114 protein-coding genes and 1 tRNA gene (2 of these 115 only partly in view) are annotated in these 113,731 nt (G+C 51.7%); 61 read left to right on the top strand and 54 right to left on the bottom strand.

The features are described 5' to 3' along the window. Positions 1-368, top strand: the 3' portion of a protein-coding gene (gene dksA, locus O4H49_RS06870; RefSeq protein WP_026261735.1) for an RNA polymerase-binding protein DksA. It extends 49 nt beyond the left edge of the window; 368 of the gene's 417 nt are visible here — the last part of the coding sequence; its start codon lies beyond the left edge, outside the window; its stop codon occupies positions 366-368. 76 nt (positions 369-444) lie between these two features. Here the strand turns inward: dksA and flgH are convergent, their stop codons facing one another. The 4 genes from flgH to flgF are packed head-to-tail and all read right to left on the bottom strand — an operon-like array spanning position 445 to position 3,736. After that, positions 445-1,197 carry a flagellar basal body L-ring protein FlgH gene (flgH, locus tag O4H49_RS06865; protein WP_269422691.1) on the bottom strand — a complete coding sequence of 251 codons (753 nt, stop codon included), beginning with the start codon at positions 1,195-1,197 and terminating at the stop codon, positions 445-447. A gap of 10 nt (positions 1,198-1,207) precedes the next feature. Next, complete coding sequence (gene flgA, locus O4H49_RS06860; RefSeq protein WP_269422690.1) at positions 1,208-2,185, bottom strand: flagellar basal body P-ring formation chaperone FlgA; 978 nt, start codon at positions 2,183-2,185, stop codon at positions 1,208-1,210. Between the two features lie 23 nt (positions 2,186-2,208). Then, the gene (gene flgG, locus O4H49_RS06855; protein ID WP_020594225.1) at positions 2,209-2,994 is read right to left on the bottom strand and encodes a flagellar basal-body rod protein FlgG; all 786 of its coding nucleotides are present in this window, start codon (positions 2,992-2,994) and stop codon (positions 2,209-2,211) included. 13 nt (positions 2,995-3,007) lie between these two features. After that, positions 3,008-3,736, bottom strand: a complete 729-nt coding sequence (gene flgF / locus O4H49_RS06850) for a flagellar basal-body rod protein FlgF (protein WP_269422689.1) — start codon at positions 3,734-3,736, stop codon at positions 3,008-3,010. Positions 3,737-4,142: 406 nt separating this feature from the next. On the opposite strand from flgF, the gene O4H49_RS06845 reads away from it, so the two are divergent. The 9 genes from O4H49_RS06845 to O4H49_RS06805 all read left to right on the top strand — a co-directional run bounded on the left by O4H49_RS06845 (position 4,143) and on the right by O4H49_RS06805 (position 13,608). Further along, entirely contained in the window at positions 4,143-4,670 is a 528-nt protein-coding gene (locus O4H49_RS06845; protein WP_269422688.1) for a flagellar basal body-associated FliL family protein, read from the top strand. Positions 4,671-4,686: 16 nt separating this feature from the next. Next, a complete protein-coding gene (gene fliM, locus O4H49_RS06840) occupies positions 4,687-5,775 on the top strand; it encodes a flagellar motor switch protein FliM (protein WP_020594222.1) in 1,089 nt (362 codons plus the stop codon). Positions 5,776-5,780: 5 nt separating this feature from the next. Continuing rightward, complete coding sequence (locus O4H49_RS06835) at positions 5,781-6,314, top strand: DUF6468 domain-containing protein (protein ID WP_269422687.1); 534 nt, start codon at positions 5,781-5,783, stop codon at positions 6,312-6,314. Between the two features lie 9 nt (positions 6,315-6,323). After that, on the top strand, positions 6,324-7,001 hold the full coding sequence (locus O4H49_RS06830) for a MotE family protein (protein WP_269422686.1): 678 nt from the start codon (positions 6,324-6,326) through the stop codon (positions 6,999-7,001). A gap of 242 nt (positions 7,002-7,243) precedes the next feature. Then, positions 7,244-7,633 carry a response regulator gene (locus O4H49_RS06825; protein ID WP_020594219.1) on the top strand — a complete coding sequence of 130 codons (390 nt, stop codon included), beginning with the start codon at positions 7,244-7,246 and terminating at the stop codon, positions 7,631-7,633. 11 nt (positions 7,634-7,644) lie between these two features. Then, complete coding sequence (locus tag O4H49_RS06820) at positions 7,645-8,292, top strand: protein phosphatase CheZ (protein WP_269422685.1); 648 nt, start codon at positions 7,645-7,647, stop codon at positions 8,290-8,292. Between the two features lie 65 nt (positions 8,293-8,357). Next, positions 8,358-8,987: a flagellar motor protein MotB gene (locus O4H49_RS06815; RefSeq protein ID WP_269422684.1), complete on the top strand. Its 630-nt coding sequence runs from the start codon at positions 8,358-8,360 to the stop codon at positions 8,985-8,987. Further along, complete coding sequence (locus O4H49_RS06810; protein WP_269422683.1) at positions 8,987-9,925, top strand: flagellar motor protein MotB; 939 nt, start codon at positions 8,987-8,989, stop codon at positions 9,923-9,925. Before O4H49_RS06815 ends, O4H49_RS06810 begins: the two co-directional genes overlap by 1 nt. After that, positions 9,922-13,608, top strand: coding sequence for a tetratricopeptide repeat protein (locus tag O4H49_RS06805; RefSeq protein WP_269422682.1), 3,687 nt, complete (start codon positions 9,922-9,924; stop codon positions 13,606-13,608). Before O4H49_RS06810 ends, O4H49_RS06805 begins: the two co-directional genes overlap by 4 nt. 80 nt (positions 13,609-13,688) lie before the next feature. Here the strand turns inward: O4H49_RS06805 and fliP are convergent, their stop codons facing one another. The 5 genes from fliP to csrA all read right to left on the bottom strand — a co-directional run bounded on the left by fliP (position 13,689) and on the right by csrA (position 15,883). Next, entirely contained in the window at positions 13,689-14,456 is a 768-nt protein-coding gene (gene fliP, locus O4H49_RS06800) for a flagellar type III secretion system pore protein FliP (protein WP_269422681.1), read from the bottom strand. Continuing rightward, positions 14,446-14,799 (bottom strand): flagellar biosynthetic protein FliO, encoded by a 354-nt coding sequence (locus O4H49_RS06795; RefSeq protein WP_269422680.1) that lies wholly within the window; start codon positions 14,797-14,799, stop codon positions 14,446-14,448. Before O4H49_RS06795 ends, fliP begins: the two co-directional genes overlap by 11 nt. A gap of 3 nt (positions 14,800-14,802) precedes the next feature. Continuing rightward, the gene (locus O4H49_RS06790) at positions 14,803-15,132 is read right to left on the bottom strand and encodes a hypothetical protein (protein ID WP_269422679.1); all 330 of its coding nucleotides are present in this window, start codon (positions 15,130-15,132) and stop codon (positions 14,803-14,805) included. Beyond that, complete coding sequence (locus O4H49_RS06785; RefSeq protein ID WP_331283744.1) at positions 15,129-15,542, bottom strand: EscU/YscU/HrcU family type III secretion system export apparatus switch protein; 414 nt, start codon at positions 15,540-15,542, stop codon at positions 15,129-15,131. Before O4H49_RS06785 ends, O4H49_RS06790 begins: the two co-directional genes overlap by 4 nt. Before the next feature lie 104 nt (positions 15,543-15,646). Further along, complete coding sequence (gene csrA, locus O4H49_RS06780; RefSeq protein WP_269422678.1) at positions 15,647-15,883, bottom strand: carbon storage regulator CsrA; 237 nt, start codon at positions 15,881-15,883, stop codon at positions 15,647-15,649. A gap of 234 nt (positions 15,884-16,117) precedes the next feature. On the opposite strand from csrA, the gene O4H49_RS06775 reads away from it, so the two are divergent. The 8 genes from O4H49_RS06775 (at position 16,118) to recA (ending at position 23,279) form a co-directional block, all read left to right on the top strand. Continuing rightward, complete coding sequence (locus O4H49_RS06775; protein ID WP_020594208.1) at positions 16,118-16,519, top strand: flagellar basal body rod protein FlgB; 402 nt, start codon at positions 16,118-16,120, stop codon at positions 16,517-16,519. Between the two features lie 41 nt (positions 16,520-16,560). Beyond that, a complete protein-coding gene (gene flgC / locus O4H49_RS06770; RefSeq protein ID WP_269422677.1) occupies positions 16,561-16,971 on the top strand; it encodes a flagellar basal body rod protein FlgC in 411 nt (136 codons plus the stop codon). A 32-nt stretch (positions 16,972-17,003) separates the two neighbouring features. Beyond that, positions 17,004-17,312 (top strand): flagellar hook-basal body complex protein FliE, encoded by a 309-nt coding sequence (gene fliE / locus O4H49_RS06765; RefSeq protein WP_269422676.1) that lies wholly within the window; start codon positions 17,004-17,006, stop codon positions 17,310-17,312. 81 nt (positions 17,313-17,393) lie between these two features. After that, positions 17,394-17,660, top strand: a complete 267-nt coding sequence (fliQ, locus tag O4H49_RS06760) for a flagellar biosynthesis protein FliQ (protein WP_269422675.1) — start codon at positions 17,394-17,396, stop codon at positions 17,658-17,660. 3 nt (positions 17,661-17,663) lie between these two features. Then, positions 17,664-18,422, top strand: coding sequence for a flagellar biosynthetic protein FliR (locus O4H49_RS06755; protein WP_269422674.1), 759 nt, complete (start codon positions 17,664-17,666; stop codon positions 18,420-18,422). A gap of 47 nt (positions 18,423-18,469) precedes the next feature. Continuing rightward, complete coding sequence (gene flhB, locus O4H49_RS06750; RefSeq protein ID WP_269422673.1) at positions 18,470-19,543, top strand: flagellar biosynthesis protein FlhB; 1,074 nt, start codon at positions 18,470-18,472, stop codon at positions 19,541-19,543. A gap of 186 nt (positions 19,544-19,729) precedes the next feature. Then, positions 19,730-22,078, top strand: a complete 2,349-nt coding sequence (locus O4H49_RS06745; RefSeq protein WP_269422672.1) for a hybrid sensor histidine kinase/response regulator — start codon at positions 19,730-19,732, stop codon at positions 22,076-22,078. A 130-nt stretch (positions 22,079-22,208) separates the two neighbouring features. Next, complete coding sequence (gene recA / locus O4H49_RS06740; protein WP_269422671.1) at positions 22,209-23,279, top strand: recombinase RecA; 1,071 nt, start codon at positions 22,209-22,211, stop codon at positions 23,277-23,279. 106 nt (positions 23,280-23,385) lie between these two features. Here recA and O4H49_RS06735 read toward each other — a convergent pair whose 3' ends face one another. Further along, entirely contained in the window at positions 23,386-23,913 is a 528-nt protein-coding gene (locus O4H49_RS06735) for an invasion associated locus B family protein (protein ID WP_269422670.1), read from the bottom strand. A gap of 387 nt (positions 23,914-24,300) precedes the next feature. Here O4H49_RS06735 and alaS point away from each other — a divergent pair, with 387 nt between their 5' ends. Then, positions 24,301-26,952, top strand: coding sequence for an alanine--tRNA ligase (alaS, locus tag O4H49_RS06730; RefSeq protein ID WP_269422669.1), 2,652 nt, complete (start codon positions 24,301-24,303; stop codon positions 26,950-26,952). Between the two features lie 82 nt (positions 26,953-27,034). Here alaS and O4H49_RS06725 read toward each other — a convergent pair whose 3' ends face one another. Further along, positions 27,035-28,249 carry an MFS transporter gene (locus O4H49_RS06725; protein ID WP_269422668.1) on the bottom strand — a complete coding sequence of 405 codons (1,215 nt, stop codon included), beginning with the start codon at positions 28,247-28,249 and terminating at the stop codon, positions 27,035-27,037. Between the two features lie 144 nt (positions 28,250-28,393). Here O4H49_RS06725 and O4H49_RS06720 point away from each other — a divergent pair, with 144 nt between their 5' ends. Further along, positions 28,394-28,897, top strand: coding sequence for a methylated-DNA--[protein]-cysteine S-methyltransferase (locus O4H49_RS06720; RefSeq protein ID WP_269422667.1), 504 nt, complete (start codon positions 28,394-28,396; stop codon positions 28,895-28,897). 77 nt (positions 28,898-28,974) lie between these two features. Here the strand turns inward: O4H49_RS06720 and O4H49_RS06715 are convergent, their stop codons facing one another. The 4 genes from O4H49_RS06715 to O4H49_RS06700 all read right to left on the bottom strand — a co-directional run bounded on the left by O4H49_RS06715 (position 28,975) and on the right by O4H49_RS06700 (position 32,459). Continuing rightward, on the bottom strand, positions 28,975-29,805 hold the full coding sequence (locus tag O4H49_RS06715) for a mechanosensitive ion channel family protein (protein ID WP_269422666.1): 831 nt from the start codon (positions 29,803-29,805) through the stop codon (positions 28,975-28,977). Positions 29,806-29,944: 139 nt separating this feature from the next. Beyond that, positions 29,945-30,490: a peptidylprolyl isomerase gene (locus O4H49_RS06710; RefSeq protein WP_269422665.1), complete on the bottom strand. Its 546-nt coding sequence runs from the start codon at positions 30,488-30,490 to the stop codon at positions 29,945-29,947. A 2-nt stretch (positions 30,491-30,492) separates the two neighbouring features. Beyond that, complete coding sequence (locus O4H49_RS06705; protein ID WP_269422664.1) at positions 30,493-31,713, bottom strand: NADP-dependent isocitrate dehydrogenase; 1,221 nt, start codon at positions 31,711-31,713, stop codon at positions 30,493-30,495. Between the two features lie 161 nt (positions 31,714-31,874). Continuing rightward, entirely contained in the window at positions 31,875-32,459 is a 585-nt protein-coding gene (locus tag O4H49_RS06700; RefSeq protein ID WP_269422663.1) for a TIGR00730 family Rossman fold protein, read from the bottom strand. A gap of 306 nt (positions 32,460-32,765) precedes the next feature. Between O4H49_RS06700 and O4H49_RS06695 the strand changes: the two genes are divergently transcribed. From O4H49_RS06695 to O4H49_RS06680, 4 genes are all read left to right on the top strand, one after another. Continuing rightward, positions 32,766-33,929: a LysM peptidoglycan-binding domain-containing protein gene (locus O4H49_RS06695; protein WP_269422662.1), complete on the top strand. Its 1,164-nt coding sequence runs from the start codon at positions 32,766-32,768 to the stop codon at positions 33,927-33,929. A gap of 130 nt (positions 33,930-34,059) precedes the next feature. After that, the gene (locus O4H49_RS06690) at positions 34,060-34,758 is read left to right on the top strand and encodes a phosphatidylserine decarboxylase (RefSeq protein WP_269422661.1); all 699 of its coding nucleotides are present in this window, start codon (positions 34,060-34,062) and stop codon (positions 34,756-34,758) included. Position 34,759: 1 nt separating this feature from the next. Next, on the top strand, positions 34,760-35,581 hold the full coding sequence (locus O4H49_RS06685; protein ID WP_269422660.1) for a CDP-alcohol phosphatidyltransferase family protein: 822 nt from the start codon (positions 34,760-34,762) through the stop codon (positions 35,579-35,581). A 40-nt stretch (positions 35,582-35,621) separates the two neighbouring features. Beyond that, positions 35,622-36,230 carry a CDP-alcohol phosphatidyltransferase family protein gene (locus O4H49_RS06680; protein ID WP_269422659.1) on the top strand — a complete coding sequence of 203 codons (609 nt, stop codon included), beginning with the start codon at positions 35,622-35,624 and terminating at the stop codon, positions 36,228-36,230. 68 nt (positions 36,231-36,298) lie between these two features. Here O4H49_RS06680 and O4H49_RS06675 read toward each other — a convergent pair whose 3' ends face one another. From O4H49_RS06675 to O4H49_RS06665, 3 genes are read right to left on the bottom strand one after another with little or no spacing between them, the layout of a single operon-like run. Then, positions 36,299-39,502 carry an efflux RND transporter permease subunit gene (locus tag O4H49_RS06675; protein ID WP_269422658.1) on the bottom strand — a complete coding sequence of 1,068 codons (3,204 nt, stop codon included), beginning with the start codon at positions 39,500-39,502 and terminating at the stop codon, positions 36,299-36,301. After that, entirely contained in the window at positions 39,499-40,620 is a 1,122-nt protein-coding gene (locus O4H49_RS06670; protein ID WP_269422657.1) for an efflux RND transporter periplasmic adaptor subunit, read from the bottom strand. Before O4H49_RS06670 ends, O4H49_RS06675 begins: the two co-directional genes overlap by 4 nt. Continuing rightward, positions 40,617-41,183 (bottom strand): PadR family transcriptional regulator, encoded by a 567-nt coding sequence (locus O4H49_RS06665; protein WP_269422656.1) that lies wholly within the window; start codon positions 41,181-41,183, stop codon positions 40,617-40,619. Before O4H49_RS06665 ends, O4H49_RS06670 begins: the two co-directional genes overlap by 4 nt. A gap of 257 nt (positions 41,184-41,440) precedes the next feature. On the opposite strand from O4H49_RS06665, the gene O4H49_RS06660 reads away from it, so the two are divergent. From O4H49_RS06660 to O4H49_RS06625, 8 genes are all read left to right on the top strand, one after another. Then, a complete protein-coding gene (locus O4H49_RS06660) occupies positions 41,441-41,827 on the top strand; it encodes a flagellar basal body rod C-terminal domain-containing protein (RefSeq protein WP_269422655.1) in 387 nt (128 codons plus the stop codon). Positions 41,828-41,990: 163 nt separating this feature from the next. Then, positions 41,991-42,365: a PilZ domain-containing protein gene (locus O4H49_RS06655; RefSeq protein ID WP_269422654.1), complete on the top strand. Its 375-nt coding sequence runs from the start codon at positions 41,991-41,993 to the stop codon at positions 42,363-42,365. A gap of 669 nt (positions 42,366-43,034) precedes the next feature. Further along, on the top strand, positions 43,035-44,594 hold the full coding sequence (locus tag O4H49_RS06650; RefSeq protein ID WP_269423093.1) for an ABC transporter substrate-binding protein: 1,560 nt from the start codon (positions 43,035-43,037) through the stop codon (positions 44,592-44,594). A gap of 84 nt (positions 44,595-44,678) precedes the next feature. Continuing rightward, complete coding sequence (locus O4H49_RS06645; RefSeq protein ID WP_269422653.1) at positions 44,679-45,698, top strand: ABC transporter permease subunit; 1,020 nt, start codon at positions 44,679-44,681, stop codon at positions 45,696-45,698. Next, a complete protein-coding gene (locus tag O4H49_RS06640; protein ID WP_269422652.1) occupies positions 45,698-46,633 on the top strand; it encodes an ABC transporter permease subunit in 936 nt (311 codons plus the stop codon). The genes O4H49_RS06645 and O4H49_RS06640 overlap by 1 nt, the downstream gene beginning before the upstream one ends. A gap of 5 nt (positions 46,634-46,638) precedes the next feature. Further along, a complete protein-coding gene (locus O4H49_RS06635) occupies positions 46,639-47,661 on the top strand; it encodes an ABC transporter ATP-binding protein (protein WP_269422651.1) in 1,023 nt (340 codons plus the stop codon). Beyond that, positions 47,661-48,641, top strand: a complete 981-nt coding sequence (locus O4H49_RS06630; RefSeq protein ID WP_269422650.1) for a peptide ABC transporter ATP-binding protein — start codon at positions 47,661-47,663, stop codon at positions 48,639-48,641. Before O4H49_RS06635 ends, O4H49_RS06630 begins: the two co-directional genes overlap by 1 nt. A 363-nt stretch (positions 48,642-49,004) precedes the next feature. Beyond that, the gene (locus O4H49_RS06625) at positions 49,005-49,571 is read left to right on the top strand and encodes a PAS domain-containing protein (protein ID WP_269422649.1); all 567 of its coding nucleotides are present in this window, start codon (positions 49,005-49,007) and stop codon (positions 49,569-49,571) included. A 118-nt stretch (positions 49,572-49,689) separates the two neighbouring features. Here O4H49_RS06625 and O4H49_RS06620 read toward each other — a convergent pair whose 3' ends face one another. Further along, positions 49,690-50,580 (bottom strand): LysR family transcriptional regulator, encoded by an 891-nt coding sequence (locus tag O4H49_RS06620; RefSeq protein WP_269422648.1) that lies wholly within the window; start codon positions 50,578-50,580, stop codon positions 49,690-49,692. Positions 50,581-50,885: 305 nt separating this feature from the next. On the opposite strand from O4H49_RS06620, the gene argE reads away from it, so the two are divergent. From argE to O4H49_RS06590, 6 genes are all read left to right on the top strand, one after another. After that, entirely contained in the window at positions 50,886-52,052 is a 1,167-nt protein-coding gene (gene argE, locus O4H49_RS06615; protein ID WP_269422647.1) for an acetylornithine deacetylase, read from the top strand. A gap of 43 nt (positions 52,053-52,095) precedes the next feature. Beyond that, the gene (locus O4H49_RS06610) at positions 52,096-53,268 is read left to right on the top strand and encodes a M20 aminoacylase family protein (protein WP_269422646.1); all 1,173 of its coding nucleotides are present in this window, start codon (positions 52,096-52,098) and stop codon (positions 53,266-53,268) included. Between the two features lie 89 nt (positions 53,269-53,357). Further along, positions 53,358-54,953: an ABC transporter substrate-binding protein gene (locus tag O4H49_RS06605; RefSeq protein ID WP_269422645.1), complete on the top strand. Its 1,596-nt coding sequence runs from the start codon at positions 53,358-53,360 to the stop codon at positions 54,951-54,953. Between the two features lie 102 nt (positions 54,954-55,055). After that, positions 55,056-56,024 carry an ABC transporter permease gene (locus O4H49_RS06600; protein ID WP_269422644.1) on the top strand — a complete coding sequence of 323 codons (969 nt, stop codon included), beginning with the start codon at positions 55,056-55,058 and terminating at the stop codon, positions 56,022-56,024. Next, positions 56,024-56,959: an ABC transporter permease gene (locus tag O4H49_RS06595; protein WP_269422643.1), complete on the top strand. Its 936-nt coding sequence runs from the start codon at positions 56,024-56,026 to the stop codon at positions 56,957-56,959. The genes O4H49_RS06600 and O4H49_RS06595 overlap by 1 nt, the downstream gene beginning before the upstream one ends. Before the next feature lie 39 nt (positions 56,960-56,998). Beyond that, positions 56,999-58,744, top strand: a complete 1,746-nt coding sequence (locus tag O4H49_RS06590) for a dipeptide ABC transporter ATP-binding protein (protein WP_269422642.1) — start codon at positions 56,999-57,001, stop codon at positions 58,742-58,744. Between the two features lie 75 nt (positions 58,745-58,819). On the opposite strand, the gene O4H49_RS06585 is transcribed toward O4H49_RS06590, so the two are convergent. Further along, the gene (locus tag O4H49_RS06585) at positions 58,820-59,560 is read right to left on the bottom strand and encodes a tellurite resistance TerB family protein (RefSeq protein WP_269422641.1); all 741 of its coding nucleotides are present in this window, start codon (positions 59,558-59,560) and stop codon (positions 58,820-58,822) included. Positions 59,561-59,855: 295 nt separating this feature from the next. On the opposite strand from O4H49_RS06585, the gene O4H49_RS06580 reads away from it, so the two are divergent. Next, positions 59,856-60,914 (top strand): sensor histidine kinase, encoded by a 1,059-nt coding sequence (locus O4H49_RS06580; protein WP_269422640.1) that lies wholly within the window; start codon positions 59,856-59,858, stop codon positions 60,912-60,914. 94 nt (positions 60,915-61,008) lie between these two features. Here the strand turns inward: O4H49_RS06580 and O4H49_RS06575 are convergent, their stop codons facing one another. The 5 genes from O4H49_RS06575 to O4H49_RS06555 form a co-directional block, all read right to left on the bottom strand. Then, entirely contained in the window at positions 61,009-61,617 is a 609-nt protein-coding gene (locus O4H49_RS06575; protein WP_269422639.1) for a demethoxyubiquinone hydroxylase family protein, read from the bottom strand. A 32-nt stretch (positions 61,618-61,649) separates the two neighbouring features. Beyond that, positions 61,650-62,738, bottom strand: a complete 1,089-nt coding sequence (locus O4H49_RS06570) for a peptidase M42 (RefSeq protein ID WP_269422638.1) — start codon at positions 62,736-62,738, stop codon at positions 61,650-61,652. 137 nt (positions 62,739-62,875) lie between these two features. Beyond that, the gene (locus tag O4H49_RS06565) at positions 62,876-63,415 is read right to left on the bottom strand and encodes a GNAT family N-acetyltransferase (protein ID WP_269422637.1); all 540 of its coding nucleotides are present in this window, start codon (positions 63,413-63,415) and stop codon (positions 62,876-62,878) included. A 1-nt stretch (position 63,416) separates the two neighbouring features. After that, complete coding sequence (locus O4H49_RS06560; RefSeq protein WP_269422636.1) at positions 63,417-63,977, bottom strand: helix-turn-helix domain-containing protein; 561 nt, start codon at positions 63,975-63,977, stop codon at positions 63,417-63,419. Positions 63,978-64,152: 175 nt separating this feature from the next. Beyond that, positions 64,153-64,226, bottom strand: a tRNA-Gln gene (locus tag O4H49_RS06555). A 330-nt stretch (positions 64,227-64,556) separates the two neighbouring features. Between O4H49_RS06555 and O4H49_RS06550 the strand changes: the two genes are divergently transcribed. From O4H49_RS06550 to guaA, 7 genes are all read left to right on the top strand, one after another. Further along, positions 64,557-65,588 (top strand): Ppx/GppA phosphatase family protein, encoded by a 1,032-nt coding sequence (locus O4H49_RS06550; protein ID WP_269422635.1) that lies wholly within the window; start codon positions 64,557-64,559, stop codon positions 65,586-65,588. A gap of 127 nt (positions 65,589-65,715) precedes the next feature. Next, a complete protein-coding gene (locus O4H49_RS06545) occupies positions 65,716-66,429 on the top strand; it encodes an RlmE family RNA methyltransferase (RefSeq protein ID WP_269422634.1) in 714 nt (237 codons plus the stop codon). 302 nt (positions 66,430-66,731) lie between these two features. After that, positions 66,732-68,195 (top strand): IMP dehydrogenase, encoded by a 1,464-nt coding sequence (gene guaB, locus O4H49_RS06540; protein WP_269422633.1) that lies wholly within the window; start codon positions 66,732-66,734, stop codon positions 68,193-68,195. Positions 68,196-68,378: 183 nt separating this feature from the next. Further along, positions 68,379-69,146 carry an outer membrane protein gene (locus O4H49_RS06535; protein ID WP_269422632.1) on the top strand — a complete coding sequence of 256 codons (768 nt, stop codon included), beginning with the start codon at positions 68,379-68,381 and terminating at the stop codon, positions 69,144-69,146. A 102-nt stretch (positions 69,147-69,248) separates the two neighbouring features. After that, complete coding sequence (locus tag O4H49_RS06530) at positions 69,249-70,550, top strand: RsmB/NOP family class I SAM-dependent RNA methyltransferase (RefSeq protein WP_269422631.1); 1,302 nt, start codon at positions 69,249-69,251, stop codon at positions 70,548-70,550. A gap of 205 nt (positions 70,551-70,755) precedes the next feature. Further along, entirely contained in the window at positions 70,756-71,580 is an 825-nt protein-coding gene (locus O4H49_RS06525; protein WP_269422630.1) for a TSUP family transporter, read from the top strand. 198 nt (positions 71,581-71,778) lie between these two features. Further along, on the top strand, positions 71,779-73,332 hold the full coding sequence (gene guaA, locus O4H49_RS06520; protein ID WP_269422629.1) for a glutamine-hydrolyzing GMP synthase: 1,554 nt from the start codon (positions 71,779-71,781) through the stop codon (positions 73,330-73,332). A 93-nt stretch (positions 73,333-73,425) separates the two neighbouring features. On the opposite strand, the gene O4H49_RS06515 is transcribed toward guaA, so the two are convergent. Then, the gene (locus O4H49_RS06515; RefSeq protein WP_269422628.1) at positions 73,426-74,307 is read right to left on the bottom strand and encodes a LysR substrate-binding domain-containing protein; all 882 of its coding nucleotides are present in this window, start codon (positions 74,305-74,307) and stop codon (positions 73,426-73,428) included. A gap of 121 nt (positions 74,308-74,428) precedes the next feature. Between O4H49_RS06515 and O4H49_RS06510 the strand changes: the two genes are divergently transcribed. Together O4H49_RS06510 and O4H49_RS06505 are read left to right on the top strand one after the other, a co-directional pair. After that, positions 74,429-75,133: an SDR family oxidoreductase gene (locus O4H49_RS06510; protein WP_269422627.1), complete on the top strand. Its 705-nt coding sequence runs from the start codon at positions 74,429-74,431 to the stop codon at positions 75,131-75,133. Next, on the top strand, positions 75,123-75,374 hold the full coding sequence (locus tag O4H49_RS06505) for a DUF6552 family protein (protein WP_269422626.1): 252 nt from the start codon (positions 75,123-75,125) through the stop codon (positions 75,372-75,374). Before O4H49_RS06510 ends, O4H49_RS06505 begins: the two co-directional genes overlap by 11 nt. Positions 75,375-75,467: 93 nt before the next feature. On the opposite strand, the gene O4H49_RS06500 is transcribed toward O4H49_RS06505, so the two are convergent. The 3 genes from O4H49_RS06500 to O4H49_RS06490 form a co-directional block, all read right to left on the bottom strand. Beyond that, positions 75,468-76,679, bottom strand: a complete 1,212-nt coding sequence (locus O4H49_RS06500; protein ID WP_269422625.1) for an MFS transporter — start codon at positions 76,677-76,679, stop codon at positions 75,468-75,470. 2 nt (positions 76,680-76,681) lie between these two features. Further along, positions 76,682-78,142: an NAD(P)-binding domain-containing protein gene (locus O4H49_RS06495; protein ID WP_269422624.1), complete on the bottom strand. Its 1,461-nt coding sequence runs from the start codon at positions 78,140-78,142 to the stop codon at positions 76,682-76,684. An 82-nt stretch (positions 78,143-78,224) separates the two neighbouring features. Then, the gene (locus O4H49_RS06490) at positions 78,225-78,551 is read right to left on the bottom strand and encodes an ArsR/SmtB family transcription factor (protein WP_269422623.1); all 327 of its coding nucleotides are present in this window, start codon (positions 78,549-78,551) and stop codon (positions 78,225-78,227) included. Positions 78,552-78,691: 140 nt separating this feature from the next. Here O4H49_RS06490 and O4H49_RS06485 point away from each other — a divergent pair, with 140 nt between their 5' ends. After that, a complete protein-coding gene (locus O4H49_RS06485) occupies positions 78,692-78,913 on the top strand; it encodes a SlyX family protein (protein ID WP_269422622.1) in 222 nt (73 codons plus the stop codon). Between the two features lie 103 nt (positions 78,914-79,016). Here the strand turns inward: O4H49_RS06485 and O4H49_RS06480 are convergent, their stop codons facing one another. The 3 genes from O4H49_RS06480 to O4H49_RS06470 form a co-directional block, all read right to left on the bottom strand. Continuing rightward, the gene (locus O4H49_RS06480; RefSeq protein ID WP_269422621.1) at positions 79,017-80,048 is read right to left on the bottom strand and encodes a GGDEF domain-containing protein; all 1,032 of its coding nucleotides are present in this window, start codon (positions 80,046-80,048) and stop codon (positions 79,017-79,019) included. 128 nt (positions 80,049-80,176) lie between these two features. Next, positions 80,177-80,515: a DUF2794 domain-containing protein gene (locus O4H49_RS06475; protein WP_269422620.1), complete on the bottom strand. Its 339-nt coding sequence runs from the start codon at positions 80,513-80,515 to the stop codon at positions 80,177-80,179. Positions 80,516-80,616: 101 nt separating this feature from the next. After that, positions 80,617-81,015, bottom strand: a complete 399-nt coding sequence (locus tag O4H49_RS06470) for a hypothetical protein (RefSeq protein WP_269422619.1) — start codon at positions 81,013-81,015, stop codon at positions 80,617-80,619. 285 nt (positions 81,016-81,300) lie between these two features. Between O4H49_RS06470 and O4H49_RS06465 the strand changes: the two genes are divergently transcribed. The 4 genes from O4H49_RS06465 to O4H49_RS06450 all read left to right on the top strand — a co-directional run bounded on the left by O4H49_RS06465 (position 81,301) and on the right by O4H49_RS06450 (position 85,236). Then, positions 81,301-81,942, top strand: coding sequence for a tetratricopeptide repeat protein (locus O4H49_RS06465; protein WP_269422618.1), 642 nt, complete (start codon positions 81,301-81,303; stop codon positions 81,940-81,942). 5 nt (positions 81,943-81,947) lie between these two features. Further along, complete coding sequence (locus O4H49_RS06460) at positions 81,948-83,282, top strand: PQQ-binding-like beta-propeller repeat protein (protein WP_269422617.1); 1,335 nt, start codon at positions 81,948-81,950, stop codon at positions 83,280-83,282. A gap of 34 nt (positions 83,283-83,316) precedes the next feature. Continuing rightward, a complete protein-coding gene (gene der / locus O4H49_RS06455) occupies positions 83,317-84,789 on the top strand; it encodes a ribosome biogenesis GTPase Der (RefSeq protein ID WP_269422616.1) in 1,473 nt (490 codons plus the stop codon). Positions 84,790-84,945: 156 nt separating this feature from the next. After that, the gene (locus O4H49_RS06450) at positions 84,946-85,236 is read left to right on the top strand and encodes a DUF1330 domain-containing protein (RefSeq protein ID WP_269422615.1); all 291 of its coding nucleotides are present in this window, start codon (positions 84,946-84,948) and stop codon (positions 85,234-85,236) included. Positions 85,237-85,345: 109 nt separating this feature from the next. Here the strand turns inward: O4H49_RS06450 and O4H49_RS06445 are convergent, their stop codons facing one another. From O4H49_RS06445 to rpsF, 10 genes are all read right to left on the bottom strand, one after another. Next, entirely contained in the window at positions 85,346-86,083 is a 738-nt protein-coding gene (locus tag O4H49_RS06445; protein ID WP_269422614.1) for an SDR family NAD(P)-dependent oxidoreductase, read from the bottom strand. 12 nt (positions 86,084-86,095) lie between these two features. Beyond that, a complete protein-coding gene (gene purF / locus O4H49_RS06440) occupies positions 86,096-87,553 on the bottom strand; it encodes an amidophosphoribosyltransferase (protein WP_269422613.1) in 1,458 nt (485 codons plus the stop codon). Positions 87,554-87,587: 34 nt separating this feature from the next. Next, on the bottom strand, positions 87,588-88,277 hold the full coding sequence (locus tag O4H49_RS06435; protein ID WP_269422612.1) for a CvpA family protein: 690 nt from the start codon (positions 88,275-88,277) through the stop codon (positions 87,588-87,590). Positions 88,278-88,299: 22 nt separating this feature from the next. Beyond that, on the bottom strand, positions 88,300-89,709 hold the full coding sequence (radA, locus tag O4H49_RS06430; RefSeq protein WP_269422611.1) for a DNA repair protein RadA: 1,410 nt from the start codon (positions 89,707-89,709) through the stop codon (positions 88,300-88,302). 73 nt (positions 89,710-89,782) lie between these two features. Continuing rightward, the gene (locus O4H49_RS06425) at positions 89,783-90,619 is read right to left on the bottom strand and encodes an ABC transporter ATP-binding protein (RefSeq protein ID WP_269422610.1); all 837 of its coding nucleotides are present in this window, start codon (positions 90,617-90,619) and stop codon (positions 89,783-89,785) included. Positions 90,620-90,627: 8 nt separating this feature from the next. Then, positions 90,628-91,401 carry an MlaE family ABC transporter permease gene (locus O4H49_RS06420; protein WP_269422609.1) on the bottom strand — a complete coding sequence of 258 codons (774 nt, stop codon included), beginning with the start codon at positions 91,399-91,401 and terminating at the stop codon, positions 90,628-90,630. Between the two features lie 296 nt (positions 91,402-91,697). Further along, positions 91,698-93,290, bottom strand: coding sequence for a replicative DNA helicase (locus tag O4H49_RS06415; RefSeq protein WP_269422608.1), 1,593 nt, complete (start codon positions 93,288-93,290; stop codon positions 91,698-91,700). A gap of 195 nt (positions 93,291-93,485) precedes the next feature. After that, positions 93,486-94,049 carry a 50S ribosomal protein L9 gene (rplI, locus tag O4H49_RS06410; protein ID WP_269422607.1) on the bottom strand — a complete coding sequence of 188 codons (564 nt, stop codon included), beginning with the start codon at positions 94,047-94,049 and terminating at the stop codon, positions 93,486-93,488. A 16-nt stretch (positions 94,050-94,065) separates the two neighbouring features. Then, positions 94,066-94,323 carry a 30S ribosomal protein S18 gene (rpsR, locus tag O4H49_RS06405; RefSeq protein WP_020594060.1) on the bottom strand — a complete coding sequence of 86 codons (258 nt, stop codon included), beginning with the start codon at positions 94,321-94,323 and terminating at the stop codon, positions 94,066-94,068. Positions 94,324-94,335: 12 nt separating this feature from the next. Then, on the bottom strand, positions 94,336-94,791 hold the full coding sequence (gene rpsF, locus O4H49_RS06400) for a 30S ribosomal protein S6 (RefSeq protein WP_269422606.1): 456 nt from the start codon (positions 94,789-94,791) through the stop codon (positions 94,336-94,338). A gap of 525 nt (positions 94,792-95,316) precedes the next feature. Here rpsF and fabD point away from each other — a divergent pair. The 6 genes from fabD (at position 95,317) to infA (ending at position 100,284) form a co-directional block, all read left to right on the top strand. Next, a complete protein-coding gene (gene fabD, locus O4H49_RS06395) occupies positions 95,317-96,258 on the top strand; it encodes an ACP S-malonyltransferase (RefSeq protein WP_269422605.1) in 942 nt (313 codons plus the stop codon). Positions 96,259-96,392: 134 nt separating this feature from the next. Further along, positions 96,393-97,133 carry a 3-oxoacyl-[acyl-carrier-protein] reductase gene (fabG, locus tag O4H49_RS06390; RefSeq protein WP_269422604.1) on the top strand — a complete coding sequence of 247 codons (741 nt, stop codon included), beginning with the start codon at positions 96,393-96,395 and terminating at the stop codon, positions 97,131-97,133. 186 nt (positions 97,134-97,319) lie between these two features. Further along, positions 97,320-97,556: an acyl carrier protein gene (locus O4H49_RS06385; protein ID WP_020594055.1), complete on the top strand. Its 237-nt coding sequence runs from the start codon at positions 97,320-97,322 to the stop codon at positions 97,554-97,556. A 67-nt stretch (positions 97,557-97,623) separates the two neighbouring features. Then, entirely contained in the window at positions 97,624-98,886 is a 1,263-nt protein-coding gene (fabF, locus tag O4H49_RS06380) for a beta-ketoacyl-ACP synthase II (protein WP_269422603.1), read from the top strand. A gap of 11 nt (positions 98,887-98,897) precedes the next feature. After that, positions 98,898-99,917 (top strand): endolytic transglycosylase MltG, encoded by a 1,020-nt coding sequence (mltG, locus tag O4H49_RS06375; protein ID WP_269422602.1) that lies wholly within the window; start codon positions 98,898-98,900, stop codon positions 99,915-99,917. Positions 99,918-100,065: 148 nt separating this feature from the next. Further along, entirely contained in the window at positions 100,066-100,284 is a 219-nt protein-coding gene (gene infA / locus O4H49_RS06370; RefSeq protein ID WP_020594052.1) for a translation initiation factor IF-1, read from the top strand. 123 nt (positions 100,285-100,407) lie between these two features. Here infA and O4H49_RS06365 read toward each other — a convergent pair whose 3' ends face one another. After that, the gene (locus O4H49_RS06365) at positions 100,408-101,169 is read right to left on the bottom strand and encodes an SDR family NAD(P)-dependent oxidoreductase (protein WP_269422601.1); all 762 of its coding nucleotides are present in this window, start codon (positions 101,167-101,169) and stop codon (positions 100,408-100,410) included. A gap of 139 nt (positions 101,170-101,308) precedes the next feature. Here O4H49_RS06365 and O4H49_RS06360 point away from each other — a divergent pair, with 139 nt between their 5' ends. Together O4H49_RS06360 and gmk are read left to right on the top strand one after the other, a co-directional pair. Continuing rightward, a complete protein-coding gene (locus tag O4H49_RS06360) occupies positions 101,309-102,202 on the top strand; it encodes a YicC/YloC family endoribonuclease (RefSeq protein ID WP_269422600.1) in 894 nt (297 codons plus the stop codon). Between the two features lie 65 nt (positions 102,203-102,267). Then, positions 102,268-102,912: a guanylate kinase gene (gene gmk / locus O4H49_RS06355; protein WP_269422599.1), complete on the top strand. Its 645-nt coding sequence runs from the start codon at positions 102,268-102,270 to the stop codon at positions 102,910-102,912. 13 nt (positions 102,913-102,925) lie between these two features. Here the strand turns inward: gmk and O4H49_RS06350 are convergent, their stop codons facing one another. The 11 genes from O4H49_RS06350 to O4H49_RS06300 all read right to left on the bottom strand — a co-directional run. After that, on the bottom strand, positions 102,926-103,816 hold the full coding sequence (locus O4H49_RS06350) for a hypothetical protein (RefSeq protein WP_269422598.1): 891 nt from the start codon (positions 103,814-103,816) through the stop codon (positions 102,926-102,928). Further along, positions 103,813-105,594 carry a hypothetical protein gene (locus tag O4H49_RS06345; RefSeq protein ID WP_269422597.1) on the bottom strand — a complete coding sequence of 594 codons (1,782 nt, stop codon included), beginning with the start codon at positions 105,592-105,594 and terminating at the stop codon, positions 103,813-103,815. The genes O4H49_RS06350 and O4H49_RS06345 overlap by 4 nt, the downstream gene beginning before the upstream one ends. After that, the gene (locus O4H49_RS06340; protein ID WP_269422596.1) at positions 105,591-106,682 is read right to left on the bottom strand and encodes a hypothetical protein; all 1,092 of its coding nucleotides are present in this window, start codon (positions 106,680-106,682) and stop codon (positions 105,591-105,593) included. The genes O4H49_RS06345 and O4H49_RS06340 overlap by 4 nt, the downstream gene beginning before the upstream one ends. Next, the gene (locus O4H49_RS06335) at positions 106,682-107,731 is read right to left on the bottom strand and encodes a DNA cytosine methyltransferase (protein ID WP_269422595.1); all 1,050 of its coding nucleotides are present in this window, start codon (positions 107,729-107,731) and stop codon (positions 106,682-106,684) included. Before O4H49_RS06335 ends, O4H49_RS06340 begins: the two co-directional genes overlap by 1 nt. A 164-nt stretch (positions 107,732-107,895) precedes the next feature. Further along, a complete protein-coding gene (locus O4H49_RS06330) occupies positions 107,896-108,807 on the bottom strand; it encodes a dihydrodipicolinate synthase family protein (RefSeq protein ID WP_269422594.1) in 912 nt (303 codons plus the stop codon). Positions 108,808-109,230: 423 nt separating this feature from the next. Beyond that, the gene (locus O4H49_RS06325) at positions 109,231-109,566 is read right to left on the bottom strand and encodes a type II toxin-antitoxin system PemK/MazF family toxin (protein ID WP_269422593.1); all 336 of its coding nucleotides are present in this window, start codon (positions 109,564-109,566) and stop codon (positions 109,231-109,233) included. A 23-nt stretch (positions 109,567-109,589) separates the two neighbouring features. Next, positions 109,590-109,817 carry a type II toxin-antitoxin system PrlF family antitoxin gene (locus O4H49_RS06320; RefSeq protein WP_269422592.1) on the bottom strand — a complete coding sequence of 76 codons (228 nt, stop codon included), beginning with the start codon at positions 109,815-109,817 and terminating at the stop codon, positions 109,590-109,592. Positions 109,818-110,116: 299 nt separating this feature from the next. Further along, a complete protein-coding gene (gene rsmA / locus O4H49_RS06315) occupies positions 110,117-110,986 on the bottom strand; it encodes a 16S rRNA (adenine(1518)-N(6)/adenine(1519)-N(6))-dimethyltransferase RsmA (RefSeq protein ID WP_269423092.1) in 870 nt (289 codons plus the stop codon). Positions 110,987-111,223: 237 nt separating this feature from the next. After that, on the bottom strand, positions 111,224-112,282 hold the full coding sequence (gene pdxA / locus O4H49_RS06310; RefSeq protein WP_269422591.1) for a 4-hydroxythreonine-4-phosphate dehydrogenase PdxA: 1,059 nt from the start codon (positions 112,280-112,282) through the stop codon (positions 111,224-111,226). Continuing rightward, a complete protein-coding gene (locus O4H49_RS06305; protein ID WP_269422590.1) occupies positions 112,279-113,520 on the bottom strand; it encodes a peptidylprolyl isomerase in 1,242 nt (413 codons plus the stop codon). Before O4H49_RS06305 ends, pdxA begins: the two co-directional genes overlap by 4 nt. A 61-nt stretch (positions 113,521-113,581) precedes the next feature. Next, positions 113,582-113,731: the 3' portion of an LPS-assembly protein LptD gene (locus tag O4H49_RS06300; protein WP_269422589.1), read on the bottom strand. It continues 2,037 nt past the right edge of the window; the window shows 150 of its 2,187 coding nt (coding positions 2,038-2,187); its start codon lies off the right edge, out of view; the stop codon is at positions 113,582-113,584.

The raw sequence follows: 113,731 nt of genomic DNA, 5'->3' as shown, positions 1-113,731 counted from the left end.
TTATGAACTCGACAATGCTGGAGTACTTCAAGCAGAAACTTTTGGCGTGGAGGGAGGAGCTGCTCGCTGAATCCTCTGCAACACTGCAATCACTTCAAAATGAGACACTTCAGGAACCGGATCTTGCTGACCGGGCCTCTTCCGAAACCGAACGGGCCCTGGAGTTACGTACCCGCGATCGGGAACGCAAGCTGATCGGCAAGATTGACGAGGCCCTGAGACGTATCGACGAAAACGAGTATGGGTATTGTGAAATTTCGGGTGAGCCGATCAATATCAAGCGGCTTGAGGCACGCCCTATCGCAACGATGACCCTTGAGGCCCAGGAACAGCACGAACGAATGGAAAAAGTTCATCGGGACGATTAACATTCCAGGAAATACAATATGAAAAAGGACCGGCGGAAAACCAGCCGGTCCTTTTTTGTTGTGCAGATCTTCGATCCTAGAAGGGGAAGATGATATCGTAGAGTTGCTGACCGTATCTTGGCTGCTGAACGTCGCTCAGCTGTCCCCGCCCGCCATAAGCAATGCGGGCTTCCGCAATCTGGTCATAACTGATTGTGTTGGTTGATGTGATGTCTTCAGGACGGATCATTCCAGAGACCAGAAGTTCCCTGACTTCGTAGTTTACACGGACTTCCTGACGCCCCGAGATGATCAGGTTACCGTTGGGCATGACCTGGGTCACCAGAGCCGCAACACGCAGTTTAATGCTTTCATTCCGGTCAACAGAACCAACGCCTTTTGATGAGCTGCTGCTGTCAGCATCAACCAGAGAAGCGGGATTGAGATTGTCGTTAAAGACACGGCCCAATTCGGTTTCATACCCGAGGAAGCTGGAAAGACCGGCCCCTTCAGCGCTCGCCCGTGTTCGCTCTGTCGTGTTGGATACTTTTGCTTCGTCGGCAATCTGGATCACGACTGTCAAGAGATCCCCAATCTGATCTGCGCGTTGATCTTTCAGAAACGCGCGTGATCCGGGGCGCCATAGCGAGTTGGGCTGGCGTTCAGCAACCTGTGGTGCCGGCATCGGCAGCGAAATTGGTTGAGGAGGAGCCGGGTTTTCGATTTTACTGAGTTTCGGTTCTTCACCGATCTGGGAAATCCGGCTCAGAGCATTACAGGCTGTCAGGGACAGGCCGATAAGGACGGCAACAGCACCTTTGCCTAATGTGGCTTTGAATAAGTGAGACATGAGTGTTCTCCTAGTTACCGACGATCGTGCTACTGATGAGTTGAACTGTTGCCAGCCCTTCACCGGTGACTGTACCGTTAACAATTGTATTGGATTGAGTGTTCAATATTCTGATGACGTCGCCCATGGCCCCGCTGTCAAGCGCACGCCCCTGAGTTCTGAGGGCTAACGGGCCGCTGTTGAGCTGAATTGTCACCAGGCTGTTTTTATTGACGGCCTTTGGTGTGTCCAGGTCGTTGGTCCGGATGACGCTTTCTGGTTTGATAGAGTGCTTGGGAGTCATGCCGATCAAGCTTTCCAGATCGGTTATGGCATTCTTGCTCAACTTGGTCGATTTAAGGGTGATCCAGTTGATATCGTGATCACGGATAATATCTCCCTTGCTCAGTCGACGGTTGAGCACGGGAACGTTCACCACCTTGATGAGATAGCCTGATACAACCTTGGTAATCACAGGGCGGCCTTCTGCAGGGATAACGATCTGAGCAGAAAAACGACTTTGGCCTTCACGATAGTTAATGCTCTCGACACGCAGGGTTGCTTCAATTTCTGCCGGAATTTCCAGGGCGCGGTCCTTCAGGTCGAATTCGATCTGGTGTCCATCGGCGAGCCCCTGTTCTAAAAGTGCAACCTCGACACTGTTTTTGATCTGATCAGCATCAATTTTTTGACCGGCACGACTGACCGATGTGGTGTCAAAGCGAGAGTTCGGCTGCCAGTTGACATCGTGTTTTTGGGCAAGTGCCCATAACCATCTGGCGTCGAGGTCAACATTTTTTCCCAACTCGGGGGAGTGCGCAATAGCGGCGTTCTGTTCCTCTTTCAGACCAGAGAAAATATCGCTCAGATAAACGATGTCACCTTCAACCACGATATCGCGGTTCAGGTTGACAACCCCGTCGAAAGCATCTGGGGCCGTTTCAGCCTGTGCGGCCTGACCCAGGAAAACCAGGCTGGTCGTGAAGAGGAATACCTTGAGTAAACGCATGTCTCATACTCCCTTACTTGGGATTATCTAATGTTCGTAATTGAACGCATCATCTCGTCTGATGCTGAAATAATTTTCGAGTTCATCTCATAGGCTCGTTGGGCAGTAATCAGGCTGGTGATTTCAGAAACCGCATTTACGTTCGAGGTTTCGAGAGCACCCTGTAACATGGAGCCAAAACCCACTGAGTTCGGAGACCCTGTTGTTGCGGCACCGGAGGCTGCCGTCTCCAGGTAGTTGTTGTCGCCGATAGCTTCCAGTCCAGCTTCGTTGGGGAAGATTGACAGGTCAAACTGGCCGGCAAGTGTTGCATTCACCTGGCCGTCGAGCTTGATGTAGACTTCCCCGGAGGCGTTGATACTGATGGATACGGCGTTGGTAGGTACATTGATGCCCGGTTGAACGGTATAGCCATCAGGGGTCACAATGTCGCCTGTGGGAGAAAGCTGAAAAGCCCCGGCGCGGGTATAACCTGTTTCTCCCGAAGGGAGTTCGATATTGAAATAACCTTCTCCGTTGATGGCGACATCAAGAGAGTTGTCGGTTATCTGCATCTCACCCTGGGAAGTGATGCGATAGGTTGCGGTGGGTTTGACGCCGAGACCCAGCTGAATCCCTGTGGGGACAACGGTTCCGGTGTCTGAAGAGTTCGTTCCGACGCGTCGAAGGTTTTGATAAAGCAGGTCACTGAACTCAGCGCGCTGGCGCTTGAACCCGGTGGTGCTGAGGTTGGCGATGTTGTTGGAGATGACCTCGACATTGAGTTGTTGGGCCAGCATTCCGGTTGCGCCGATGTTTAACGATCTCATTTTGCTGTTCCCTCTATGCTCTCATGTTCGCCAGGCTTTGGATAGCCTTGAGCTGACGTTCGTGTTCACCGTTAATGAATTTGGCCATGGACTCATAACTGCGCGTTGTATCAATCATGCGCGACATCTCGATGATCCCCTGGATGTTCGATCCTTCGACCGCCCCCTGGACAATCTCTCCAGGTGCATCTTCAATTGCTTCCTGGTTATCCGCTGTACTGAAGAGGCCACCGGCTTCCTTGACCAGGAGCTGTTCGTCTTCAAAGCTGACAAGTTTCAGCTTTCCGATCGGTCCGCTGCTGGCACTGATGCTGCCATCCCGGGTAATGGTTATATCCGTTGCCCCAGGAGGAAAGGTGATCGGAGCATCGCCTTGACCCAGAACGTTATAACCACCCGTTGTGACCAAGGTACCCTCGGGGCTTAGATGGAAAGATCCGTTCCGTGTGTAACGCTGGTCTCCGTTGACTTCTGCTGTGAAGTATCCATCACCGGTTATCGCGACATCCAGGGGGTTATCAGTGGTCTGTAACTGTCCTTCGGCAAGGTTGCGTACCAGTCGGAGATCCTGGGCAAAACTGAGACGTTCTCCGGTTTTGGTCTTATCAAGATATTCGACGAACATCATCCCTTCGCCTTTGTAAGCGTTGGTATTCATGTTGGCGACATTGTTGGCAATAATGGACATTTCACGGCCCAGTGCCATCTGTCTTGATAGAGCGATATAACCTGAATTTTCCATCCTGGATATTCCTTGCCTTCGTGGTTCGGTAATAGTTATGCAGGATATATGCCAGGCTTGGTTTCTTTTGATTTACAAAGGGATGAGATAATTTTAGTAAGCAGATATCTGATTTAGGACTGCAGTATTTTCTCGGGGTGGAAACTTTTGCCACTGCCTATGGAAAAATATATCTGTTCTCTTGAGCAGATCAATCATCAGACAAGAAAGCCTTTGGGGATTGAGCAGATATTAACACTTTTCGTATAATCTGCTTTAGGTTACAAACCTATGATGAGGAAGAGAGATGCCGCAACTGGGCAGTTTGTCTCTTAAGTGACTGATTTTGCGGGCAGAGTGGTTAACGACTTTTTAACCATCTTGTATCCTTATATGGGATGTCCAACTGGAGGCGTAATAACACTATATGGCTGATGAATCTGTCCGTGAAGGTGAAGACCTTGAAGTAGAAGCCCGTCCGAAAGGTGGAGCCTCTGGGAAAAAAATAGTACTGTTTTTTATCCTGCCACTGTTGCTGATTATCGGTGGGGGGGCTGGTGCCTATTTCACAGGCTTGCTTGATTCCCTTCTTGGCAAAGAAGAAGTGCAGGAAGAGGTTGTCGCCGAGGAAGAAATCCCGGCAAATGGTCCGGCAGTATTCTATGACGTGCCGGAACTCCTTGTGAATCTGAGCTCTTCCGGGAATAAAAATCATTTTCTGAAGATCACGATCAGCCTTGAACTTGCAGTCGCGACAGATGTTCCGGCAGTAGAAGCTGTTATGCCAAGAATTGTCGATAATTTTCAGGTTTATCTGAGAGAGCTGCGGATAGAAGACCTGAGCGGTTCTGCAGGTATCCAGAGATTACGTGAGGAATTGTTGTTGAGGGTCAATGCTGCAGCTGCCCCTGTGAAAATCAAGGATGTATTGTTTCAGGAAATGCTGGTTCAGTAACCCTGTAAGGTAAGAAATGGCAGACGAGACAGAAGAAGAAGTCGACCAGGAAGCCATGATGGCCGAATGGGAGGCCATGGCAGACGAGGATGGAGACGACGACGACGATGTCTTTGACAACGCCGACGAGGGTCCCGGTGGTACGCGTGTTCTCGATCAGAGTGAAATTGACAGTCTGTTGGGTGTCGACAGTAATGTTGATGAGGGCGGTGACCAGTCCGGGATCCAGGCGATTCTCAATTCTGCCCTGGTTTCCTATGAACGCCTGCCGATGCTGGATATCGTCTTTGACCGCCTGGTCAGGATGATGTCGACGTCACTGCGTAATTTCACCTCGGATAACGTGGAAGTCAGCCTCGATAATATTACCTCGGCCCGATTTGGCGATTATCTCAATTCAATTCCGCTGCCGGCAATGCTGACGGTATTCAAGGCAGAAGAGTGGGATAACTACGGTTTGATGACCGTTGATTCGGCGATGATCTATTCGATTGTCGATGTGTTGCTGGGGGGGCGCCGTGGTACGGCAGCGATGCGGATCGAAGGTCGACCCTATACGACAATCGAGCGCAATCTGATCCAGCGACTGGCCCACGTGGTTCTGGCCGATCTATCCAGCGCTTTTGACCCTCTGTCTCCGGTAACTTTCCGGTTTGACCGGCTTGAAACAAACCCCCGGTTTGCCACAATTGCCCGACACGAAAACGCGGCGATTGTCATCACACTCCGTGTGGATATGGAAGATCGCGGCGGCCGGATCGAGTTGTTGATCCCCTATGCAACTCTGGAGCCGGTCAGGGAGCTCCTTCTGCAGATGTTTATGGGGGAAAAATTTGGTCGGGATTCGATCTGGGAAGGCCATTTGACTGCCGAGTTGTGGCAAACAGATGTTGCTATCCAGGCGGTGCTCGAACAGGTCAACCTTTCTCTTGGGGATGTCATGAACTGGGAAGTCGGGAGCACGCTGGATCTGTCAGTGTCACCTGAATCCCTGGTCGAGCTGCGTTGCGGTGATGTGTCCATGTTCAAGGGCAACATGGGACGCAAGAGTGGCAATATCGCGATTAAGATAGCGAACAAGATTGTTCGCGATGATGGCGGATAAAACAGATGCCTGACTTAACAAATCTGGAACTCGGGTTTAATATAATCGTGGCGATCTTGCTGATCGCGACCATCGGATATGCCGTGGTCCTGAACAAGAAGCTTGATGCTTTGCGTGATGCCAAGGCTGAAATGGAAATTCTGATCCGTTCCTTTGCAGAAACAACAGCCAAGGCAGAGAAGAGCCTTGCTGATCTGAAAGTGCACGCATCCCAGACCGGAACGGGGCTTCAAGAGCAGTCCCGCAAAGCCGATGGTATCCTGTCAGATCTCAGTTACCTGGTTGACCGGGCGGAAGTTGTGGCAGACAGGCTCGAAGGCAATCTGGGCGCGGCAAGAAAGCAGTCTCCTGAAAGCCTGCTCCCCAAAGGAGTGAAAAAGAATGATCCAGGCGAAAGTCTGGGACACAAAGCAGCTGATAAGCTGGCTGCCGAACTTGAGGAAACCATAACGTCTCATAAAGTCGGTGCCGAGCCAAAAAAGAAGGACCTTTCTCCAGCTGCTGAGGATCTTCTCAAGGCCCTTAAGGGTATGAGATAGGAGGTAAAGATGCGTTTATTACCTGTACTGATAGCTGTTTCCTCCATGACCTTGCTTGTAAAGGTCGGGGGCGTCTGGGAGGGTTTTAACCAGACCGGAGAGGCTTTCGCACAAAACGCAACCCCTCCGACGCCAGCTGCAGAGGCGCCGGCAACACCAGAAACACCAGCTACGCCCGCAACCTCGGAGAAAACGGCTCCAGCAGGGGAAGCCGCTGAGCAGTCTGCGGAACTTCCCAAGGTACAGGGGCTTGAGGCCGATCCTTTTTCCATGACGGATGAAGAGGTTGTTTTGTTGCAATCGCTTTCTGCGCGCCGGGAACAACTGGATGAACGCGAGCGCGGTGTAGAACAGAGAGAGATCCTGCTGTTGGCTGCCGAGCAGCGGATTGATGAAAAGATTGTGGAACTTGGCAAGCTTCAGAAGACAATCGAAGGTCTGATCGTTCAGCACGATGCTCAAAGTGATGAGCAGATGACCAGCCTTGTGAAAATCTATGAAAGCATGAAACCCAAAGATGCGGCCAGAATTTTCGAAGAGCTGGATATGGTCGTTCTTCTTGAAGTCGTTGAAAGAATGAAGGAGCGCAAAACAGCGCCGATTCTCGCCAGCATGAACCCTAAAAAAGCTAAAGAGGTGACTCTCGAGCTGGCCCAAAGACGCTCACTGCCGCTGGCAAAACAGTAAAAACAATCGCCCTTCGGTATTTATGGTTAAAATTTATTTGACCAGATTTCAGGCTAGTGAAAGCCCCGGGTCCTAGGACTTCCGGGGCTTTTCTGCCTCTGGTGACGGAGGTTCTAAAAGAAAAGCTCTAAGATCTTGAAAAGCTATGGTTTGTTTACTCTGCGTTAATTCTATGCTGTTAGCTTAAAATCACGATTTGCGCTAATATTGTTTGCATATAGAGATTAGTTAAGGAGTTGCCTATGTCGGAAGTCGACATGAATATGCCAATTCTCATCGTGGATGACTATAAAACCATGTTGCGAATTGTGCGGAATTTGCTCAAGCAGCTTGGCTTCAATAATGTGGATGAGGCGACAGACGGCAGCAGTGCTCTGCAAAAATTGCGGGGCAAGCAGTACAGTCTTGTTATCTCTGATTGGAATATGGAGCCAATGAGTGGCCTTCAGTTGCTGAAGGAATGCCGTGCAGATGCACACCTGAAAGATCTGTCTTTCATTATGGTGACCGCGGAAAGCAAGACTGAAAACGTTATCGCTGCCAAACAGGCTGGTGTGAACAACTACATCGTCAAGCCTTTTAACGCTGCGACTCTCAAGAAGAAGTTGATTGCGGTGTTAGGTAACTTCTAAAGGAAGCTGTTATGACCAGATCGGTCAGGGAAGAGTTGCTGGAAAAGCTGAAGGCTGCAGATGTTGGCCTGAGTAGTGCCGACATTGACAGTCTTGTTGACAGTCTGACCTCTGACGTCGAGGGAGACGCAACTGCAACGAACAAAAAGCTTTTAAGCGAAATTGGTTCGGTTGCAAGCTATATTCATGATACCAAAAGGGAACTCGCTTCCCTGCGGCCTGATGAAATCAAGAGCGACTACCTTCCTACAGCCGCCGATGAGCTCGATGCTATTGTGGGGGCCACAGAACAGGCCACCCACAATATCCTCGAGGCAATGGAATTACTGGAAGAACTGACCGAGAAGCTTCCAGATGCCGAGGTATCCGGGAAAATAAACGAGGTTGTTACCCAGGTTTATGAAGCCTGTAGCTTTCAGGATATCATGGGACAGAGGGTGTCCCGCGTCGTCAATGCTCTTCAGCATGTCGAGCTGAAAGTTGACAAATTGCTGCAGGCCTTTGGCGACAGCAGTAATCTTCCTGCAACAGACAAACAGCCCACTCCCAAACGGGCTGATGGTGTTAACCGGCCTGATGAAGATCTTCTCAACGGCCCACAGTTACCGGGGCAAGGCGTCAGTCAGGATGATATTGATGCCCTTCTCGGGTTTGATTGATTGACATGTTCGGCCCCCTGTTCAGGAGGCAACATCAGGGGCACGATAGGAATATCGTTGCGCTCTTGAGCCTTAAGCTTCTGCTTTTGGCTTTTTTTATTATGCTTAATGCCCTTTCCTCCTTTGAAGAAGACAAAGCCAAGGCCGTTCTTGATTCTGTCAACAGCACCTTTAGCGGAGATGCCAGAAAATATGAGCGTCATGCCCGCTTTGACCAGAGCCTGGATAACCTTGATGACAAGGCAGAGTTGGTCAGCGAGGTGGAGCGTCTGTTCGAAACAACAATTCCTGCCGTGGAGAGAGAAAAGGGCAGTACCCAAAATTTCTTAAGGCTCAGACTTCCACGGGAAAGCATGTTTCCTGATGGAGGCATGGATCTGGCTTCCGGAAGGGAACTGTTGCTCAAGCGTTTGGCAACGGCTCTGGGACGGTTTGCCGAGGAGGGGGGCTATTATGAGTTCGAGTTTCTCTATGGGATTCCCGGAATGGCTACCGCTGGTGATCCGCAAAGCCTTGATACTGCCATAAGACGAAGTGGTGTTTTGGCCCAGGCAATAGAAAGTGCAGGAATACCGGCAGATAAAGCTGCTATCGGGCTTCAACCGGATGCCGAGGAAAAGGTTTTTTTTGTCATTCGTGTGTATGACACGGCAGTTAAAGATATCACTTTCGAAAACTATGCCGAGATTGAGTGATGTCAGAGAAAAAAGATCCTCAATTTACCTATAGGGCACCAGGAAAAGACAAGGGCCCTGCTAAAAAAGCATCGGCCAGAAAATCGACCAAAAAATCGACTGGAAAAACCGCTGATGAACTGTATGCCGAGAGTGAAGTCGATGAGGACGTCGCTGTTCGAACAGTTAAGGTAGCAGTACCTGCTGTTGCTCAAGAGTACTATCTTACCCGATTGCTAAGGACGACAGAAAAGCAGCATGATGCTCAGGGGCCAGTGTTTTCTTCAAGCTGGATGGTAACCTTTACAGATCTGGTTGCCTTGATGCTTACTTTTTTTGTCCTGCTCTATTCGATGTCGGTTATGGAGGAAAAGAAGTGGCGTAATCTGGTTGACTCCCTGTCGACCAGCTTGAAAGTCGAACGCTTTGTGGTCGAGCCCAAGCCGGCGAAGAGTCTGACCATGGAACCTGTGGACTTTATTCCCGGAGAAGACCTGGATTATCTCTATTCGCTGCTGGGGCAAAAGCTCAAGGATGATCCCGAACTTTCCAGCGCATTGTTGACGCGACTGGAGGATCGGCTCGTTGTATCTCTGCCGGGTGATCTGTTATTCGAGCCTGGTGATATTACCCCTCTTGCCAAAACCGAAGCGGCCTTGATCCGCCTGGGAAGAGTTATGGGATTCATCGATAACAGAATCGAAATTGCAGGGCATGCCGACCCTTCTGTTCCCGGGAATAGCAGTGCCTATCCGTCCAATTGGGAACTTTCCCTTGCACGATCTGACTATGTAGCTGTTTTATTGGAAAAATCAGGGTATAAAAATACTATTCTGTCGCGTGGATATGGTGATTCACGTTATGGTAAACTTTCAGACAAATTGTCTGCCACCCAAAAAGACAAGCTCGCGCGCCGTGTTGATATTATTATACATCTCTATGCCGGAGAGAATGGTTGAATAAAGCCTTGTGCCAAATTTTTCTGGCAGGGGTATTGCTGTTCTTGTTTCCTCTCGCCTCTATTGCCCAGGATGTGACAGTTCGTGCTGCCGTTCATCCTGGCTATGGGCGGATTGTGTTCGACTGGCTGCGCGATGTTCCTTATCAGGTGCGGATTGAAAACAGGCAGCTTGTCGTCGAATTTGACGAGGCATCAGGCTATCAGTTTGGATCTCTGGGGCAGGGGTTGCGTGGCTACACCGGGAAGCCTGTGCTGGATAGTAGTAAAAAACGCATCAGCTTTCCTCTTCTGGATGATTTTGTTCAGGAGAGCTCAAAAAGTGGCACCAAGGTTATCGTTGATCTACGGATTGGAGATACAGAAACAGCCGAAAATCCGACAAAACCTGCTGCAGTACCTCAGCCTGTACTGCCAAAACAGGTTCCTCCAGCCGTGGGGACCTCCGGTCCGGCGTCGACGGTTGGTTTCCGTTTTGCCGAGCACCCGGATTATAACCGTCTGGTTGTCGACTGGCCGTCTGTTGTAAAGGGAAAACTGGCCCAGCAGGGAGATCGACTGGTTGTCGATTTTGATAAAGCAGCGAACGTTGATTTTTCCCAACTCAACAGGACGAGAATGCCACTGGTTCAATCGGGTAGAGTTCTTGAACAATCACCCGGTTTGAAGCTGGAGTTCAATCTGGCGCCGGGTTCTGAAGCCCGTCTGTTTAATGTGGGACCAAAGTCTGTCATTGATATCAAGCCCCGGGATAGTCAGATAGCAGAAAACCAGAAAACGGCTGAACCTGCAAAAGCTGCAGTACCTGCTCCAGCCGTAAGGCCCACAGAGCCAACCAAGGCATCGACAACAAATGAGCCAACTCCAGCCGGAACCTCGTCACCCCAGGTGACGTTACCAAAGCTTGATGAACTGGCGGGCTCCGGTCCCTTGTCTCTGTTGCCAAAACCTGCAGGCGTAGAGGAGGCAAAGCCTGAGGTGGAAAACAAGCCAGAAACAACAGCAGCAACATCCAAATCTGCGCCGCTTGTTCCCGGAATAGCAGGTCTAACCCCTTCTGAGCAGGCCCCGTCAAAACCAGGCATTCCTTCTGGGAAATCTGCTGACGTTACAAAACCCGATCCTGGCACGACGGCGACAGAGCAACCTGAAAATGCTCGAAAACGCTTGTCTGGTGAGTCGAGAAACAACACTGGGCCGGTTAAGCTGTCCGAGCTCAAATTCGTCGATAGTGGGGAGGCGGGTAATAAGCAAAAAGACCCGTCGGGTTTGGTGGCGCAGGATCTTGTGACGTTAACAGAGCCACTGGATATTCCTTTCCTTGTTCCACCACCAGGACGGTCTGCAGATTTATTGCCGCCGACAATTCTCAATTTCAACTGGCCTGAACCAACAGGCGCGGCCGTATTTCGACGGGGCGAGCATCTCTGGCTTGTCTTTGATCGCCAAGGGCCGGAGAATCTGCACCGGGCGATTGAACAGATGGCGCCGCAATTTGCACCCGTTGATACCCTGCCGATTGAAGGGGCGACAGTGTTGCGTTTGTCGGCTCCGGAAACACAGGTTCCTCGCATGAGTAAAGAGGGCAATCGCTGGACTGTCGATATCCGGCGACGGTCTTCTTTGCCTGTCCAGGCCATTGTCAGTGATCTTGGCCAAGGCGAAGACGGGCCTGAAGTCAGATTTTTGGTTAAATCTGTAACACGCCTGCTTTCTCTGTCTCACCCTGAACTGGGGGATCGGCTGATTGTGGCACCGATCGCGGAACCCAATCTGGGGTCACCGAAAATCGATGAATTTCTGCAATTCCGGGCTTTACCTTCCTATCAGGGCGTGGTGCTGCAACCCACTGCTGAAGGTCTGATTGTGGCCCTTACGCCGCGAGCTGTTGTGGTCCGTTCCAGAGAGGAACTCTTGGTTTCCGGTGAAACCGCGCGATCCTTGCCTAGGGGGGGGGAAGTGGCCCCTGTTCCTCCAATCAAAATGCTGGATTTACAGGCTGATCGGCGCGGGGGCGAAAGCGCCTATCTCGGAAATTTACAAAAGCTCCAGCGGGCAGTAACTGAGGCAACAGGGTTACAACAAGGGTTGGCCCGTCTGGATTTGGCCCGTTTTTTCTTTGCGCATGGCCGTATTACCGAAGCGATCGGAATGCTTGAACTGGTGGCCCAGGAAAACCGGCGTCTGAGTGAAGATCCTTCCTTCAAGCTGTTACTTGGTGCAAGCCAGTTTTTGAGTGATAACTTTGAAGAAGCAGAGAAAACCCTGGCGGACTCTGCTTTGGCGGGTGAATGGGAAACAGCATTGTGGCAAGCAGCTCTTGCTGCTTCCGGGCAGGACTGGGGACCTGCTGCCATAGGTTTTGCCGAGGCTGACTCTCTGATCGATGATTTGCCTCCAAACGTGCGTAACAGACTGTATTTTCTTGCCGCGGATACGGCTTTGCATGTGGGAGATACCGGAAAGGCAAGCCTCTACCTTGGGAAGGTGTTGGCGGGAAATCCGACTGAATTTGAGACAGCACAGGTTGACTTTCTCGAAGGCCAGCGTCTGTTCCAGGATGGCATGGTTGAGGAAGCCCGGGAAATATGGAAAGGGCTGAAATACAATCGACATCGCCCAACCAGTGCGCGCGCGCGACATGCCTTGACCAAACTGGGGATCGAAGAAGGGACACTGGCCCAGGAAGAGGGGATTGAGCAGCTTGAACAACTTCGTTTTGCCTGGCGCGGGGATAAGTTCGAATTTGCAATCCTCAATGAACTGGGAGATCGGTACGCCGAGGCACTGGATTATCGAAAAAGTCTTCACTCTCTTCGGCAGGCAGCCTCCTATTTTCCGCATTCAGACCGGGCGGATCAGGTTGCAAAGCGGATGAAAGAGATTTTTGAGGGTATGTATATCGAGGATGGCGGAAGCCGCATTCCGCCGCTTTCGTCCATAGCCCTTTACGAAGAGTTTAAAGAACTCACCCCCCTTGGCGAGAAGGGGGAGATGATGATCGCCAAGCTGGCTGATCGCCTGGTTGATGTGGATCTCCTTGAACAGGCTGGGGACCTGCTGGCGGATCAGGTTACCTACAGGCTGGAGGGGGAGGAAAAAGCCAGGGTCGGAACTCGGCTCTCGCTCATTCGCCTGCTTGAGGGAGCGGCAGAACAAAGCTTGACGGCTCTTGATGAGACAGAGGTTTCTGACATGCCCGAGGCTCTCAAACAACAGCGGTTGCATTTGAGGGCGCGGGCTATGGCCGAGCTTTCTCAGGAAGATCAGGCCCTGGACTTGCTTGCCGAGGACGATAGTCTTGATGCTTTACGTCTGAAGTCAGATATCTTGTGGAAAATGCGCAGGTGGAATGAAGCAGGGAAGAGCCTTGGAAAGCTTATCCCTTCATCCCCGCCAACAGATCGTCCTTTGAACGAGGAAGAAAGTCAGGCGGTGATCAATCTGGCAATTGCCCAGACGCTGGCCGGAGACAATGAAGGTTTGCAATTGCTTCGTGACAACTATGGTGCAGTCATGGGGGAGAGCCCCCGAGATGCGACCTTCAGGCTTTTAACCGGCAGCCTGGATAGTGGTGCTGTGAAATCAATTGCCGAAGAGTTAAAGCAGATCACGCAAATTCAGGCCTTTATGGATCTCTATCGAGAGCGGCTTGAAAGCACTCCGCTCAGTGCGATCAATTAACAAAACAGACTTCAAAATCCATATCTTTGGGTTCTGGCAATTACAAGAATTCCCCAGAACCCAACCCGCATTGGGATCTGTTAGCCGAAGCTTCGGACCAGGCTTCCTGCGATCATATACCAGCCATCAACCATGACGAAGAAGATCAGTTTGAAAGGAAGAGAGATCATAATTGGGGGTAACATCATCATCCCCATGGACATGAGCACAGATGCGACGACCATATCGATAATCAGGAATGGCAAAAAGATCAGGAAGCCGATTTCAAAGGCTCGACGAAGTTCGCTGATCATAAAGGCCGGGATCAGGGCGCGAAGCGGAGTGGCTTCCGGTGTGGCGACTTCTCCGACATTTGCCAACTCCATAAAAAGTCCCAGATCTTTTTCCCGAACATGCTGAAGCATGAAGTCCCGGACTGGTATGACACCTCTCTCCCAGGCCTGGATCTCGTCGATTTCCTCTTCCAGCAACGGTTTGACCGCGTCGTTATAGACCTTTTCCATCGTGGGGGTCATGATAAAGAGCGTCAGAAAAAGCGCGAGGCTGATCAACACGGTGTTGGGTGGAGCCTGCTGAATTCCCATTGCAGTACGAATAAATGACAAGACGACAATGATCCGGGTGAAGGAGGTCACCATCATCAGGATCGCAGGTGAAAGGCTCAGGATCGTGAGCAGGGCCAGCATCTGGAGAATACGTCCGCTGCCAGAGCCCAGGATCTCGTTGTTTAGGTCAAGAGTAACTGCCTGTGACCAGGCTGTTTCTGGCAAGGCCAGCAGAGTGCCTGTCCCAATAACAAAGCCTGCGAACAGGCACTTTGACAGTTTTGTTCTCATTTCAGCGGTCATTGATCTGTTGCCTCCCGCTTTTTTCCTGGTCGGTCTTCTGGTTATCGCCACCCTGGAGGCTATTGTCACTGTCAGGGGGGGAGGGAAGGTTGCTGTCTATCACAAGATCATGCGTGCCACCAGTTAGCAATAGATGTTCCCGATCATCACAGCGGACGATAACCAGCCGTCGGCGAGCATCAAGCGGTCTTACTTCGACAAGATGAATTCGTTTGTGCTTTCCGCCTTTCTGGATCGGACTGTTGCCCAACCCAAAACGTCGCGCAAGAAGCGCAATGGCAAGAATCAAACCAAGCACAAAAACCAGTGACAGGAGGAACTGGACGTAGTTTCCATATTCCATCGATTATTTTTTTCCGGTGGTGTTAGCCGAGGTGTAGGCACGGGCGGCTTTATTGTGGGACGTGGTCTCTTTCATCTCGATCTTTACAAGATCAAGGCTGGACTGAATTGTAATGGTCAGATTATCAAGTTCTTCGATCAGGGCCAGTAATTTTGGCGAGAGGCGGGCACGTTCTTTGGCGTCGAGTTTGCTGATTTCCTGGCAAAGATAATCAGTGACTTTGGGCATGTCTGTAACGCTGAAGACTTGACCGGATTTAGCCGCGTTGCTGGCATGAGCAACCTGTTGTGAGAGATCCGCAATATCTTTTTCTAGTTCACTATAGCTTATCATTCAGGGGGTACCGGCTTTTCGTGCTGATGTTTTTGTTCGTTATAGACGTAATTCAGAATTGTCGCGACTGCAGTGAGTGCTTCTAAAGGTATCTCACTTTCAATATCAACAGTAGAAAGAATTTCTACGAGATCAGAATCTGTTCTGACTTTTATACCCTGGGCGAAGGCGATCTGGAGTATCTGTTCGGCCAGCTCTCCACTTCCTTTGGCAACTATTTTGGGTCGCCCGCCGGTCGTCCGCTGAATGGCGACAGATGTTCTGGTCCTGTCATCAAGGGGTGGATTTTCGTTTTGGGTATCTTTTATCGAAAGATGACCATTCGGGAGCAGCTTTGCGGCCGATCCCGTTCGATTTTGCTCTGTACTCTGCTCCCTTGTCCCGCTGGGGGGATCTTCGGTTGCGCTCATCGCGCTTTCTCCGCTAGAGGCAGTCTTTCCAGATAATCTTGTGCTGTTATCTTTAACGACAGATTACCTGAAGTGGTAAAGCCGGGGCTTTTTGAATTTTATAACTATTCTTTTTCTGATTCAGAATCATCAAAATTGAGTCCAAGAGCGTCCAGGGTTGCAGCTGCAGCCGCCCGGTTTTCTTCCTGGATACGTTCATGCAATTCCTGGCGGAGAACGGTTGCATCCTCTGGAAAGGTAAAGCCGATTTTGACGGACTTGCCACGTATATCAACAACCTGAACTTCAATGTTGTTGTTAATGATGACGGACTCACCAATTTTCCGGGTAAGATATAACATGCCGAGGCTTCGGACTCCCTGTCCCTAACGCCAAATACTGACTAAAGGATTAGATAAACTACTTGTTCTTCTTCTTCGCCTGTATTTATACGTGGATTTTAGAGTGAGGTCGAGCCCAAGTTGTGGACAGGATGGATTTTTTTACTAGATCTGTCATTCATTAACAGGTTATTAAGGGGGAAGAGGTAAATTATTCAGGTTTAATGGATCTTTCTTGCGCAAGGAGAGCCAGTTGTGGCTGACAAGCTGAAAATCACCGATGTGCTCGCCAAAAAGATGGAATGGCTGACCCGCCGGCAGGAAGTCTTGTCCCGCAACATTGCAAACGCGGACACGTTGAATTATGTGCCTCTTGATCTGAAGGACAATCACTTCAAGGCTTTGGTTAACCGTTCTGCTCCGTTGATGGCGCAGACATCAACCAAAGCAGGACACATCACGAATAATCCGCTGCTCGGGGATAACCCGAAATCTTCAAAGTCGAAAGATCTGTACGAGACTGCCCCTGCAGGGAACTCGGTTATTCTTGAAGAACAGATGATCAAGATGTCCGAAACCCAGCTGGATTATCAGGGAATGGTCCGGCTCTATAAAAAACACCAGGATATGCAAAAAATGGTGTTGCGTGGACCATAGAATGTTATTGAGCAGCTGGTTATTGTCTGGAAAGATTTACGATGTCTGATTTATATAAATCAATGCAGGTTTCTGCTTCGGGGATGAAGGCGCAGGGGACACGTCTGCGGATTATTTCTGAAAACATCGCGAATGCTGATTCTGTGTCCCAGGAACCTGGTGGTGCACCCTATCGCCGGAAAATGGTCACTTTTGGTAATGAACTTAATCGTGAACTCGGTGTTGAGAAGGTTGTTGTAAAAAACATCATTTCCGACAAAAGCGATTTTCGGCGGGAATATCTGCCGGGGCATCCCGCAGCTGATGCAGATGGGTATATCTTGCGCCCCAATGTCAATTCATTGATCGAGATGAACGACATGCGTGAAGCGCAAAGAAGTTATGAGGCCAATTTGCAAGCCATCCAGGCGTCGAAATCGATGTTACAAAGAACATTGGAAATACTCCAGTGAGTATGGCACTGCAGACAGAGGATTAGAGAGTCATGGCGGTAAATTTTTCAGATGCTGTAAGTGCTTATAACCGTATTGCCGGGCAGGCCAAAACAGATCTTGGCCAGGACAAGGACCCGGTTGGCGCCGATTTTGCCTCGACTTTGCGCGGTGTTGCCGAAAATACTCTTTCAACGATGCAGAATGCTGAAACCAAGACACTTATGGCTGCCTCAGGGAAAGCTGATGTGACGGATGTTGTTACTGCGATGTCTGAGGCTGAAGTTACCCTGCAGACAGTTGTCGCCGTACGTGATAAAGTTGTTCAGGCCTATCAGGAAATTCTCCGGATGCCGATCTAGGCAGCCTCCCTGGCCGAGTTTTTTTAGCCGGGGGTTTCTATCTATTTTGATCAGTTAGCTTATAAAGGCAGACCACGACGGATGAGCGAGGTCGAAGTTGTTGAGGTCGGACGTGAAGCCGTTTGGGTAATGCTCAAGATGGGCTTTCCCGTGCTGCTTGTTGCACTGCTTGTTGGCTTGATTATTTCTTTGTTTCAGGCCTTGACGCAACTGCAGGAAATGACCCTGACCTTTGTGCCAAAGCTGATCATTATCAGCCTGACCATCGTTGCCACAGCCCCTTACATGACGCAAACTCTGGGTACCTTTACAGAAATGATAATGGACCGGATTGTTGCCTTGGGATAGGGCATGCTTTACGAACTTCTTCCTTCCAGCATCTATATCATTCTGATTATCTTCGCCCGGTTAGGGGGGGCAATGATGCTTCTTCCCGGGTTTGGTGAGTCCTATGTGTCGCCCCGGGTTCGTCTGGGTCTTTCTATTCTGATCTGTATCGTCATCGCCCCGGCGCTTGTTTCTAAAATTCCACCGATGTCTGAGAGTGTTGCGGATCTCGGGCTGTTGATTTTTGGTGAAATTGTCATCGGGATCTTTATGGGGACCATCGCCCGCTTGTTTCTGAGCGCTACCGCGTCGGCGGGAATGATTGCTGCAAACCTGTCATCTTTGGCAAATGCCCTTATTCAGGACCCAACGGCTGAACAGCAGGCTTCGATCATGGGGACTTTTATGTCCAGTGTAGCTCTGGTCCTGATCTTTGTGCTGGATATTCATCATCTTTTCCTTCACGCGCTGGTGGACAGCTATGAGCTTTTCGTTCCTGGTCAGTCTTTGCCGACGGGTGATTTCTCTAATATGATTTCCCGGGTTGTCGCTGATACCTTTACACTTGCGGCACGAATGGCTGCCCCTTTCATCGTGGTGGGCGTGATCTTTTTTCTCGGACTTGGGTTGCTCGCCAAACTGATGCCGCAGATGCAGGTATTTTTTATCGCCATGCCCCTGCAGGTATTGATGGGAATTGTTGTACTGTTTTTGTCGCTGCCGGTTATGATACGGGTATTCTTGACCAGCCTGAATGAACACTGGATTGTTTTTGTCCGCTAGGAATTCCGGGAGGAATTTTCTGATACCGGATTTGAGGAGAGTCAGATTTGTCATCTGAAGATACTGACGAGTCCCAAAAAACCGAAGAACCGACGGGCAAGAAGCTTGCCGATGCCCGGGAAAAAGGAGACGTGCCGAAATCTCAGGAAATGAATTCCTGGTTTTCCTTTTTCGGCTTTATGATTGTTGTCAGCTTCTTCACAGTCTGGATTGCCCAGGGAATGGGGCAAAGCCTGACAGTGTTTCTCGAGCGTCCTGATCTGATCCGGCTTGAGAGCGGTCATGTCAGCGAAACTGTTAAAGATATGCTGCTTGAGATTGGTGCTCTCTTTGCCATTCCGGCTGTTATCTTTATCTTCTTTGCGATCGCTTCGGGGCTGATCCAGCATGGCTGGCTGATATCCTATGAATCACTCAAACCGAAATTCAACAAGATTTCCCTCCTTGCTGGCTTCAAAAGACTGTTCTCTATCCAGTCGGTAATGAACCTGGTCAAGGGACTGGCAAAGCTGATTATTGTCGGTTCGATTATCGGTTTGGTAATCTGGCCCAAACGCAGCATGGTTCCCCAGTTGGCTGAACTGGATGTCTCCCAGATGGCGATGATCCTGTTGGACTGGACCAAGCTGGTTCTGGTGGCCGTGGTTGCTGTGATGGCTATAATTGCCGGTCTGGATTTTCTGTTTCAATATTTTCAGTACATAAAAAAGCTGAAAATGTCGAAGCAGGAAATCAAGGATGAAATGAAACAAAGTGAAGGCGATCCCGCAGTAAAGGGACGTCTGCGGCAGTTGCGTATGGAAAAGGCACGACAACGGATGATGGCTGCAGTGCCAAGCTCGGATGTTGTGATCACCAACCCGACTCACTTTGCCGTTGCTCTGGAATACAAGGGCGAGACAATGGAAGCACCAAGGCTGGTTGCCAAGGGTGTTGATGCGGTTGCCTTTCGCATTCGCAAGGTTGCTGAAGAAAATAAAGTGACCGTTGTTGAAAATCCGCCCCTTGCCCGGGCACTCTATGCCGGGGTGGAAATAGATCAGGAAATACCTCCGGAACACTACAAGGCCGTTGCCGAAGTGATCGGATACGTCTTGAAACTCAAAGGGAAAATGAAGTAATGGGGAGGGGACTTCCTGATCAGGAACAACAGTTATCTGTTTGTGTAAGTGGCGTGTGATTGAGAGGGCAGATGGGATGATATGCCCAACTCAATTGTTTTAGATAAATTTTAAGGGTACCCTGATTTTAACTATAGATCCTTACCCGGTAACGGGGAAAAGACGTTTCGTGGGGGAAGCATGGAAATGTCAGACTACATCTGGCTGAGTGTAAGTGGCTTTCTGGTTGCCATTATTGCGGTGTTGTCTGTCATTGTCTGGCGGCAAAGGGGAATGCTGGCGATCCGTCGCTACGCCTTTGCTGCAGTCCCTCGGCCGCGCCAGATCGTTGATCCTGAAGGAAAAAACCTTTTTGCCAACCCTGCCTTTGAGGATTTTTTCGGGGGTGATTTAAGGGCTGTTCCCGACCTTATTCTCGACGAAAGCCAGGGTGATGAAGACATCGGGCGCAAACTGGCAACCCTGCAGCTGAATGCCCGCAATGGTGTATCGGGGCATGTTGAAATTGAACTCCCTCGCAGTGGTCCAAGTGATCGGGACACCCAGTGGCGCCATGTCGCGGCCTATCCCATTCCCAACCGTCCCGGTTATGTTTTCTGGTTCGTAGACGACATCACCATGCGTCGTCAAATGGAGCAGGTGATCAATGATCAGCAGCAACGCTTTGTCGATCTGCTTGAAAACGCGCCAATCGGCTTTTTCTCGGTTGATGACAAAGGCTGTTTTCTGTTTGCCAACCAGACCCTGACAGACTGGCTCGGTTATTCTTCTTCAGAGCTGGAAAGCGGTAAAATTAAACTGCATGACATCATTGCCGATGCCTCGCTAGAGGATGTTCCCCCCTATCATCCCTTTGAAGATGCCGAAAGCAGCGCTGGAGAGGTCTTTCTTAAAACCGGGGATGGGGAGAAGCGGGTCCTTGCGGCCATCAGCCAGCATATTGCTGATGGAGGGGCTGAGAAGGGGTTCCGCACACGGTCCGTTGTTCGGAACCTTACCCTGGAGCGGGAAATGGCCACGGCGCTGGAGCAGTCAGAAAAACGCTTCCGGAAATTCTTTAACGAAGCACCTGTTGGTATTGTCTTGCTGAACGAGCGGGGAGTTATCACAGAATGCAATCGGGCCTTTCTCGAGTTCCTGGAGACGGAGGAAAGTGCCAAAGGCAAGCCGTTACTTTCTCTGGTCGGCGAGGAAGAACGGGATCAGGTTCGCACGGCTCTGGTTTCAGCTTCGACTTTTGAGCGGAAGGCACTTGAGGTCCGTCTCGAAGGTAACCCGAACCGGGTTTGCAGTATGAATGTGACGCATGTCGATGAAAATTCAGGCTTGCCGAGTGGTTATATTCTCAACTTTACCGATACAACAGATCAAAGAAACCTCGAGGCACAGTTCGCCCAGTCACAGAAAATGCAGGCAGTCGGGCAGCTGGCAGGGGGAATCGCACACGACTTCAACAATCTGCTGACCGCCATGATCGGTTTTTCTGATCTGTTACTTCTGCGTCATCGCCCGGGCGACCAGTCTTTTGCGGATATCATGCAGATCAAGCAAAATGCGAACCGGGCGGCCAATCTTGTCCGGCAGCTTCTTGCTTTCTCCCGTCAACAGACCCTGCAACCCAGACGCCTTAATGTAACCGATATCATTGCGGAGCTGGCCCACCTGTTGCGCCGTCTTATCGGCGAGAATATTGAACTGCGCATTACCCATGGCCGGGACCTTGGGGATGTAAAGGCCGATCAGGGGCAGCTGGAACAGGTGATTATCAATCTGGCGGTCAATGCGCGCGATGCCATGGATCATGGTGGCGTTTTGGAAATCATCACTTCAAACGTGATTGTTGAAAACCCCTACAAGGTAAAAGGGGAAGAAATTCCGCCGGGCGATTATGTCCTAGTCAAGGTTCAGGATACAGGCCACGGCATCCCCACTGAAATTATTGACAGGATCTTTGATCCTTTCTTTTCCACCAAGGAAGTGGGAGCGGGAACAGGTCTGGGGCTTTCAACGGTTTATGGCATTGTCAAACAGTCCGGTGGTTTTGTGTTTGTTGATTCCGCTGCTGATGAGGGAACTGTGTTTTCCCTGTTGTTCCCGCACTTTAGAGAAGGGAAGAAACATCTGGAAGAAGTGGCGACAGAGGCCCCGCAGGCTCTTGATCTGACTGGTCGGGGTACAATCCTCTTGGTCGAGGATGAGGATGCCGTACGGTCTTTCAGTGCAAGGGCACTGGAGAACAAGGGATACAAGGTCCATGAAGCCAACTCGGGAGAAGCTGCGCTTGAGGTGCTGAAAAGCGAGGGGGCTGGAGTTGACCTGATCATTACCGATGTGGTGATGCCCCGGATGGATGGTCCTACATTGATCAAACATGCCTTGGAGATGCGGCCCGACATGAAGGTTATCTTCATTTCCGGGTATACGGAAGATTCTTTCCGCAAGAGTCTGGATGATAACTCTGCGATCGAATTTTTACCAAAACCTTTCAGTCTCAAACAGTTAGCCACAAAGGTGAAAGAGGTTCTGGGGGCCTGATCTGAGGTATATATCTCAGAAGAAAATGAATTTGTGCACGGTTTGTTCTTTTTGATTGTTGCTTGAGAACAAAAAGGGTACATTGTTGCCATTGCAGAGGGTGAGTCCCTGTGGGATAAGGAAGGCAGCAATGGCACAAAACGTCTTACAGTTAGTGGAGAGTAGCACGGTGGATAAACAGAAGGCATTGGAAGCAGCACTGGGGCAGATTGAACGCGCCTTTGGTAAGGGCTCGATCATGAAACTTGGTGAAGGCGCCATAGTGGAAGCTGAATCGATTTCCACAGGATCCCTCGGTTTGGATATCGGGCTCGGTATCGGTGGCTTGCCACGCGGCCGTATTGTTGAAATTTACGGCCCGGAGAGTTCCGGTAAGACAACATTGGCATTACATGTGATCGCCGAAGCCCAGAAGGCGGGAGGAACCTGTGCTTTTATCGATGCAGAGCACGCCCTTGACCCTGCCTATGCCAACAAACTGGGTGTGAATGTCAGCGAACTGCTGATTTCGCAACCTGATGCCGGGGAGCAGGCGTTGGAAATTACGGATACGCTTGTTCGTTCCGGTGCGTTGGATGTCCTTGTTGTCGATTCTGTTGCTGCCCTGGTGCCGCGCGCGGAACTTGAAGGCGATATGGGAGATTCCCTTCCCGGGTTACAGGCGCGTTTGATGAGCCAGGCGATGCGTAAACTGACCAGCTCTATTTCAAAATCGCGAACACTTGTGATCTTTATCAACCAGATTCGTATGAAGATTGGTGTCATGTTCGGTAATCCGGAAACAACGACCGGCGGGAATGCACTTAAATTCTATGCATCTGTACGTCTTGATATTCGACGGATTGGTGCGATCAAGGATCGGGATAATGTCACGGGGAACCAGACCCGGGTCAAGGTGGTGAAAAATAAAATGGCACCGCCTTTCCGTGTTGTCGAGTTTGACATTATGTACGGGGAAGGGATTTCCAAAACTGGCGAAATGCTTGATCTTGGTGTACAGGCCGGGATCGTGGAAAAAGCAGGCGCCTGGTTCTCTTGTGAGGGCCAGCGGATTGGACAGGGCCGCGAAAACGCGAAAACCTTCCTTAGGGAAAATCCCGAGGTTGCCAACAAGATCGAAACAGCAGTTCGCAAGAATGCCGGGATTGTCGCCAATGCAATGCTTGAAGGCAAAGATGATGAAACAATCGATGATGACTGATTGGTGTTTTGCCCGGATAATCTAGGGATAATCTAAACGGGCAATCCAGATTTGTCGGGATAATAAAAAAGGGGCCGCGGCCCCTTTTTTCTTTAGGTAACTCGCCCTATTGACCCAGAACTTTTGAATAGGCTTTGGTGAAGCCTTTCAAGGAGAAGGGAATGGCAATGGTTTTCTTGGTTGAATCCAGAAAAACAACCCGGCCTTCATTCTGACCCTGTAGATTCTGGACCAGCTCTGTATCCAGTTGGATTTCGGTCTGGCAACCTGACTTGATGCACCGCTCAAAAGGGTATTTCCGTTTGAGTGTCGTCCCGATTTCAAGGCCGAAGCCCTCGGGAAGGCGAATGCCAAGAGGGAGCGTCAGGATCATCGTGGAAATTTCTGTTGGATTGTTCGCAGGGCGTCCGACAGCCAGTTCCAGAACAGGCTTGTCGTTGTCACCAAGTAAAATTCTTTGAACAATATAGCAGGACTTGGCATCTGTCGCCTTACAGAGCGCAGCCCAGTCTCCGTGTTGTTCCACGGTTCGTTGAGCAGCCTCCTGGGCATTGGCCTGTGACAGGGATAACAAAACCCCAACGCCAAGGGAGAGAATAAATCCGGATAGAAGTCGTGGCTTGACGTATGACATTTTGTCCGCTTCGTTAGTAAGAAAGCAAGCATCCTACAGATTGTCGGGGGACGATTAAAGTGAATAACGCAGAGTCCCTTGTTTGTCATAAAATACCCAGGAACTCTAGACGAACGCCTTCGCTTCCGGGGGAAAAGAGACAGAACCTACGGGGAAACAACATGCCTGGAAGGGGCTTCCCGCGGTGTTGTTTCGAAAGCTGATGGTGCAAAATCCAGATGCCAATATCCCTGTTTCAAAAAGCTGGGAAAATTAGTGTCGACGGCCACCTGAAAAGCACGCTGACTCTAGACAGTTGGCAAGCAGCGCGCTACAACCGCCATTGAGGTTTCCCACCGGACCACGAGAGGTCAGGTGCCCTGTCCAGCTATTAGGTACGTGAATGAAATGATTACCGGTAACGAGATCCGCAGAACCTTTCTAGACTATTTCAACAAGAACGGTCACACCGTCGTTGATTCTTCTCCTCTGGTGCCGAGAAATGATCCGACGTTGATGTTCACCAATGCGGGAATGGTTCAGTTCAAGAATGTCTTTACGGGAAATGAGACACGTCCCTACAGCCGCGCCGCAACGTCGCAAAAATGTGTGCGCGCGGGTGGCAAGCACAACGATCTGGAAAATGTCGGTTATACCGCCCGACACCATACTTTTTTTGAGATGATGGGCAACTTTTCCTTTGGGGATTATTTCAAGGATCAGGCAATTGAACTGGCCTGGAATCTGATCACCAAAGAGTACGGTGTTCCTGAAGAAAAGCTTCTGGTTACGGTTTATTCCGAGGACGAAGAAGCTGCTGCTCTCTGGCGCAAGATCGCAGGATTGAGCGACGACAGGATTATCCGGATACCAACGTCAGACAATTTCTGGTCCATGGGGGAAACAGGGCCTTGCGGACCGTGTTCGGAAATTTTCTATGATCACGGGGAGCATATTTTCGGTGGTCCTCCGGGGAGCCCTGATGAAGACGGTGACCGTTTTATCGAGATCTGGAATCTGGTGTTTATGCAGTATGAACAGCTGGATAAGGACAACAGGATAAACCTGCCGAAACCTTCAATCGATACAGGGATGGGTCTGGAACGTATTACTGCGGTACTACAGGGTAAACACGATAACTATGACGTTGACCTGCTCCGGACGATTATCGAGGCCTCTGCCGCAGAGACCGGGGTTGATCCCGATGGAGAAAATGCTGTGTCGCACCGGGTGATTGCCGATCACCTGCGCTCGACCTCTTTCCTCATTGCCGATGGCGTTTTGCCTTCTAATGAAGGTCGGGGCTATGTCTTGCGCCGGATCATGCGTCGGGCGATGCGTCATGTGTACAAGCTGGGATCAAAAGATCCTACGCTCTATAAACTGGTGCCTGCGCTGACCCGGATTATGGGCAATGCCTTTCCCGAACTTTCTCGCGCACAGTCCCTGATCACAGAAACTCTCAAACTCGAGGAAAAGCGTTTCGGTCAGACACTGGACCGCGGTATGCGGTTGCTGTCCGAAGAAACGGACAAGCTGGCGGACAAGGGAACCTTGAACGGAGAAGTGGCTTTCAAGCTGTATGATACCTATGGCTTCCCGCTGGATTTGACACAGGATGTCCTGCGCGGTCAGGGGCTGTCGGTTGATACCGCAGGCTTTAATGCAGCGATGGAGCTACAGCGGGCCGCTGCGCGTAAAGCTTGGACCGGTTCAGGTGATCTGGCGACAGAAAAAGTATGGTTCGAACTGCAAGAACGTTTCGGCGGAACCGAATTCTTTGGTTATGACACGGAAACAGCCGAGAGCCAGGTTCTTGCCGTTCTGGTCGACGGCAAGGAAGTTGCCTCTGCAAAAGCTGGTGATCAGGTGATGATCATTACCAACCAGACACCTTTTTACGGTGAAAGTGGTGGACAGCAGGGGGATCATGGTCTGCTTTTCTCTGCTGATGGCGATGAAATCGTAATCCGCGATACCCAGAAAAAACTGGGTAATCTTTTTGTACATATTGGGGAAGTGAGCCGGGGGACTGTCAAAGTCGGACAGGCCCTGGAAATGAAGGTCGACAGCGTTCGCCGTTCCGCTTTGCGCGGCCATCACTCTGCCACGCATCTGCTGCATGAAGCCCTGCGCCGTCGCCTCGGAACTCATGTCAGCCAGAAAGGTTCTCTGGTTGCACAGGAACGCCTGCGGTTTGATATCAGCCAGCCCCGTTCGCTGGAGCCGGAAGACATCGCCGTTGTGGAAGCTGAAGTGAACGAGCGCATCCGCCTGAATGCGGAAGTGACAACCCGGTTGATGACCCCGGAAGAAGCCATTGAAGAAGGGGCTATGGCCCTTTTTGGCGAGAAATACGGGGAAGAAGTGCGTGTCGTTTCTATGGGTGGAGCGGACAGTTCGACCGGAAGTGGTTTTTATTCGACAGAGCTTTGCGGGGGAACTCATGTTCGCCGCACGGGAGACATCGGTTTCTTCAAGATTGTCTCTGAAGCGGCACTGGCTTCTGGAGTGCGCAGGATTGAAGCTGTAACCGGTCAGGCGGCACTGGATTATGTGTCGTTACAGGAAAGCCAGCTCGCTGCTGCTGCGTCTGTGATCAAGGCATCGCCTGCCGAACTGGAAGCACGGATCAGCAGTTTGATGGACGAACGCAAGCGCCTTGAACGGGAATTGACGGATGCCCGTCGCAAGCTCGCAGCCAGCGGCAGCGGGTCTTCTGCGACAGACGACGTCAAGGAAATCAATGGCATCAAATTTGCGCCGCGTATCCTTGATGGTGCTCTGGCCAAAGATCTTAAGCCGACAGCTGATGAGATGAAAAAACAGCTGGGAAGCGGTGTGATTGTGCTGATTGCCACAAATGAAGGCAAAGCTTCTATTGTTGTTGCTGTTACCGATGATCTGACTGATCGGATTTCTGCAGTCGAGCTTGTTCGTGCCGGTTCTGCAGCTCTTGGCGGACAGGGGGGCGGTGGTCGTGCTGATATGGCTCAGGCCGGTGGCCCTGATGCCAGCAAGGCTCCCGAAGCAATCAAGGCGATTGAAGCTCTGATCTGATCATCCGTAATCAGAAATAGAAGAGAAGCCCCGGGAGAAATCCGCGGGGCTTTTTTTATGACTTCTTCAATTTTGTTTTCTGTTATTTTCTTCCACCGGCCAGCTTTATGGCATCGGGATGTTTGCGCAGGCACGCCATGGCCCATACCCCCAGAAAAGGCCCGAGAGCCAGGGGCGCAAAGGCATAGTGCCACCCTAATAGCTCCACGGCGTAGGGCATCAGGTGAATCGTGACCAGTGTCAATGTAAAGCCAAGGGATGTTTGCAGGGTTAACATGGTACCGATGATGTCTGCCTCGGCCAGTTCGGCGATGGAAGCTGAGAATTGCGCTGAATCAGCAACAATGCTGAAACCCCAGAGCAAACATAGGGGAAGGAGCAACCAGGGAGAGGCACCAAAGAAAAATCCGATAGCCAGGGCACAGCTGCCGCTGATCAGCATGGAGGCAATGGTCAGCGTGGTTCGGCCCAGCCTGTCTGCAAGGTATCCTGCGAGAAGGCAGCCTATGGCACCAATGCCTACTGTGGCAAAGGTAGCCAGTTTTGCATGGGATGCCGCTTGATCAAGAGGCATGCTTTGGCTGAAGCTGGCCATAAGGAAAAGTCCGATCCAGGCCCACATGGCATAGAGTTCCCACATATGACCTAGATAGCCCAGATTTGCCAGCCGCAGAGGTTTGATCTTCCAGGCAAAGAAAACCTGGCGAATATGAAATTTGGGCGCGCGGCTATAAGCAGGACCAAGTCTGAAAAGAAGAATGCCAAGCCCTGCTGTAACTGCGGCCAGGGAGGAAGCCTGGATGGTAAAGCGCCAGTCAATGCCCCCCACTGCATTAAAGAGATGTGGTGTCGCTGAGCCTAATGTCAGCGCACCAACCAGAACCCCTACCAGCAGCCCCATATCGCCTTTTGCCCAGGTTGCTGCCATGCGCATACCGATGGGGTAAATCCCCGCCATGCATACCCCGGTGATAAATCGGAAGAACGGGAGCAGGGGCGATGTTGCCTCGGGTAACAGCATCGCGGCGTTGGCAGCTGCGGCAATCAGGGCCGAGACCAGAAAAAATACTTTGGGAGGCAGGCGGTCAGCAGCACCAGTGAGTGTCGAGGCAATGCTGCCGACAACAAAGCCGACCTGAACGGAACTGGTAAAGAGCGCCTGTTGAAAGGGGCTGAGGTTGTATTCCTGGGTGAGGGCAGGAACAACCGCCGAGGCGGAAAACCACAAGGTCATGGCAGCGACCTGACAGAGCGCCAGAACGGTCAGAAATATCCATTTACCCTGTGGGTGTTCCATGCTGTCCTGTGAGGGGTGAGATGAAGGGTTTGTGACGCTAGAAAAGTACGCGCAACTTGTCCAGTCACGTTTTAGACAAAGGACTGTTTCTCGCCAGACGATTCAGATCCGGGAAGAGTGAACAGAGAGAAGATGAACAAAGGAATGATTTTGTTTTCTAGGCATGTCTCGCCTTTGGGGGAAATCATGACCTTTTACCATGACGGGGTTATCTGCCAACTCGACTTTGCCGATTGCAGGGGGCGCTGGCAAAAAACACTGGATCGACGTTTCCCGGGATTTGCCCTGGAAGAAGGAAAGTCGCAAACGGAAGTGGATGAAAGACTAAGGGCATATTTTGATGGGGGGAAAAATGCCTTTGCGGGTCTGGCTTTGGATATGGGGGGGACGGTTTTTCAGCGCAGCGTCTGGACGGCCTTACAACAGGTACCTTTTGGTGAGAGACGCACCTATAGTGAGGTAGCGGCGGCAATTGGTAAACCTGATGCTGTTCGTGCAATGGCTGCGGCGAATGCTTTTAACCCTCTTTCAATTATCATCCCCTGCCACCGGGTTTTGGGAAAATCCGGCGCCTTGACAGGCTATGGTGGGGGCGTGGCACGGAAACGGGCCCTTCTTTGTCACGAAGATCCTGCTTTTTTTGCCTGAATCCCTGAAACAAGGGAAGACCGCACAAGGCGGTCTTCCTGGGCAGTCTTCCTGTGTTGAGACCATTCCGGTTGGCTTCAGCTTTTCGCTTCCGGGATGAGATGAACATCGCGTTGCGGGAAGGGAATGGAAATGCCTTCTTTGTCAAAGGCTTCCTTAATGGCGCGGCGGTTGTCACTCTGTGCTGGCCAGTAGTTGCCAGTATCAGTCCAGTAGCGAACAGTCAGATCAACCGAGCTTTCTCCCAACCCGGTAACAATGACCTGTGGGGCGGGGTCTTTGTGTACCCGTGGATCAGCATTCACGACAGCCAGGGCAACCTTTTCAGCTTTTCCAATGTCGTCGCCATAACCTATACCGACAACCAGATCAGTGCGGCGTTTGCTGTTGCGGCTGAAGTTGGTAACCTTTGCGGACCAGAGCCGGGAATTGGGTACAGAAATATAAAGACCATCGACGGTGGTCATGTGTGTGACAAAGAGGCCGATTTCCTCGACTGTTCCGGAGATACCATCTGCATCGACAAATTCTCCGACTTTCATCGGACGTAAAAACAGAAGCATAAAACCGGCAGAAATGTTCTGCAACGTTCCCTGAAGCGCCAGGCCAATGGCCAGGCCAGCAGCACCGAGAACTGCAATAATACTGGTGGTTTCCACGCCAAAACGGGCAAGAACAGCGACAAGGACAAAAATCATGATCGTGTAATGAACAATATTCACGATCATTGGCCGCAAGGTACGGTCAACCCGTCCGGACTTTTCCAGAAGTTTCTGGGTATAGCCGCTGACTTTCTTGGCAACAAAACGCCCGATGACCAAAATGGCCAGGGCCGCCAGAATTTCCAATACCATATCCAGAGCCAGATTGCCGTAACTCTCGATCAGTTGTGTGTATTCTTCAGTCATGTCTGGATTTCAATCTTTCTGTTTTTGAATTGCGGGGCATACCCGTAAGACAAAACCCCCGCTGTGGATCATACAGCGGGGGTTTCGAAAAATCATCCCGGGAAAATACTTACTGAATATAATTTCCCGGATATATCAATTACTGGATGTCAGCCAGGACCTTGACGGAAACCATGTGGTCCGGATCTGTCACAGAACCGCTGCCGGGGGCTCCACGTTTGATACCATCAACAAATTCCATGCCTTCGATAACGCGGCCCCAGACAGTGTACTGGGTATTCAGTGAAGGCGCGCTGTCGAACATGATGAAGAACTGGCTGTCGCCAGAATGCGGGTTCTGGGAGCGGGCCATACCAACGATGCCGCGAACGAAAGGTTCTTTGGAAAATTCTGCACGAAGTTTTTTCCCGGAACCGCTGGTGCCTGTACCGGTCGGATCACCTGTCTGGGCCATGAAGCCTTCGATAACGCGGTGGAATACGATGCCATCGTAAAAGCCCTCGCGCGCCAGTTCCTTGATTCGTGCCACATGTGTTGGGGCAAGATCAGGAAGCATTTCGATGACAACCTTACCGGTTTCCAGTTCGATAACCAGGGTGTTTTCAGGATCGGCTGCAGAAGCAGTCGTGGTAGCAACAGTCATGGCAATAAGCCCTACAAGTAGATTACGAAAGATTTTGAACATGCTTATGCCTGATCCATAACTTTTTTCAAGTTTTCATCGATGGCTTCCATGAAAGCCTCTGTCGTCAGCCAGCTCTGGTTCGGGCTGATCAGCAGGGCCAGATCTTTGGTCATTTTGCCGGATTCAACGGTATCGATACAGACCTGCTCAAGCGTTTCGGCAAACTTCACAACTTCCGGTGTGTCATCAAACTGTCCGCGGAACTTGATGCCACGGGTCCAGGCAAAGATGGATGCAATCGGGTTGGTCGAGGTCTCTTTACCCTGCTGGTGCATGCGATAATGACGGGTAACGGTACCGTGGGCTGCTTCAGCTTCAACGGTTTGCCCATCGGGTGTCATCAGGACGGAGGTCATCAGTCCAAGGGAGCCGAAGCCCTGTGCCACGGTGTCGGACTGGACATCGCCATCATAGTTTTTACAGGCCCAGACAAAACCACCAGACCATTTCATGGCAGCGGCAACCATGTCATCAATCAGACGATGCTCATAAGTAATGCCCTTGGCAGCAAACTTGTCGGCAAACTCTGCATCAAAGATTTCCTGAAAGAGATCCTTGAAGCGTCCGTCATAGGCCTTGAGGATGGTGTTCTTGGTGGAAAGGTACACGGGCCAGCCAAGGTCGAGACCGTAGTTCATACAGGCGCGAGCAAAACCACGAATAGAATCATCAAGATTGTACATACCCATGGCAACGCCGGCTTCCGGGAAGTCAAAAACTTCGCGGGTAACGGCTTCGCCGCCATCAGCCGGCTGGAAGGTCATGGTCAGTTTACCTGCACCGGGAACAAGAAAGTCGGTCGCTTTGTACTGGTCACCAAAAGCATGACGGCCGATGACAATCGGTTGAGTCCAGCCCGGAACCAGTCTTGGAACATTTTCCATGATGATCGGCTGGCGGAAGACGGTTCCACCGAGAATGTTGCGGATGGTGCCATTGGGCGAACGCCACATTTTCTTTAGCTTAAATTCTTCAACACGGGCTTCGTCAGGTGTAATTGTTGCGCACTTGACACCGACGCGGTGTTTTTTGATCGCATTGGCTGCGTCAACAGTGATCTGGTCATCTGTTGCATCGCGGCTTTCGACGGAAAGGTCATAGTACTTCAGATCAACATCGAGATAGGGCAGAATCAGTTTTTGCTTGATTCTGTCCCAGATGATCCGGGTCATTTCATCACCGTCGAGTTCAACGATCGGGTTTTTTACCTTGATTTTGGCCATGTTAGCCTCCTTGTTTGTCGGCTTATTGTGTCTGTTCTGGGAAACTCTAGAAGGAAAATAACAGTCTTTCGCTGCAGTGCAAGATAATGGAGGATTTTCCCTGGATCAAATCTGCTTTAACTGCTGGGTCAAACCCGGGTTTAACCCGGGTCACACCGGGGTTAAAGCAGAGTGATATCCGGTTTTACCCGTGAATCCGGCAGGCTTTCTAGGGTCTGGAAAACCTCTTCAATGCTGTTGACCACAGAATAGATATCTTCCGGTTTCTGCCGGAGATAGCCGCATTCAATCTGGTGGTCAATCAAGTCTGTCAGGGGGGTCCAGAAGTTTTCCAGATTGATCAGGATAATCGGCTTGTCGTGCATTCCCAGCTGTTTCCAGGTGGCAACTTCGAAAAACTCCTCCAGCGTTCCCAGTCCCCCGGGAAGAATGCAAAAGGCATCAGAGCGTTCGAACATCTGCATTTTACGGGTATGCATGGAATCGACAACAACAAGCTCACTGACACCCGTGTGTCCAACTTCAAATCTCTGCAGATATTCCGGAATAATGCCGGTAACCCGTCCCTTGCCGGTGAGGGCTCCGTCTGCGACCCGGCCCATCGAACCAACGCGCCCGCCGCCATAAATGATTTCAATTCCTTTTTCGGCAGCCCGTTGTCCGAGAAGGGTTGCCTGATCAAGATGTTTTTCGCTTACCGAATTGGAAGAGCCACAGTAGACACAGATTGAAGTGATACCGCTCAAATCGTTTCTCCTTGAAAATACAGCATAAAATGTTTCAAATTTTGTTTAACTACATACAGCGTTATAATTTTGGCGCGGGTGATAGAAAAGCCGATCCTCCGCGCCATCGTGGAACATCATATTCCAATAAGTGGCTTTTATGCTTGTGAAAAAATGATTATTTTTCCTGAGAGGGATGCTTGCCTGAATGACATCCTGAATTATATCGGGTAAAAGTTGTGTCTTGTGCTTTTTTGCGCAGTCCTTAACCTGTCCAATCATCCAGGCACCCCCGGAGGGAAATCACCTTTGGGTGTCTGTTCGTCAATGTCTTGGGAGACTATGCCTTTGAGCCGCGCCTTCGCCCTTGCTCTCGTTATTGTCCTCGCCCTTGCCGCGATCGGTGGGGTGATCTGGTATACAGGCAGTGATGACCCATCGGTCAGCCTGTCTGACGGAGCCTCTGGAGACGCCGAGGTCGTTACGAAAACTCTTACTCCTCGGGACAAGACGGTCAAAAAATCCCCAGAGGAATCTCCAGAAGAATCCCCGCAAACGTCAGAAACAGTGAAGACAGATAATCCTGATATAGCGGAGACTACCGGCAGCGACGCCACTGCTCCGGCAGAGGAGCAAGACGCACAAAAAGCTGAAAATAACAACCTGTCCGGGGATAAGGCGTCCGAACTCTCGTTTGATATTATCCGGGTTGAAAAAAACGGAGATACGGTCCTCGCAGGACGGGCACCCGCTGACAACGAGGTCCGGATCCTTGATGGAACAACCATATTGGGGCGCGTAGAGGCTGATCAGAATGGTCAATGGGTCTATGTTCTTGAAACGCCGCTTGAACCAGGTACGCATGAACTGGGGCTGGAGGTTGAACAGGAGGATGGCAGCAAACTGAAATCTGCAGATGTGGCGATTGTCGATGTTCCTGAAGGTGAAAAATCAGCTCTTGCTGTTCTGGTTCCCGCTGATAACCAGGGAGCCAGCCGGGTACTGCAACTTCCTGAAAAGATTGGCGAGGAAGGTATCAAAAACGGTGAATTGGCGCTGGATAGTGTTGATTATGATGATGCGGGCAAGACCGTTATCGGCGGAACCGCCACGCCGGGGAAAAAGGTTGCAGGGTATCTCAATAACGAATTTGTTGGGCAGGGCACTGCCAATGATCAGGGGCGCTGGACTGTCGAACCTGAACAAAACGTCGAAGAAGGGCTGCATCAGCTCCGGATTGATCAGCTTGATGAGGCCGGGAAGGTCACGGCGCGTGTCGAAATTCCTTTCTCCCGCTCAGGCAAGGTGGAAACCCGACCAGATGAACGCGTTGTAACGGTCCAGCCTGGCAATAGCCTTTGGCGTATTTCTCGCAGCATTTACGGGGAAGGGGCTCATTTTGCGGTTATTTATGATCGGAACAGAGATCAAATTCGGGATCCGGATCTGATTTACCCCGGACAGATTTTTGTTCTGCCAAAAGGCGAGTGATTTTCAATGTCCTTTTGGTCGCTGTAAAAAACCTTACATTTGCTGCCGGAATAACGTATTAGACAGGATTAACTGCTGTCGGGCCCTTTGTACTGTTGGGGGTTCGACAGAAAAATTTATGAATAAATGAATGGAGAAGACTGTGCTCAAGCACATACTGGTGCCAATAAACAAAGCTGGATGGCCTTTCGTTGGAGGAGCGCTCGCCTTGAGCGTGATCTTCGCTCTTATCTGGAAGCCCCTGGCAATTGTCGGATTGATACTTGCTGCATTCTGCACGTACTTTTTTCGCGATCCAGAGCGTCAGACCCCGGTTCGGGCAGGGTTGATTGTCAGCCCGGCTGACGGGCACATCAGTGCGATTGAAACAGCAGCGCCACCTGCTGAACTTAACATGGGGACAGAACCGCTGATGCGGGTTTCGGTATTCCTCAGTGTGTTCGATGTGCATGTGAACCGCGTACCTGCTGCTGGTAAAATTACCGAACTGGCTTATCATCATGGCGCTTTCCTCAACGCGGCTCTTGATAAGGCTTCTGAGCTGAACGAGCGGATGTCGGTCAAGATGGAAACCGAAGATGGCAAGGAAATCGCTTTCGTGCAGATTGCCGGCCTGATTGCCAGACGGATCATTTGTAATCTGAGCATGGGTCAGGAAGTCAAAACCGGCGAAAGATTCGGCCTGATCAGGTTTGGCAGCCGCACGGATGTTTATCTGCCAAACGGCGTTGCTCCGCTGGTGGCTGTTGGACAGCAAATGATCGGCGGAGAAACTGTTATTGCCGATCTGCAATCAGATGAATCTATTCGTGAAGCCGAGGTGAGATAACATGGCAGGTCTCAAGCGCCGTCACCGCCTTCATGGTTTTTCTATAAACCGTTTGATTCCCAATGCAATCACCTTGATGGCCCTCTGCTCCGGTTTGTCCGCAATCCGGGCAGGGCTGGCCCAGAACTGGGAATTGGCGGTTGCCGGAATTGTTGTGGCGATGGTGCTGGATGGACTGGATGGTCCGGTTGCCCGCTTGATGAAAGGGACCAGTGAATTTGGTGCTCAACTTGATTCACTGGCCGATTTTGTCAACTTTGGCGTCACACCTGCTTTACTAATCTATCTCTGGGCTATGGACGGCACCGGGGGACTGGCCTGGGCTGTTGCCCTGTTTTTTGCCATCTGTTGCGGCATGCGGCTGGCCCGCTTTAATGCCAGCTTGCAGGATGAAAATCCTCCCCCTTGGGCGACCAAGTTCTTTACTGGCATCCCGGCCCCTTGTGGCGCAGGGCTGATCTTGTTGCCGGTCGTGCTCAGTTTCGAGCTGGGCGATGATTTTTTCCGCTCTTCCATACTTAACGGCGTGATGCTGGTTCTGGTTGGCGGGCTGTTTATCAGCACAATACCAACCTATTCATCAAAACGTATCAGAATCCCGCGGCGGTATGTCGGGTTCGTTTTGCTGGGCGTGGCGATCTGTATCATGTTGCTCTACAGCACGCCCTGGATGTTCCTCAGCGTTGCAGGTCTGGGGTATCTGGTCAGTATCATTCTGGCTCAGTTTTCCTACCGGAATACCAAGGCCAAGATGATGGCGCAGATGACCCAGGAAAACAAAAATTCCGAGGCCGGGCAAGACCAGCAGCCGACAGGAAAGTAAACTGAAACAAGCTGACTAAAGACGACGGAAACTGATCTTTATGTTTGATGCCTGGATGCGTAAAAGAATTGACCCGGCCCTTGAGCGGCTGGGTCGTTCTGTTTCTGACAGGGAGATTACGGCCAATCAGGTTACCTGGACCGGGTTTGGTATTGGTCTGATGGTTATCCCGGCCCTGGCATTCGGTCGGCCGGAGATTGCGCTGGTCTGTATTCTTTTGAACCGCATCTGTGACGGACTGGACGGGGCTGTCGCGCGGATCAGGGGCCTGTCTGATCTGGGAGGGTATCTGGATATCACCCTCGATTTCCTGTTCTATTCGGCGGTCATCTTTGGGTTTGCCCTGTTTGATCCGTTACTCAACAGTCTCCCGGCAGCCTTCCTGATCTTTTCCTTTGTTGGCACGGGAAGCTCATTTCTTGCCTTTGCCATCGTGGCAGAAAAACGGGGAATCTCGACAGATATCCGTGGTAAAAAAAGTATCTATTACCTCGGGGGGCTGACGGAAGGGACAGAAACAATTGTCTTTCTTATTGCTCTTTGTATCTGGCCGGGTAGCTTTCCCTGGATGGCCTGGGGGTTCGGGTCGCTTTGCTGGATCACCACGGCATTTCGTATCCATGCGGCGATGACGACATTTCGCCCCTGAATAACGTTACCTTGGCCCGATAAAAAAGCCCCCGAAAGAATTTATCTTTCGGGGGCTTTTTTTTATTTCTACTCAGCGGCTTTTGGCGGAGAAGAGCTTTCTTCATCAGACATAGAGATATCAGATTTCTTTAACCGCTGTCGCATCCTCTGTACAAAATTCCGGGTGTTGGAACGGATCATCAGGGAACAGGGGGTGATCACCAGTGTGAGAATGGTTGCAAAACACAAGCCAAAGGCAATGGCTGTGGCAAGCTGTGTCCACCACTGGGTCGAGGGCCCACCGATCTGTACCGTTCTGTTGATCAGATCGATATTTGTCGAGAGGACCATCGGCATCAATCCGAGAACAGTCGTGACTGTCGTCAACAAAACAGGGCGCAGGCGCTGGGCACCTGTGCGGATGATGGCTTCTTTCTGGTCCTTAAACCTGGTTGCAACATAATCATAGGTATCAATCAACACGATGTTGTTGTTGACCACAATGCCGGCGAGGGCAATGACACCGATCCCGGACATAACAATACCGAAGGGTTGTCCGGTGATCAGCAAGCCGAGCAGAACCCCGATGGTGGACATGATCACAGCTGAGAGGATCAGAAACGCGCTGTAGAAGCTGTTGAACTGGGTAACCAGAATGATTGCAATCATAAAGAGCGCAACGCCAAAGGCCTTGACCAGAAAATCCTGTGATTCCTGCTGGTCCTGATTTTCTCCCTTGAATTCGACCTTGACCGACGGATCGATGTCCTGGGTGGCGAGCCAGCTTCCCAGTTGCTTGACCATGTCATCAGCCAGAAGGCCCGGCCGGATATCGGATTTCACAGTGGCAACACGCTTGCTGTCGACGCGGTTGATCAGGCCGACTTTGGGAAAAGCCGTCCGGGTGATGAAGTTCGAGATCGGAATAAGGCCGACGTTGGTCTGTATCTTGATCTGGTCAAGATGTTCGATGCTCCGGTAATCACGAGGCAGGCGAACCACCAGATCAATTTCCTCATCACTTTCATCCGGGCGATAACTGCCGAGCTTCATCCCGTTTGTGACCATACGGATGTAACTGCCGATCAGGGCAATGTCGGCCCCGAATTTGGCCGCCTGTGCCCGATCGACGTCAATACGCCATTCGATCCCGGGAATGGGCAGGCCATCTTCGATATCGATGAAATCCTCTGACGCCTGAAGGTGATCGGCTATCAGTTTGGCTGTCGGATAGACCCCTGTCGGGTCATCTGAAGACACCTCGATCTGGATTGGTTTTCCGGATGAAGGGCCATCCTGTTCTTTGCGCAGTTCGATCGAGATGCCTGCCAGCATGCTCGTACGGTCGCGGATTTCGTCGAGGATTTCATCCGCAGGGCGGCGGTTGAACCAGTCGGTAAACTCCATCTGGATGTTGCCAATGACATCTTCGGGTTGATCCCTGCCAGTCGAACTTTCTGCATTGCTGTTGGCATAGATACTGTGGAATTCCTGTTTGTCATTCTGTAGTTCGATAATGATATCCTCGACCTGTTTGACCAGAAAATCACGTTCATCAATCGACATGTTCCCCTGTGCACGCACCTGTAGCACGACGTTATCCGGCTCGATATCGGGAAAGAACTCAACGCCCTTGCCATAGCTGCCATACAGAAAGATCACCCCGATAAAAGACACAAAGGTCAGGCTGAGGACAGTACCGGGGAAGCGAAGGACTTTTTCCATAAGAGAGATATAACCGCCAGTCAGCCCCTTGACCTTGTGCAGATCTCCGGTTTCTGAGGCTGCCAGGTTCTCCATGGTTTCCTTGTCTGCTGCGCCACCGGGCTTGCCTATCAGCCCGCCCAGGGTAGGGACTACCACCAGCGCCATCACCAGGGACGCGCTGAGGGTCGCGATCAGGGTAATAGGCATGAACTTCATGAACTCGCCCATGATGCCCGGCCAGAAAATCAGCGGGGCAAAAGCGGCCAGGGTTGTCGCTGTCGAGGCAATGATCGGCCAGGCCATGCGCATACTTGCTTGTTTGTAGGCTTCAACCCGGTGCAGGCCTTCGCTCATCTTGCGATCGGCAAACTCTGTGACGACAATTGCGCCATCAACCAGCATACCAACCGACAGGATCAGGCTGAAGAGAACCACAACGTTCACAGTCATCCCGGCAGCATGCAGCATCATGATCGAGGCCAGAAAGGAACCTGGAATAGCAAGTCCGACCAGCAGGGAAGAACGGAAACCCAAAGCAGCAACGACGACAATCATAACCAGAATAATAGCAGAAAGAACGTTGTTCTGCAGATCCTGGAGCATTGTGCGGATATCTGTGGACTTGTCCTGGCTAAAGGAAACCTCGATGGATTCTGGCCAGCTTTTCCGGGTTTCCTCGACCACGGCCCGAACCTGTTCAATGGTCTCGATAATGTTCGTACCGGTCCGCTTGGAAATTTCCAGTGTCAGGGCAGGGTGACTGTTAACCCGGGCGTATTCTGTCGGATCCTTGAAGGTTTTCCTCAGCAGGCCGATGTCTCTTAACCGGACAACTGCATCGCCATTGACCTTGACCGGCATATTGAGAATATCATCTGTACTCTCGAAAAGTCCCGGGACCTGGATGGCAAAACGGCCTTGTCCTGTATCAAGCGATCCGGCGGCAACCACAAGGTTCGACTTGGCGACGGCGTTTATAATGTCGTTTGCATCGAGGTTATAACTTTCCAGCATCAGAGGATCGACAACAATCTCGATCAACTCATCGCGGTCTCCAATCAATTTGGCTTCGAGGACGTTAGGCAGGGCTTCAAGTCTGTCCTGCAGATCCTTGGAGATGTCGAGCAAGGCCCGTTCTGGCACAGAGCCGGACAGATTGACGACCAGAATTGGAAAAAGACTCAGATTGATCTCGTGAACCGTCGGTTCATCGGCATCATCCGGCAGTTCTGCCTTGGCAATGTCGACCTTCTCGCGGACATCAGCCAGGGCCAGATCCACATCGAATCCTGCGTCAAACTCCATTGTGACATTTCCGCCCCCCAAAAAGGCTTTGGAACTCATTTCCTTGATGCCTTCGAGGCTGCGGAGTTCTTTTTCCATGGGTTTGAGCAGCAGGCGTTCAGCATCGGCAGGGGAAATGCCGTCGTGATGCATACTGACATAGATCGTGGGGATATCGATGTCGGGATTGTCTTCCTTGGGGATCGTGACGTAGGACACAGCCCCGGCAATCAAAATAAGGATCAGGGAAAGCAGAACTGTACGCGACCGTCCAAGGGCCGTTGAGATGATACCGTTCATGAGCGGTTATCTCCTCCGTTGAAAACCTGCAGTGTCCGGGCATCAACAGGGTCAACTGTCTGGCCGTCAGTTACCAGCTCCTGGCCTATCACGATAAAGGTCAGGGTTTCGGGCAGACCACCAAGCCAGAGACCATCAGAAGCGTTTTCGAGGATGCTTACTTCTCGGAACACGACCTGGTTTTTGTCATTTATCGTTTTGACGCCGACGGTACCAGAATCAGAAATTGTGAGAATCCCGGGAGAGACCTTGTGGGCCCGGGTTGTGTTTAGATCAATTGTGGTCTCTGCGGTCATTCCATCCGTGATGAGCCGCTTGTCATTGGGGACAGCAATTTCGATCCGAAATGTTCTGGTTGCGGGATCTGCCATGGAGGCGATAAACCGGACGGAACCCTTGATTTTCTCTCCAGTTACCAGTTTGACGGTTGCAGGGTCTCCTACAGAAATAAAGGGCACCAGCCGTTCACTGACATCCGAGGCAACAAGGATTGTCGAAAGATCGACAACGGTGCCGATTTTGTCCCCGACATCAACAAACTCGCCAATTTCGACGCTGCGTTCATTCAGCACCCCGTTAAAGGGCGCAGGAATACGGGTGTTGGAAAGAGCGACTTTGACCCGACTCAGTTCCGCTTCGGCAGATTCCAGTGCGGCTTTGCTTGCTGCGAGCTGGGTTTCTGCCTTGAAACCTTTTTGGGACAGGCGCTTGGCGGCCGTGTATTCAATGGCTCTTTGCTCTTTCAGGGCTTCATACTCGGCGACCTTGGCGGATCTTTCATTCACATCCAGCCGTGCGATGATCTTCCCCGATTCAACCCGCTGCCCTTTTTCATAGGGGAGTTCGACAACGCGTCCACTGGTCTCACTTTTCACGTCAACGTAACGCAAGGCTTCGGTCCGACCGCGTATGGTCAGATGGCGTGTAAAGCTTTCTGCAGTTTGTTGCAGGACGCGAACCGAAGGAATGCGCTGTGCCTGGTTCAGATCGACGGGAGGTTTCTTGATCTCTGGCTGTGTCGATGTTCCTGCCTCGGAATTTCCCGCCAACTGACCAGATGCCACCCAGGCAATAGATCCTGCAGCAAGTGTGAATGCAAGGAGATAGGATATTTTCATGATACGAGCCTGCCTGATGTCTTGCTGTTTGAGAGCGGCGGGAGGGAGGAAGCCTCACCCGGAAATGCGTGTTTGTGTTGCTCAAGATAGTCGAGCGAGGATTTGTAAATGGTCATGCCCAGGCCGTGGCAGAGTTGCTGTCCCAGCGGAAAAGTAGATGGGTCACAGTCACTCATGCGCTTTATGGTGTCCTGGTAAAAGGCGATCCGCTTGTCGATAAGCTGACGTGTCTGTCGAGGAGGAAGCAGATCGGAAAAATAAAGTAGAAAGAAAAAATCCGAAGTTACTTTATCGGGCGCAGGAGGTGTCATGAGACTCTCGATCAGCACCAGACTTCCCTTTTCTGTGAGACGATAGACTTTCTTGTCGGGGCGCTTTTCCTGGGCCATTTGGGTGCAATCTACCAATCCTTCATTGGACAGGCGTCCGAGTGCCGGATAGATCGAGCCAAAACTGGCATCCTGAAAGTGGCTGAAAGGGCCTTCCTCAAAAGCTTTTTTTATTTCGTAGCCACTGGCTTCTCCCAGATAGAGGGCGCCTAGGCAAAGAGTTCTGACATCCATGAAGATTTTCTCGTTTTATCATCTATGTGGGTTAGATATAGATCATTCCGTCATATATCAAGCCGATATATGACGGAATGATGTGGGTATCATGAAATTTTCTGTTTCCTGAAAACCAGGATTTGCAGGGTTTTATGGATTTCCGTTCCGGTTTCAGGGGGAGATTCCGGGAGAATAAAAGTGGGGATTTATCTAAAATACCCGAAATTGCCAGCGCTCTTGAGAAAGCGTAGAATGCAGGTAAGGAGAATATGTAAATGGACTATTCAATACCTGTATCCGGCCTTAAGCTGCAGTCTTTGAAAGTGTCTGTATCGGCGAATAATATCGTCAATGCGGGGTCTCTCGACTCTGGTCGCTTGCCGGAAAAGGTTCCCTTTACCCCCAGCGAGGTTAATGCCTTCAGCACAGAGCCGGGTGTGCGTGGATCTGTGCGTCAACTGACTGCAAATACCCCCTTGTCTGCGACAGGGCAGGCGAGTGATTTCCTTCAGGTTTTTTCTTCGACAGGTGTTAACATTGAAGAGGAACTGGTGAATCAGAAGCTTGCTGTCACGGCCTACAAGGCAAATGCTGCTGTGATCAGAACGTTCTCCGAACTTGATGAGGCGTTGCTGGAACTTGGCGCAAATACCGCTAAGTAAGATCTGTCATACGGGTGATTTGGTAATCCGACTTTTGCTCACGGTTTTTGGGGCCGCTTTCAAGCCTCTGTTCAGGATAAACCTCTCTTCAGGGGCGTTAACTTTACTGTTTGGCTCTTATCTCCTATAATAATACATCTGATCCGTGTGAACGGGCCTGTAGATGGTCAGTAAGCACCAGGAGATTGAGGCAGTACCAATGACACAGAAAACCGTTACCGATTTTGCAGGGGATGATCAGCGGCGCTTTCAGCGCATCTCTGTTCTCTGGAATGGTGAATGTTCCAGTGAAGATTCAGGCATGTCCAGCAAATGTGTTATCTTCGACATCTCTGTAAATGGTGTCCGTGCCAGATTTGAACAGGGGCTTGCAGTTGGTACGCGGCTGGTGATCAATATCTCTAATGGTGTTCAGTTTATCTCGGAAGTGGTTTGGTCAAGAGGCCAGGTTGTCGGGTTGCGCTTCAAGGATAGTCCGGAAAAACTGGCAAGTATCATGGCAGGCATTCTGCCCCTGCGTTGCCTGGAATTTATCTGAGCGAGGGATCAGTCTGATTCCTGATTTTTAACAAACTCCTGCTCGGTTTCTGACTGGCGAACCTCCCCCTTTTATCCCTGTTTAACGATTTTATTCCCGTATCGGTTTTATCTTTGCCGTGAGCAATCTTGGTCTGCCGGGATGTGCGTTTCCGGTTGGCCGAAGATTGAAAAAATGAGGGGCAGAAACGAACAATGCTGCTCGTATTGATTACTTGCTTGCAGGAGTCTCTGGTTCTTTTGGGAAAAACACTGCTGCCATGAGTTGTTTCATGGTGGGGTGGATGTGATCTATGGCTTCTATATTTCGGGAATACGGCCCTAATATTATTGCTTTTTTTGATGGTTTGTGGTTCTATAGTGTCCTGATTTTGAGCGGATTATTCTTGGTGAATATTCACTTATCCTCATGATTTATAAATATAATATCTTTTTGATTCCAGGTGGAGTATGATCCCCGTTCTGTCACAATTATTTTATACAATTTTGTGCCAGCCAGTATCTGCAAATTGACTATGCAACTAGAGATGGATAGCGTAATGCCATCCTTATTTGATTAGGTAACGAGATACCAAAAACAAAAATAATGCGCATCCTGCGCTGATCTTCGAAATTGGGAGGAGATATCGTGATTAAAAGAGGACTTCTAGCTACCGCGGCTGTTGCCGGTATGCTTGCAATGGGTTCTTTCTCTGCAGCTGAAGCCAAAACACTGGTTTTCTGTTCTGAAGGAAGTCCTGAAGGTTTCACCCCGGCACTTTACACTGCTGGTACAACATTTGACGCTTCGTCTCGCCAGGTTTTTAACCGCCTTGTCGAGTTTGAGCGTGGTTCCACTACAATCGTTCCCGCGCTCGCAGAGGGATTTGAAGTCAGTGAAGACGGTACGGAGTACACCTTTAACCTGCGTAAGGGTGTAAAGTTCCATACAACAAAATTCTTTACCCCGACACGTGATTTCAATGCTGATGACGTGATCTTCTCGTTTGAGCGTCAGCGCAATGCTGATCACCCATACAACAAGATTTCCGGCGGGAACTACGAGTACTTCAACGGCATGTCCATGCCGGATCTGATCAAGGACATCGTCAAGGTTGATGACTATACCGTCAAATTCATCCTGAACCGTCCTGAAGCACCGTTTATCGCCAACATGGGGATGGATTTCGCCTCCATTCACTCTGCTGAATATGCTGATGCAATGGCAGCAGCAGGTACTCTGGACGATTTCGACCAGAAGCCGGTTGGTACTGGTCCTTTCCAGTTCGAAGATTACCAGAAAGATTCCCAGATCCGCTATAAAGCCCATCCAGACTACTGGAGCGGTAAAGCACCTCTGGACAGACTGGTTTTCTCCATCACTCCTGATGCCTCTGTTCGTTATCAGAAGCTGAAAGCTGGTGAGTGTCACGTTATGCCTTATCCAAATCCTGCGGATCTGGAAGCAATGGCCTCTGACTCTGATGTGAACCTGATGCAGCAGGAAGGCCTGAACGTTGGCTATCTTGCATACAATTCTCTGATGCCTCCGTTCGATAACCCGAAAGTGCGTAAAGCGCTGAACATGGCCGTGAACAAAGAAGCCATCATTGATGCCGTGTTCCAGGGTGCTGGTAAAGTAGCCAAAAACCCGATTCCACCAACAATCTGGTCTTACAATGACGCGACTGTTGATGACGGATATGATCCGGAAGCAGCAAAGGCTCTGCTGGCTGAAGCTGGTGTTTCTGGTCTGACCACGAAAATCTGGGCAATGCCAGTACAGCGTCCTTACAACCCGAATGCCCGTCGTATGGCGGAACTCATTCAGGCTGACTGGGCGAATGTTGGTGTAACCGCCGAGATCGTCTCTTACGAGTGGGGTGAGTATCTGAAGCGTTCTAAAGATAAAGATCGTGACGGTGCGGTTCTGCTTGGCTGGACTGGGGACAATGGTGATCCCGATAACTTCCTGGCCGTTCTTCTCGGCTGTGATGGTGTTGGCGGTTCCAACCGTGCACAGTGGTGCCACAAACCTTTTGAAGACCTGATCCAGAAAGCGAAAACAACCAGCGATTTCGACGAGCGTATCAAGCTCTACGAAGAAGCCCAGATTGTTTTCAAGGAACAGGCTCCTTGGGCAACGATTGCTCACTCCGTTGTGTTCAAGCCAATTCGTCCGGAAGTTGTTGATTTCCGCATCGATCCTTTTGGTGGACACGTATTCTACGGTGTTGATCTAAAAGAATAAGTTAGGTTCAAATAACTGCTTTTGAGACGGGGAAGGTTCCAGTAACCTTCCCCGCCTTACTATAAGCGAACTGTCAGGATCGCTATGATACGGTTTATACTTACAAAGTTGGGACTTCTGATCCCGACATTCCTGGGTGTTACTCTTGTGGCTTTCAGTTTTATACGGATGCTGCCAGGTGACCCGGTAGAGCTTCTTGCCGGTGAGCGCGGTGTTTCCCCGGAACGTCACGCGGAACTTATGGCGACATTGGGTTTTGATAAACCTTTATGGGAACAGTATTTCTCTTTTCTGGTCGGCATTCTACATGGCGATCTGGGAACTTCTTTCTCCAGTAAACAGCCCGTACTTGAAGAGTTTTTTGTCCGGTTCCCGGCAACAATAGAATTAGCCACCTGCGCAATTATTTTTGCCGCCTTGATTGGCCTTCCAGCGGGAATTGTTGCTGCCGTTAAACGCGGTTCTGCTTTTGACCATACCCTGATGGGTATCTCCCTTACTGGTTATTCCATGCCGATTTTCTGGTGGGGGCTACTGCTTATTATTCTTTTTTCTAGCCCGGATATGCTTAATCTGACCCCGGTCTCCGGTCGAATTTCAGCCCTTTTCTGGGTGGATACCCAGACCGGATTTATGCTGATTGATTCGCTTCTCAGTGATGAGAAGGGGGCCTTTAAATCCGCAGCAGCTCACCTGGTACTGCCAACGATTGTTCTGGGAACCATCCCCATGGCGATCATTGCCAGACAGACCCGTTCAGCGATGCTGGAAATCCTTGGGGAAGACTATGTCAGAACGGCCAAAGCCAAGGGGCTTTCCCCGTTTCGCATTGTGGGCATTCACGCTTTACGTAATGCGCTGATTACCGTGATCACCGTAATTGGCTTGCAGGTTGGTGTTCTGCTCGCTGGCGCTATCCTGACCGAGACAATCTTTTCCTGGCCGGGTATTGGCAAATGGATGATCGATTCCATTTCCCGTCGCGATTATTTCGCGGTTCAGGGTGGTATTGTTCTGATCGCCTCCATTGTCATGCTGGTAAACCTGTTGGTTGACTTCATGTATGGCTTGATCAATCCACGTATTCTTCACCGGAGATCATGATGAGCCAGGTTCAAAACACTCTTGACCAGAATGAAACTCCCCAGACTGAAGCTCCTAAGCCGATCAGCCCGTTTCGCCAGCAGATGCGGGAATTCTGGTTTTATTTTTCTGAAAACAAAGGCGCTGTTGCCGGACTTTTCTTCTTTCTGTTTGTCGTTCTTGTGGCGGTGTTTGCAGATGTCATTGCCCCGCACTCGCCGATCGAACAGTACCGTGATTTTATTTTGATCCCTCCTGCGTGGCAGGAAGGCGGTAATGCCGAATTCCTGCTGGGAACGGATCCTGTGGGGCGTGACCTGTTATCCCGTCTGATGCATGGTGCCCGCTTCTCGCTTTACGCCGGCTGTATCGTTATTGTTATCAGTCTTTCCATAGGTGTGATGCTTGGTTTGTCAGCCGGTTTTTTCCGGGGTATGTACGAGACAATCGTCATGCGGGTCATGGATGTGATCCTGTCTATACCAAGCCTTCTGATGGCACTGGTTCTCGTTGCGATCCTGGGTCCAGGCTTGCGTAATGCTATGATTGCGATTTCGATCACCTATCTGCCACATTACGTTCGTTTGGCTCGTGCTTCGGCTGTCGCTGAATCAGCACGTGATTACGTTACTGCCAGCCGGGTTGCCGGGGCGGGAACATGGCGCCTGATGTGTATTACCATTCTGCCGAATTGTATGGCCCCCCTGATTGTTCAGGCTTCCTTGAGCTTTTCGACAGCTATTCTTGATACAGCAGCACTAGGCTTTCTTGGTATGGGGGCCCAGCCTCCTGCGTCTGAATGGGGCACAATGCTTGCCGAAGCACGCGAGTTTATTCTCAGTGCCTGGTGGGTTGTGACCTTCCCGGGAGTGGCTATTTTGTTGACAGTTTTGTCGATCAACCTGATGGGGGATGGCTTGCGCGATGCCCTTGATCCGAAGATGAAGAGGTCCTGATCCCCATGAGTTTATTGGAAATTAGAAATCTCTCCGTCGAGTTCGAAACGGCCCATGGTCTTTTCCGGGCGGTCGATAGTGTCGACCTTGAGATTGATCAGGGAGAAATGGCGGCGATTGTTGGTGAATCCGGTTCAGGTAAATCTGTGTCCATGCTGGCATTGATGGGGCTTCTGCCCTGGACGGCCAGAATCACAGCGGATCGGATGAACTTCGATGGCCAGGATCTCCTGACCATTTCCCAGAAAGAGCGTCGCAAGATTATCGGTAAAGATATCTCGATGATTTTTCAGGAACCGATGACAAGTCTCAATCCTTGTTTCACCGTGGGTTACCAGATCATGGAAGTGATCAAGGAACATCTTGGTGGAACTAAAAAAGAACTGGAGGCCCGGGCTGTCGAGCTTCTGGGGCTGGTGGGTATCCCTGCGCCGGAAAGCCGTTTGCGTGCTTTCCCGCACCAGATGTCCGGCGGGATGAACCAGCGTGTCATGATCGCGATGATGATCGCCTGTAACCCTCGCCTGTTGATTGCAGATGAGCCTACAACCGCGTTGGATGTTACCATTCAGGCGCAGATTCTCGAACTGCTCCAGGATCTTCAGCACAAACGTGGCATGGCTCTGGTTCTCATTACCCATGACATGGGGGTTGTTGCTGAAACCGCCGAGGTCGTAAATGTCCAGTACGCCGGACAGCAGGTTGAACGACAGAATGTTGTCGATCTTTTTGCCAGACCCCAGCATCCCTATACCCATGCTCTTCTGAGTGCTTTGCCTGAAAGGGCAACGGGCAAGCGATTGCCCTCTATACCGGGTGTTGTACCAGGGTTGCTGGATCGGCCAACAGGCTGTTTGTTCAACCCGCGCTGTCAGTTCGCAACAGACAAATGCCGTTCAACGCCACCGGCACTGCATAGTAAGGTGCTCTGTCACTATCCGTTGGTTGATGGCAAACCGACGAACAACCATCCAGGTGTTTCCAGCCAGGGATCTTCAGGCCAGGAAGCTTTGGGAGGAAATGTATAATGGCTGCTGAAACAGTTCTAAAAGCCAATAATCTCAAACGATATTATGAGATCAAGGGCGGTATGTTCGCCAAAGGGGGAACGGTTAAGGCTCTTGATGGTGCTTCTTTTAATCTGGAAGCCGGTAAAACACTGGCTGTTGTCGGCGAGTCCGGTTGCGGTAAATCAACTCTGGCCCGTCTGGTAACGTTGATTGAAAAGCCGACAGATGGTGAGTTGGTTCTCGGTGGTTTTGATATCGGATCTGCCCACACAGCCGAGGAAAAACGAACCCTCCGCCAGATGGTACAGATTGTATTTCAGGATCCTTACGGGTCTTTGAATCCACGGCAGAAGGTCAGTGCCATTCTGGAAGAACCACTGAAAATCAATACCTCCATGTCATCCGCGGAACGCCGGGCTGAAGTGCTCAGCATGATGTCACGGGTCGGGCTTCGCCCTGAACAGGCGGATCGCTATCCTCACATGTTCTCAGGTGGCCAGCGCCAGCGTATTGCCATTGCACGTGCCCTGATGCTGCGACCAAAGATTGTGATCCTTGATGAACCTGTCTCGGCACTGGATGTATCTATTCAGGCGCAGGTGCTTAACCTCCTGACGGATCTTCAGGAAGAAATGAACCTTGCCTATCTGTTTATTTCGCATGATCTGTCGGTTGTTCGCCATATTGCAGATGATGTGCTGGTGATGTATCTCGGGCAACCTGTCGAGCATGGTAGCAGGGAGGAGATCTTCAGCAATCCCCAACATCCCTATACTCAGGCCCTGCTTTCTGCGACCCCGGTTGCGGACCCGAGCCGTAAACGTGAACGGATCAAGCTGGTTGGAGAATTGCCTTCTCCACTTAATCCGCCTTCAGGCTGTACATTCCATCCGCGTTGTCCTCTGGCAAACGAACGTTGCAAGGCTGAAATGCCCAAGCTGGCTCCGACCAGTTCGGCTCAGGTTTCTTGCCACGCGGTCGCTGAAGGGCGGAATTAATATAAACCAGGTGATCTTTCTGGTGATGAAACGGATCCGGGTAACCGGGTCCGTTTTTTTTAATGCTTGAGGCCCGGCAGTGTTGTTGGCCGTATCCCTGTCGGTCTTGTTCCCCTTGTCGGAGCGACGGCTTCTTGACGCCTTGTCCTTGTGATGGCTACCAAGAAACAAAGCCATAAAACTCATTTAGATTGTAATATTTGTTTATTTTTCCCTTTATATTTGTATGTGTAAGGGCAATCATGATGTAATTGGTTTTCCTTAACACTTATTCTGTATCTTGGCAGACGTTCGAACGTAATTTGAAATTCTGGTGACGGGTATCATTGTGACAGGCCAGTCGCTTTTTCATTTGGTGGGGATATGCAAGAGACCGTAAATTTTTCTTCTGCAGTGTTGTGGAGCCGGGCTGAAGAACTGGTCAAGGAAGAGTATATTGCTCTTGGTCAGTTAATGGAGAAGCTGGGCAGTCCAAGCCCCCAGATTCGCTGGCGAGTTGATGCAGATCACCTCCCTTGTGAAGAGTTGAAATTTCTTTTGGACTGGTGGCAAACGACCAGGGCAGGACGTTTTGCACCAGCGCCTGCTGATGTCGACCCCTTTGCACTGCGCCCCATTCTCGGACGGGTGACTGTTCTTGATGTACTGGATGGTGGCGAGGACTTTAGATATCGGCTCTATGGGTCAGCGATTATGAATGAACCAGGAAAAGATCTGACAGGCCAGCTGGTTTCCGAAATCTGGACTCCGCTTCGGGCTTTTTTTGCGATCACCTATCGCGCCATGTTACAGCGCCGGGAACCGCTGTATACCCGGCACATACCGCATCACTCTCTCAAGCTGAGTACCTGGGACAGATTAATCCTGCCGCTTGGCGAGAACGGTCAGGTGTCGCGAATTCTTGTTGGGCTGATTTCGACGGCAGACTGATCCAGACAGCGGATATCGTAGCTCAAGACAGGCGCATTCCGTTCTGGTCAAATGAGCGGCAATCTGTTTCTCAGCCTCTTTCCAGGAAAACGACGGGAAGAAAATGACAAAACGGTGCTCAGGAGGTTCCATATTTTTTGAATTTTCGGGTCGCGATTTCCAGTAACTCGTTGATGATTCCAACCTGTACCCGGTTTTTTTGGATATAGGCAGAATAACGATAGACCAGCTTGGGATAAAACGGCCTGATCACGACGCCTGCAGCGGCCCAGATGGGAGCAGAAAAGGGTTCGAGAAGTGAAATCCCGAGACCTTGTCTGACAAGGGCATAGGCATTCCCGGAGTGCTGGGTACTGAATTGCTGTTTGGCATGAATGGCTTCATAGAGATCGGCGTGCTGCTGGAAGGAGAGGATCTGGTCACTGTCTAGGCCGATCATTCTTTCTCCTTCAAGATCGGCAGCACAAATAAACTCTTTTTCTGCCAGGGGGTGCCCGGGGGGGAGGGCGCAGATATAGTTGACCTTTGCCAGTGTGATCTGTTCGACACCTGGCTGTTCCCCCATCTGGTTGCCCAGCGCAATATCAATGTCATCGTCCTTGATGCGGTTAAAATAGCTCACAACATCGGAAGAATTGAGGGAAATAGAGATATCCGGGTGATTGGAGGAAAACTCCTCCAGTATTTCTGGTACGATGCTGATGGAAAGTGCTGGGAGTGAAATCACCCTGAGTTCTTTTTCCTTGTCGCGGGAAATATCTTCAGCGGCAGTACGGAGTTTGGTGAAGGCATCGAACACCTCGTCCAGCTTTCGGTAAAATTCCATCCCCTCCGGTGTCGGGACGACTCGCCCCTTGCGACGGTGGAAAAGGTTCAGCTTCAGCGAATACTCCAGGTCAGCCAGGAGTCTGCTTATGGTTGGCTGTGTCGTTTTGAGTTTTTGTGCGGCAGCAGAGATGGTGCCGTTCAGAATTGTTGCCCGAAAGGCCTCGAGCTGACGCATGCGCATGACAAATTCCAGTATATCAATTTTGTATATTGATATACGTCTTTATGCGTTGATTCCAGTCCATGACCTTGTATTTTTTTATGACTGAAAAGTTGCGGGAATAAAAAATATTCTGTTGCAAAGGGTTGGCCTGCGATTTCAGCTGAGAATTCTCTGTTTGGTAATTTTGTGCTTGTTACCCTAAATCTCGGTCGAGCAAAGTGGAATCAGGCAACCAAGATTTTTCCTAAGAGATTTTCCACTGTTGAGCTGGCTTCTGAAAATACAGGCAGAAGTGATAGATAACTCCGTTTCTAAAAAGGTGTATGGTTTCCGTGCGTTATACAGCCAAAGAAATGCTCTCCAGACTTGTTGCTTTTGACAGTGTTTCGAGCAACAGCAATCTTCCCCTGATCGAGTTTGTTGAATCCTATCTGGATGATCTTGGTGTTTCATCCCAACGTGTTCCCAACGCTGAAGGCACCAAGAGTAATCTCTGGGCGACGATTGGCCCGGATTGTGGGGGCGGTGTGATTTTGTCTGGACATACAGACGTTGTACCGGTTGAGGGGCAGCCCTGGGATACTGATCCCTTTGTGCTGACAGAAAAGGATGGAAAGCTTTATGGGCGCGGAACTGCTGATATGAAGGCTTTCTCTGCTATTGCGCTGTCTCTTGTTCCTGAAATGCTCGAAGCCAATCTCAAACGCCCTGTACATCTGGCTCTGTCCTATGACGAAGAAGTCGGTTGTCTTGGCGCGCCTTTAATGATCGAGGACATGGCGACAAAGGTTAAAGCCGAAGCCGTCATTGTTGGCGAACCAACCATGATGCAGGTCGTGAGCAGTCACAAGGGCGTACTTGGTCTGGAAACCCATGTCCGGGGGTACGAGGTTCATTCCAGCCTGGTCCACACAGGGGTCCCTGCCGTACATATTGCCGCCCGCCTGGTGCTCTGGCATGAAGAAACAATGGCAGAAAATCGCGCTCGTACAGGACAGCTGCCGGAAGTCGCGCTGTTTAATCCGCCCTATACGACCTTGCATTGTGGGGTGATCAAGGGGGGAACCGCTGATAACATTACGGCTAAAGACTGTATGTTCACTACGGATATCCGGACTCTGCCAACCGAAAATGCGGATGACTATCTCGAAGCCTATCGCGCGTACGTTGCGGAACTTGAAGCCGAGATGCAGAAAATCCAGCCTTCAACCGGCATTGATGTCAAAGTGACCTGTGCCGTGCCCGGGTGCCGTCGAGAGGAAGATGGCGCTGCGGAAAGGCTGGTGCGTCAGTTGACAGGCGATAATGCCGAACACGTTGTTGCCTATGGCACTGAAGCCGGGCAATTCCAGGATGGCGGCTACTCTACAATTGTCTGTGGGCCGGGGGATATTGCCCAGGCGCACGCTGCCAACGAATTTTTATCTTTACAGCAACTGGATGCCGGGGTGCAGTTCCAGCGCAGACTGATAGAGCATCTCAGTCGATAGATATTCAATTTTATACGAACACCTGTTCTTACCGAGGATCAAAATGCCGATTATCAACCGTTTTGCAGAACTTCACGATGAAATTACCCAATGGCGTCGCGAGTTGCATCAGAACCCTGAATTGCTGTTCGACGTCGAAGAGACTGCAAGTTTTGTTGCCGATAAACTCAAGGCTTTTGGCCTGGACGAGGTGGTCACAGGTATCGGTCGTACCGGGGTTGTCGGGGTAATCAAGGGACGAAACACCGGATCTGGCCGGGTGATTGGTCTGCGGGCTGATATGGATGCCCTGCCGATCCACGAGGATACCGGGCTGGAGTACGCGTCAAAAGTCGACGGGAAAATGCATGCCTGTGGACATGATGGTCACACCGCGATGCTGCTGGGTGCGGCGAAATACCTTTCGGAAACCCGGAATTTTGATGGCTCGGCTGTTGTGATCTTCCAGCCCGCGGAAGAAGGCGGTGGCGGCGGTCGCGAGATGGTCGAAGAAGGCATGATGGATCGTTTTGGCATTCAGGAAGTCTATGGACTTCACAACTGGCCGGGTGTGCCGGTTGGTGACTTCGCCACGCGTCCTGGTGCATTGATGGCGGCAACGGACCTTTTTTCCATCGAAATAACCGGATCAGGCGGCCATGCAGCCAAGCCCCATGAAACCATCGACCCCATTGTTGTCGGAAGTCATATCGTTCTTGCCCTTCAGTCAATTGCCTCTCGCAATATTGACCCGGTTGAATCTGTGGTTGTCTCTGTGACCACCTGCAATGCAGGAACGGCCTTCAACGTTATTCCCGAGAAAGCAAAATTGACCGGTACAGTACGGACATTGAGCGAAGCGGTGCGGGATCAGACCCAGACCCGTATCCAGGAAATTGTTGAATATACAGCGAAAGCACTGGGGGCAACGGCAAAGGTTGATTATCAGCGAAACTATCCTGTGGTGGTCAACCATGAGAAGGAAACCGCCTTTGCCGCGGATATTGCTTCAGAAATTTCCGGAGAGCAGCGGGTCAACACCAATGCCAACCCGACCATGGGTGGCGAGGACTTTGCCTATATGCTGAACGCCCGGCCTGGCTCGTTCATTTTCCTGGGCAATGGTGATACGGCACCGGTGCATCACCCGAAATACAATTTCAATGACGAGATTATCCCGGTTGGCTGTTCCTATTGGGCACGGCTGGTCGAAACGGCGATGCCTGCGAACAGATAAACGAAAAACCTCCCCCTACTGGGGGAGGATAAAAAGACCACGCAGGAAAAACTGAAGAAGACAAGATAACCAAGACAGGGAGTATACTGATGAAAATGAGGAATCTTCTCGCTGCCAGCGTTTGTGTTCTGGCACTGGGCAGCAACGTTGCGACAGCTGAAACTTTCAAATGGGCCTTTCAGGGGGATGTGCAGTCCCTTGACCCTCATGGGCTGAACGAAACCTTTACCCTCGGCTATCTGGGGAATGTTTATGAAGGTCTTACAGCCTATGACCAGGATCTGCAGTTGCAGCCTGCACTCGCTGAAAGCTGGGAAAACACCAGTCCGACAACCTGGGTGTTCAAACTGCGCCAGGGTGTAAAGTTTCACGACGGGAGCGACTTTACCGCAGACGATGTGATCTTTTCCTGGAAGCGCTCGCTGACCGATGGGTCCGACATGAAGGGCTACGGGGCCAAGATGGCGGACATCAAGAAGATTGATGATCATACTGTCGAGCTGGTAACACCAGCGCCGAACCCGATCCTGCCGCGGGAACTGGTTTTCCTCTATATGATGGATCAGGGCTGGTCGGAAAAACATGGTGCCAGCGAGGCAACAAGTCCAAAAGCAGCTGATTCAACTGCAACCTACGCCGCGCAAAATGCCAATGGAACCGGTCCTTTTATTCTGACTGAACGTCAGCCGGATGTGCGGTCAAAGTTTACGCGCTTTGATGACTACTGGCAGGATATTCCGACCAATGTGACCGAGGTCGAGTTCACACCGGTTTCTCAGGATGCAACACGGGTGGCAGCTCTGATTTCTGGTGAACTGGATTTGGTATACCCAATTCCGGTACAGGACTGGACCCGTCTTGAAGAAGCAGAAGGTGTGCGCCCTCTGACAGGTCCGGAAGCCCGGACAATTTTCCTTGGTATGGATCAGTGGCGTGATGAGCTTCTCTATTCCAGCGTCAAGGGCAAGAACCCTCTGAAAGACAAGCGGGTTCGTGAAGCCATGGCCCATGCCATTGATCTGAACGCGATTGACGAGAAGATCATGCGTGGAGCCGCGGTTCCTGCAGGGATATTGATTGCGCCGGAAATTAACGGTTTTGATGCGGCAATGAACACGCCGTATGACTACAACCTTGAAAAATCCAAACAGCTGTTGGCCGAAGCAGGTTATCCGGATGGATTTGAACTGGGCATGGATTGCCCGAACAACCGCTATGTCAATGACGAGAAGATCTGTCAGGCGGTTGTTGGCCTTCTTGCCCGTGCCGGCATCAAGGTTGATCTTAACGCACAGCCAAAGTCCAAGTACTTTGCCAAGGTCAGCCCGCAGAACGACAACGACACATCCTTCTATCTGCTTGGCTGGACGCCGGGTACGATCGATGTTCATAACGTTCTGTTCAATCTGATGTCCTCTTTCGATACGGAAGTGAACAGCGGACAGTTCAACTATGGCCGTTATTCCAACCCCCGGATTGATGCAATCACCCAGGAAGTAGAAAAAGAAACGGATATCACCAAGCGTCAGGCACTGATCGCAGAAGCTTTCTCGATCCTGCGTGAAGATGTTGGCTATCTGCCACTGCATCAGCAGCCTCTGTCCTGGGGGGTACGTGAAGGCGTTACCGTTGCCCAGCGTGCTGATAACGTACTGGACCTTCGATCCGTTGTGATTGAAAAGTAATCCGGAAAAGACAGATCGTATGATCTGTCTGGACAAGGTACAGGGGGCCTCTTGATTGGAGGCCCCCGAAGAGTTGCCCAAGAAGTTCCCAGGGGGGCAGAAATGTTCAAGTTTGTTTCAATGCGGCTGTTTCAGTCGATCATTGTGATGTTGGTTGTCGGCCTCATCGCTTTTGGTTTGTTCCGTTTTGTCGGTGATCCGGTCAACAATATGGTTGGTCAGGATACGACTCTGGAAGAGCGGGAGGCGCTGACAGAATCTCTCGGCCTCAACGATCCCTTTATTGTTCAGTATGGGCGTTTTGTCGGCAAGGCCGTTCAGGGGGATTTTGGTATGTCCTACCGCTTGCGCCAGCCTGTCAGCGATCTGATCGCCGAACGTTTCCCGGCGACACTTGAACTCTCTCTGGTTTCCGCTTTTATGGCGCTGCTTCTTGGGGTGCCGATGGGGATATATACGGCGCTTAAACCCAAAAGCCTGTTTAGCCGGGGCTTTATGACCCTCTCCCTGATGGGGGTCTCGCTGCCAACATTTCTGATCGGGATTTTGCTGATCCTGTTTTTCGGGGTGACATTGCGCTGGTTGCCGACATTTGGCCGGGGTGAGGTGATCCAGCTGGGCTGGTGGAGCAGCGGGTTCTTTACCGCGAGCGGTCTGAAGTCCCTGATCATGCCTGCAATTACCCTGGCAATTTTCCAGATGACGCTTATCGTTCGTCTGGTCCGGGCGGAAATGCTGGAGGTGTTGCGGACTGATTACATCAAGTTTGCCCACGCCCGGGGCCTGAGCCCCCGCCTGATCAATTTCTCTATTGCCCTGCGCAATACGCTGGTACCGGTGATCACGATCATCGGTCTGCAGGTCGGTTCTATCATTGCCTTTGCCATCATTACCGAAAGTGTCTTTCAGTGGCCGGGTATGGGACTGTTGTTCATTCAGGCGGTCTCTGAAGTCGATATTCCGGTGATGGCGGCCTATCTTCTGCTGATTGCCTTTGTCTTTGTTGTGATTAACCTGATCGTCGATATTCTCTATTTTGTCGTTGATCCGCGTCTGAGGGTACAGAGCTGATGAGTGATATGACCGAACAGCAGCCTTCTTTCCTGACGCGTCTGCGTGACAGTGATCTCTGGTGGAGTTTTATCCATTCACCCGGGGCGATTATTGCCTCTGTCCTCACGGTCATGATTGTTGCCGGGGCGCTTTTTGCCGGGCTGGTCGCACCGCACGATCCTTTTGATCTGGCAACCGTTGATCTTTTCGATGCGCTTCTGCCCCCCGCTTGGGAAGCCGAGGGTAACAGCAGCTATCTTCTGGGCACGGATGATCAGGGGCGGGATGTTTTTTCGACCATTCTTTACGGCTCACGCATTTCCCTGATTGTTGGTTTTGCCTCTGTGGCCCTGGCTGCGGTGATCGGGATTACTGTGGGGCTGATTGCCGGGTATTCAGGGGGAATACTTGATTCTTTCCTGATGCGGGTTGCCGATATCCAGCTCTCCTTTCCTGCCATTCTTATTGCCTTGCTCATTGATGGTGTGGCCCGGGGGATCTTGCCACGGGAAGCCCATGACGAGGTCGCGGTTTATGTGCTGGTGGTCGCCATTGGCCTGAGCTTCTGGGTCCAGTATGCCCGGACGGTGCGCAGCTCGGTCATGGTCGAGCGCAACAAGGAATATGTCCAGGCTGGTCAGGTTATTGGCTTGCCCAACTGGATTATCCTCATCCGGCACATCCTGCCAAATGTCCTTGGTCCGGTACTGGTGATTGCAACGATCCAGCTGGCTCTGGCGATCATTACCGAGGCAACCTTGTCTTTTCTGGGGGTTGGTGTGCCGCCGACATCACCGTCGCTTGGTACCCTGATCAGGATTGGCAATGATTATCTTTTCTCTGGTGAATGGTGGATCACCATTTTCCCCGGTGTCGCACTGGTGGTGCTGGTGCTTTCCGTCAATATTCTGGGTGACTGGTTACGCGATGCCCTTAACCCGAAACTGCGCTAACACTACTGAACCGGACGGGTAACACCGGAGGAACCATTTATGACCAAAGCACTTCTGGATATCAGAGACCTGATTGTTGAATTCCCCTCGCGCCATGGGGGTGTTGTCGCCGCCCGGCAGGTGAACCTGTCCGTTGCCGCGGGGGAAATCCTCGGGGTTGTCGGTGAGTCCGGCGCAGGCAAGTCAACCATCGGCAATGCCGTTATGAACCTGCTGGAACGCCCCGGACGTATCGGCGGTGGCGAGATCTACCTCAAAGGGGAAAAGATCAGCAATCTGCCAGATCACGAGATGCGCAAGATCCGCGGCAAGCGGATCGGGATGATTTTCCAGGATCCTCTGACTTCCCTTAATCCGTTAGAAACCGTGGCTGATCAGTTGATCGGTACGATCCGGACCCATCTTGATCTGTCGGCTGATGAAGCCCGGGCACGTGCGATTTCCCTGCTTGATCAGGTTGGCATTCCCGATCCGGCCGTGCGGGTCGATCACTATCCGCATCAGTTTTCAGGGGGCATGCGTCAACGCGTTGTAATTGCTCTCGCGCTCTGCGCTGAGCCCGAGGTTATCCTGGCGGATGAACCGACAACCGCGCTCGATGTTTCGATCCAGGCCCAGATCCTCGAGCTTTTGAAAGATCTGGTACGCCAGCGCGGCGTGGGCATGATCCTGATTACCCACGATATGGGGGTGATTGCCGAAGTGGCTGACCGGGTGGCGGTGATGTACCGCGGCGAGGTGGTCGAGACCGGGCCTACGGCAAAGATCTTGGGTGACCCGGATCACGCCTATACCCGTAGCCTGATTTCCGCAGTGCCGAGACCGGACATCCGCTTGCACCGTTTTCCGATGGTCGAGAGTATTGAACGGGCCGGAGAGCGGCGCGAGCTGGACCTTTCAACCCACTGGCTGGGGAAAGCGCGTGACTTTGATACCCGCGGGGGGGGAGGGGCAACAGGCCCGTTACTGGCCGTGAAAGATCTCGAAATGGTCTTTCGATCGGGTGGATTTCTAGGTAGCAAGGCCAGCAGCCTTCGCGCTGTCGACCGGGTTTCCTTTGATATCCGGGATGGCGAGTGTTTCGGGATCGTCGGTGAATCCGGCTCCGGAAAATCAACCATTGCCCGGTTGGTCACGGGAATTTACAAGGCGGCGGGCGGATCAATTTCCTTTAACGGCACAGATCTGACCAAGCTGAAAAACCGCAAGGAACTGAACAAACATCGCCGCCAGATGCAGATGATCTTTCAGGACCCGTTCTCTTCGGTCAATGCCAGAATGAAGGTCCGGGATATCATTGCCGAACCGATCCGGTTTCATAAACTCTCGGGCTCGGAAAGTGAAACCCGCCGGATTGTCGATGATCTGCTTGATCACGTCGGGCTGGGAGCCAGAGCGGCGGTAAAATATCCGCATGAGTTCTCAGGTGGCCAGCGTCAGCGTATTTCTATCGCCCGGGCTCTGGCAACCCGCCCGCGCTTCCTGATCTGCGATGAACCGACCTCGGCGCTGGATGTCTCCATTCAGGCCCAGATCCTCAACCTGCTCAAGGATTTGCAGGAAGAGCTTGGCCTGACCATGATGTTTATCAGCCACGACCTGCCGGTCATTCGCCAGATGTGTGACCGGGTCGGGGTGATGTCCAAAGGCCGGATGGTCGAGATCGCGGAAACAGAAAATCTCTTTGTCGCCCCGAAAGATGACTATAGCAAACATCTGATTTCCCTGATGCCAAGCTATAGCGGGCTGAGCGAGAGAGAGGTCGGACAGGCCGAGGCGAGTTAATTCCTTCGTCCAGCTATAGATCAAGTAAAGGGGGCTTTTATCAGAAGCCCCCTTTTTGTTTGGGATTTTTTGTCCTCAGGCGTAAGTTGCCTCGGCAAGGGAGCTGTGGATATGCGCCACCAGTTCGGCTTCCAGTTCGAGACGGGCTGCGAGCATACCAAGATAACCCTGCTCGGCTGGACTATCGACTTCTATTGCCATCAGCGAGGCGACATAGAGCTCGACCGCCTGCTCCTTGTTTGCCGCCAGCTTGACGAGGCTGTCGATATCCAGCGGTCTTCTGAGCTGATCCATGAGGAAGGCCTTTTCATCATTGGACAGGCCCAAGCTGTCAATCTTGCCAAAGATAGCTTCCTGTTCGGCGGCATCGATTTGACCATCAGCTTTCGCCGCGGCGATCATCGCGCTGACCAGTGCCGCGCCAAAACTGGCGGAACTGCCCTTTTCAGTGTCGATGGTAAAAGCAGAGTTGGCCGGGGGTAAGGGAAATTCCGGAGAAGACTCAAGGGCAGGGGATCTCCCGTCAGGCTGGGGTGTTGCCTGATGCGTTGCCTGAGCTGGCGGCTTGCCACCTTGCCAGTCGCGATAGGCTTTGTAGGCCAGCCCGGCGACCAGGGCGAGGCCACCGTACTGCACGGTTTTCCCCGCTATCTTGCGGCCTTTCTTGGATCCAAGCATATAGCCTGCGAGGCCGCCAGCGATAGCCCCTCCGGCCAGACTGCCGGAATTCTTGGACAGGTAGTCCTTGCCCCTTTGCAGGTTGGCACTGCCGCCTGTTCCCAGTACTTCATTCATCAGTCTTGATACGTCGAACATGTGACCCCATTGTTCTGTGAAACCAGTTTCTCTGTCTTGCGATACAAGCCTTGATATAGGGACAAATGCGCGGGTTTCAATCTTCGGGAAAACGGGCAGGGGCAGGCAGTTTGACGCAGTCTGTGTCTGGCTGGTTACAACAGTCCGTTTTCTACAGTCGGTTCAGGGGTTTTATCGCTTGTTCATCTTTTCGGATTACCATGTAGCCGGTTTGTTTTTCTTTCCAGACATGAAAGAGGTGCATTTATCTCCTTGATAAAGGATTTTCCGGTACTGGCTTCTATAGAGCTGTTTCATGGCTGAGCAGCAGATAGATCCTCCCCTGGCGGAAAACAGCGCCCGGATGGTAGAGGTTAACCAGAAACTGCGCCGCCGTCGGTTTCGCGACGCCCTTGTTGTTGTTCTCGGGACAGTCGCTGCGGCGCTTCTGGGCGGGTATTTCGATCTGTTTGAGCGCTGGCATTCTTTTGTCGAGAACCATGAAGAGTGGGAACTTGACGAGATGACCATTGGTGTTTTTTGTCTGGCAATACTTCTGATCTGGTTTGTCTGGCGGCAAAGTGTACAGGAGAATTTTCTCAAGAGACTGGCGATTGTTCGTGAAGCAGAGGCTCTGAAAGCCAACCAGGCAAAATCGGAATTTCTGGCGGCGATGAGCCATGATCTGCGTACCCCGTTGAATGCGATCATCGGTTTTAGTGACGTGATGAACAAAGAAATCTTCGGATCGCTGAATAATGAACGTTACAGGGGATATGCAGCTGATATCCACAACAGCGGCAAGCTTTTGCTCAGCCTGATCAACGATATTCTTGATCTGTCCAAGATCGAGGCACGAAAATACAGCCTGAAAGACGAGACGCTTGATCTTGATCTGTTGATCCAGACAAGCTTGCGGATGCTGGAATCCGAGGTGGAGGACAAACAGCAACGGCTTGAGGTTGAGACAGAGCCTTCTCTCCCCAGGTTAAGAGGGGATAAAAAAATTGTAATACAGTTGTTGAATAATCTGCTTTCGAATGCAGTGAAATTTACGGATGAAGGCGGCAAGATTGTTTTGCGGGTGACTGTTGATGAAGACGCCTGCATCAATATCGAGGTCCAAGATACCGGGATCGGGATGTCGGCAGAGGATATAAAACAGGCGCTTCGGCCTTTTGAACAGGTGGAAAATACTCAGGCTCGGCGGCAGGATGGTACTGGACTGGGGCTTTATATCTGCACCAATTTCATGAAACTCTTCGGGGGAGAGCTGCACTTGTCGAGCAAGCCTGGTCAGGGAACCAGGGTTCGACTTTGCTTCCCGTCGGACAGGACACTGCAGGCGGGGGTGGTCCAATTATCTGAACCTTGAATAAGCGGCCAGATACGCGTTATCAGTTTGGTCGGGGGCGTGCGAACAGGCTGCCGGGGTAATCCTTGTCTCGACAGGTGAAAAGAACAGCTGTTCAGGCGGCTTTTTGATTGTTTGTCTTTTGTCGGGAAGCCTTTAGTTCACGCGCCATTCGTGTTGAATCCCCCCAGGTCGAGAGCCACATCACGATATTTGTGGAAAGGGTAATGATCTGATGAAGAGCCTTGCTCCAGAAACCAGTTGGTGTTGAAAGGCGCTCTAGCGCGTGATTTAGGTGCCCCAGTTCCTGATCCTGGATTGTTGCGATCAGCGTGTGGAGCTCGGGGTCCCGGTTTTTTAAAAACAACAGCTGATCATCAAGGTGGTGATGAACGGCTCCTTCTACTGCTGCGGTACAGATCCAGATACCCTGACGTCCCATCAGGGCTGTGACGAAGCCCAACAGAAATCCGCCGTTCCCCCAAAGGGCCATCACACGGCAGGGGCGGGCCTGACGCGCGGGCATGGCATCCCTGAACAGCTGACAGTGGTCAATCTCGTGCGCCAGGGTTTCTTCAAGAAAGGCGACAGTGTCCGGATAAAGCCGCCGGGCAACCCAGATTTGGGCCCGGTAGATCCGGATTGCACCATATTCACCGGCATGGTTGACCTTGACAATTCTGCGAATGGTTTTTGCTGCTGCCAGATCCATTTCCTGATTCATTCCCCGACCCATTACCTGATCCGTTTTGCTGTTTATCGGCTGTTCTTGTCGGCTTGATCGTGGGCAATACCGACTTTGGCAAGGCGCAGCAGCAAGCGGGTAAAGGCTTCACAGGACTTCTGCGAGGCAGACTCTTCCATGGTGTGGTAACCGGTGGTGGGAATCTGCAGGGTGGTTCCCTGTACGAAGCCGTTCGAGGCGGCGATGATCCGGCCCATTTCCGTACTGCCGATGGACTGGGCTTCCTTGCCGAGTTTTGCCGCCTGCAGGTTCTTTTCCTCGATATAGGCATCCTTGAATCCATAGCTGATGCCAAGCTCGAGACAGAGACGTTCCAGTCTGTCAGTCGTTTCCGGGTTAAAAGCAGCATTGGCGTCACGACGGCGCAGGATAACATCCTGCTGGTCGGCGCTTTCCCGGTCGGGATAGGGGCTGGTATCTACCACCACCAATCGGTCTGTCGCGCCACCGAAACGCCGGAACCACTCCAGCAGGAACCGCCAGCTGCTGCCTGATTCTTCCTGGGCAGTAAAAAAGGCGGTGCCCTGAAAGCCAAGGCTGTAGAGATGCACCAGATGGGCAGCGGTCAGAACGTTATCCAGCTGACCGCTGAACAGGTCATCCCTGATGCTCAGGCGGTCTGAAAAGGCCACGGGCGTTCCTGCGACCAGATGTTCCAGCCCGTCGACCTCGAAAATCAGGTTGCTTCTGAATTCGCAGACATAGGCATTGGTGATGACCCCTTTGCCACGATAGGCGCCTGACCAGGGCTCATAGGCCATGACCTCAACCGCCTTGAAACGATCGACAATCTTCATCATCAGCTTTTCAGAAACCGAGTTCCCCAAAAGGTCAGACCGGTTCCCGGCAACAAAGGCGGCATATTGAAACTCGTTCGGCCCGGTGCAGATCAGCCCGTGCCGGTCAATGTGGGCAGAAAAAAAGGCCGAGCTTGGCCTGTTGCCCTGCGCCACCAGCAGTCCTTCATACCAGGTGACCTTGGCCCCGCGCTCTTCCAGTTCGCGTTGTAATACGCGGAAAAACGAATGCTCTGAACCGACAACCGATGGCTGGCGGATCAGGGACTTGAGCAGGTCGGTCAGCTGTTCTTGTTGGGGCACGGATATCTCTTCCTTGCGAAAAACGCGGGGGTGAATACAGGTCAGACGTCACCTGAAACAGATACCAGCCTACGCAATATAGCTCTTCTTTTGAAGCAGTTTATTGAAAAGCAAGGAGAAATGAGAACGGCAGGTTTTTACAGTCTTTTGTACATATAGGTTGTGGCGTGCAGCGAGTTGCCTGTTGTGTCGAGGGCAAAACCGGGAATGGAACCTGCCGTGCAGTACCCCAGCGAATGATAGAGCGGTTCGGCCTTGTCGCCGGATTTGGTATCCAGCGTGATCAGCTTTTTGTCCAATGTCCTGGCCTGATCTTCAAGGGTTGTCATCAGGGCTTTTGCCAGACCCCGCTTGCGATAATCCGGGTGCACCAGCAACTTGGAAACTTCACAGCGGTGTGGCTGATTGGGCGGCAGGTCAATATCAAGCTGGACGGTTCCGGCGATAACCTGGTCAATCTCGACAACAATCAGGATACGTCCGCCCCTGCACACAGCCGGGAATACCTTGTCCTGCCAAAAGGTCCTGCTGTCGGTAAGCGAGAAGGGTTCGATAAAGCTGACCGAAGCACCACTGGTGACACAGGCGTGCAGGATTTCAGCCAGACGTTCCTGACAATCGGGGAGCTCTGCTGGTCTCAGAACGCGGCATTGAATACGGGGCTGGGAAAGCGACATCTCAGTGATCCTGGTTCAGAAAAAGCAGATATTTTGCGGGGCTCGCACCTGTAACGAACTGTGAAGAACCAAAAAGTTGATAACGCAGACAGTCGCCCTGCCCGAGTTCATGCTTCTGCCCCTCGATGGTAATGGTCAGATTGCCTTCGAGCATGACCAGATAGTGTTTAAGACCGGGGACGGGCGGTGCGTCATAGCTGATGTTGCTGCGGGGTTGCAGCGTCGCCTCAATGATCTCGGCGGAAAGAGAAGCCGAGGGCGGTGACACAACCCGGCGTTCATAGCCCTGTTCCCGATCATTCCAGATGCTCTGGTCTGAGTGTCGGATCACAGGCTGAAACTGGTTTTCGACCGAGGCCAGCAACCGGGTCAGCGTCAGGCCATAGGCCGGGCAAAGCTTGCCCAAAACTTCCGTCGTGGGACTGACCTCGGCCTTCTCCAGCCGCGACAGGGTCGCCCGGCTGACCCCGCTTTTCCCGGCCAGATCATCCAGCGACCAACCCCGTTCCAGCCGGAGCTGTTTCAGGCGTTGTGCAAGTTTATCAGTGACATCGTATGGCATGGATTCTCATATATGAAAAATTATATCATATTTGAGAATTAGCAAGCCTGTTAAAACCCGTCAACAGAATTTAAAAAGGAAGCCAGATAGAGAGCTGGACGGGAAATTTTTAAAAATGAAAAAACAGGATGTGCCCGGAAGAACAGGACAGGCCACAATTTTCAAAAGGGATTTTTGGATCCGGGACCAGGATTCGAACCTGGACTGAAGGAGTCAGAGTCCTTAGTTCTACCGTTAAACTATCCCGGATCAGGATACAGTGTCATTCGGAAGCATATGAAACCCGATGGCTTCAGTATAAAGCTTCAACAGCTGTAACGGCGGTGCGGGGCCTGATATAGTCCCTTCAAAATGATCTGACAACACCTTTTTACATCTTTTTGGCAATTTTTTCCAGTCTGGCAACCCAGGGGGTGCTTTGGCGCATCTCCTGATCATTTTTGTTACACTTTTCGATGCTTCTGTGTGAATAGGGTGTTGATCTTCCCCCGCTGCACTACGTATGAAAGAGGGCCGGATTATTGTCTTCGGCAAGAATCAGATGCGAGCATCAGAGGCAAGAAGCAGGAGCAGAGTTCTTTGACGGTTACTACACAGTCGCGCAAGCGGCCCCTTTCCGGTCGGGGCGGCAGGCGGGCAGACGATCAGATCTATGCCGCGATTGATCTGGGGACAAACAATTGTCGCCTGCTCGTCGCCCGGCGTAACCGCAAGAGTTTCCGTGTGCTTGATACTTTCTCGCGTATTGTCCGTCTGGGCGAGGGGCTGGGCCAAAGCGGCGTACTGTCGGATGCGGCCATGACCCGAACGATTTCCGCCCTGTCGATCTGTGCGGCCAAGCTGCAGCGGCGGGGGGTGACCCGGTTGCGTTGTGTGGCGACCGAAGCCTGCCGCCGTGCGGCCAATCGCGACGTTTTTGTTGAGCGGGTGGCGGCGGAAACCGGGTTACAGCTCGAAATTATTGATCACAGCGAAGAGGCCAGTCTGGGAATTCTGGGCTGTGCACCCTTGCTCAATCCTGATATTCCCGAAGCGCTGATTTTTGATATCGGCGGAGGCAGCACCGAGGTCAGCTGGATTCGTCTGCCCGAAGGGCCTGATGGTGGAAACGGGCCGGAGCCCGTGATGCAGGACTGGTTCTCTGTGCCCAAAGGGGTTGTCAGTCTGGCAGAAAAATATGGTGGCAAGGATATCCCTCAGAATCTTTACCGCCAGATGGTTGATGAAATCCAGAGCGACTTCCAGGCTTTTGAACAAAAACACGGTTTTGCCCGCCGCATTGCCGAGGGCAAGTTACAGATGCTTGGCACTTCCGGTACGGTGACAACACTGGTCGGGGTCTATAAAAAGCTGCCGCGCTATGACCGCAACCGGGTTGATGGTACCCTGATGAACCGGACCACTGCGGTGGGGCTTTGTCACAAGATCGCGGCTATGAGTTATGACCAGCGGGTGGCAAATCCCTGTATTGGTGATCAGCGGGCGGATCTGGTGGTGGCGGGCTGTGCCGTATTTGAAGCGCTGGCCCGTCTCTGGCCTGTGCCACAGCTTCGGGTGGCGGATCGGGGGCTGCGCGAAGGAATTCTTTACAAATTGATGAATGGTGGATAGTTCCGGCGTAAGCGGCTATTCTGTCACGACGATCAGAAACTCTGTCGCAGGTGATCCCTCATTGCTGTGAAGGATCACAGGTGAATGGTCACAGGCACAGTTTTGCGATATTTGGGAAAAGAAACACATGAGCACTTCAGGCAAATCGAACAAGGGCGGCTCTCGCCCCAGCAGCAATCCCTCGGGACGCGGCGGCCTGAAGGTGCGGGTGAAGACGGCCCGCGGGCGCTCAAACTCTTCTGCCCGCTGGTTGCAGCGTCAGCTTAATGATCCTTATGTACAGGAAGCCAAGAAACGCGGCTATCGCGGGCGGGCCGCTTTCAAAATTGCGCAGATCGATGACAAGTTCAACCTGTTGAAAAAGAATTCCCGTATTGTTGATCTGGGCTGTGCCCCTGGCGGCTGGTGTCAGGTGGCGGTTGAACGCTGTGGCCCCGGAGCCCGCATTGTCGGATTTGATTTGCAGGAAGTAGAGCCCATTGCCGGCGTGATCCTGCTGCAGGGTGATTTTATGGAAGATGATGCCCCGGCCCGTCTTAAGGAAGCACTGAACGGTCCGGCTGATCTGGTCCTTTCGGATATGGCGGCGGCAGCTTCGGGACATCCACAAACCGACCATCTGAAAATCATGGGGCTGGTTGAAACCGCGCTGATGTTTGCGGATGAGGTCCTGGTGCCTGGCGGATCATTTGTTGCCAAGGTACTGCAGGGGGGGGCCCAGAGTGAACTGCTCAAGCTGGTCAAAACCAAGTTCAAGTCAGTAAAACACTTCAAGCCGGACTCAAGCCGCAAGGATTCTTCCGAGATGTTTATGGTGGCCACGGGCTTTAAGGAAAACTAGGCCTTTTCCAACCCGGCTTTGGCAGGCACAGGCAGGGTTACAACTGCGCATAGCCTGAGGATGATTTCCCCTCGGTGGTTTTCACGGTGTTTTGCCACGGCATTTGCACACAGTGTTTTCCCGCAGTATTTTCCGGGGGTATTTTATTGAAAAGCCCTGCTTTAAACTCTTGGCTTTGGCTTTGTTCTGTGTATGATGCAGCGTCAATCGGATTTGGCCGTTATTGAATGGCAACCCACTTGTGAAACCACGGTTTTCTGCCTTGAAAACCACCGTTTCTCCGCGATCAGGGAAAGATTGACATGCATATTCGCGAAGCTCTCACATTTGATGATGTTCTGCTGTTACCCGCAGAATCCTCCGTTCTCCCTGCCCAGGCAAATACCCGCACCAGACTGACTGCGTCTTTGGAACTGAACATTCCTTTGCTGTCATCTGCTATGGATACCGTGACCGAAAGCCGTCTTGCCATTGCCATGGCCCAATTCGGTGGCATCGGGGTTATTCACAAAAACCTCTCGATCGAGGAACAGGCCAGCGAAGTACGCAAGGTCAAAAAGTTTGAGTCCGGTATGGTTGCCGATCCCCTGACCTTCCCGCCCAGTGCAACGCTGGCCGATGTGCGCCGCGTTCAGGATACGGCAGGTTTTTCCTGTTTCCCCGTTGTCGAGGAAAAAACCGGGAAGCTGGTGGGGATTATCACCAACCGCGATATGCGTTTCGCAGAAAACCCGAACCAGCCCATCAGTGAACTGATGACCCATGAAAATCTGGTCACGGTAAAAGAAGGCATCACAGGTGAAGATGCCAAACGTCTGCTGCACCAGCACCGGATTGAAAAACTGCTGGTGGTGGATGACAACTATCGCTGTATCGGCCTGATCACCGTTAAGGATATCGACAAGGCTGCGACCCACCCGACCGCCTGTAAAGACGAACAGGGGCGCCTGCGCGCTGCGGCTGCCACGGGTGTGGGCGAAGAAGGTTTCCGCCGTGCTGAAGCGTTGATTGACGCAGGCGTGGATCTGCTGGTGATTGATACAGCACATGGACATTCCCGTGGCGTGATCTCTGCGGTTGAGCAGATCAAGAAAAGCTATCCCCTGGCCCAGGTTGTTGCCGGCAACATTGCGACAGCCGAAGCAGCAAGGGCGCTGGTTGGTGCGGGCGCCGATGCGGTCAAGGTCGGGATCGGCCCAGGATCAATCTGCACCACCCGTATTGTGGCGGGTGTTGGTGTGCCTCAGCTTACAGCGATCATGGATGCCGTTGAGGTTGCGGAAAAAAGCAACATCGGTGTGATCGCTGACGGCGGGATCAAACACTCCGGAGATATTGCCAAGGCCATTGCGGCTGGTGCGCGTGCGGCGATGGTTGGCTCGCTTCTTGGCGGAACTGACGAGAGCCCGGGTGAGGTTTTCCTCTATCAGGGACGCTCCTACAAATCCTACCGTGGTATGGGCTCGCTTGGCGCTATGGCCCGCGGCTCGGCGGACCGTTACTTCCAGGCCGATGTCACAGATAACCTGAAGCTGGTTCCTGAAGGTGTCGAAGGACGGGTCCCATACAAAGGCCCGGCCCATGCGATTGTTCATCAGCTGGTCGGTGGCCTGAAAGCATCTATGGGATATACCGGATCTCCGACAATAGACCACATGCGTGAGAATTGCGTTTTCTGTAAAATTACAAACGCTGGCCTGCGCGAAAGCCATGTTCACGATGTGACTATTACCCGCGAAGCGCCGAACTACCGCAGCGATGGTTAAGAGTTAAAAGTCGGGAGTATTCGCGAGCATTTTAACTGAACGAGCAAAAGGGCGTTTCATAGTGGAAGCGCCCTTTTTACGTGTGGCGTTATATTTTGATCAAAGTTATCATTATTTTAATTTACTATATGGTTTTTAAATATATTGTAGAGCTAACGCTATATTTAAAATGGGAAATTTCGAATGTTCTCTATTGTGCGATCCTTTGTTCTTGGAATCATTGTTACCACTATTTTCAATTTAAGCGTTTTTGCTAGTGACTTACAACAACCGCATAACTGGCAAGGTTTGCATGTTGGTTTTTCAATTGGTGGTGTTCATGGTGCTGCTGATTCCAGTAATGATGTGATTGATGATGGGGCCTATTTTGTACCAGGTGACCCCGAACAGTTAGGTGGTCTGTTCGATCGAAAGATTGATGGGCAAAGCTTTACGGGATCATTTATTGCCGGATATGATTTTCAAAAAGATAATATCACCTATGGGATTGAAACCGATCTGACTGTCATTGATTTTTCCGAGACCGAGGGAGTAAGTGGTGTTCCATATGATACATTACCTGGAACCCTTTTTAGCCAGCAGGATACCATAGAAACTAGATTGATGTTTAGTCTTAGGCCAAAAGTAGGCTACGCGGTAGGTAAGGCATTATTCCATGTCTCTGCGGGACCATCGATAGGAAAGTTTAAGTATAGTTCGCGATTTTCTGATAGCAGTGGCGTAACGGCATCATTTAGTGATTCAAAAATTGCTCTCGGGGTTTCTTCCGGCTTGGGTGTGAACTATATGATTGGTGATGGTTGGTCTTTACGCGGTGATTATCTGTTTAGTTATTTTCCAGACATTGTCGATGGTAGAAGCGCGCTTAGTAATGACGCACAAGATGGATTTAAATACGATGCAGATTTCCAATCTCACAATCTTCGTTTTGGATTAACCAAGCGTTTTTAAAGTGATTTGTTACAAATATTAGTCTAGGACTGCTTTTGTGTTTGGGTGTTTGGTAATGACCAAGCCGGGACACATTATCGTTAATACATACTTGGACTATCTATGAAACCATCAGGCCGCATTCAGACCACCATCGAACTTCTGAGCGAAGTTCTGGAAAGTTCCCTGCCCATGGACCGGGTGGTGACGAACTATTTGCGGGCACGGCGTTTTATTGGCTCGGGCGATCGCCGCGACATCAGCGGCCGTATCTACGGGGTTATCCGTTCCATGTGCCGTCTGGACTGGTGGACACTCCAGGCGGGACTGGAAGGCAACAGCCGTTCGCTGGTACTGGCTTATTCCCTTCTTGCCGAGGGACTGAAGGTCTCGGATCTGGAGATCTATTGTGATGGTGGACAACACAGCCCCGAACCTTTGAGCCTCTTCGAAGGCGAGGCCTTGGCAACGTTGGAAGGTTTTGCCCTGGATCATCCTGATATGTCTCCAGCGGTGCTGGGTGAATTACCGGATTGGCTCTTCAGCCTGTTTGAACAGCAATACGGCGCAGAACAGGCAAGGAGTGAAGTTGCGGGCCTGAAGGGGGAAGCCTCGATTGACCTGCGGGTCAACATTCTGCGCGGCAAACGGGACGAAGTTCTGGAACAGCTTGTATCTGATGGTATTGCTTGCGAGAAAACCGGACATTCTCCCTGGGGGCTGCGGGTGGAGGGACGCACAACCCTCGGCAACAGCCGGGCCTATCGGGAGGGACAGGTCGAGGTTCAGGACGAAGGCTCCCAGATGATTGCCCTGCTCTGTGATGCCCGGCCCGGCATGTCGGTGATCGATCTTTGCGCCGGGGCAGGGGGCAAAACCCTGGCCCTGGCTGCCTCGATGGAAAATGACGGGGATCTTGTCGCTATGGATGTGGATCCCAAACGTCTGCAACGGGCAGAACCGCGTGTCAGCAAAGCCGGGGTTGGTATTGTCCGCTATGCCCGCCTCGACAAGGTTACCCTGCGCGGCTTTGCGGTACTCGGATTTGACCGGGTCCTGGTCGATGCCCCCTGTTCAGGCAGTGGCACCTGGCGGCGGCAGCCGGATGCCCGTCTGCATCTGACCCGCGAACGCCTTGATCACTACCGCAGCCTCCAGCTTTCCGTGCTGGATCAGGCTGCACCCTGCGTCAAGCCGGGGGGGCGTCTGATCTATGCAACCTGCTCGCTTTTTGCCGAAGAAAATGAACAGCAGGTCGCTGCCTTCCTCAAGAAACATCCTGATTTTACTCAGATGGACGCCCGACTGGTCTGGCAATCTATTGGCGGGAAAGACTGTCCGTTTCAGAGGGCAGCCATGCAGCTGACCCCGGCACAACACGGGCTCGACGGTTTCTTTTGCGCCGTGCTGGAAAAGGCCTCCTGAGGACGACCGCGTATCGCTTCCACAAAATTGTTACCCGACAAAATTGTTACCCGACAAAATTGTTACCCAGAAAAATTGTTACCCAGAAAAATTGTTACAGGACAATATTGTTACTGCAATCAGGTGCGGGCCTTGCTAAGGACATAGACTGAAAAATACAGTCGGGTCGCTGTTCTGGCGACCTCCAGGCAGGTAGACCCCGTAAATGATGGATTTCCTCTCTCCCGAACTGATCGCCCTGATGTTTGCCGCCGGGGTGCTTGCCGGTTTTGTCGATGCGATTGCCGGGGGCGGTGGCCTGATCACCCTGCCAATACTGCTCAGTGTCGGGCTTTCCCCGGTTCAGGCGATTGCCACCAACAAGCTCCAGGGATCTTTTGGCACCTTTGCCGCAACCGTCAATTTTGTCCGCAAGGGCCATCTGGACATCCGCGACTGGATTTTTCCGATCATCATGACCTTTATCGGGGCTGCGATGGGTGTTCTGGTGCTGCGTTCGGTCGATAATGCTTTTCTGGTTAACGCCATCCCCTTTCTGCTGATAGCTGTCGCCCTGTATTTCCTGTTCCAGCGCAAATTGGGAGAGGAAGATCGCCATCAGCGGATCAGCCGCAATGTCTTTGCCATGGTTTTCGGGGCGGGCATTGGCTTTTATGACGGCTTTTTCGGCCCCGGGGCTGGTTCCTTCTATACCCTGGCTTTTGTCTCTCTGCTTGGTTTCAACATGATCCGGGCCACCGCGCATACAAAGCTGCTGAACTTTACCAGCAACTTTGCCTCGCTGCTTTTTTTCATTCTTGGCGACAGTCTGGTCTGGTCGGTTGGCCTTGTCATGGCAGCGGGGCAGATCCTTGGTGGTTATCTCGGTTCCAACATGACCATGCGCCACGGGTCCAGGATTGTCCGTCCGCTGCTGGTGGTTGTCTCGATTCTCATGACGGTCAAACTGATCCACGCCAATCCGGATCATATTCTCAGACAACTGTTTGACGGTGCGGTGCTTTCGTTTTCCGCTGTCTTTTTTTCGTAATCTTCACGCCAGCGACAGGCAGGAAAGCCGGGGTGCCAGCCGCCCGTGTTATTTGAATAAAAGTGCGGGAAAAGCGATGAAATTGCCCTTTCAGCCTTTGACATTTGCTGTCGATTCCGGCAGGTAAGGGCATGAAACTGAACTTGCCTGACAGACCAGATGCTCTGCAGGCCTATCTATGGAGCAGACGTACCCTCCATGACTGATCGTATTCTCATAATCGATTTCGGGTCACAGGTTACCCAGCTGATCGCACGACGTGTGCGCGAAAGCGGGGTTTATTCTGAAATACATCCCTTTAACGCCATCGATGATGCCTTCCTCGATGACTTCGCGCCCAAAGGCATTATTCTCTCTGGTGGACCGGCTTCGGTCACCTGGGCAGATGCTCCGGCGGCACCAGCCAAAGTGTTCGAGATGGGCGTGCCTGTCCTGGGCATCTGTTATGGTCAGCAGACCATGATGGCCCAGCTTGGTGGATCGGTGGAAACATCGGATCATCAGGAATTTGGCCGCGCCTATGTCGAGATCAAGGAAGACTGTGCGCTCTTCCACGGTGTCTGGGGTGTCGGGACCAAAGAACAGGTCTGGATGAGCCATGGCGACCGGGTTGGAAAACTGGCTCCGGGTTTCCGGGTTGTTGCCACTTCCGAAGGCGCGCCTTTCGCGGCTGTTGCCAATGACGACAAGAAATTTTACGCGGTGCAGTTCCACCCCGAAGTGGTGCACACGCCCCATGGTGCGCAACTGCTGAAAAACTTCACCCACGGCGTTGCGGGCTGTGGCGGTGACTGGACCATGGCCGCTTTCAAGGATCAGGAAATCGCCAAGATCCGCGAACAGGTTGGTGAGGGGCGTGTGCTCTGTGGCCTGTCCGGCGGGGTCGACAGTTCGGTTGTTGCGGTGCTGCTGAACGAAGCCATCGGCGAACAGCTGACCTGTGTCTTTGTCGATACAGGGTTTATGCGCATGGGCGAAGCCGAACAGGTCGTAACCCTGTTCCGCGATCACTATAATATCAAGCTGATCCACGTGGATGCCGCTGACCAGTTCTTTGCGGCGCTGGGTGACGAGTTTGATCCGGAAACCAAACGCAAGACCATCGGGCGTCTGTTTATCGAGATCTTCGAAGCCGAAGCCAAGAAAATCGGCGGAGCTGATTTCCTGGCCCAGGGTACGCTCTATCCGGATGTGATCGAGTCCGTCTCCTTCACCGGCGGCCCAAGCGTGACGATCAAGTCGCACCACAACGTTGGTGGACTGCCCGAACGCATGAACATGAAGCTGGTCGAGCCGTTGCGCGAACTCTTCAAGGATGAAGTGCGTGATTTGGGCCGCGAACTGGGTCTTCCGGATACCTTTGTTGATCGTCATCCTTTCCCGGGTCCCGGTCTGGCCATTCGTATTCCCGGCCAGCCCCTGACCAGAGAAAAGTGTGACATCCTGCGCAAGGCCGATGCGATCTATCTCGAAGAGATCCGCAATGCCGGGCTTTATGACGCGATCTGGCAGGCCTTTGCCGTGCTGTTGCCGGTCCGTACCGTCGGGGTGATGGGCGATGCCCGGACCTATGATTTTGTCTGTGCCCTGCGCGCGGTAACCTCAACTGACGGCATGACCGCTGACTATTATCATTTTGATCATGAGTTTCTGGGGCGGGTATCCAACCGCATCATCAACGAAGTCCGCGGCATCAACCGCGTCGTTTATGACTGCACCTCGAAACCACCCGGGACGATCGAGTGGGAATAAGGGCGATTGCCTTTTTGATGCCTTGTTGAACAAAGCCCGCCCTTCCGGCGGGCTTTGTTATGTGGGGTATGCGCATCAGGCAAAATTCAGGTTTCAGCTGGTGGACGCTGCAGTGCCGACTTCCTGTAAAAGCCAGTTGATTATTTTTTTCTGAGCCTGGGTGTGGGGGCGTGCTTGAGGACTGACAATGTAATATCCGGGTTGTGGTTCCTGCCGATCGCGCCATAGCTCAACCAGTTTGCCCTGGGCAACGTCCTGTTCAATCAGCAGGTGGGGGACCAAAGCTATGCCCTGTCCGTTGATTGCCGCATCCATGGCCAGCGCTGTTTGGTTGAACTGAACCTTTCTATAGTCGGTTTTTACACCCGATCTTTCCCAAAATCTGTCCCATTGATTATGGCTGTCCTGAATAAGCCGATGTTTGGCAAAATCCTGGAATGTTTTGATTTCTGCAAGGCCTGATGCATAGGCCGGGCTACAGACAGCACAGAGCTCCATCAAAGCCAGAGGAATGACATCAAGTTCTGGGGCAAAGGGCGGAGATCCCAAGCGGATGGCAAGATCCACGCCGTCTGATCGAAAGTTGGCCAGGCTTTCACTGGCAACAGTCTGCACTTCAATATCGGGATGTTTCAGTTCAAAGGAACTCAGGCGGGGCACCAGCCACTTTGCCGCAAAAGAAGGGGTCATGCTGAGCGTAACCCGGCTGCTTTCAGGGCGCAGTTTTTGGGTGGCTTCATCCAGAATGGCCAAGGCCTGCCGGACGGGTTGGTGATAGTCGTGTCCCACGTCTGTCAGGGCAAGGCCCCGGGCTTTGCGGTGGAACAGCTGTTGACCAAGATCACTTTCCAGCCTTCGCACCTGTTGGGCCACCGCGCCCTGGGTGAGATTCAGCTCTTCTGCGGCAAGCCGGAAATTAAGATGCCGGGCAGCGGCATCAAACATTCTGAGAGAATTCAGGTTGGGCGTACGCAAGGCTCATTGTCCTTCAAGGCAGTAGAATATCTACAGTCTTGTGTGATGAAACATGATTAGTCAAGTACGAGAACCGGGACCATATTGTAAGTCAGATGACACCAGAACGGGAGTGAAAGCGATGGATAGGAACAGAGTAGCAATAATTACGGCAGGTGGCAGTGGAATGGGCGCGGATGCCGCACGGCGGCTGGCTGTGGAAGGATACAATGTTGCTGTTCTTTCTTCCTCGGGCAAGGGTGAAGAGCTGGGTAAAGAGCTTGGCGGGATCGGTGTGACAGGTTCAAACCGTTCAACAGCCGATTTGCAGAACCTGATTGACCGAACGATGGAACGCTGGGGCCGTGTAGATGTGTTGGTCAATTCTGCTGCCCATGGTCCCAAAGGCCCGGTACTGGATATCAGTGATGAGGACTGGCATGAAGGTATGGAAGTCTATCTGATGAACGTCATCAGGCCCGCACGTATTCTCGCTCCTGTAATGGCTGCTCAAGGCGGGGGGGCAATCATCAATATTTCTACCTTTGCTACCTTCGAGCCTGATCCGCTGTTCCCGACATCGGGCGTGTTTCGCGCTGCCCTGGCCAGCTTTACCAAGCTGTTTTCTGACAAATATGCGAAAGACAATGTCCGGATGAACAACATTCTTCCCGGTTTCATTGACAGTCTGCCGGAAACGGAAGATCGCCGGGCGCGCATTCCCATGGGGCGGTACGGCAAAGCGGGGGAAGTCTCGGGTTTGATCGCCTATCTGGCCTCGGAAGAAGCGGCTTATATGACAGGTCAGAACCTGCGCATTGATGGAGGATTGACCCGTGGCGTCTAATGTTTTGCCGCCACAGATTACGAAGGCTGATATCGCCTTTGTTTTGAAATGGATGGCTTCAATTATCCAGATTATGGGATATAGCGCGACGGCTTTTGGCTTGACGCCCTGGAATATCTATCTGTTTTTTATCGGACTATTGGGCTGGTTTACAGTGGGTGTTCTCTGGAATGACCGGGCGATAATTCTTATTCATATCGTTGCTTTTTTCGCCATGATAGCTGGATATATCAGCAGCTGATTTTTGGGTTTATGTCATCACTTCTGGTGCGATTCCTCCAAACAACAAAACCCGCATTCAAGCGGGTTTTGTTGTTTGGAGATACATATTGCTTCAGCCTGTTGTTACGCTCAGCTCTTCCGTCCCGGAACCGCTTGGTACTCTCACCAGAATAAAGGCGGAAAAAGCAAGCAGGGCAAGACCGCCCGAAACCAGAAGTGCGCCAGATCCATAGTGGCTTATCAGCCAGCCAAAGGCGAGCGGGGCACCAACCTGTGCCAGACGTGAAGGCATGCCCAGCAGTCCGATCCGGTAGCCATAGTTTTTCGGGCCATAGAGTGCCAGCGGCAGAGTTCCCTTGGCAATGGTCAGGATACCATTGCCCGTGCCGTGGAGCAGGGCAAAAGGCAGGGCGAGCCAGCCACCACCCCCCAGGCCAGCAGCGGTAATAAGCAGAAACGCCCCAATGGGATGGGTGATTGCCGCGATCCTGGCCGAGATAATCGGATGGAAGCGTTTGAGGTATCCGGCTTCAAGCAGGCGGGCGGCGACCTGTGCCGGACCCATCAAAGCCCCCGCTGCAACAGCTTGTGCAGAGGTGGCCCCGGCAGCTTCGAGCAACCGCGGCAGATGGGCCGCCATCCCGGTGGAGATTACCCAACCGGCGGCAAAGGCAAAGCCCAACAGCCACATGGTCCGATCCAGAACGATATGAGGGGCTTCGTTTTCTTCTGCGATCTCCTTGTTAACGATGAACTTTGGCAGGCAAAAGAAGTTCAGCGGCAAGGCAAACAGCAAATGTCCGATGGCCCAGGCGACGCAGGTCATGCGCCAACCCAGCTCGGCTTCCCCCCAGGCGGTCAGCGGCCATCCGATGGTGCTGGCAAAACCGGCAATTAATGTGATCCCGGTGATGGCTGAACGGGCCGATGTACCGTAAAGACGCCCAAGTGTGGCAAAGGCGGCATCGTACAGCCCAAAACCCATCGCAGCCCCCATCACGCCCCAGCCTAACCAGAGAGAGAGGGTTGTTTCGGCTGAGGCGAGCAGCAACAGGCCTGCGGCGAAGGTCAGGTTTGAGGCCACAAGCACGCCGCGTCCACCAATCCGGTCAATGGTTTTGCCCATCTTGGGCCCGAGCAGGGCACTGAGTAATAGGGCGGCGGAAAAGGCAGCAAAGACCATGGTCGTACTACTGTTGGTGTCCAGGGCCATGGCGTCGGCCAGTATGGCTATAAGATAGTAACTCGAGGCCCAAGCGAGTGTTTGACTGCTGCCCAGTGCCCCGATAACCAGATATTTTTGCCTGTTAGTGTGTGCTTTCATTTTTAGGCTACGGCCTCTTGTGGGGATGTTGTACCACAGCCGCAACCGGCTTTTCCCTGGTCTTTGGCTACTTCGTCTTTAACGCAGCAGGCGTCTTTTCTCTGAATCGCGGGGCCGCCACAACAGCCGGATGCTTTCTCCGTTTCTGTAGCGGTATCCGGCGAAATCGCAGGGGCACCACAGCAGCTGGATGCTTTTCCCGTTTCTGTGACACGATCCGACGAACAGACACCTGTTTCCGGCAAGCGTAATTCTACCCGGGCAGCGGCTTCCTTGTCGCCTGCAATTTCAGCGAGTATCGACCGGACCTGTTCGTAGCCTGTCAACGTGAGAAAGGTCGGTGCCCGTCCGTAGGACTTCATACCGGCAATATAAAAGCCCTGTTCCGGCTGCGCCAGTTCTGCCGCACCATGTGGCCGCACCGTACCACAGCTGTGTTCATTGGGATCAATCAAAGGGGCCAGGGCAGGTGGACATTCGAGTGCCGGGTCGAGCAAGAGGCGAATTTCGCTGGCAAAAGAAAAGTCAGGCCGGAAGCCGGTGGAGACGATGAGTTCATCTACGCTGATCTGTTGAGAGGTAGAAATTCCCTCGCTTTGAAGCTGCAAACCTGTGTTGTCTTCGCTGATATGTGACAGGCGGAACCCGGCTTTCAAGCTGAGATCTCCTTCTTCCAGCAGTTTCCTGATTTCGACACCAAGAGCACCTCGGGCTGCCAGCTGGTCATTGGCGCCACCACCAAAGGCGCGGCTCGGATCTTCGCCTCGTACCAGCCATACGATTGAAGTATCAGGGACCTGCTTCTTGAGGGCGACAAGGTCGATCAGATTGCCGGTGGCTGAATGTCCCATGCCGAGCACAGCCACACGCTTGCCGGCGTAGCGGTTTCTTTTGGTCCCCAGGATGTCTGGCATACCATAGCTGATCCGGGCTGCTGCCTGCTTTTCTCCAATGGCGGGCAGGCCGTTGGCCCCTGCTGGATTGGGGCTGTCCCAGGTGCCGGATGCATCAAGCACTGCATCGACCAGCAACACTTTTTCTTCCGCATCTTTTTGATAGCGGATCTCGAACGGGGTCGAGTTTCTGCCTGGGGTTTTCAACTTGTCATATCCGACCCGGGAGATCGCGGTAACCTTGCTCGAAAACAGCAAATGTTTTTTCAACTCGGGCAACTCTGCCAGCGGCGCAAGATAACCGGCGACAAAATCACCGCCTGTGGGAAAGGTTTCCGCTGCTGGTTCCTGCCAGCCGGAGGCTAGCAACAATTGTCGACAGGCGCTGTCAATGTTGTATTGCCAGGGGGAAAACATACGGACATGTTGCCACTGCCGGATTGCCTGGCCGACAACGGAACCTTTCTCAAAGATGATTGGCACAAGTCCCCGTTCCATGGCCCGGACTGCAGCAGCAAGACCAACAGGCCCTGCACCGATGATTGCGATTGTCTGGTTGGTGTTTTTCATTTTATTACCTTTATTCTGGAAATATGGAAATAATGAAGTTCAAAACAACAGCCCTTGGAACAGGAAGGGCAGGTAAGTGGGTTTAACAGCGCTTGGTGGTGCAGTCAGGCTCAGTTGTTCTGCTGCCCTCAACACAGCATTCCGACATCAGAAAGTCGATCAGCTCTTGCATGGACTGGTAGTTGGCGCGGCAGATCAGGGTCGTGGCCTGTCGTTCCTGGGTAATCAGCCCTGATATCAGTAACGTCTTCAGATGATGCGAGAGAGTGGAGGGGGCAATATCCAGCCTTTCTTGCAGAGAACCAACAGGTAAACCTTCACTCCCAGCACGAATCAGGGTACGAAAAATATCCAGCCGGGTCGGTTTGCCCAGTGCTTCAAGTTGTGATGCTGCAAAATCTGTTTTCATGCTAGGAAGATGGGCTTTTCAAATTTATTTGTCAACTGTATTTCTGGAATTACCGAAATAAGTAATAATCAAAAGCCCTCTTTAGTAAAGATTGGCCTGTCCCTGTGGCTTCTATATAGGTCTGTCACAGGTACAGGGTTATGAGCAAGGAGACCAAGGTGTCAGAAGAACTCGTTATGCGTATTGATACGCTGGAATCGCACGTGGCAGAGCAGGAGCAGGTTATTCATGACCTGAGTGATGTTCTGGCCAAACAGTGGCAGAAAATCGAGACACTTTCGCGCAGGCTGGACCAGGTTCAACATCTTCTTGATGAGCTTGAAACCGAGCCGGAATCCGGAAGAAAACCTCCTCATTACTAACCGGGGTGAAGGCAGTCGGCCAGAAAGTAGGGGGGAAAGTACAGATGGCGGTTTTTATTTGATATGATGAGGTATAAAACCCAAATCAGGTGAAGCCCTGATCTCAGGATATCTCCTTGATTACCTTGTTCCGCCCCTGATTTTTTGCCCGGTACAGTGCTTCGTCAGCGCGTTGGACCAGATTTTCGAGTGCCTCTCCGATGACGTATCTGGAGACACCAATAGATAAGGTAATCCGGCCAAATTCCTGCCCGGTTTTTTTGTTTTTGAGCACCTGTTTGGAAATTTTCTCCCGGATCTGGTCGGCAAGATCGGCAGCATCTTCAAGGCTTGTATCAGGGAGTATGCAGGCAAACTCTTCTCCGCCGTATCGGGCAGGGGTATCTTGACCTTTAACAGCTTCAACGAGCTTCTTGCCAACCACCTTAAGCACCTCGTCGCCGATCCGGTGACCGTAGGTGTCGTTGAATTTCTTGAAGTGATCTATATCCATCAGCAGGAGACAGAGTTCGGTGCCTTCGGCTGAAGCATTTCCTGCTTCCTGCATCAACTTGGCGTCAAAGAGTTTGCGGTTCCCGATCTGCGTCAGGGCATCGGTCAGGGATTCTGCCTTGACCCGGTCAAGATTTTGCTGAAGTTTGCTGATCTCTTGCGAAGATTGTTGCAACTGGTTTTGCAAGGCCTTGTTTTTTTCTGTGATCGCAGCAGTTTCGAGGACAATTTCTTCGACAAAGCTTTTCAGTGAGGCAACGTTGTCTTCGCTGGCGATATCGGTCGCAAGGCTGGCGATCTTCTCTCCGTAATTCTCGCTGTCACTTCCTGCAACACCAATCTGCTCGATCACCTGTTTCATGGTGCTTTGCAGTTTCAGGCCCACTTGGTGAATTTCATCACTGTGATTGCCTTCTATCTGATAAAACTTCTGGAACAGCTGCTGACAGATTTCAGAAGAAAAACTTCCATGTTGATCAAGAATGGCATCGATTGCCATTTTCAGTTCAGGGTTTTTGTCGCTGACATAATCATACCAGAGCGTGTAATTCTGGGGGGTAGCGGGAATACCTCTTTGCTTCATGGTTGCAAAAGCGAGTTCTGCGTATTCCTCGGCCTTGGCAAAACTATCAGCGATCTGCATGTCCTCTGTTTCCTTCTCCGGTTCAACCCGAAATCAACCGCTTGAGGCTGGGGGAACCCTTTATAAGTTTTATCAGTTATTTTGTGGTCCATGAAACAAGACGACAAGAATGTATAGCAAATTCGTTTCTAGTGATTAAGATTATGTGATTGTTTGTCAAATACTGAGAGAGCTTCAGGAAGATTTCTTGATTTTGTCAGCCGCTTCTGACCGTTAAAGACTGTAAATTCGTCATACCTGTTTTTGTGCCCCTTGGCTTTGATGATCGCAAAGAGGGGGGTCTCGTGTGCATGCCTGAAGATGGAAAAGACCGCGCAGTCATCCAGAAGATCAATTGCATAGTCACGCCATTCGCCCCGGGCAACTCTCTGGCTGTAAATGGATAGGAGCATTCCAAGCTCCTTGCGATCAAAGGTAACGGAAAAGGGTTTCGTGTGTTTTTTATCCAGATAATAGACAGATGTCATACAGAATGTGTCTCCTGCTCTTCTCCTTCTTAAAGACAGATTGGCTGATTTTTTTGTAAATATCCACTTATTCGTCAGGCCAGATGATTTGCTTTTCCGGCTTATTGTATCACAGGATTTGTTGAATTGCTTTTGGCAACTGCGGGCTGTTGTTGCTGCGCGCTATGATGAATCACTGTCTGCGAACTGGCTTCTTCATACGGGCTTTCATAACAGGTCACACCGCCTATATTGCGATAGCAATATAGATTTTCATAGCCAGTACTGGTCAGATCGGCCTCGAGTTCTTCATCCCGACAATAGGCTTCCCCTTTTGAGGTATAGAGAATGGAGCAGTCTTTAGCCATCGCCCAACTGGTAAAGTGATCAGTTATGGTCTTGTCGGTATAGACAAGGGTGCCGACACTGGCGGTGAGCATCACCGGGTCAGACCAGGTACAGCCTGAAAGGGAGCCGAAAGTCAAAAAGCAGCCCAGTATGGCTCCAAAAAAACGCTTCATAATTTTGCCTATTTTATGTCCGAGTATTCCATCGGTCGTGAGTCTCTTTATGTACTCTAAATCGTTTAAGTAAATAAAATATTAGCAGTTAACAGCAAAGCTTTGCCCGAAAGCAGGGAGAATTGGTTATTCCTGATTGTTGATAGGGTAAAGTTTCTATATAAAGTTCAGCGAAATTGGAGTGAGTTTTATGCCAACCCTGTCTTCCTGCACCTGCAGGGGGGGACTGGACGAGTTGGGGACTGACTTGAGACAACTGCTCGCAACCCGAGGGAAAATTATTTCGTGGCTGATATCTTTCAGGAAGTCGAAGAAGATCTAAAACGTGAACGCGTGGAACTTCTGTGGAAAAAATACGGGAAATGGGTGATTGCAGCTGCTATCGCCATCGTCCTTGTGACAGCTGGTTTCCAGCTTTGGAACAACTATCAGCAAACCGTTCGGAGTGAGAAGTCAGTTCAGTTTTCCCAGGCTCTCGGACTGAGTGAGGCCGGAAAGCTGGATGAGGCAAAATCGGCTCTTGCAGAACTGTCCACTACCGATGACGGGTATGGCACCCTGGCACGTTTCGAGCAGGCCAGTATTCTGGCCGAGCAGGGCGATATCGCTTCTGCTGTTGCTCTTTGGGATGAAATCGCGGCGAGTTCCCCGCCAATTGATCGGCTTCGGGATGTTGCCTCTTTGCTGGCTGTGATGCATTTGGTAGAGACCGGCGATATCGCGGATGTAAAGAAACGTCTGGCGTTGCTGGCTGTACCTGGCGCTGCTTTCCGCTACAGTGCAATTGAGCTTCAGGCTCTGGTTGCGCTTCGTGAAGACGATCACACGAGCGCGCGTTCATTTTTCCAGCAGTTGGTCGATGCACCAGATGCACCAGGCGGTATCCAGAGTAGGGCTGCCCAGATCCTCGAGACGCTGGCGGAGTAATTCATATGTTGTTGGAAATGCGTAAGGGCCTGTTCACGATTGCTCTGGGGCTGGCTTTGACCGGTTGTAGCCTTGCAGATAAATGGCTGGGTGAAGATGAAGACCCTCCTTTGCCAGGGGCAAGGATTTCGATTCATTCCGGGGATAAGGGCCTGACTGCAGATTCGACAATTTCCGATCAACGTATCCTCTTGCCAAAACCTTTTGAAAACACCTTCTGGACCCACAATGGTGGTAACCCGGCTCATGCGATGTTCCATCTTTCTTTGGGCGAAATGCCACGAGAAATCTGGAGCGATGGCATTGGCGAGGAAAATGACGGTGACGAGATTATTCTTGCCCAGCCTCTGGTGGTTGAATCTGTCCTCTTTACAATGGATTCCCGCTCGACGGTTAAGGCGTATGACCGGAATACTGGAAAAGTATACTGGGAAAAAGATCTTGAGCCGAACGATGAAGAAGACGGCTACTTCGGCGGTGGTATTGCCTATGCGGACGGTCGTATTTTTGTATCAACCGGCTTTGCCCGGGTTTTTGCTCTGGATGTTCGCTCCGGGGCGATTCTCTGGACCCAGGATGTCCCCGCTCCGATGCGTGCTGCACCAACGGTGAACGGCGGTCGTGTCTTTATCGTTACTCTTGATAACCAGACAATATCTCTTGCTGCGGATGACGGGCGACGTCTCTGGAGCCATGTGGGGGTGCAGGCCGAAACCAGCCTGCTGGGGGGCGCGAGCCCTGCAGTTGCCGGACGGATCCTGATCGTTCCCTATTCCTCGGGGGAAATTGTTGCGATTGATGTCGTTGAAGGCGATCTCAAATGGGGAATTGATCTCTCCTCTGTCCAGAAAACCGACCCGCTTACCGATCTTGCGCATATCAAGGCAATGCCGGTTATTGACAGGGACCGGGTGATCGCGATAAGTCACTCCGGACGCATGGTCGCCATTGATATAAAAGAGGGCGTGCGCCTGTGGGATACAGACATCGGTGGTGTCCAGATGCCCTGGGTTGCGGGTGATTTCATTTATGTCCTGACCAACGATGCGCAAGTTGCAGCAGTTCGTCGTGACGATGGTCGCATCCGCTGGGTCCAGCCTCTGCCCCGTTTTACCGATCCTGAGGATCGTAAAGGGTTGATCGTCTGGCAGGGTCCTGTGCTGGCCAGTGACCGTCTTATTGTTGCAGGCTCTCACGGAGAAGCGATTTCACTATCTCCCTATACCGGGGAAGTACTTGGTTTTCTGGATTTGCCGGATGGTGCAGCCATGCCCCCCGTTGTTGCCGGAAACAGCTTGTATTTCCTGACTGCAGAAGCAGAAATTATCGCGATGCGCTAGGCCTTGTGGCTTGCCGCGAAAGAAAGACAAAAAAATGACTTTCACAGTTGCCATAGTCGGGCGACCGAATGTGGGCAAGTCCACACTTTTCAACCGCCTGATCGGTAAAAGACTGGCGCTGGTTGATGATCAGCCCGGGGTCACACGTGATCGCCGCGAAGGGGAAGCATTCCTGTTCGGCTTGCGTTTTAAGGTGATTGATACAGCAGGTCTTGAAGAGGCATTCGACCAGAGCCTGGAAGCAAGGATGCGTCAGCAGACCGAGCAGGCTGTGTCCGAAGCTGATCTGGTTCTGATGCTGATCGATGCGCGGGTCGGTGTCATGCCGATAGACGAACACTTTGCCAAGTTCCTGCGCAAGGGAAAGACACCGATTGCCCTTATGGCGAACAAGTGTGAAGGCAAGGTTGGCGATATCGGATTGATGGAAGCCTACAGCCTTGGTCTTGGCGAGCCGATCCCTTTTTCTGCCGAACATGGTCTGGGCAGCAGTGATCTCTATGACATCATCAAGGAACATATGGAAAAGGCAGCTGAAGACAAGGTTGTCGCTTCTCCCTATATTCCACCTGCGAACTTGGAAGCAGAGGAAGAAGAGATCCCTGCGACGCAAGACGATTCTGAAGATCATGATTTTCTTGATGACGACGATTTCGAGGAAGAAGACGAAGAGATCGTTCGGGGACCACTGCAACTGGCGATCGTCGGACGTCCGAATGTCGGAAAGTCGACCCTGGTCAACAAGCTGCTGGGCGAAGAGCGGCTTCTGACTGGCCCGGAAGCGGGTATTACCCGTGATGCGATCTCTGTCGAGTGGGAATATCAGGGACGTCCGATCAAGCTGGTTGATACAGCCGGTCTGCGGCGTAAATCCAAGATTATGGACAAGGTCGAGAAACTCTCGGCTTCTGATACCATCCGCGCCCTGAAGTTTGCCCAGGTGGTTATCCTTGTGCTTGATTCAGATGGCATTCTTGAAAAGCAGGATCTGACCATCGCCCGTACCGTGATTGATGAAGGGCGCGCGCTGATTATCGCTGTGAACAAGTGGGATGCCTGTCCGAACAAGGACGAGGTGATGCAGCTGGTTCGGGATCGCCTGCAGACTTCCCTGCCACAGGTTAAGGGAATTCCGGTCGTCACGATCTCTGCTCTGAAGGGGCAGAATCTGAACAAGATGCTGGATGCTGTCTTTAACATTTATGAAATCTGGAATCGCCGTATTCCAACTTCCGGCCTGAACAGATGGCTGTCCGAACTGCTTGAGATCCATCCGCCTCCCGCACCGGGTGGCCGTCGGATCAAGCTGAAATATATCACCCAGGCAAGGGCGCGGCCGCCGACCTTTGCGATTTCCTGTTCCTTGCCCGAAGATCTTCCGGCATCCTACAGCAGGTTTATCGAAAACAATCTGCGCGATACGTTCGATCTCCCGGGTGTTCCGATCCGCCTTCATATGAAAAAGGGTGACAACCCTTATGCAGGCAAGAAGAAACGCAATAACTGATTGTTTTCCCTTGTAGAATATTCTCGCAAAAGGTCGCTTTCAAGCGGCCTTTTGTCTTTGTAAATAGCGGAAAAAACTTCGGGCGGTTCAAGCTGTACAAGGCAACTGTTTTGAACAGAAACCGTGAGATACGTACGATCTTAAAGGAATGACTTTATGAGTGCTTTTATTCTGGTTGATACCAAAATCAGCAACCCGGAAGTTTATGAGGAATATAAAGCCCTGGCCAAACCGCTGGCCGAGAAATACGGGGGTACCTATCGCACAAGAGGTGGTGCCATGGAGGTTGTCGAGAACGACCTCTGGTCTCCAACCCGTCTGGTTCTGATTGAATTCGCGGACATGGAGGCGGCAAAAAAATTCATAGACAGTGAAGACTACGCACCGATAAAGGCCATGCGTCATGCAAACGCCGAATGTACGCTGGCGATCCTTGAGGGCATCTGAACCTGTAGCGCTTTACTACAGCCGGGCTCATTGAAAATAAACCCGGCTGTATCATACCCAACAACCCAATACAGTGACCGATCAGTCTCGATTAGAGAGGTGGATCAGATCATTTCTGCTTGAGATCGATGAACTGTCCATTGAGCTGGTAGCTGGCTGAGGCAAGCTCGACAAAGATATCGGTAATGCTCTCTGGGGCAGGCAGGCTCATCGGATCTTCGCCGGGAAAGGCTTTTTCCCGCATGGCCGTACGCATAGGGCCTGGTGAAATCAGATTGGCGCGTACAGTGGTTTTCTCGACTTCATCAGCATAGGTTTGCACCAGGGTGTTCAGTGCGGCCTTGGAGGCCTTGTAGACACTCCAATAGGCTTTTGCGGTTGCACTGGTGGTGACAAAGATGGCCCGCCCGGCATCCGATTTTCTCAAGAGGGGATCAAGACTGCGAATCAGCCGGTAGTTGGCTGTGACATTGATGTCAAAAACCTCCTGCCAGACCTTGGGCTTGATATGGCCGATGGGCGAGAGAGGTCCAAGAGACCCCGCGTTGCCAACCAGAACATCCAGCTTGCCGTAACGCTCGAAAAGCGAAGCACCGAGGTGATCCAGTCCATCCATTTCCTTGAGGTCATGGGGAATGAGCACCGGGTTTTTGCCCCCTGCGGCACGGATCTCGTCATCAAGCTCTTCCAGTGCTCCTACAGTCCTTGCCATAAGCAAAAGCTGGGCACCCTCTGCAGCAAAGCGTTTTGCTACGGCCCGGCCGATACCGCGGGATGCTCCGGTAATCAGGGCGAGGCGTCCTTCAAGACGGCCCTCAACAAGATGGAGGGGTGTTTGCTCTGTCATCTTTTAAGTTTCCTAGCCGGCTTTTTTAGGTTTTTTGAATTTGGGAACATCGACGACGTGATCCTGGTAATCGTCAATACGGGTAGGATAGTATCCGGTGAAAGGGGAATCGCAATATTGAGGTTCCAGGTCATTTCGCCCTTCAAGGCCCATTGCCCGATACATGCCGTCGATGGAAAGAAACGCCAGGCTGTCTACGCCGATATAGCTGGCCATTTCCTCCAGATCCATCTGGGCGGCAAGCAGCTCTTTGGATTTGGAAATATCGATCCCATAGAAATAGGGGTATCCGATGGGCGGGGAAGCGATGCGCATATGCACTTCCTTGGCACCGGCGGCACGCACCATTTCGACAATTTTGAGAGAGGTCGTTCCCCTTACAAGCGAGTCATCAACCAGAATAACCCTTTTCCCTGCCAGGACGGCTTTGTTGGCGTTGTGTTTCAGTTTGACGCCAAGGTTTCTGATCTGTTGGCCCGGTTCGATAAAGGTCCGTCCGACATAATGATTGCGGATAATACCAAGTTCAAAGGGTACACCTGATTCCTGCGAGTAACCGATCGCGGCAGGGACCCCGGAATCCGGAACGGGAACCACGACGTCTGCTTCCACATGGCTTTCCTGGGCCAGCCCCTTGCCGATGTTTTTGCGCGCGTCATAAACACTGATGCCATCAATGAAAGAGTCCGGGCGGGCAAAATAGATGTATTCAAAGATACAGGTCTGCTTGCGCGTCGGTGGAAAAGGACGCATGGACTGGACGCCTTCGTCGTTGATCACGATCAACTCGCCGGGCTCGACATCGCGAACAAATTCAGCACCGATGATATCCAGGGCACAGGTCTCAGAAGCAACGACATAACCGCCTTCAAAGCTGCCAAGAACCAGCGGACGAATGCCGTGGGGATCCCGAACGGCAATGACACCCTCTTTGGTCATGCAAAGCAGGGCATAGGCACCCTCAATCCGTTGAATGGCATCAATCACCTTGCCGACAATGGTATCGCGAATAGAGGTGGCAACCAGATGCAGGATGACTTCCGTGTCCATGGTGGACTGGAAGATCGAACCGCGCATAACCAGCTGGTCTCGAATTTTCTGGGAATTGGTCAGGTTGCCGTTGTGACACAGCGCAAAACCGCCCGCGTGCAGTTCGGCAAACAGGGGCTGTACATTCCGAAGTGCCGTTTCCCCTGTTGTGGAATAGCGGGTGTGTCCGATGGACATATTCCCCTGAAGACGTTCAATGACTTCCTGTGAAGAGAAGTTGTCGCCAACAAGCCCCAGGGCGCGATGGTTATAGAACTCCTTGCCGTCATAACTGACAATCCCGGCGGCTTCCTGCCCTCGATGCTGCAGGGCATGCAGGCCGAGTGTTACAAGGGCTGCTGCGCCTTCGTGTCCATGTACGGCATAAACGCCACATTCCTCATGGAGTTTGTCATCATCGTGAAGATAATCGGGTGTCATGGCTTTCGCTCTCCTGAACTCGGAATGCTGTCCATCATTCGCTGCCATTCACAGCTTCGATGGTTTTTTGCATCTGTGTGCGCATGGTGTCGTTATAACCGGGTTCCCCTTCTTTAGGTTCGGGATCGGGAATTTCCGGTTTGATCAGTTTTTGATAGGTCTGGGTCGCATTATAGACCTGTCTCGCTGCTTCGGCCTGTTGCAATACCTTGGTAATCGTTTCTGTATGGAACTTTTCAGGCAGGAGCCTGACGAGCAGGGCAGAGCTTTGTTGAATGGCCGGGCGGGTTTTGGCGCGCTCAACATCAATCGGCCAGCCTTCTTCCTGTGGCATAAGGAAAACAAAAAGGGCGATCCAGCAAAGGCAGACAATCACAGCGCCCCGAACCAGGCCAAACAGAAAACCCAGGGAACGGTCAAGCGGGCCGAAGGTACTGGCTCTGACATGTTTGCAGATCATTCTGATGACCACCATCATCAGGCCCAGTGCCACGGCAAAAATAGCAAAACCCGTTACCAGCTCGGCGACAAAGGGAATGTTGATGAATTTCTGCACATAGGGCAGCAGGGGATGAAATCCCCAGAGCGTAATAAAGCCGGCCCCGATCCAGGAGGCTACGGACAGAACCTCATGGACAAGCCCCCGGAAGAGAGCAAAAAGTCCAGAGACTGCAAGTATGCCGATAACAGCGACATCCAGAAGTGAGATGGGGAGGTTTTCCATCAAGTTCTATCACTTTTGCCGGTTAGCCACCTGCCGCTTTCCTTACTGTTTTGGCGGCAAAAAGCGCCACAAGGTCCTGCAGGTGTTCAATCTGCCTTGTATCTAACCCCGAAGCGTCTGCATTACAATTCTTCTTTGCACGAAGGGGCGGAATTATTGCTTTTTCAAAGCCGAGCTTGCTGGCTTCTTTCAAACGGCTTTCTGACTGACTGACAGATCTGATTTCACCTGACAGACCGATTTCACCAAAAACGACAGTCTTTTCAGGGACTGGAATGTCCATTGCGGCAGAGATCAGAGCCGCAGCCACGGCCATATCTGCGGCTGGTTCACTGATCCTCAATCCCCCCGCCACGTTCAGATAAACTTCGTTTCCTGCCAGAACAAGACCACAGCGGGCTTCAAGCACGGCAAGGATCATCGCCAGTCGACCGGAATCCCAGCCAACAACGGCACGGCGCGGGTTGGCCTGTTGGGAGGGGGAGACCAGTGCCTGGATCTCGACCAGGACGGGACGTGTCCCTTCCAGCCCGGCAAAAACGGCGGCACCGGAAATGTTGCCACGCCGTTCTGCAAGAAACAGGGCCGAGGGATTTGAAACCTGCTCCAGCCCTTGTTCGGACATTTCAAACACCCCGATTTCGTCGGTCGGGCCAAAACGGTTCTTTGCCGCACGCAGGATTCGAAAGTGATGCCCCCGCTCTCCTTCAAAAGTCAGTACCGTATCGACCATGTGCTCGAGAACCTTAGGTCCGGCGATCACGCCTTCTTTGGTGACATGCCCAACCAGCAAAAGGCAGAAACCGCGTGCTTTGGCCAGCTGGATCAGCTCCTGTGCCGAGGCACGAACCTGGGAAACGGTGCCGGGGGCTGAATCCAGACTGTCGATAAACATGGTCTGGATCGAATCAATCACCACCACTTGCGGCGGGTTGTGTTCGTCCAGTGTTGTGGCGATGTCCCTGACCGAGGTTGCCGAGGCAAGCAGGAAATCATCAGCCTTGAGGCCGAGCCTTCTGGCGCGCAGGCGAACCTGATCAATGGCTTCTTCACCTGATATGTAAACACACCGGGCTTTTGCATGGGTTGCGAGAGAGGCAAGTATCTGGGTCAGTAGGGTCGACTTCCCGATACCGGGATCTCCGCCAATCAGAACAGCTGAGCCCGGAACAAGGCCGCCACCGCAGACCCGGTCAAACTCTGCATTGTTACTGACATACCGGGTGAGGGGCTTGCTGCTCCCTTCAAGGCTGACAAACTCGATCTGTTTGCCCTTGCGGATATTTTTTTTGGCGAGGCCACCGGGCACATTCGAAGAACCTGCTTCTTCAGTTATGCTGTTCCATTCGTGGCAGGATTCACACTTGCCGCTCCATTTGGCGTAATCTGCACCACAGGATTGGCAAACAAAGCGGGTTATATTCTTGGCCAAGTCAAACCTCCTCGGCGATAAAGTCAGGAGATTATCACTGACCTGAAATTTTACTGACCTGAAATCAGGTCTCTTAGCCGGTTGCCCTGTCGGTACCGGTCAAGCGGAACTGGATCGGGCCCTCTAACAGGCCATTGATAAACTGATGGATATAGGGGTTATCAGTTGTATCAAGATCCGGGGTGTTCCCCACCCAGGCAATCTTTCCATCATAAAGCATGGCGATGCGATCGGATATACGTCTGGCACTGTCCATGTCGTGAGAGATGGTCAGGGCCGTCGCGCCTAATCCCTGAACTGACTGGACGATCAGCTGGTCGATTACATCTCCCATGACCGGATCAAGACCGGTTGTCGGTTCATCAAAAAACAGGACATCGGGAGAGGTGGCGATGGCACGGGCCAGCCCGACACGCTTGCGCATCCCGGTGGACAGTTCAGCCGGGAATTTTCCGGCAAAACGTTCTCCAAGACCAACCAGTGCCAGTTTCTCCATGGCGATTGTGTAAGCGTCGGATTTGGACATGCCATGGGCTTGCATCAGACCGAAAGCGACGTTCTCCCATATCGTTAGGGAATCAAACAGGGCGGCGTACTGGAACAGCATGCCAAATTTCTGACGCACGACTTCCATAGCGTCGTTCCCCAGACCAACGATCTCCTGTCCATCGATCTCGATGCTGCCGGAGTCAGGTTTAAGCAGACCAAGAATGCATTTGAGCAGGACCGATTTCCCTGTGCCAGAGCCCCCGATAACAACAAGAGATTTTCCCTCATGGATATCCAGGTCGAGACCGTCGAGCACGACCTTGGGGCCAAAGGCCTTGTTCAGGCCGCGAATCCGGATTTTGACCGGCGGGTTTTCCTGGGCGTTTTGTTGATTGTTCTTCTGGGATGTCTGAGACGTCATCGTGCTGGTCATCTTGAGAAAAACAACTCGGTGATCAGATAGTTGAAAGTCAGGATCAAAATCGAGGCAGAAACCACTGCATTGGTTGTTGCTGATCCGACCCCCTGTGCACCGCCTTTGGAATTGAAACCGTGGTAACAGCCCATCAGGGTAATAATAAAGCCGAAAGCTGCTGCCTTGACCAAACCGGAAATCACGTCGATTGCTTCCATGAAATCCAGGGTGTTTTTCAGATAGGTTGCAGGATTGAAACCGAGCTTGTGAACGGCAACAAGATAGCCGCCAAACACGCCGATGGTATCGGCGACGAGCACCAGTATCGGCAAGGTCAGGACCCCTGCAATCACTCGCGGGGCGATGAGATATTTGAAAGGGTTGGTTGCCAGCGTGTAAAGTGCATCGATCTGCTCGGTAACCCGCATGGTGCCAATCTCGGCGGCCATGGCAGCCCCGACACGCCCGGCGACCATCAATCCGGCAAGTACCGGTCCCAGTTCACGAGTGATGGAGACGATCACCACATTGGGGATGGCGCTTTCTGCAGAAAAACGGGCAAAGCCGGTGTAACTCTGCAATGCCAGAACCATGCCGGTGAAAATGGCGGTCAGACCAACGACGGGAAGGGAGTAATAGCCCACCTCGATCATCTGTTTCAGAATCAGCCGGGGATAGAAGGGGGGGCGAAAACAGTGGGAGATTGCAGTTGATGCAAAAATCGACAGGCGGCCGATGATCTCAAGGAAGGCAAGGGTCAGGCGACCAAGGGGCTGAATAAGGGGCATCGCGTAAACCGTCGGGATCTTTCTGTTGCAGAGATAGCCTGACCAAAACGGCTGGCAATCCTTGGTATGATCGTATTTCCCGGAAAAATCCGGGGGCATTAATCTGAAAAATTATCGAGGGATTTTGACGTGATTCCAGTGAGATAACAACCTGCTATTACACAACTATTACACAAAAGGTCTGTCCCGGCACGCCGGGGCCCCACACGGGGGAGGGCTGACCTTTGATTTCGACTTGATAGTTTGTTGATATTGAAGGGAAAAAGATATTTTCTTCTGGTTCTTGCTCCGGCGATCTAGTGGTGTTCCGGCAGGTGATCATCAGGGGCCAGATCGGAAAATTTGGTGAATTCACCGTTAAAGTGCAGCTCAACAGTCCCGATGGGACCATGGCGCTGCTTGCCTATAATCATTTCGGCCTTGTTTCTCGCAGCTTCGAGACGGGCTTCGTGGTTGGCAAGCTTCTCGTGGAAACGGTCAGTGGAATCTTCGGCGCCCTGTCCCGGTTTTTCACGGGCAATGTAATATTCGTCGCGATAGAGGAAAAGCACCACATCGGCGTCCTGTTCGATCGATCCGGATTCGCGCAAGTCCGAGAGCTGGGGTCTTTTGTCTTCGCGCTGTTCTGTCTGACGTGAGAGCTGGGAGAGGGCGATGACCGGGACGTTCATCTCCTTGGCAATCCCTTTCAGTCCACGGGAAATTTCTGAAACTTCCTGAACGCGGCTGTCACTATTCCCGCCGGGGGCGCCGGACATCAGCTGAAGATAATCGACGATGATGATGTCCAGCCCGTGCTGTCGTTTCAGGCGGCGAACACGGTTGCGTAAGCCGGGAACAGTCAGGTTTGGTGTGTCGTCGATAAAGAGCTTGTAGTTGGACAGGGCACGGCTGACCTGAAAAACGTGTTCGAACTGATCATTGTCCAGTTCACCGCGGCGCATCAGATGGGACGGCATCTCTGCAGCCGAGGACAAAATCCTGCTTGCAAGCTGGTCAGCTGACATCTCGAGAGAGAAAAAAGCCACGGACATGGGGATTTCTGTTTCTTCACCATCGGCGTTATGACCAGGTTTGGTCGCCTGGGCGATATTGAAGGCGATGTTGGTGACAAAAGCGGTTTTCCCCATGGAAGGGCGGGCAGCGAGAATGATCAGATCCGAGTGGTGAAAACCGCCAAGAAGTTTGTCTACATCACGCAGACCGCTGGAAATTCCAGCCAGACCATCGCCCTGTTTCATCGCGACGTTGATATAGTTGATTGAGGTTGCGAGGGCATCGCCAAAGGAAACAAACCCGCCTTCGGTCTGACCGGCCTCAGCCAGCCGGTAAAGTTTCTGTTCTGCACCCTCGATCTGTTGTGTCGCCGAAAGATCCAGGTCGTGAGTATGGGCGTTGATAACGACTTCTTCGCCAAGATTGATCAATTCGCGCCGGATATAGAGATCATGGATAATCTTGCCGTATTCAGAGGCATTGATGATCGTGACAACACTGCTCTGCAGTTCAGCAAGATAGCTGGTCCCGCCAAGCTCTTCCAGACTTCCGCTGCCGGAAAAATAGTTTTTCAGGGTTGTGGCATTGGCCAGCTGTCCGCGCTCGATCAGGGTTTTGCATGCCTGGAAAATTTCGGCGTGGGCCGGGTCGGCAAAATGCGCGGGCAAGAGGAAGTCAGAGATCCGTTCAAAAGCCTTGTTGTTCGCCAGTACGGCGCCCAGCAGGGCCTGTTCTACCTCATAGTTATGAGGGGGGGAACGTAACTCCGGGCCATGATGGCCCATATTGTCGTGGTCCATCAATCCCATGGCATCATGTCCCATTGAACCGTGATCGGCTCCATCATCAAAGGGGATGTCAGAATCATAGGGAGGAATCGCGTCGTCTTCCATGGGCCTCAAGCTTGCATCTGTCGTTATTTTGTAAATACACCCCTGCCACTTCCGGGATCAGTCTTCTTGCCGATTCCTTGCTGGTGCGCAGGATTGTGAATGTAGCGATCTGGACTGTGGAAGTACAGATTGGAAATGAAAACGGCGCCACAACGGGCGCCGTCTTATAACATGATCCAGATGGAAAGAAGAAGATTACTCTTCGCTTTCGCCTTCTGTCTCAACAACTTCTTCTGCTTCAGCTTCTATTTCAGCAGCTTCAGCATCACGGGAAGAAACAGGTGCATCGGCTTTCACCTGAAGCTTTGCTTCTTCCAAAGAACGTGCCGCATTGACGACGATACCAACAGAAACTTCTGGGTGCAGAACGACTTTAACATCGTGCAGGCCAAGAGTTTTGATGACCTTGTCGAGAACGACCTGGCCACGGTTGATGGTAATACCCGCGTCAGCAACAGCGTCAGCAATGTCACGTGTGTTCACAGAACCGTACAGCTGGCCGGAATCACCAGCCTGACGGATCAGGGAAACAACGAGACCTTCCAGCTTCTCAGCAACCTGCTGTGCTTCAGCACGGAGCTGAAGGTTGGTTGCTTCAAGCTGTGCACGCTGAGCTTCAAACTGTGCAAGATTGCTTTTGGTTGCGCGCATTGCTTTCCGCTTTGGCAGCAGGAAGTTACGTGCGTAGCCCGGCTTGACCGAAACCACATCACCCATCTGGCCAAGCTTTTCGATACGCTCGAGAAGGACGACTTGCATAATACTATCTCCTTCCTTAACCGATGATGTATGGCAGAAGAGCCAGGAAGCGGGAGCGTTTGATTGCCTTGGCAAGTTCACGCTGCTTTTTGGCAGATACTGCGGTTATGCGGCTTGGTACAATTTTACCGCGCTCGGAAATGAAACGCTGCAGAAGACGGGTGTCTTTGTAGTCGATCTTTGGTGCATTTGAACCAGAGAACGGGCAGCTTTTACGACGACGGTTGAAAGGACGACGGGAACCAACGCCCTGGCTAACGATCTGAACGGCCATGTCTGTTCTCCCTTAGTTAGCTGCTGCTGCATCGCGCGGAGCGCGATCGCCACCACGGCCACCACGGTCACCACCGCGATCGCCACGATCACCACGGTCATCACGACCGCCGCGACCACCACGACCACCGCGTTCATCACGGCTGCCACGATTCTGCATGATAACGGAAGGACCTTCTTCCAGTTCATCAACGCGCAGAGTAAGGGTACGCAGAACGTCTTCGTTCAGCTGCATGATACGTTCCATTTCGAGGATCGCGGCGGCAGGTGCATCGATGTTCATAAGAACGTAATGGCCTTTGCGGTTTTTCTTAACGCGGTAAGCCAGGTTACGCAGACCCCAGTATTCTGTTTTTGCAACAGAACCACCATTTTCAGTGATGATGGTGGTGAACTGTTCGGTTAGTGCATCGACCTGAGAGGACGAAATGTCCTGACGTGCGATGTATACACACTCATAAAAAGCCATAGTTACTCCTCACGGCTTTGTGGAAAGGGCTAAAAACCCTTATCCGGAGCTGGCGTCCTCATGATCCGCTAGAGGTCACCAGCAAGGAGTTGATTTATTGCGGATAGACGAAGCGGAATATAGCGATCCTGTGGAACGGGTCAAGTCCCGTAAGTTGTCCAGATTCTATGGTTAATCCTCTTCTGATCTATCGATTTGATATTTATGAATTATTTTGATTTTTCTCAGTTGGTTTCCTACTGGCAGAACAACAGTGAAAACGACGTGCAGGACTATTTGCTGCGCAATTTATTGCATCTTTGGCCGGACAGGGCTATTTCTGGGCCGGAATTAAACCAGAATTGAACCTGTGTAGAACAATGCATTTGCTGGCTTTATTATTGAGAGGCAGCCGGGCAGGAAACAGGGCAAGGTAGTGTAATTCGACGCCGGTTTCGGATTTGTATCTGCCTTTGCCGATGAAACTTTCGGGTCTATGAGGTTTTCAGGCAGGGTTTTAAATGATTGCAGTAAAGGAATAACAATATGAAACGTGCTTTTGTCTTTCCTGGTCAGGGATCGCAGGTTGTCGGCATGGGCAAGGAACTGGCAGAAGCCTACCCTGTCGCTCGCCAGGTATTCGAAGAAGTCGACGACGCTCTGGGTCAGAAACTTTCACAGCTTATGTTCGAAGGGCCAGAGGGTGATTTGACTCTGACGGAAAATGCACAGCCGGCCTTGATGGCTGTCAGTATGGCTGTGGTTCGCGTGCTGCAGAGCGAGGGTAACTTCAGCCTGTCTGATCACGGTATTTGTGTCGCCGGGCACTCTCTGGGTGAATATTCGGCTCTTGCAGCCGTGGGCGCGCTGGAGCTGTCAGATGCCGCGAGATTGCTGAAGTTGCGTGGGCAGTCCATGCAGCAGGCGGTTCCTGTGGGACAGGGGGCAATGGCTGCTTTGCTGGGCCTGGATTTTGAAGAAGCCGAAGCCGTTGCCAAAGAAGCCGCGCAGGGGGAAGTCTGCTCTGCTGCCAATGACAATGCGCCGGGCCAGGTGGTGATCAGCGGACATCGGGGGGCGATCGAGCGCGCGCTGGATATTGCCAAGGAAAAAGGTGCCAAGCGGGCATTGTTGTTGCCTGTCAGCGCCCCGTTCCACTGTTCTCTCATGGCCCCTGCTGCTGATGTTATGGCCGAGGCGCTGGCGGGTGTGACCTTGCGCGCGCCGTCCTTGCCGGTGATCAGCAACATAGCGGTTGATTTTGTCAGTGATCCCGAAGCGATTCGGAATTTTCTGGTTCAGCAGGTAACGGGCGTGGTGCGGTGGCGCGAATCTGTCCTCTTTATGAAAGAGCAGGGCGTTGAACAGCTTGTTGAACTTGGGGCAGGGAAAGTCCTGAGCGGCCTGGTTCGACGTATCGACAAGGAACTCGAGTCCGAAAATGCCGGGACACCGGCAGAAATCGAAGAGCTACTTAAGGTACTTTAGGTTTCAGGGGGGGGGCTTGGAACGGAGCCCCGATTCCTGCGATCATGATACTTGTACATATTTTTCATGCCACTTGGTCTGAGCCCCCGGATTGGGTACTCTTTCCGGGCAATATATATTTCTAGGAGTTATAGATGTTTGATCTTTCCGGCAAAACTGCCCTGGTAACTGGTGCTTCTGGTGGCATCGGGCATGCAATCGCTGCTGCATTGCATGCCCAGGGGGCGACAGTTGGCCTTTCTGGTACACGGGTAGAAGCCTTGGAAAAGGTTGCGGCGGAACTTGGCGGGGAGCGGGTCTTTGTCCTGCCTGCCAACCTTTCTGAGCCCGATGCTCCGGCTGATCTGATCAAACGGTCCGAAGAGGCAATGGGCCAGGTGGATATCCTGGTCAACAATGCCGGCCTGACACGGGATAACCTTGCCATGCGTCTTAAAGACGAAGACTGGGACATGGTTCTGGCCGTGAACCTGACCGCAAGCTTCCGTCTGGCAAAAGCCTGTATGCGGGGCATGATGAAACGCCGCTGGGGCCGGATTATCGGCATTACCTCCGTTGTCGGGACAACGGGCAACGCCGGGCAGACCAACTATGCTGCTTCCAAGGCTGGGCTGATTGGCATGAGCAAATCCCTTGCCCAGGAAATCGCGTCGCGTGGCATTACAGTGAACTGTGTTGCACCGGGTTTTATTGCGACAGCCATGACAGATGTTCTCGCGGAGGATCAGAAAGCCAAGCTTCTGAGCACTATTCCCTGTGATCGTCTGGGGACGCCGGAAGACATCGCCGCGTCGGTTACCTACCTTGCAAGTAATGAAGCGGCCTATGTTACAGGTCAGACCTTGCATGTGAATGGCGGAATGGCCATGATATAATCTGTAATTGACCCTTTGACGTGGAATCTTTATGAAGGAGATACGTCAAGGGCGTTGGCAAGCCGCTGAAAAGTGTGTTATGAGGCGGCGCCTCTCTGCAGAAAGCAGGGAAATAATAGGAATTCAGGCCATACGGCCATAAAGAAACTCCGCCGAAAGGCGATAATTAGTTAAGGGCTAAGTTTTATGAGCAACGATGTCGCTGATCGCGTTAAAAAAATTGTAGTTGAACACCTGGGTGTTGAAGAGTCCAAAGTTGTAAATTCTGCAAGTTTCATCGATGACCTCGGTGCGGACAGTCTGGATACCGTCGAACTCGTTATGGCTTTCGAAGAAGAGTTCGGTTGTGAAATTCCTGATGATGCAGCCGAGAAAATCGTCACAGTTCAGAACGCTGTCGATTTTATTTCGGAAAACGTTTAATCGTTTTTGCGCCGGGACACTGTCCCGGCGTTTTCGTCTTTAATAGTAATAGAGACATCCCCGTATCATGCGTCGTGTCGTAATTACCGGTCTCGGTATGGTTTCTCCTTTGGGCAGTGGTGTTGATCACATCTGGTCACGCCTTATCAACGGGGAATCCGGTATCAACAAAATCGAAGGTTTCGAGATTTCGGATCTTCCTTCACAGATTGCCGGTCAGGTTCCTGCTGGCGAGACTTCCGAAGGTCTGTTTAACGTCGAAGAATTTGTTCCTGCAAAAGATCGCCGGAAACTGGATCCTTTTATCGTTTTTGGCATGGCTGCTGCACAGCAGGCCATTGAGGATTCCGGTTGGGAGCCGCCAAACGAGGAAAGCCAGTTTCGCACTGGTGTCATGATCGGCTCGGGGATCGGGGGGCTGCAGGCGATTGCCAATGGTGCTCTGATTCTGGAAGAAAAAGGCCCGCGCAAGCTGTCGCCGTTTTTCATTCCTTCGGCCCTGATCAATCTGGTTTCAGGCCAGGTCTCCATCAAGTACGGCTATAAAGGTCCGAACCATGCGGTTGTGACGGCCTGTTCTACGGGCGCGCATGCCATTGGCGATGCGGCTCGTCTGATCATGCTGGATGATGCCGATGTGATGATTGCCGGCGGGGCCGAAGCCGCTGTCTGCCGCCTTGGTATCGCCGGGTTCTGTGCATCCCGCGCGCTGTCTTCCGGTTACAACGATGCTCCTGAAAAAGGATCGCGCCCCTGGGATCAGGGACGGGATGGTTTTGTCATGGGCGAGGGTGCCGGGGCTGTTGTTCTTGAAGAACTCGAACACGCCAAGGCCCGCGGTGCGACCATCTATGGCGAAGTTGTCGGCTATGGTCTCTCTGGTGACGCCTATCACATCACCGCGCCACCTTCTGATGGCAATGGTGGTTTCCGGGCAATGTCCGCGGCACTGAAACGCGCCGGGATTTCTGCGTCAGATGTCAATTATATCAACGCACACGGGACCTCCACACCGCTGGGTGACGAGATCGAGTTTGGCGCTGTGAAGCGTCTGTTCGGTGGCAATGACAACCTTTGCATGTCTTCGACCAAATCCGCGATTGGCCACCTTCTGGGAGCTGCCGGTGCTGTCGAGGCGATCTTCTCGATCAAGGCAATCCAGGAAGGCGTTGTCCCGCCAACCCTGAACCTCGAAAATCCTTCCGAAGAATGCCGGGGCATCAATCTGGTGCCGCTTGAGGCCCAGGAACGCAAGATCGATATCGCGCTTTCCAACTCTTTCGGATTTGGCGGAACCAATGCCAGCCTTGTGCTGAAAGCATTCCGTTAATCGTTGATCTTGTGAGCGAAGAATCCAACAAAACGACGAGGCCTGCTTTTCTGAAGTGGGCCTCGTTTTTTTTGGCGCTGCTGGTTCTGGTGGCCGCGATTCTGGCCTATACGGCCCAGGTCCGGTTTCTGGCGCCCGGTCCCTTGCAACAGGACGTTTCCGTCCTGATCCCGCGCGGTGCCGGGCTGGAGAAAATCACCGGTCTGCTGGAAAAAGCCGGCCTGCTGGAAAAAGAAGGCATTATCGACGATGCGCTTATCTTTCAGCTTGGCGCACGCTATACGCAGCGCTCCAAAAACCTGAAGGCGGGGGAATATCTTTTCCCGGCCCAGGTTTCCATGGACCAGGCCATCGCCATCCTCGAATCTGGCAAGAGTATTGCCTATGCGGTGACAATCCCCGAGGGCAAGACCTCGCAGGAAATCGTCGATATCCTGCTGGCTGAACCGGCGCTGGAAGGTACGATCAACCAGACACCGCAAGAAGGCAGTCTGCTGCCGGAAACCTATCACTTTGTCCGTGGCGACAGCCGCCAGTCGATCATCGACCGCATGCAGGCGGATCTGACCAGAACCCTGCAGGATCTCTGGGACAAACGCCAGGAAGGCCTGCCGCTCAAATCCCCGCAAGAGGCCCTGATCCTGGCCTCGATCGTGGAAAAGGAAACCGGGGTCGCTTCGGAAAGGCCGCTGGTCGCAGGCGTCTTTGTCAACCGCCTGAACAAAAGCATGCGGCTGCAGTCTGATCCCACGGTGTCCTATGGCATTACCCTGGGCAAACAGCCGCTGGGGCGCAGCCTGACCCGCGCCGATCTCAAGGCCCTGACCGCCTATAACACCTACACCATCGACGGCCTGCCCCCGGGGCCGATTGCCAATGTCGGCAGGTCGGCGCTCGAGGCCGTGATGCAGCCCGCCGCGACCAAATATCTTTACTTCGTTGCCGATGGCACCGGCGGGCATGCCTTCGCCCGCACCCTGAAAGAGCACAACAAAAACGTCCGGATCTGGCGCTCGGTCCAGATGAAATAGCACCGGATCTCGCCAGAGCCCTGAAAAAATGGCAAAATGTGGCTCTTTTGAATGATTTTAAGCGTCACATGCGATGTTTGCTTGACCTTTTGTAAATGTCGGGTAGTTTTGCCAAACCCGTGAACGCCCGAAGGAAAAGGCTAGCTGTATGGCTAAAGAAGAACTACTTGAATTCAGTGGTACTGTTATCGAGAAACTGCCGAATGCGATGTTTCGTGTTCAGCTGGAAAACGGTCACGAGATCATTGCTCACACTGGTGGCAAGATGCGTAAATTCCGTATCCGTACCATGGTTGGTGACAAGGTTGACGTTGAAATGACCCCCTACGATCTGACCAAGGGCCGGATCACTTTCCGTCACAAATAATCCTTTTCTTTCTCCGTCGTCAGGCTGGAGCCGCAGCGCGTTTTGTCTTTGACGGAACGCGCCTTTTGCGTTTGTGGCCTTGCCACTTTACGTTGCTTGCTCTGCGACATGAGGCTGTCCGAATCACTGCTTTTTCGGCAGGCGGTCCGATACAAACTCGGTCATCCACAGCGGCAGCCAGGAAAAGACCAGCACCGCCAGATACATTGGCAGGGGAAAGGCAATCCTCGGCCTGTTGCGCTTCAGGCCCCGGGCGATGATCCCGGCGGCCTTTTCGCCGGTCATCAGAAACGGCATGGGGAATTTGTTGGCATCGGTAATCCGGCTGATGACAAAGCCGGGGGTGATCACCGACAGCCGGATGTTATCCTGCTTCAGGCTGCCGCGCAGCCCTTCGCCCCAGGCCCGCACCGCCGCCTTGCTGGCGCAATAGGCCGGGGCACTGGGCAAGCCCTTGAACGACGCCAGTGACGAGACAATAGCAATCTGCCCGCCACCATTTTGCCTGAAGATTTCAATCGCGGGCAGGACGCTGTTCATCACTCCCGTAACGTTGATCTCCATGATCTCGCGGGTCTGGGCCGCACTTTCGCCCGACTTGCCCGTTCCCCCGGAAATCCCGGCATTGGCAATCACCAGGTCCAGCCCGCTGTTGCGGTTGGCTTCTGCTATCGCGGCTTCACAGGCCCCGGCGTCGCGCACATCCAGCTGCAGCGCCTGAACCCTTGCCCCCTTTGTCTGACAGCGCGCGGATATTTCATCCAGACGAAGCCTGTCGCGCCCGGTGAGATAGAGCATAACCCCCGGTCCGGCATAGTTTTCGGCCAGCGCGGCGCCAATGCCACTGCTTGCTCCGGTAATAAATATCGATTTCGGGTCAGTCATTCTTGCGGAGCCTTGCCTGCTTTGAGTATAACGCATTGGAAACTAATACCGCTTGCGGTAAAAGTAAAATAACACGGGCCTTTGCGCCGCCGGGTCTATAATGACCTGAACAGATCTCGATTTGAAAGAGGACCGCTTCATGGGTAAAGCTATCGCCAGTATGACCGGGTTTGCCCGCGCCGAGGGGGAATTCGCGGGAACCAACTGGTCCTGGGAACTCAAAAGCGTCAACGGCAAAAACCTCGAGGTGCGCTGCCGCGTGCCCAACGGCTATGAAGCTCTTGATGCCTTCGCCCGCAGCACCTTTGCCAGACATTTCAAACGCGGCAACTTCCATGTCGGTCTGGTGATCGACAACGCGCAGAAGGCGGTCAAGCTGCAGGTGAACGAGGAAATCCTGCAACAGGTGATCCCGCTGGCAACCCGCGTCAGCAACGATCTCGACGCGGTCGCCCCCTCCGTCGATGGCATCCTCAACTTGCGCGGCGTGCTGGAACTGGTCGAGGAAGAAGAATCCCCCGAAGACAGCGAACAGCGCCTGAAACTGATCGAGGAAAGCCTGAGCGTTGCCATCACCCGCATGGAAGAAATGCGCCGGATCGAAGGCACCAGAATGGCCGAGGTCGCACAGGGGCATATCGATGAAATCGAACGCCTGCAGAAAAAGGCCGGGGATCTTTCGGCGACCCAGCCCGACGCCCTTCAGGCCCGCTTTATGAAACAGATGGCCGAACTGCTCAAAGACGGCAGCCCGGTCCCCGAAGAGCGTCTGGCCCAGGAAATCGCCATTCTGGTGACCAAGGCCGATATCCGTGAAGAGCTTGATCGTCTGGCCGCCCATGTCGCCGCCGCGCGCGATCTGCTCAATCAGGGTGGCCCCTGTGGGCGACGGCTTGATTTCCTCTGTCAGGAATTCAACCGCGAAGCCAATACCCTCTGTTCCAAATCATCCGACGTTGCCCTGACCACGCTGGGCATTGATCTCAAGGCGACCATTGAACAGCTGCGCGAACAGATCCAGAATATTGAATAGCCAAAAAAACATAGCCAGAACCGAAATAACCGGAACATCAGAAAATCTGACGAATAAAGAGTACGATGAGCGATATGACTGAAAACACCCTGCAGCGCCGCGGCCTGATGCTGGTTCTCTCTTCTCCGTCAGGGGCGGGCAAGACCACAATTTCCCGACTGCTGCTGGAACGCGAAGCGGACCTGACCCTGTCGGTGTCCGCCACCACCCGCAAAATGCGCCCCGGTGAAATCGATGGCAAAGACTACTTCTTTGTCTCGCCGGAAAAATTCGCCGAAATGGTAAAGGGGGACGAGCTGCTGGAACATGCCACGGTGTTCGATAACCGCTATGGCACCCCGCGCGCACCCGTGGAACAGGCCCTTTCCAACAGCCGCGATGTGCTGTTCGATATCGACTGGCAGGGCACGCAACAGGTCTCGGCCAAGGCCCCGAATGATATCGTCCGGGTCTTTATCCTGCCGCCCTCCCTGGAGGAACTGGAACGTCGCCTCTATGCCCGCGCCCAGGACAGCGAAGAGGTGGTCAGGGGCCGCATGGCCAAGGCCGCCGATGAAATGAGCCACTGGGCTGAATACGACTACATCATCGTCAATAACGATGTGGAACAATCCGTCGCTGACGTCCAGTCCATCCTCCGCGCCGAACGCCTGAAACGCGACCGCAAACCCGGTCTGGACGGTTTCGTGCGGGGGTTGCGGGGGGCTTAGGGGATAGGATTACTTAAATTTGACCCCAGACGCAGTGACCTATTCCTCTTGAATAATCCTCATTAAATTCTAATGCGGGAGTATATGCTAGAGCTACATCTGGATGAGCTTGCGCGAATTTATGTAATGCCAAAGCACTTGGTTTCGGACCGAATGAAGACAGTACTATATTGTGGGTTTCAAGATATGGGCTTAATATGGTTGTGATCACTTCTAGGCCATGGTCAGGCCCATAACTATCGATGGAATATTGTTTGGCTTGGGTGCTCCCTAACCTATATCCATCGTAAATTTTAATGTTGTTAATATGGTTCTCAAATTGATGACCTTCTTGAAGAAATAATATGGTTTCTTCAGGTTCAAAATAACAAACCATTTGATCTAATCTAGATGGATCAAAGCCAGTTGTGACAGCCACCAAAGTGGGTTTTCCATATTCTGAAACGCCTGCTCGTCCCATCACAAGGCGTGGCCTAGATGAATTTTTTGATGTCCAATGAGCGGTTGTTTCGGGACGCCAGTATATATAATTAACATTTATTTTTTTAGCAGTTAAAGTCCCTAATATCATCCAAATTAACTCGCGAGTCATTGTGGTGATGTCAATTAAAATTTGATCATTTTCTTTGTATTGGTTAAATGTAGAAAGGATAATTTTTTTTGTTTCTAATGGACTGTTGTAAAATAATTTGTTTTTTACAATTTTAATATTTGTTTTTTCACAAAACTCTTCCAATTCATTTATATTGTTTTCACTTTTGTTTGTAAATTCTTCTGCGTAAAAAATTATACACTCTTGAGCTTGTGTTAACTCCAGCCCTTTTTTAACGCCTTCAAGAAAACGAGGTTCCCAACCTGCAAGGCAAATAATTTTATCTACTCTCGGCAATTTCTCCCCATTCATGTCTCTTCTCCTGTAAACAATTCTGGTGTTTGAAATAGCTCAAATTCTTGCTGGTTACTTTCACTCTGATTTTGAATGGTTAATGGAATGTTTTTTCCATATGTAGCCGCGACAAGGTCCTTCGCAGGGATTGATGCTCTTCCATGCTGACCTATGGGATCTAGTCCTTTTGTAGGCCATAGCATCCTATTTGGTGTATAAAATTCTTCTCGTTTTCCTTTGTCTCGAGAGACCCCTCGGCGTACATATATCAGACCAGCGGATCTACAAATTTTGATCAAGGGTTCTAACAAATTCATATCTGTTTCATTACGTCCGCTGATTACAAATGCAAGAATTCTTGGCTCTGATTTATGATTCATTAGCCTTTCGGAAAAATAATTTCCTAGATTGTCCAATAAATTGTAAATAGCAGCGGCATCTTCTTCAGTACAATCAGTAACCGTACGATGCAAATCTTTGACTTGGCTCCATAGCTTGTCACTTTCATTCTTTAAAATCTCTGATTGAATATCTGAAGGAATACTATGAACTGGTTGTCCTGAATTCTTAGATCTAGCCGCATCATACATATAATAGCAGGGTTTGAGTAAGCTTCTGACGACCCCTGACGAGAGGTGGGAGATAGTGTCAAAGCCAGAATATACGGGTAAACCAGCTTTTGCGGACCTGTTTCTAAAATATGCAACACGGCCGTACTTATATCCCCAATCGCGAGCTTGCTTCTCAGTAGCTTTAGGATTTTTAGTTTTAAATTCTTCAATTATTTTTTCAGTACATGCTTGAATAGCTGATTTTACTGGAATTGATTCAGGAAAAAAGTTCTCTATGAGCGAATTGTTTTCGTTATTCAAACCTACTTTAGCTAATCGTTTAGAAACCACCTCTCTTGCAAATTGCCCAAAATCGGATGTTCGGTTTTGAAATGGTTGCTCCATGTCTAGAACAATATAATCATGCCCCTCAAGAATAGGTGCGCTACTCATTGTGCTGTAGTCAGTATATTCACTTTTTGCGCAACCTATTTTAAAGCTGAATACGGTTTGATTTCGATAGGATATCCAAGAATTTAATATGCGTTGTTGGTAACTATTTAGGTTTTGTGCATCATCAATCATAATCATGAAGTGACTATTTTTAAAAAAATCTACACTTCTTAACTCTTCAAGCAGAGGCAATATTGCAGATGAAAAAGTTACATACTCTCTATCATCCTTATCCCATTGAAATGTATTCATATCCCGTTGTGCATTTAGATTAAGTTTCTTAAAATGCAGACGGATAGCTTCAAACAATTTATCTGTTTGTTTTGTTAATTGGGTGTCAAAGAACAATTCTAGAGAAGTTAGGATATTCTTATTTTCTTCCCGACTAATCTTCGACTGACAACTACTTAAAGAAATAGCAAGTGCTTGACCAATTTCTGTAACTAAAAGGTGTTCAGAGATTAACTGAGATTTTAGTTCGTCAGCCCCTTCAAAACTATCATCTCTTCGAGCATAAAGAGGTGTTTTGCATTCAACTAAAACACCTACATAATCACAATTTATTTGTTGGTTATGCCTTCGATCATTTGCATTTCTTGACCTAAACTCATTAAACCTAAGCGTCATACTTTTGCCAGAACCACGTTCTCCAATCAAAAATACATTCCGTGGTGCACATATAAAACGGGAGTAATTGTGATCTTCAACAAATACGTCCAGCAAATCCTGCACATCAAGATTGCCCGCAGCATCATACTCAAAAGGGTTTTTGATCAAATCAGCTGTGGTCATTCCGAATTCCTATTAATTTTATCAATAATACTTGGGATATCATATGCTGGATCAATTGAATGAATTGTCTTACTAACGTCTCCAGGCACGACTAAATCACTTAGTACTAGTGGTTTCAAGTCGAGGGGTAGTATTTCTTCATCATTCAGAGAAAATTCTATAACAACAGATGTTTCTTTAAAGTCATCAAGAACTGAAGAGTAATATCTACAATATTTTCTTTCTTGATCAAATTTTATCACACGATGATAAATTAGATCTAACAGCTCAGATAGGGGCATCTTTGACGTATTGTGAACAATCAATGGATTATCAGTTTTACTACTTGAGGATAATAAATTTTTTATACCGCTAAAAATATTAGTGTTCTTTTTACTATCATCAACCTTATCCTTAATTATTTCGATAGGGATCGAGTAGTTTAAAAACAGAGATCCTCTCTCTCGGTGGCTAGCGCAAGGTTCGCAACAAGAGGCATAAACATGAAACGGCTTACTTATTTCGTCATAATCATTTTTTGTCAGTCTATAGCCAGATGTTCTTTGAGGACCCTCAGCCATTTCATCCGCGAACCTCAATATTCCAGCTAGGCTCCGCATTTTTATCGGCTTCTTATGAATATAGTTCGTATCATCAACAAGATCTTGTAGCGTATTATCGCTTCCATCCCTTGCTTTTCCCGTATGGGCACCTGCAATCTTAGTAACTTGGGAGCGTAATGTTTTCTTGAATTCATAATGCTCTGGGAATGTCTCATTAAAAATTTCAGCAATCTTTTTGTTATGGTTTTTTCTTCCAAAAAAGTTCCCAATATCATGGTATGCTATTGAAAGAGCTAACACATAGAGATTCAAAACGCATAAACCTTGCCCTTCTACCAATCCCCAAGCATTTTCCAATACATCATGAATATGTACAGGGCCATGATCTGATAAATTTGGTTCTTTTGCTTTTATTTCTGCTGAGAGCTTTAATACCGCATTACGAGCGTTCACATAACAAGCATATGCGTCTTCTGCCTTGTTTTGTCCTATAACGTTATGTAAATTTTCTTTAACGTGTAGCTCTAATCTAGTGTCTTCCCACATTATTTACCCAAACTTTCAAACACCGCTTTTGCTAATAAAGGCGGTACAGCATTACCTACTTGTTGTTGTTGAAACCCAATTGAGCCCGAAAATTGATAACTATCTGGAAATGACTGTAATCGCGCAGCTTCTCGAACTGATAAGCCCCTATCTTCCGTAGGGTGTATTAACATATTTTTTCGATAATTCCCGATCACGACAGATGGCTCGTTGATTTTTAGTCTTCGATATATGCCAGTATGACATCGTGATTTATCAGCATAAGAACCCATAAGGTCATCTGGAATATTTTCCCAGTTTCCTCCTTGGGGAATATATTTGTATCTATCGATGATATGAGGTGCATTTCGAGTTACATGATGATTAGAAGAGGTGCGATTTTTACCCCTCATGAGCTTAGCGAATTCAGATTTAGCTGAGCATCTATATTTCAGTTGATCAAATTTTGCACCGTTTGGGAGTAATTGAAGGTCTTCAATTGCTTCACCTACTGTTACATATGGAGTACATTGTGGTTGAGGTAGTTCCACTTTGGTACCATCCCTTGCTCCGATGACGAAGAGACGGTGCCGCTTTTGTGGTACTCCATAATCTGCAGCATTTAACAGACCATAGTTTACTACATATCCAAGTTCTTCCAATCCTCGGATTACATGTTGTAGAAAAGTAGCATTCGCAGTTTCTAGAATACCACGAACGTTTTCAAATACTACCCAATCAGGGTTTAGTTGTCTTACAGCCCTTAAAAACTCTTGAAACAACCAATTATTCTCATTCGCGGTATTTCGCGTGCGTTGGTTCGAAGTTGAAAATCCTTGGCAGGGTGGCCCACCGAACACAACAAATGGCCCATCTGGACGATATATGCCGAAATCACCTATATTCCTGACATCATCACATATGACTAAAGTTTCGGGATGATTAATTTGATACGTTTTGGCAGCATGAATATCTGTATCAAATGCAACTATCGTCTCAATACCAGCCCAGGAAGCTCCAATTGACATACCACCTGCGCCTGAAAAGACATCGATACCTTTGACCCTCAATTTTCCCTACCTTGTAACGCGAAACTGTACTCAGACAACAAATCAAAATAAATTTCTATGGTGTTTTTGTATAAAGATCAATTGCTCTATCAGCTTCAATCGATTTTTATGCAACTATTAGTATACTAAGGTCATGGTTTGAGGCAGGTGCTAGGGCAATGGTTCTAGTCCAGTTTGACCAAGGCATCAATGGCCTCGGCTACCCGCTCCTGATCCGCAGGGGGCAGAGGCAGGATAGGCAGGTGCGGTGAGGCATCCGTAAGCGACAGGATATTTGCTGCGGCATAGATGACCCTCAAGCCGCCAAACTCTTTGAAGAGCATCCAGAGCGGTTGGAAAAAACCGTCAATCCGTTGGACCTCGACAGCATCGCCAGCTTGCGCGGCTTTTGCCAGTTTCATGGCCTGAACCGGGAAAAGACCGCCGACCACGCTGTACCAGGTGTCTGCTCCGGCAAGAAGCCCCGCGGCACAGCCCCAGTCGCCGCTATAGCCAATGGCAAAGCCTGCCGCTGTGCTGCTTGCCCGGGTATGGTGACGCAGCTGTGTCAGATCGGCCTCAAGGGTATTCCCTTGCGGTAACGGCATCTTGACGGCGGCAAGGGTCTCGATCTGTGAAAGACGGCCTAAAAGTTCATAAGAAAAGGTGAAGCGGGTTGTTCCCGGGTTGTTATAGATACATAGCGGAAGGTCCGTGGCACGGGCAACCGCAAGGAAATGCTGATAGACCTCTTCCTCTGTCAAAGGCGTGTAGGAAACCGGTGCCAGCAACAGCCCGGCAGCACCAGCATCGCGGGCATCCCGTGCCAGCTGCTGTGCTTCATCTGTTCTGAGCGCCCCAACGCCCACGATCAACGGCACCCGCCCCCCGACAAATTCAGCCGCGGCGGCAACGGCACGCTGTCGTTCTGATCGTGTCAGATAGACATAACCACCAGTACTGCCCAGCAGCCCGATCGAGTTAACCCCGGCTTTTACAATCCGCTCCAGCAGGCGACAGAGAGCATTGCTCTCTACCCTCCCATGGCTGTCTGTCGGTGTAATCGGGAAGGCGGAAAGCCCGTGAAAGAGCGTCATGATGCAGTCCTGGCGTATGAAGGGGGCGCGTCTCCCGGTTTATCACCGGAGATTTATCGGCCCCGTGGTTTATAGACCCAGTGGTTTATGGACCCCCCGGTTTATCAACGGAGCTTTATGGGTCCAGTGTTTCCGGGTGATTTATCTAACTATCGCTTTGTCTTACCTGCTTCTTTTCCGCAGGCATAGAGCCATTAAATTTTCAAGATTGGGACCATTTTGGGCCTTTGCGCCAATACACGAGAGACTGTGACGTTCAAAGTTTGTATCTGCACAGACGCGGGGAGGGGTTTCAGGGGCGAGGCATGTAGAACGTCGCCAGCACGGGCAGTTTTCTGGATAATCTCTTTTGTCAGACAGGGGGCGTCAAGCAAGGGACATCAGGCCCCAAGGAGTAAGGTCTAAAGATTCAATACCTGATTATTAAAACGAATGGCCTGCGATACAAATTTGAACCTGACGACTTTCCTTGTTTCCCAAGGTTCCGACCTTTTTTATTATCCGCCCGACTTCTACTGTTGCGATCTTTGCTGTCCGAACAACGGAACGTGATGTCAGCCCTGACAGGCTCTGATCCTCGATAAGGACATCCCCGTACATCGTATCGTTTTTGGCGCTGGTGATCATCATGACCCAGACAAAATCAGTCTGGGGTGGTAATCCGATAACCAGCGCAGGTCTTCTCTTGTTTTGCGAATTGTCTGTATAGGGATAGGGGACGACAACAATATCACAGAGTTTTAGATCTTCCTTGATCATCCAGACCTCCTTCCAATTTGGTTTTAAAGGTCTGCATAAGCCTCTTCATCATTTTCACCCCCCCATTCGGTAAAGTGATAGAAAGGGTCTTCGTGATGTTCCGCATCAGGTTTGGCAACAGGGGTCAGCACAACATGCCCGTCCTGAAGTTCATACTGAAGCAGGTCACCTGCACCGACTTTCAGGTATTTACGAACGGCCAGAGGTATCGTTGTCTGACACTTGGTTGTTAAGGCTGACGTGATCGACATGATAGGGATGTCCTTGGATTCTGATATTCTGAATGTAAGGAATATCATTACAAATTTCAAGGAACATCATTACCTGTCAGAAAGAATAGTCCTTATACTGTTTGCTGGCGATCGCTTGCACGCGTATGGATTGTATTCTCACGTTAAATGAGCCGGGACTTGTGAAATCTGGCGCAAGTGCAGATACCAGCGCTCATTCCAGGAGCAAGCCGGGCAGATTTTCCGGATAATCTCTTTTTGTCAGCCAGAGAGTCTGTCACGCCCGGGGAAGGGCTCTGGTCCCGATTATTGAGGGGACATCAGGAAGCAGGTTTTGCCTCTTTCAGCTCCTGATAGCAACGCGCCAGCGTACAGAACTCCTCAACGCTCAGCTCTTCCGCCCGCGCGGTTTCCCGTACGCCTGCGCGTTCAATCAGCTCTCCGGTGGCAACACCCAGTGTTTTCAGGCTCTGGCGCAGCATTTTCCGGCGCTGGCCAAAGGCGGATTCCGTCACCTTTTCCAGCGCGCCAACCTCTGCCGGGGCCAGCGGCGCGGCGTGGGGTTCCAGCCGGACCACGGTCGAGGTGATCTTGGGCGGCGGGATAAAGGCACGGGGCGGGATGTCAAACAGCGCCTGCGCCCGGCAGAGCCACTGGGTCATCACGCTCAGCCTGCCGTAGCTTTTGGTGCCGGGGCTGGCGGTCAGGCGGTCGACCACTTCTTTCTGGAACATCAGGGTCAGGCTGGCATAGACCGTCGGATCGGCGGCGATCTGTTTAAGCCAGCGCAGCAGCAACACGGTTGAAATGTTATAGGGCAGGTTGGCGACAATCCGTCTTGGCGTGCTGCCCAGCGTGCTGAAATCCACCGTCAGGGCGTCCTGTTCGATCACTGTCAGCTTTCCGGCATAGGCCGAGCTGACCTCGGCCAGGGCGTTCAGGCAGCGCTGGTCCTTTTCCACGGCGATGACCTCCTGCGCGCCCTCCATCAACAGGCCACGGGTCAGGCCGCCGGGGCCCGGGCCGATCTCGAACACCGTGCCCTGATCCAGCGGGCCGCCGTTTCTGGCAATGCGGGAGGTCAGGTTGAGGTCGAGCAGGAAGTTCTGCCCCAGCGATTTTTTCGCGGCAAGTTCAAAGCGGGCGATCACATCGCGCAGAGGAGGGAGGCCATCCGGGGATCTGTTCATGGGGCTGTCTGGTTCATCGCTTGTTCGGGTTACGGGCTCACAGCTCCTGCCGGGGCAAGGCTGCAAGGTTATAGGGGCTGTATAATCTATCTCTGCCTATTGGGCTATATCTATCGGGGCCTGTCTACCGGATAGTGCCAGATCGCGGGATGCTCGGGTGGGGGAAAAACGTGGTCTGGGGAGTGGCCCGGAACACTGTAGCAGTGACCTGGGGCGCAGACTGGGGGCGCAGACCTGTTACGGAGCCTTCGGTGCATGACGGCTTTTGCCCGCCGTCTTTTTTGCCATCTCTGCCGCCATATCCAGTGCGGCAAGCAGGCTGGCGGGGTTAGCTATACCTTTGCCCGCGATATCAAAGGCCGTGCCGTGATCGGGCGAGGTGCGGATAAAGGGCAGGCCGAGGGTGATGTTGACCCCGCCGTCAAAATCCAGCGTCTTGATCGGGATCAGGGCCTGGTCGTGGTACATGCAGATCGCAACGTCATAGCGCTTGCGCGCGCTGGCGTGGAACATGGTGTCCGCGGGCAGCGGGCCGATCAGATCAAGGCCTTCCTTGCGGATCAGTTCCAGGGTCGGGATGATCAGCTCGATCTCTTCGCGGCCCATGCTGCCGTTCTCGCCTGCATGGGGGTTGAGGCCCGAGACCGCCAGCCGTGGCGCGGCGATGCCAAAGTCGTCCTGCAGCGCGCGGTGGGTTGTTCTGATGGTGTGGGTCAGCAATTCTTGGTTGATATTTTTTATCGCTTGTGCGAGGGAAAGATGTATCGTGACCGGGACAACCCGCAGCTGGGCACAGGCCAGCATCATGACCGAAGGCGTGGAAATCCCTGCTAGATCAGCGAGATACTCCGTATGGCCGGGATGTTTGAAGCCGATATCATAGAGCGCCGCCTTGTTGATCGGGTTGGTCACCACCGCCGCCGCACGCCCGGCCCGGACCAGCTCGACCGCCCGCTCGATCGAGCCGAGCACCGCTTTTCCGTTCGCCGGATTGACCTGTCCCGAAATCACAACATCTGACAACTTCTGGCTCAGAACCGGGAGGGCTTCGGCGAAACAACCCGCCGCTTCTTCCGGCCCGGCGATCTCTTTGACGGGGACGGCCAGCCCGAGCTGTGCCGCCAGGACCTCCAGTCGCCTGATATCATCAATGGCGAAAAAAGGCGTAGTGTTACTATGCCGTCGCTCCAGCCAGGCCTTGAGCGTCAGTTCGCCGCCAATCCCCGCCGGCTCGCCCATGGTCAGGGCCAGGGGAAGCGAGGGGCGAAGGAGCGGAGAGGCCGTGGCCTTTGTCACAGGCGGATGTCCACGTTGGAGCTGCGACGCAGGTCCAGCAGATAGCGCCGCGCCAGGGAATCCAGCCTGTCATCTGCCAGTTTTTGCTGTATAGCCAGCCGGTCAATCCCGCCGCTTGCCTGTCGGTCACAGACCGCAATCACGGCAATCCCGCCAGAGACCTGGATCGGAGCAGACGTTTCGCCGACCTTGACATTGCGAATGGCCTCGCTGGTTGCCGCAGGAAGATCTTTGGTGTTGATCGTGCCCAGATCACCGGAGCCCAGATCGCCAAGTTCCTTGGCAAGCGCGTCCATTGTGCTGCAGCTTTCGTATTTGCGGCGTGCATCGGCAGCCTTGGACTGGATGAGCTGCCTTTGCTCAAATGTCGCGTTCTCGGGAAGGGCAAAGAAAAACTGCTTCAGGTGAACCTTCTCCTCACTGCGCGTGGATCTTTCATCCTGTACAAGCAGAATGTAATAGCCACGTGTCGTATGAATGGGACCAAGGATCATTCCCGGTGCAGCCGAAGCAACAGCAGGCTGGAGTTCAGGGGCGAGCTGGCTGCTCTGAAGCCAACCAAGATCGCCACCAAGACTGGCGCTGTTCGATTGGGAAACCTGTCGGGCGATTGCTGAAAACTGGGCGCCGCCATTAATCGTCGCGAGGGCTTCTTCCGCCTGTTGTCTCACCCGTGCTTCATCAGAAGCGGTATCAATGCCTAAAAATATTTCAAAGATCCGCTTCTGCGTTTTTGCTCCTTCTGCCTGGACCTTGGCAACGACCTCTTCAATTTCAGCATCTGTAATGTTAATCGTTGAGCGCAGGCGTGCGTTGATCACTGCTCTCCAGGCGAGTTCAGCTCGGAACTGATCGTAGAGCGTAACCGGCAAAACACCCTGCTTTCTCAACGTATCAAGAAGCTGTTCCTGGGACATATTATTCTGGGCTGCGACCTTGCCAAAGGCGCCCTGTATTTCCTGGTCCGAAATAACAATATTCAGCCGTTCAGCTTCCTGGAGTTTGAGCCTTTCATCAATCAGTGTACGGACAACCTGCTGTAACATGTTGCGCCTGAGATCCGGAGAATCTTGCCTGCCCGAAGCGATGATGGCGAGCTGGGTTCTCTGTGCAACATCCAAAAGTGATATAATATCATCGTTCACAACAGCCGCAGGGCGCAGGACATCCTGAGAAACAGCAGGATGTCCGCAAAGGAACAGGATACTCATCAGGGAGGCGAAAAGTATACGTTTCATGAGAGTATCTTATTCCTTGTTACTTCAGTAAGATGTTTCATCAAGCAGGATATCTCGGTGATTACAGCGGTTGGATCGTACCGAGATGTTTGAACGTCAGTTCGACAGTGAATCTGTTGTCAGGTTCAAGTTCTCTGTCGCGGAACCAAGTGCGTGTGTAGAGCGAATCAATAATGATACACTCATCCTGATAGATCATTCCTAAACTGGC

It is taken from the genome of Kiloniella laminariae (genome assembly GCF_027214005.1).
GTDB lineage: Bacteria > Pseudomonadota > Alphaproteobacteria > Kiloniellales > Kiloniellaceae > Kiloniella > Kiloniella laminariae_A.
The sequence above is the reverse complement of the archived record's forward strand: the minus strand, read 5'-3'. Positions and strand labels throughout refer to the sequence as shown.

Coding starts and splice junctions, on each gene's coding strand:
- flgH (WP_269422691.1), bottom strand. CDS start 1,197: ATGTCTCACTTATTCAAAGCCACATTAGGCAAAGGTGCTGTTGCCGTC.
- flgA (WP_269422690.1), bottom strand. CDS start 2,185: ATGCGTTTACTCAAGGTATTCCTCTTCACGACCAGCCTGGTTTTCCTG.
- flgG (WP_020594225.1), bottom strand. CDS start 2,994: ATGAGATCGTTAAACATCGGCGCAACCGGAATGCTGGCCCAACAACTC.
- flgF (WP_269422689.1), bottom strand. CDS start 3,736: ATGGAAAATTCAGGTTATATCGCTCTATCAAGACAGATGGCACTGGGC.
- O4H49_RS06845 (WP_269422688.1), top strand. CDS start 4,143: ATGGCTGATGAATCTGTCCGTGAAGGTGAAGACCTTGAAGTAGAAGCC.
- fliM (WP_020594222.1), top strand. CDS start 4,687: ATGGCAGACGAGACAGAAGAAGAAGTCGACCAGGAAGCCATGATGGCC.
- O4H49_RS06835 (WP_269422687.1), top strand. CDS start 5,781: ATGCCTGACTTAACAAATCTGGAACTCGGGTTTAATATAATCGTGGCG.
- O4H49_RS06830 (WP_269422686.1), top strand. CDS start 6,324: ATGCGTTTATTACCTGTACTGATAGCTGTTTCCTCCATGACCTTGCTT.
- O4H49_RS06825 (WP_020594219.1), top strand. CDS start 7,244: ATGTCGGAAGTCGACATGAATATGCCAATTCTCATCGTGGATGACTAT.
- O4H49_RS06820 (WP_269422685.1), top strand. CDS start 7,645: ATGACCAGATCGGTCAGGGAAGAGTTGCTGGAAAAGCTGAAGGCTGCA.
- O4H49_RS06810 (WP_269422683.1), top strand. CDS start 8,987: ATGTCAGAGAAAAAAGATCCTCAATTTACCTATAGGGCACCAGGAAAA.
- fliP (WP_269422681.1), bottom strand. CDS start 14,456: ATGACCGCTGAAATGAGAACAAAACTGTCAAAGTGCCTGTTCGCAGGC.
- O4H49_RS06795 (WP_269422680.1), bottom strand. CDS start 14,799: ATGGAATATGGAAACTACGTCCAGTTCCTCCTGTCACTGGTTTTTGTG.
- O4H49_RS06790 (WP_269422679.1), bottom strand. CDS start 15,132: ATGATAAGCTATAGTGAACTAGAAAAAGATATTGCGGATCTCTCACAA.
- O4H49_RS06785 (WP_331283744.1), bottom strand. CDS start 15,542: ATGAGCGCAACCGAAGATCCCCCCAGCGGGACAAGGGAGCAGAGTACA.
- csrA (WP_269422678.1), bottom strand. CDS start 15,883: ATGTTATATCTTACCCGGAAAATTGGTGAGTCCGTCATCATTAACAAC.
- flgC (WP_269422677.1), top strand. CDS start 16,561: ATGTCTGATTTATATAAATCAATGCAGGTTTCTGCTTCGGGGATGAAG.
- fliE (WP_269422676.1), top strand. CDS start 17,004: ATGGCGGTAAATTTTTCAGATGCTGTAAGTGCTTATAACCGTATTGCC.
- fliQ (WP_269422675.1), top strand. CDS start 17,394: ATGAGCGAGGTCGAAGTTGTTGAGGTCGGACGTGAAGCCGTTTGGGTA.
- O4H49_RS06755 (WP_269422674.1), top strand. CDS start 17,664: ATGCTTTACGAACTTCTTCCTTCCAGCATCTATATCATTCTGATTATC.
- O4H49_RS06745 (WP_269422672.1), top strand. CDS start 19,730: ATGTCAGACTACATCTGGCTGAGTGTAAGTGGCTTTCTGGTTGCCATT.
- recA (WP_269422671.1), top strand. CDS start 22,209: ATGGCACAAAACGTCTTACAGTTAGTGGAGAGTAGCACGGTGGATAAA.
- O4H49_RS06735 (WP_269422670.1), bottom strand. CDS start 23,913: ATGTCATACGTCAAGCCACGACTTCTATCCGGATTTATTCTCTCCCTT.
- alaS (WP_269422669.1), top strand. CDS start 24,301: ATGATTACCGGTAACGAGATCCGCAGAACCTTTCTAGACTATTTCAAC.
- O4H49_RS06725 (WP_269422668.1), bottom strand. CDS start 28,249: ATGGAACACCCACAGGGTAAATGGATATTTCTGACCGTTCTGGCGCTC.
- O4H49_RS06720 (WP_269422667.1), top strand. CDS start 28,394: ATGATTTTGTTTTCTAGGCATGTCTCGCCTTTGGGGGAAATCATGACC.
- O4H49_RS06715 (WP_269422666.1), bottom strand. CDS start 29,805: ATGACTGAAGAATACACACAACTGATCGAGAGTTACGGCAATCTGGCT.
- O4H49_RS06710 (WP_269422665.1), bottom strand. CDS start 30,490: ATGTTCAAAATCTTTCGTAATCTACTTGTAGGGCTTATTGCCATGACT.
- O4H49_RS06705 (WP_269422664.1), bottom strand. CDS start 31,713: ATGGCCAAAATCAAGGTAAAAAACCCGATCGTTGAACTCGACGGTGAT.
- O4H49_RS06695 (WP_269422662.1), top strand. CDS start 32,766: ATGTCTTGGGAGACTATGCCTTTGAGCCGCGCCTTCGCCCTTGCTCTC.
- O4H49_RS06690 (WP_269422661.1), top strand. CDS start 34,060: ATGGAGAAGACTGTGCTCAAGCACATACTGGTGCCAATAAACAAAGCT.
- O4H49_RS06685 (WP_269422660.1), top strand. CDS start 34,760: ATGGCAGGTCTCAAGCGCCGTCACCGCCTTCATGGTTTTTCTATAAAC.
- O4H49_RS06680 (WP_269422659.1), top strand. CDS start 35,622: ATGTTTGATGCCTGGATGCGTAAAAGAATTGACCCGGCCCTTGAGCGG.
- O4H49_RS06675 (WP_269422658.1), bottom strand. CDS start 39,502: ATGAACGGTATCATCTCAACGGCCCTTGGACGGTCGCGTACAGTTCTG.
- O4H49_RS06670 (WP_269422657.1), bottom strand. CDS start 40,620: ATGAAAATATCCTATCTCCTTGCATTCACACTTGCTGCAGGATCTATT.
- O4H49_RS06665 (WP_269422656.1), bottom strand. CDS start 41,183: ATGGATGTCAGAACTCTTTGCCTAGGCGCCCTCTATCTGGGAGAAGCC.
- O4H49_RS06660 (WP_269422655.1), top strand. CDS start 41,441: ATGGACTATTCAATACCTGTATCCGGCCTTAAGCTGCAGTCTTTGAAA.
- O4H49_RS06655 (WP_269422654.1), top strand. CDS start 41,991: ATGGTCAGTAAGCACCAGGAGATTGAGGCAGTACCAATGACACAGAAA.
- O4H49_RS06650 (WP_269423093.1), top strand. CDS start 43,035: ATGCTTGCAATGGGTTCTTTCTCTGCAGCTGAAGCCAAAACACTGGTT.
- O4H49_RS06645 (WP_269422653.1), top strand. CDS start 44,679: ATGATACGGTTTATACTTACAAAGTTGGGACTTCTGATCCCGACATTC.
- O4H49_RS06640 (WP_269422652.1), top strand. CDS start 45,698: ATGAGCCAGGTTCAAAACACTCTTGACCAGAATGAAACTCCCCAGACT.
- O4H49_RS06635 (WP_269422651.1), top strand. CDS start 46,639: ATGAGTTTATTGGAAATTAGAAATCTCTCCGTCGAGTTCGAAACGGCC.
- O4H49_RS06630 (WP_269422650.1), top strand. CDS start 47,661: ATGGCTGCTGAAACAGTTCTAAAAGCCAATAATCTCAAACGATATTAT.
- O4H49_RS06625 (WP_269422649.1), top strand. CDS start 49,005: ATGCAAGAGACCGTAAATTTTTCTTCTGCAGTGTTGTGGAGCCGGGCT.
- O4H49_RS06620 (WP_269422648.1), bottom strand. CDS start 50,580: ATGCGCATGCGTCAGCTCGAGGCCTTTCGGGCAACAATTCTGAACGGC.
- argE (WP_269422647.1), top strand. CDS start 50,886: ATGGTTTCCGTGCGTTATACAGCCAAAGAAATGCTCTCCAGACTTGTT.
- O4H49_RS06610 (WP_269422646.1), top strand. CDS start 52,096: ATGCCGATTATCAACCGTTTTGCAGAACTTCACGATGAAATTACCCAA.
- O4H49_RS06605 (WP_269422645.1), top strand. CDS start 53,358: ATGAAAATGAGGAATCTTCTCGCTGCCAGCGTTTGTGTTCTGGCACTG.
- O4H49_RS06600 (WP_269422644.1), top strand. CDS start 55,056: ATGTTCAAGTTTGTTTCAATGCGGCTGTTTCAGTCGATCATTGTGATG.
- O4H49_RS06595 (WP_269422643.1), top strand. CDS start 56,024: ATGAGTGATATGACCGAACAGCAGCCTTCTTTCCTGACGCGTCTGCGT.
- O4H49_RS06590 (WP_269422642.1), top strand. CDS start 56,999: ATGACCAAAGCACTTCTGGATATCAGAGACCTGATTGTTGAATTCCCC.
- O4H49_RS06585 (WP_269422641.1), bottom strand. CDS start 59,560: ATGTTCGACGTATCAAGACTGATGAATGAAGTACTGGGAACAGGCGGC.
- O4H49_RS06580 (WP_269422640.1), top strand. CDS start 59,856: ATGGCTGAGCAGCAGATAGATCCTCCCCTGGCGGAAAACAGCGCCCGG.
- O4H49_RS06575 (WP_269422639.1), bottom strand. CDS start 61,617: ATGAATCAGGAAATGGATCTGGCAGCAGCAAAAACCATTCGCAGAATT.
- O4H49_RS06565 (WP_269422637.1), bottom strand. CDS start 63,415: ATGTCGCTTTCCCAGCCCCGTATTCAATGCCGCGTTCTGAGACCAGCA.
- O4H49_RS06560 (WP_269422636.1), bottom strand. CDS start 63,977: ATGCCATACGATGTCACTGATAAACTTGCACAACGCCTGAAACAGCTC.
- O4H49_RS06545 (WP_269422634.1), top strand. CDS start 65,716: ATGAGCACTTCAGGCAAATCGAACAAGGGCGGCTCTCGCCCCAGCAGC.
- guaB (WP_269422633.1), top strand. CDS start 66,732: ATGCATATTCGCGAAGCTCTCACATTTGATGATGTTCTGCTGTTACCC.
- O4H49_RS06535 (WP_269422632.1), top strand. CDS start 68,379: ATGTTCTCTATTGTGCGATCCTTTGTTCTTGGAATCATTGTTACCACT.
- O4H49_RS06530 (WP_269422631.1), top strand. CDS start 69,249: ATGAAACCATCAGGCCGCATTCAGACCACCATCGAACTTCTGAGCGAA.
- O4H49_RS06525 (WP_269422630.1), top strand. CDS start 70,756: ATGATGGATTTCCTCTCTCCCGAACTGATCGCCCTGATGTTTGCCGCC.
- guaA (WP_269422629.1), top strand. CDS start 71,779: ATGACTGATCGTATTCTCATAATCGATTTCGGGTCACAGGTTACCCAG.
- O4H49_RS06510 (WP_269422627.1), top strand. CDS start 74,429: ATGGATAGGAACAGAGTAGCAATAATTACGGCAGGTGGCAGTGGAATG.
- O4H49_RS06500 (WP_269422625.1), bottom strand. CDS start 76,679: ATGAAAGCACACACTAACAGGCAAAAATATCTGGTTATCGGGGCACTG.
- O4H49_RS06495 (WP_269422624.1), bottom strand. CDS start 78,142: ATGAAAAACACCAACCAGACAATCGCAATCATCGGTGCAGGGCCTGTT.
- O4H49_RS06490 (WP_269422623.1), bottom strand. CDS start 78,551: ATGAAAACAGATTTTGCAGCATCACAACTTGAAGCACTGGGCAAACCG.
- O4H49_RS06485 (WP_269422622.1), top strand. CDS start 78,692: ATGAGCAAGGAGACCAAGGTGTCAGAAGAACTCGTTATGCGTATTGAT.
- O4H49_RS06480 (WP_269422621.1), bottom strand. CDS start 80,048: ATGCAGATCGCTGATAGTTTTGCCAAGGCCGAGGAATACGCAGAACTC.
- O4H49_RS06475 (WP_269422620.1), bottom strand. CDS start 80,515: ATGACATCTGTCTATTATCTGGATAAAAAACACACGAAACCCTTTTCC.
- O4H49_RS06470 (WP_269422619.1), bottom strand. CDS start 81,015: ATGAAGCGTTTTTTTGGAGCCATACTGGGCTGCTTTTTGACTTTCGGC.
- O4H49_RS06460 (WP_269422617.1), top strand. CDS start 81,948: ATGTTGTTGGAAATGCGTAAGGGCCTGTTCACGATTGCTCTGGGGCTG.
- der (WP_269422616.1), top strand. CDS start 83,317: ATGACTTTCACAGTTGCCATAGTCGGGCGACCGAATGTGGGCAAGTCC.
- O4H49_RS06450 (WP_269422615.1), top strand. CDS start 84,946: ATGAGTGCTTTTATTCTGGTTGATACCAAAATCAGCAACCCGGAAGTT.
- O4H49_RS06445 (WP_269422614.1), bottom strand. CDS start 86,083: ATGACAGAGCAAACACCCCTCCATCTTGTTGAGGGCCGTCTTGAAGGA.
- purF (WP_269422613.1), bottom strand. CDS start 87,553: ATGACACCCGATTATCTTCACGATGATGACAAACTCCATGAGGAATGT.
- O4H49_RS06435 (WP_269422612.1), bottom strand. CDS start 88,277: ATGGAAAACCTCCCCATCTCACTTCTGGATGTCGCTGTTATCGGCATA.
- O4H49_RS06425 (WP_269422610.1), bottom strand. CDS start 90,619: ATGACGTCTCAGACATCCCAGAAGAACAATCAACAAAACGCCCAGGAA.
- O4H49_RS06420 (WP_269422609.1), bottom strand. CDS start 91,401: ATGCCCCTTATTCAGCCCCTTGGTCGCCTGACCCTTGCCTTCCTTGAG.
- O4H49_RS06415 (WP_269422608.1), bottom strand. CDS start 93,290: ATGGAAGACGACGCGATTCCTCCCTATGATTCTGACATCCCCTTTGAT.
- rplI (WP_269422607.1), bottom strand. CDS start 94,049: ATGCAAGTCGTCCTTCTCGAGCGTATCGAAAAGCTTGGCCAGATGGGT.
- rpsR (WP_020594060.1), bottom strand. CDS start 94,323: ATGGCCGTTCAGATCGTTAGCCAGGGCGTTGGTTCCCGTCGTCCTTTC.
- rpsF (WP_269422606.1), bottom strand. CDS start 94,791: ATGGCTTTTTATGAGTGTGTATACATCGCACGTCAGGACATTTCGTCC.
- fabD (WP_269422605.1), top strand. CDS start 95,317: ATGAAACGTGCTTTTGTCTTTCCTGGTCAGGGATCGCAGGTTGTCGGC.
- fabG (WP_269422604.1), top strand. CDS start 96,393: ATGTTTGATCTTTCCGGCAAAACTGCCCTGGTAACTGGTGCTTCTGGT.
- O4H49_RS06385 (WP_020594055.1), top strand. CDS start 97,320: ATGAGCAACGATGTCGCTGATCGCGTTAAAAAAATTGTAGTTGAACAC.
- fabF (WP_269422603.1), top strand. CDS start 97,624: ATGCGTCGTGTCGTAATTACCGGTCTCGGTATGGTTTCTCCTTTGGGC.
- infA (WP_020594052.1), top strand. CDS start 100,066: ATGGCTAAAGAAGAACTACTTGAATTCAGTGGTACTGTTATCGAGAAA.
- O4H49_RS06365 (WP_269422601.1), bottom strand. CDS start 101,169: ATGACTGACCCGAAATCGATATTTATTACCGGAGCAAGCAGTGGCATT.
- O4H49_RS06360 (WP_269422600.1), top strand. CDS start 101,309: ATGGGTAAAGCTATCGCCAGTATGACCGGGTTTGCCCGCGCCGAGGGG.
- gmk (WP_269422599.1), top strand. CDS start 102,268: ATGAGCGATATGACTGAAAACACCCTGCAGCGCCGCGGCCTGATGCTG.
- O4H49_RS06350 (WP_269422598.1), bottom strand. CDS start 103,816: ATGAATGGGGAGAAATTGCCGAGAGTAGATAAAATTATTTGCCTTGCA.
- O4H49_RS06345 (WP_269422597.1), bottom strand. CDS start 105,594: ATGACCACAGCTGATTTGATCAAAAACCCTTTTGAGTATGATGCTGCG.
- O4H49_RS06340 (WP_269422596.1), bottom strand. CDS start 106,682: ATGTGGGAAGACACTAGATTAGAGCTACACGTTAAAGAAAATTTACAT.
- O4H49_RS06330 (WP_269422594.1), bottom strand. CDS start 108,807: ATGACGCTCTTTCACGGGCTTTCCGCCTTCCCGATTACACCGACAGAC.
- O4H49_RS06325 (WP_269422593.1), bottom strand. CDS start 109,566: ATGATCAAGGAAGATCTAAAACTCTGTGATATTGTTGTCGTCCCCTAT.
- O4H49_RS06320 (WP_269422592.1), bottom strand. CDS start 109,817: ATGTCGATCACGTCAGCCTTAACAACCAAGTGTCAGACAACGATACCT.
- rsmA (WP_269423092.1), bottom strand. CDS start 110,986: ATGAACAGATCCCCGGATGGCCTCCCTCCTCTGCGCGATGTGATCGCC.
- O4H49_RS06305 (WP_269422590.1), bottom strand. CDS start 113,520: ATGAAACGTATACTTTTCGCCTCCCTGATGAGTATCCTGTTCCTTTGC.